Origin of the sequence: Nostocoides sp., from assembly GCF_037045025.1 — a bacterium.
Taxonomy (GTDB): Bacteria; Actinomycetota; Actinomycetes; order Actinomycetales; family Dermatophilaceae; genus Nostocoides_A.
Window position 1 is genome coordinate 1 of sequence record NZ_JBAOHM010000019.1, and the last position, 115,343, is coordinate 115,343.

At 69.5% G+C, this 115,343-nt stretch carries 85 protein-coding genes and 1 pseudogene (1 of these 86 running past the window's edge); 42 read left to right on the forward strand and 44 right to left on the reverse strand.

What is annotated here, in order from left to right:
- From V9G19_RS27165 to V9G19_RS27180, 4 genes are all read left to right on the forward strand, one after another.
- Positions 1–545 (forward strand): Mu transposase C-terminal domain-containing protein (locus V9G19_RS27165; protein WP_462288503.1); only part of this gene is annotated, 545 nt, incomplete at its 5' end.
- Positions 542–1,357, forward strand: a complete 816-nt coding sequence (locus V9G19_RS27170) for an ExeA family protein (protein WP_462283669.1) — start codon at positions 542–544, stop codon at positions 1,355–1,357. The genes V9G19_RS27165 and V9G19_RS27170, both read left to right, overlap by 4 nt.
- Before the next feature lie 161 nt (positions 1,358–1,518).
- Complete coding sequence (locus V9G19_RS27175) at positions 1,519–1,782, forward strand: hypothetical protein (RefSeq protein ID WP_462288504.1); 264 nt, start codon at positions 1,519–1,521, stop codon at positions 1,780–1,782.
- Entirely contained in the window at positions 1,727–2,539 is an 813-nt protein-coding gene (locus V9G19_RS27180; RefSeq protein ID WP_462288505.1) for a transposase, read from the forward strand. Before V9G19_RS27175 ends, V9G19_RS27180 begins: the two co-directional genes overlap by 56 nt.
- Positions 2,540–2,724: 185 nt before the next feature.
- On the opposite strand, the gene V9G19_RS27185 is transcribed toward V9G19_RS27180, so the two are convergent.
- Entirely contained in the window at positions 2,725–3,165 is a 441-nt protein-coding gene (locus V9G19_RS27185; RefSeq protein WP_462288506.1) for a hypothetical protein, read from the reverse strand.
- Positions 3,166–3,356: 191 nt separating this feature from the next.
- Between V9G19_RS27185 and V9G19_RS27190 the strand changes: the two genes are divergently transcribed.
- The gene (locus V9G19_RS27190; RefSeq protein ID WP_462288507.1) at positions 3,357–5,336 is read left to right on the forward strand and encodes an HNH endonuclease; all 1,980 of its coding nucleotides are present in this window, start codon (positions 3,357–3,359) and stop codon (positions 5,334–5,336) included.
- Positions 5,337–5,485: 149 nt separating this feature from the next.
- On the opposite strand, the gene V9G19_RS27195 is transcribed toward V9G19_RS27190, so the two are convergent.
- The 6 genes from V9G19_RS27195 to V9G19_RS27220 form a co-directional block, all read right to left on the reverse strand.
- On the reverse strand, positions 5,486–6,298 hold the full coding sequence (locus tag V9G19_RS27195; protein ID WP_462288508.1) for a transposase: 813 nt from the start codon (positions 6,296–6,298) through the stop codon (positions 5,486–5,488).
- Positions 6,243–7,001 (reverse strand): transposase, encoded by a 759-nt coding sequence (locus V9G19_RS27200; RefSeq protein ID WP_462288509.1) that lies wholly within the window; start codon positions 6,999–7,001, stop codon positions 6,243–6,245. The genes V9G19_RS27195 and V9G19_RS27200 overlap by 56 nt, the downstream gene beginning before the upstream one ends.
- A 670-nt stretch (positions 7,002–7,671) precedes the next feature.
- Positions 7,672–8,778 carry an IS110 family RNA-guided transposase gene (locus V9G19_RS27205; RefSeq protein ID WP_462284535.1) on the reverse strand — a complete coding sequence of 369 codons (1,107 nt, stop codon included), beginning with the start codon at positions 8,776–8,778 and terminating at the stop codon, positions 7,672–7,674.
- A 456-nt stretch (positions 8,779–9,234) separates the two neighbouring features.
- Positions 9,235–10,398 carry an IS701 family transposase gene (locus tag V9G19_RS27210; RefSeq protein WP_462283989.1) on the reverse strand — a complete coding sequence of 388 codons (1,164 nt, stop codon included), beginning with the start codon at positions 10,396–10,398 and terminating at the stop codon, positions 9,235–9,237.
- A 176-nt stretch (positions 10,399–10,574) separates the two neighbouring features.
- Positions 10,575–12,368 (reverse strand): IS1634 family transposase, encoded by a 1,794-nt coding sequence (locus V9G19_RS27215; protein ID WP_462284342.1) that lies wholly within the window; start codon positions 12,366–12,368, stop codon positions 10,575–10,577.
- A 288-nt stretch (positions 12,369–12,656) separates the two neighbouring features.
- Complete coding sequence (locus V9G19_RS27220) at positions 12,657–12,821, reverse strand: hypothetical protein (RefSeq protein ID WP_462288510.1); 165 nt, start codon at positions 12,819–12,821, stop codon at positions 12,657–12,659.
- 51 nt (positions 12,822–12,872) lie between these two features.
- Between V9G19_RS27220 and V9G19_RS27225 the strand changes: the two genes are divergently transcribed.
- The 4 genes from V9G19_RS27225 (at position 12,873) to V9G19_RS27240 (ending at position 16,946) form a co-directional block, all read left to right on the forward strand.
- Positions 12,873–14,174 (forward strand): hypothetical protein, encoded by a 1,302-nt coding sequence (locus tag V9G19_RS27225; RefSeq protein WP_462288511.1) that lies wholly within the window; start codon positions 12,873–12,875, stop codon positions 14,172–14,174.
- Positions 14,175–14,335: 161 nt separating this feature from the next.
- Positions 14,336–15,760: a type I glutamate--ammonia ligase gene (gene glnA, locus V9G19_RS27230; protein ID WP_462288512.1), complete on the forward strand. Its 1,425-nt coding sequence runs from the start codon at positions 14,336–14,338 to the stop codon at positions 15,758–15,760.
- 59 nt (positions 15,761–15,819) lie between these two features.
- Positions 15,820–16,446, forward strand: coding sequence for a class II aldolase/adducin family protein (locus V9G19_RS27235; RefSeq protein WP_462288513.1), 627 nt, complete (start codon positions 15,820–15,822; stop codon positions 16,444–16,446).
- A 2-nt stretch (positions 16,447–16,448) separates the two neighbouring features.
- Positions 16,449–16,946, forward strand: a complete 498-nt coding sequence (locus V9G19_RS27240) for a DUF309 domain-containing protein (RefSeq protein ID WP_462288514.1) — start codon at positions 16,449–16,451, stop codon at positions 16,944–16,946.
- Here the strand turns inward: V9G19_RS27240 and V9G19_RS27245 are convergent.
- The 4 genes from V9G19_RS27245 to rfbA are packed head-to-tail and all read right to left on the reverse strand — an operon-like array spanning position 16,930 to position 20,237.
- Positions 16,930–17,727 (reverse strand): TIGR02569 family protein, encoded by a 798-nt coding sequence (locus V9G19_RS27245; RefSeq protein ID WP_462288515.1) that lies wholly within the window; start codon positions 17,725–17,727, stop codon positions 16,930–16,932. The genes V9G19_RS27240 and V9G19_RS27245 overlap by 17 nt on opposite strands.
- Before the next feature lies 1 nt (position 17,728).
- Positions 17,729–18,754: an S-methyl-5-thioribose-1-phosphate isomerase gene (mtnA, locus tag V9G19_RS27250; protein ID WP_462288516.1), complete on the reverse strand. Its 1,026-nt coding sequence runs from the start codon at positions 18,752–18,754 to the stop codon at positions 17,729–17,731.
- On the reverse strand, positions 18,754–19,359 hold the full coding sequence (locus V9G19_RS27255; protein WP_462288517.1) for a dTDP-4-dehydrorhamnose 3,5-epimerase family protein: 606 nt from the start codon (positions 19,357–19,359) through the stop codon (positions 18,754–18,756). The genes mtnA and V9G19_RS27255 overlap by 1 nt, the downstream gene beginning before the upstream one ends.
- Entirely contained in the window at positions 19,356–20,237 is an 882-nt protein-coding gene (gene rfbA / locus V9G19_RS27260) for a glucose-1-phosphate thymidylyltransferase RfbA (protein ID WP_462288518.1), read from the reverse strand. The genes V9G19_RS27255 and rfbA overlap by 4 nt, the downstream gene beginning before the upstream one ends.
- A 33-nt stretch (positions 20,238–20,270) precedes the next feature.
- Between rfbA and rfbB the strand changes: the two genes are divergently transcribed.
- The 11 genes and pseudogenes from rfbB to V9G19_RS27315 all read left to right on the forward strand — a co-directional run bounded on the left by rfbB (position 20,271) and on the right by V9G19_RS27315 (position 31,584).
- Entirely contained in the window at positions 20,271–21,266 is a 996-nt protein-coding gene (gene rfbB / locus V9G19_RS27265) for a dTDP-glucose 4,6-dehydratase (RefSeq protein ID WP_462288716.1), read from the forward strand.
- Positions 21,266–22,135, forward strand: coding sequence for a dTDP-4-dehydrorhamnose reductase (gene rfbD / locus V9G19_RS27270; RefSeq protein WP_462288519.1), 870 nt, complete (start codon positions 21,266–21,268; stop codon positions 22,133–22,135). The genes rfbB and rfbD overlap by 1 nt, the downstream gene beginning before the upstream one ends.
- Before the next feature lie 522 nt (positions 22,136–22,657).
- Positions 22,658–23,839: pseudogene (locus V9G19_RS27275) on the forward strand (glycosyltransferase); the annotation flags it as partial.
- 328 nt (positions 23,840–24,167) lie between these two features.
- A complete protein-coding gene (locus V9G19_RS27280) occupies positions 24,168–25,493 on the forward strand; it encodes an O-antigen ligase family protein (protein WP_462288520.1) in 1,326 nt (441 codons plus the stop codon).
- Entirely contained in the window at positions 25,490–26,506 is a 1,017-nt protein-coding gene (locus tag V9G19_RS27285; protein WP_462288521.1) for a glycosyltransferase family 4 protein, read from the forward strand. Before V9G19_RS27280 ends, V9G19_RS27285 begins: the two co-directional genes overlap by 4 nt.
- Positions 26,503–27,633 carry a glycosyltransferase gene (locus tag V9G19_RS27290; RefSeq protein ID WP_462288522.1) on the forward strand — a complete coding sequence of 377 codons (1,131 nt, stop codon included), beginning with the start codon at positions 26,503–26,505 and terminating at the stop codon, positions 27,631–27,633. Before V9G19_RS27285 ends, V9G19_RS27290 begins: the two co-directional genes overlap by 4 nt.
- Positions 27,634–27,815: 182 nt before the next feature.
- On the forward strand, positions 27,816–28,739 hold the full coding sequence (locus V9G19_RS27295) for a nucleotidyltransferase family protein (protein WP_462288523.1): 924 nt from the start codon (positions 27,816–27,818) through the stop codon (positions 28,737–28,739).
- Entirely contained in the window at positions 28,736–29,038 is a 303-nt protein-coding gene (locus V9G19_RS27300) for a PqqD family protein (RefSeq protein ID WP_462288524.1), read from the forward strand. Before V9G19_RS27295 ends, V9G19_RS27300 begins: the two co-directional genes overlap by 4 nt.
- The gene (locus V9G19_RS27305; RefSeq protein WP_462288525.1) at positions 29,035–29,793 is read left to right on the forward strand and encodes an FkbM family methyltransferase; all 759 of its coding nucleotides are present in this window, start codon (positions 29,035–29,037) and stop codon (positions 29,791–29,793) included. The genes V9G19_RS27300 and V9G19_RS27305 overlap by 4 nt, the downstream gene beginning before the upstream one ends.
- On the forward strand, positions 29,790–30,656 hold the full coding sequence (locus V9G19_RS27310) for an alpha-1,2-fucosyltransferase (RefSeq protein ID WP_462288526.1): 867 nt from the start codon (positions 29,790–29,792) through the stop codon (positions 30,654–30,656). The genes V9G19_RS27305 and V9G19_RS27310 overlap by 4 nt, the downstream gene beginning before the upstream one ends.
- Positions 30,657–30,660: 4 nt before the next feature.
- Positions 30,661–31,584: a glycosyltransferase family 2 protein gene (locus V9G19_RS27315; RefSeq protein ID WP_462288527.1), complete on the forward strand. Its 924-nt coding sequence runs from the start codon at positions 30,661–30,663 to the stop codon at positions 31,582–31,584.
- A gap of 12 nt (positions 31,585–31,596) precedes the next feature.
- On the opposite strand, the gene V9G19_RS27320 is transcribed toward V9G19_RS27315, so the two are convergent.
- From V9G19_RS27320 to V9G19_RS27330, 3 genes are all read right to left on the reverse strand, one after another.
- Positions 31,597–33,423: an ABC transporter ATP-binding protein gene (locus V9G19_RS27320; protein ID WP_462288528.1), complete on the reverse strand. Its 1,827-nt coding sequence runs from the start codon at positions 33,421–33,423 to the stop codon at positions 31,597–31,599.
- Positions 33,420–34,394: a UDP-glucuronic acid decarboxylase family protein gene (locus V9G19_RS27325; protein ID WP_462288529.1), complete on the reverse strand. Its 975-nt coding sequence runs from the start codon at positions 34,392–34,394 to the stop codon at positions 33,420–33,422. Before V9G19_RS27325 ends, V9G19_RS27320 begins: the two co-directional genes overlap by 4 nt.
- 78 nt (positions 34,395–34,472) lie before the next feature.
- Positions 34,473–35,534, reverse strand: a complete 1,062-nt coding sequence (locus tag V9G19_RS27330) for a glycosyltransferase family 4 protein (RefSeq protein ID WP_462288530.1) — start codon at positions 35,532–35,534, stop codon at positions 34,473–34,475.
- Positions 35,535–35,601: 67 nt separating this feature from the next.
- Here V9G19_RS27330 and V9G19_RS27335 point away from each other — a divergent pair, with 67 nt between their 5' ends.
- The 3 genes from V9G19_RS27335 to V9G19_RS27345 are packed head-to-tail and all read left to right on the forward strand — an operon-like array spanning position 35,602 to position 38,384.
- On the forward strand, positions 35,602–36,696 hold the full coding sequence (locus V9G19_RS27335; RefSeq protein WP_462288531.1) for a glycosyltransferase family 4 protein: 1,095 nt from the start codon (positions 35,602–35,604) through the stop codon (positions 36,694–36,696).
- A 27-nt stretch (positions 36,697–36,723) separates the two neighbouring features.
- Positions 36,724–37,497 (forward strand): class I SAM-dependent methyltransferase, encoded by a 774-nt coding sequence (locus V9G19_RS27340; protein ID WP_462288532.1) that lies wholly within the window; start codon positions 36,724–36,726, stop codon positions 37,495–37,497.
- Entirely contained in the window at positions 37,494–38,384 is an 891-nt protein-coding gene (locus tag V9G19_RS27345) for a glycosyltransferase family 2 protein (RefSeq protein WP_462288533.1), read from the forward strand. The genes V9G19_RS27340 and V9G19_RS27345 overlap by 4 nt, the downstream gene beginning before the upstream one ends.
- 145 nt (positions 38,385–38,529) lie before the next feature.
- Here the strand turns inward: V9G19_RS27345 and V9G19_RS27350 are convergent, their stop codons facing one another.
- The 3 genes from V9G19_RS27350 to V9G19_RS27360 are packed head-to-tail and all read right to left on the reverse strand — an operon-like array spanning position 38,530 to position 42,185.
- A complete protein-coding gene (locus V9G19_RS27350) occupies positions 38,530–39,459 on the reverse strand; it encodes a glycosyltransferase family 2 protein (protein ID WP_462288534.1) in 930 nt (309 codons plus the stop codon).
- Positions 39,456–40,598, reverse strand: coding sequence for a glycosyltransferase family 4 protein (locus V9G19_RS27355; RefSeq protein ID WP_462288535.1), 1,143 nt, complete (start codon positions 40,596–40,598; stop codon positions 39,456–39,458). Before V9G19_RS27355 ends, V9G19_RS27350 begins: the two co-directional genes overlap by 4 nt.
- 27 nt (positions 40,599–40,625) lie before the next feature.
- A complete protein-coding gene (locus V9G19_RS27360) occupies positions 40,626–42,185 on the reverse strand; it encodes a tyrosine-protein kinase domain-containing protein (RefSeq protein ID WP_462288536.1) in 1,560 nt (519 codons plus the stop codon).
- A 170-nt stretch (positions 42,186–42,355) separates the two neighbouring features.
- Here V9G19_RS27360 and V9G19_RS27365 point away from each other — a divergent pair, with 170 nt between their 5' ends.
- The 6 genes from V9G19_RS27365 to V9G19_RS27390 all read left to right on the forward strand — a co-directional run bounded on the left by V9G19_RS27365 (position 42,356) and on the right by V9G19_RS27390 (position 62,175).
- A complete protein-coding gene (locus V9G19_RS27365; protein ID WP_462288537.1) occupies positions 42,356–43,333 on the forward strand; it encodes a polysaccharide deacetylase family protein in 978 nt (325 codons plus the stop codon).
- A gap of 236 nt (positions 43,334–43,569) precedes the next feature.
- On the forward strand, positions 43,570–44,349 hold the full coding sequence (locus tag V9G19_RS27370; protein WP_462288538.1) for an electron transfer flavoprotein subunit beta/FixA family protein: 780 nt from the start codon (positions 43,570–43,572) through the stop codon (positions 44,347–44,349).
- Between the two features lie 41 nt (positions 44,350–44,390).
- On the forward strand, positions 44,391–45,353 hold the full coding sequence (locus V9G19_RS27375) for an electron transfer flavoprotein subunit alpha/FixB family protein (RefSeq protein WP_462288539.1): 963 nt from the start codon (positions 44,391–44,393) through the stop codon (positions 45,351–45,353).
- Positions 45,354–45,390: 37 nt separating this feature from the next.
- A complete protein-coding gene (locus V9G19_RS27380; RefSeq protein ID WP_462288540.1) occupies positions 45,391–47,094 on the forward strand; it encodes an acyl-CoA dehydrogenase family protein in 1,704 nt (567 codons plus the stop codon).
- 43 nt (positions 47,095–47,137) lie between these two features.
- On the forward strand, positions 47,138–56,755 hold the full coding sequence (locus tag V9G19_RS27385; RefSeq protein ID WP_462288541.1) for an SDR family NAD(P)-dependent oxidoreductase: 9,618 nt from the start codon (positions 47,138–47,140) through the stop codon (positions 56,753–56,755).
- A 50-nt stretch (positions 56,756–56,805) separates the two neighbouring features.
- Positions 56,806–62,175, forward strand: coding sequence for a carboxyl transferase domain-containing protein (locus V9G19_RS27390; protein ID WP_462288542.1), 5,370 nt, complete (start codon positions 56,806–56,808; stop codon positions 62,173–62,175).
- Positions 62,176–62,288: 113 nt separating this feature from the next.
- On the opposite strand, the gene V9G19_RS27395 is transcribed toward V9G19_RS27390, so the two are convergent.
- A complete protein-coding gene (locus V9G19_RS27395) occupies positions 62,289–63,062 on the reverse strand; it encodes a 4'-phosphopantetheinyl transferase family protein (protein ID WP_462288543.1) in 774 nt (257 codons plus the stop codon).
- A 73-nt stretch (positions 63,063–63,135) separates the two neighbouring features.
- Between V9G19_RS27395 and V9G19_RS27400 the strand changes: the two genes are divergently transcribed.
- Both V9G19_RS27400 and V9G19_RS27405 read left to right on the forward strand, forming a co-directional pair.
- Positions 63,136–63,777, forward strand: a complete 642-nt coding sequence (locus V9G19_RS27400; protein ID WP_462288544.1) for an alcohol dehydrogenase catalytic domain-containing protein — start codon at positions 63,136–63,138, stop codon at positions 63,775–63,777.
- Entirely contained in the window at positions 63,749–64,225 is a 477-nt protein-coding gene (locus V9G19_RS27405) for a zinc-binding dehydrogenase (protein WP_462288545.1), read from the forward strand. Before V9G19_RS27400 ends, V9G19_RS27405 begins: the two co-directional genes overlap by 29 nt.
- 113 nt (positions 64,226–64,338) lie before the next feature.
- Here V9G19_RS27405 and V9G19_RS27410 read toward each other — a convergent pair whose 3' ends face one another.
- The 3 genes from V9G19_RS27410 to V9G19_RS27420 all read right to left on the reverse strand — a co-directional run bounded on the left by V9G19_RS27410 (position 64,339) and on the right by V9G19_RS27420 (position 68,285).
- Positions 64,339–66,057 (reverse strand): bifunctional metallophosphatase/5'-nucleotidase, encoded by a 1,719-nt coding sequence (locus V9G19_RS27410; protein WP_462288546.1) that lies wholly within the window; start codon positions 66,055–66,057, stop codon positions 64,339–64,341.
- A 99-nt stretch (positions 66,058–66,156) separates the two neighbouring features.
- Positions 66,157–66,927: a prolyl oligopeptidase family serine peptidase gene (locus V9G19_RS27415; RefSeq protein WP_462288547.1), complete on the reverse strand. Its 771-nt coding sequence runs from the start codon at positions 66,925–66,927 to the stop codon at positions 66,157–66,159.
- Complete coding sequence (locus tag V9G19_RS27420; RefSeq protein WP_462288548.1) at positions 66,876–68,285, reverse strand: S9 family peptidase; 1,410 nt, start codon at positions 68,283–68,285, stop codon at positions 66,876–66,878. The genes V9G19_RS27415 and V9G19_RS27420 overlap by 52 nt, the downstream gene beginning before the upstream one ends.
- Positions 68,286–68,354: 69 nt before the next feature.
- Here V9G19_RS27420 and V9G19_RS27425 point away from each other — a divergent pair, with 69 nt between their 5' ends.
- Positions 68,355–68,720 (forward strand): universal stress protein, encoded by a 366-nt coding sequence (locus V9G19_RS27425; protein ID WP_462288549.1) that lies wholly within the window; start codon positions 68,355–68,357, stop codon positions 68,718–68,720.
- Here the strand turns inward: V9G19_RS27425 and V9G19_RS27430 are convergent.
- Together V9G19_RS27430 and dnaE are read right to left on the reverse strand one after the other, a co-directional pair.
- Positions 68,707–68,892, reverse strand: coding sequence for a hypothetical protein (locus V9G19_RS27430; protein ID WP_462288550.1), 186 nt, complete (start codon positions 68,890–68,892; stop codon positions 68,707–68,709). The two genes, V9G19_RS27425 and V9G19_RS27430, sit on opposite strands and share 14 nt — an antisense overlap.
- A gap of 5 nt (positions 68,893–68,897) precedes the next feature.
- Positions 68,898–73,835, reverse strand: coding sequence for a DNA polymerase III subunit alpha (gene dnaE / locus V9G19_RS27435; protein ID WP_462288551.1), 4,938 nt, complete (start codon positions 73,833–73,835; stop codon positions 68,898–68,900).
- Between the two features lie 163 nt (positions 73,836–73,998).
- Here dnaE and V9G19_RS27440 point away from each other — a divergent pair, with 163 nt between their 5' ends.
- The 6 genes from V9G19_RS27440 to V9G19_RS27465 all read left to right on the forward strand — a co-directional run bounded on the left by V9G19_RS27440 (position 73,999) and on the right by V9G19_RS27465 (position 89,009).
- Positions 73,999–82,470, forward strand: a complete 8,472-nt coding sequence (locus V9G19_RS27440; protein WP_462288552.1) for a GH36-type glycosyl hydrolase domain-containing protein — start codon at positions 73,999–74,001, stop codon at positions 82,468–82,470.
- 172 nt (positions 82,471–82,642) lie between these two features.
- Positions 82,643–84,085, forward strand: a complete 1,443-nt coding sequence (locus V9G19_RS27445) for an O-antigen ligase family protein (protein WP_462288553.1) — start codon at positions 82,643–82,645, stop codon at positions 84,083–84,085.
- Positions 84,082–85,284 (forward strand): glycosyltransferase, encoded by a 1,203-nt coding sequence (locus V9G19_RS27450; RefSeq protein WP_462288554.1) that lies wholly within the window; start codon positions 84,082–84,084, stop codon positions 85,282–85,284. The genes V9G19_RS27445 and V9G19_RS27450 overlap by 4 nt, the downstream gene beginning before the upstream one ends.
- 92 nt (positions 85,285–85,376) lie before the next feature.
- Entirely contained in the window at positions 85,377–86,939 is a 1,563-nt protein-coding gene (locus tag V9G19_RS27455) for a P-loop NTPase family protein (protein ID WP_462288555.1), read from the forward strand.
- Positions 86,936–88,069, forward strand: a complete 1,134-nt coding sequence (locus V9G19_RS27460) for a glycosyltransferase (protein WP_462288556.1) — start codon at positions 86,936–86,938, stop codon at positions 88,067–88,069. Before V9G19_RS27455 ends, V9G19_RS27460 begins: the two co-directional genes overlap by 4 nt.
- Positions 88,038–89,009, forward strand: coding sequence for a phosphotransferase (locus V9G19_RS27465; RefSeq protein ID WP_462288557.1), 972 nt, complete (start codon positions 88,038–88,040; stop codon positions 89,007–89,009). Before V9G19_RS27460 ends, V9G19_RS27465 begins: the two co-directional genes overlap by 32 nt.
- Positions 89,010–89,022: 13 nt before the next feature.
- On the opposite strand, the gene V9G19_RS27470 is transcribed toward V9G19_RS27465, so the two are convergent.
- Positions 89,023–89,955 (reverse strand): sulfotransferase family protein, encoded by a 933-nt coding sequence (locus tag V9G19_RS27470; protein ID WP_462288558.1) that lies wholly within the window; start codon positions 89,953–89,955, stop codon positions 89,023–89,025.
- A 5-nt stretch (positions 89,956–89,960) separates the two neighbouring features.
- A complete protein-coding gene (locus V9G19_RS27475) occupies positions 89,961–90,890 on the reverse strand; it encodes a sulfotransferase family protein (RefSeq protein WP_462288559.1) in 930 nt (309 codons plus the stop codon).
- Between the two features lie 275 nt (positions 90,891–91,165).
- Between V9G19_RS27475 and V9G19_RS27480 the strand changes: the two genes are divergently transcribed.
- Positions 91,166–92,563 (forward strand): glycoside hydrolase 5 family protein, encoded by a 1,398-nt coding sequence (locus V9G19_RS27480; RefSeq protein ID WP_462288560.1) that lies wholly within the window; start codon positions 91,166–91,168, stop codon positions 92,561–92,563.
- Here the strand turns inward: V9G19_RS27480 and V9G19_RS27485 are convergent, their stop codons facing one another.
- Complete coding sequence (locus V9G19_RS27485) at positions 92,564–94,138, reverse strand: hypothetical protein (RefSeq protein WP_462288561.1); 1,575 nt, start codon at positions 94,136–94,138, stop codon at positions 92,564–92,566. It abuts the gene before it with no gap.
- 264 nt (positions 94,139–94,402) lie between these two features.
- On the opposite strand from V9G19_RS27485, the gene V9G19_RS27490 reads away from it, so the two are divergent.
- Together V9G19_RS27490 and V9G19_RS27495 are read left to right on the forward strand one after the other, a co-directional pair.
- Complete coding sequence (locus tag V9G19_RS27490) at positions 94,403–95,827, forward strand: lipopolysaccharide biosynthesis protein (protein ID WP_462288562.1); 1,425 nt, start codon at positions 94,403–94,405, stop codon at positions 95,825–95,827.
- Between the two features lie 15 nt (positions 95,828–95,842).
- Positions 95,843–96,796, forward strand: a complete 954-nt coding sequence (locus tag V9G19_RS27495) for a sulfotransferase family protein (RefSeq protein ID WP_462288563.1) — start codon at positions 95,843–95,845, stop codon at positions 96,794–96,796.
- A gap of 18 nt (positions 96,797–96,814) precedes the next feature.
- Here the strand turns inward: V9G19_RS27495 and V9G19_RS27500 are convergent, their stop codons facing one another.
- Positions 96,815–97,552, reverse strand: coding sequence for a hypothetical protein (locus tag V9G19_RS27500; RefSeq protein ID WP_462288564.1), 738 nt, complete (start codon positions 97,550–97,552; stop codon positions 96,815–96,817).
- A gap of 105 nt (positions 97,553–97,657) precedes the next feature.
- Here V9G19_RS27500 and V9G19_RS27505 point away from each other — a divergent pair, with 105 nt between their 5' ends.
- Positions 97,658–98,632, forward strand: a complete 975-nt coding sequence (locus V9G19_RS27505) for a sulfotransferase domain-containing protein (RefSeq protein ID WP_462288565.1) — start codon at positions 97,658–97,660, stop codon at positions 98,630–98,632.
- Positions 98,633–98,683: 51 nt separating this feature from the next.
- On the opposite strand, the gene V9G19_RS27510 is transcribed toward V9G19_RS27505, so the two are convergent.
- From V9G19_RS27510 to V9G19_RS27590, 17 genes are all read right to left on the reverse strand, one after another.
- Entirely contained in the window at positions 98,684–99,610 is a 927-nt protein-coding gene (locus V9G19_RS27510) for an RluA family pseudouridine synthase (RefSeq protein ID WP_462288717.1), read from the reverse strand.
- Positions 99,610–100,173, reverse strand: coding sequence for a signal peptidase II (lspA, locus tag V9G19_RS27515; protein ID WP_462288566.1), 564 nt, complete (start codon positions 100,171–100,173; stop codon positions 99,610–99,612). The genes V9G19_RS27510 and lspA overlap by 1 nt, the downstream gene beginning before the upstream one ends.
- A complete protein-coding gene (locus V9G19_RS27520; protein ID WP_462288567.1) occupies positions 100,137–100,673 on the reverse strand; it encodes a TraR/DksA family transcriptional regulator in 537 nt (178 codons plus the stop codon). The genes lspA and V9G19_RS27520 overlap by 37 nt, the downstream gene beginning before the upstream one ends.
- 87 nt (positions 100,674–100,760) lie before the next feature.
- Positions 100,761–101,747, reverse strand: a complete 987-nt coding sequence (locus V9G19_RS27525; protein ID WP_462288568.1) for a DivIVA domain-containing protein — start codon at positions 101,745–101,747, stop codon at positions 100,761–100,763.
- 45 nt (positions 101,748–101,792) lie between these two features.
- The gene (locus tag V9G19_RS27530) at positions 101,793–102,068 is read right to left on the reverse strand and encodes a YggT family protein (RefSeq protein ID WP_462288569.1); all 276 of its coding nucleotides are present in this window, start codon (positions 102,066–102,068) and stop codon (positions 101,793–101,795) included.
- Between the two features lie 81 nt (positions 102,069–102,149).
- A complete protein-coding gene (locus V9G19_RS27535) occupies positions 102,150–102,641 on the reverse strand; it encodes a cell division protein SepF (RefSeq protein ID WP_462288570.1) in 492 nt (163 codons plus the stop codon).
- A gap of 85 nt (positions 102,642–102,726) precedes the next feature.
- Positions 102,727–103,443, reverse strand: a complete 717-nt coding sequence (locus tag V9G19_RS27540; RefSeq protein ID WP_462288571.1) for a YggS family pyridoxal phosphate-dependent enzyme — start codon at positions 103,441–103,443, stop codon at positions 102,727–102,729.
- Complete coding sequence (gene pgeF, locus V9G19_RS27545) at positions 103,440–104,183, reverse strand: peptidoglycan editing factor PgeF (protein WP_462288572.1); 744 nt, start codon at positions 104,181–104,183, stop codon at positions 103,440–103,442. Before pgeF ends, V9G19_RS27540 begins: the two co-directional genes overlap by 4 nt.
- Positions 104,184–105,434, reverse strand: a complete 1,251-nt coding sequence (ftsZ, locus tag V9G19_RS27550) for a cell division protein FtsZ (RefSeq protein WP_462288573.1) — start codon at positions 105,432–105,434, stop codon at positions 104,184–104,186.
- Between the two features lie 183 nt (positions 105,435–105,617).
- Positions 105,618–106,241 carry a cell division protein FtsQ/DivIB gene (locus V9G19_RS27555; RefSeq protein ID WP_462288574.1) on the reverse strand — a complete coding sequence of 208 codons (624 nt, stop codon included), beginning with the start codon at positions 106,239–106,241 and terminating at the stop codon, positions 105,618–105,620.
- A 59-nt stretch (positions 106,242–106,300) separates the two neighbouring features.
- Positions 106,301–107,740, reverse strand: coding sequence for a UDP-N-acetylmuramate--L-alanine ligase (gene murC, locus V9G19_RS27560; RefSeq protein WP_462288575.1), 1,440 nt, complete (start codon positions 107,738–107,740; stop codon positions 106,301–106,303).
- Positions 107,733–108,842 carry a UDP-N-acetylglucosamine--N-acetylmuramyl-(pentapeptide) pyrophosphoryl-undecaprenol N-acetylglucosamine transferase gene (locus V9G19_RS27565; RefSeq protein WP_462288576.1) on the reverse strand — a complete coding sequence of 370 codons (1,110 nt, stop codon included), beginning with the start codon at positions 108,840–108,842 and terminating at the stop codon, positions 107,733–107,735. Before V9G19_RS27565 ends, murC begins: the two co-directional genes overlap by 8 nt.
- A complete protein-coding gene (gene ftsW, locus V9G19_RS27570) occupies positions 108,835–110,112 on the reverse strand; it encodes a putative lipid II flippase FtsW (RefSeq protein ID WP_462288577.1) in 1,278 nt (425 codons plus the stop codon). The genes V9G19_RS27565 and ftsW overlap by 8 nt, the downstream gene beginning before the upstream one ends.
- Before the next feature lie 4 nt (positions 110,113–110,116).
- On the reverse strand, positions 110,117–111,598 hold the full coding sequence (gene murD, locus V9G19_RS27575) for a UDP-N-acetylmuramoyl-L-alanine--D-glutamate ligase (RefSeq protein WP_462288578.1): 1,482 nt from the start codon (positions 111,596–111,598) through the stop codon (positions 110,117–110,119).
- Positions 111,595–112,677, reverse strand: coding sequence for a phospho-N-acetylmuramoyl-pentapeptide-transferase (mraY, locus tag V9G19_RS27580; RefSeq protein ID WP_462288579.1), 1,083 nt, complete (start codon positions 112,675–112,677; stop codon positions 111,595–111,597). Before mraY ends, murD begins: the two co-directional genes overlap by 4 nt.
- Entirely contained in the window at positions 112,674–114,080 is a 1,407-nt protein-coding gene (locus V9G19_RS27585) for a UDP-N-acetylmuramoyl-tripeptide--D-alanyl-D-alanine ligase (RefSeq protein ID WP_462288580.1), read from the reverse strand. Before V9G19_RS27585 ends, mraY begins: the two co-directional genes overlap by 4 nt.
- A 64-nt stretch (positions 114,081–114,144) precedes the next feature.
- Positions 114,145–115,343, reverse strand: the 3' portion of a protein-coding gene (locus V9G19_RS27590; protein ID WP_462288581.1) for a UDP-N-acetylmuramoyl-L-alanyl-D-glutamate--2,6-diaminopimelate ligase. The gene runs 307 nt beyond the window's last position; 1,199 of the gene's 1,506 nt are visible here — the last part of the coding sequence; the start codon falls outside the window, past its right edge; its stop codon occupies positions 114,145–114,147.

A 115,343-nucleotide genomic window follows, 5' to 3' on the forward strand; every position in this document is an offset into this window, starting at 1 on the left:
ATCACCACCAGGTGCACTCCGAAACCGGTCAGAGCCCACTGACCCGCTGGAACGACGGCTGGCAGGCCGCCGGGCACGGCCCGACCATGCCAGCCGCGGACGCGTTGACCGAGGCGTTCTTATGGTCCCAGCTGCGCACCGTCACCAAGACCGCCACCATCAGCCTGCACGGCAACACCTACCAGGTCGAACCCGCCCTGGTCGGACGCAAGGTCGAACTCGTCTTCTCCCCGTTCAACCTCGAACAGATCGAGGTCCGCCACAGCGGACGCTCCTACGGCCAAGCCGTCCCACACGTGATCACCCGACACACCCACCCCAAGGCCCGACCCGAGACCCCCGAACCAGCCCCCGCCACGACCGGGATCAACTACCTGAACCTGCTCACCGACACCCACCACACCCACGTCGCCGACGACGAACGGATCGGCTTCCACGCCCTCTACGCCAACAGCCCCGAAGCCACCACCGAGCAGATCCCCGGGCAACTGTCCCTCGATGAAATGCTCACCGACACCACCTCGCGGCAGGACGCGGCCCGGTGAGTATCCAACGCCTGCAATCCTACTGGGGATTCACGGCCATGCCGTTCGGCCGGTCCCTGGCCCCCTCGATGCTGCACCGCCACGCCGGGCACGCCGAGGCCATGGCCCGCATCGACTGGTGCATCAGCCAACACGCCCTCGGGGTGATCACCGGCGAGGTCGGCGCCGGCAAGACCGTCGCCATCCGCGCCGCCACCGCCGCCCTGGACACCTCCCGACACGTGGTCATCTACCTGCCCAACCCCTCCGTCGGCGTCCGCGGCATGCTGCACCACATCACCTCCGCCCTCGGGCAAACCCCCACCTTCTACACCGCCACCCTGGTCCCCCAAGCCGCCGAGGCCCTCGCCGCCGAACACGCCGAACGCGGCCGCACCCCCGTCCTGGTCTTCGACGAAGCACACCTGCTCGACAACCCCCAACTCGAAGCCGTCCGCATGATGACCAACCACGGCATGGACTCCGGCGCCCCGTTCGCCGCGCTGCTAGTCGGACAACCCACCCTGCGCCAACGACTCCGCCTCGGCGTGCTCGCCGCCCTCGACCAACGCATCGCCGTCCGATACACCCTCACCGGGATGACCCCCGACGAAACCAGCGACTACATCACCCACCACGTCAAGATCGCCGGACGCACCGACACCCTCTTCAGCAACGACGCGATCACCCTGATCCACAACGCCTCCCGAGGATACCCACGCGCCATCAACAACCTCGCCGTCAACGCCCTGATGGCCGCATTCGCCAAAGACACCAACATCGTCGACGAGAAAGCCGCCCGCATCGCGATCTCCGAAACCGGCGCGGACTAACCAACCCCCGTCACCACGCCGAGCACCCCGTCACCACGCCGACCACGGCCCCGCCCGCCAACCGCGGACGGGGCCGTTCCACACCCAGACCATCGGCAAACCCGATGACGCCGCCATCCGCAGAATGAGCGACGGTCAACAACGGGTCGAAGAAGCAGGGCGTGGCCTATAGCTACGCCGGTCAGCGGGCGGGCCGTCCGCATCTGGGGACCTGGGCCGAGGCCGGGTTGACCCTGGCCGCGGAGTTGTTGGCCGGGAATGAGGATGTGAGGCCCCGGGCCGCTGGCCTGTTGCGCCGGGTCCTGGCCGGGATCCCCGAGTACATCCGGGCCCAGGCGGCGGCGCGGGATCGGTTGCGGGTGCGCGCGGATGCTGGCTACTTCACCGCCGACCTGGGGGACCGCGGCGGTGACGGCGGGGTGTGACTTCGCGATCGCCGCGAAACGGAACACCGCGATGTGGCGCGCCTACGCCGCCATCCCCGAGGACGCCTGGGGTGCGGCGAGCGGGATGCCCGGTGCGCAGGTCGCCGCGGTCGATTACGCCCCGCAGGGGTGGCCACCGCACACGTACACCATCGTGCGCCGGGTCCGCGTCGCGGCCGAGGACATCTCGGCCGACCCGCGCTCACGGCGTCGGCGCACCATCGACAAGCACCAGCTCACCCTGGCGTTGGAGGGCGCGGCCAGTCACGCCCACGCCGTCTCCTTCATCGTCACCAATATCCCCGCCAACGACCACCCGGGCGACCCCGCCGAGCCGGCCAACCCCACCGAGCCGGCCGAGCCGGCCGAGCCGGCCGAGCTAGGCGAGGCAGCCGCACCGGTTGCCTCGATCACGCAGGTCGAGTCCTGGTTCCGCCGCCGCACCGACATCGAGGACCGGATCCGGGAAGCCAAACTCGGGGCCGCGCTGCGGCACCTACCCTCGGGCAATCACGCCATCAACACCGTGTGGATGTGGGCTGCCCTGCTCGCCGGGAACATCTCCGTTCTGCTGCAAGCTCTGACCGGGATCGACCAGCGTCACCGCGCCCACGGCGCCCGGCTGCGCCACGAACTGCTCTGCGTCCCAGCCCGTCTGGTCCGCCACGGCCGCCAGCAGACGCTGCGGTTGCCGCCCGGGAAGCAACTCCTGCCCACCGTCTTGGCCCGGATCCGGGCCTTGCCCACCGCGGCCTAGCCTAGCCCGCGCGCCCCTGCCCCGACAACCCACGGACCCCGAAGACCCGCCTACCCGAGCGCCACCGGGCGATCCACCCTGCCACAGCATCGAAATACCAACTGCCACAACACAAAATCTAGCGTCCGCTCAGCGACCGCCCGCCTACTCGCAACCTACTCGCGGATCCGGGGTCAGAGCGTAAATTAATAAAACTGTACTTGTGTCCTGGCCGGCAATGAAGTATTATTACTGTTATGACCTTCAGCCTCCGCGATCCGCGCCAGCCGGGCTACTGCCGGCTGGCCGAGGAGGAGGCGTTGCATCTGGGGCTGATCACCCTCGATGACCTCATCCCCGCCCACATGCGCGAACGCGAGCACGCCGAGGACGAGGCCTTCCTCGCCGAGCGCGCCCGCGGATGGCGACCCATCGACGAGCGCTTCGCGCAGTACGCCGATGACGATGGCTTTGTCTCCTCTTTCGTCATCGAGCAGATCGAGCGCGAAGAACGCCGCGCCTGCCGCCAACGCGCCGCCCAGCAGCGCGCCGCCCAGCAACGCGCCGAACGCAAGCACCGCGCCAAGGCCCGCCGCGCCGCTCACCGCCGGGCGAAATCCCGACGGCTCGATGCCCGGCAGGTTCAACGCACTGACCCTGCTGTCGACACTCTGGCAGCCGGACCGACAACGACCCGGCAGCGGCAACGCTCCCGCTCCCGCGGCCGGATCAGGTCGAGCCGGTGGCACCTGGTGAGCCCGGAGCACCCGCATCACCGGGTTCAGCGGGTTCAGCGGGTTCAGCGGGTGGCGCGGATCAGGTGGCCTGTCTGCGGGCAATGATCGAGCTGCTCGCCGACGTCGACGGCCGCGACGGCGGCTGCACCGCCGCGACCCGGATCGACCTGATCGCCGTGTGTGAACAACTCAAAGGGTCCCTGAGCGCGGCCCAGGCGCGGGTCAGCGTGGCGTTCGCCGACGCTCAGGCTGACGCGGCCGAGGCCGCGGGGGAGTCGGTGCGGGCCGCGCAACGCGGGATCGCGCCGCAGCTCGCGTTCGCGCGGCAGTGCAGCCCGGCCACCGCCGACCAGCACTTGAGCCAGGCGCAAGCGTTGACCAGCGTGCTGCCGCATACCTTGCAGGCGCTGACTCGCGGGGCAATCACCCCGGCCCAAGCCAGCGCGGTCCACGCGGCAACCACCGGTTTGAGCCCCGAGCAGATCGAGGCGCTCGATGAGCGGCTCGCCGACCGGTTGCCGGTGCTGAGCTACCACCAGCTCAAAGCGGCCGCCGCGCAGATCGCGGCCGAGATCAACCCCGCCGCCGTCGTTGAGCGCCACTCCCGCGCGGTCCGCGAGCGTGGCGCGTGGACTCGGCCCGCCCCGGACGGGATGGCCTATCTGACCATCCTCGGGAAGCTGTCCGAGATCGTGGGCGCGTTCGCCGCGCTCAAGCAGCACGCCACCGCCGTGGTCGCTGGACACGTCCCGAACGACCCGCTCAACGACCGCAGCTACAGCGCGGTCCTGGCCGACACCGCCCTGGCCCGGATCAGCGGCCTGGCGCCCGGCGAGGCTCACCCGGTCGCGGTCACCTTGGTGATGACCCCGGAAAACCTCTTCGGCAAAACCGCCAACGACGTCACCACTCTCTTCACGCCTACCCCACCCGCGGCGCCCGAGACCGGCAAGCCAGCCACCGCCGAGCCCGAACCGTGCAAGCCCGAGGCAGACACCACACCCGAGTCAAACACCACGGCCGAGGCAGACACCACGTCCGCGACCGCGGCTGAGCCCACGCCCGCCGGCAGCGCCCCCGAAGAGGCCGCCACCAGGCGGCCCCGCGCGACGCCGGCGCACCGGCAAGAGGCCCCGCCCGCCGACCAGCCCGTGGCCGCCGAAGAGGCCACGCCGAAGGAGTCCCCCGACCCCGCCGCCGCCAGTCCCGTGAAGGAGGCCACAGCCCAGGATTGCCACATTGAGGGCGCCGCGACCCACGCAGAATCCACCCGCGTCGACCCCACCGCAACCGAGGACGGCATCGCAACCGAGGACAGCGTCGAAAGCCAGCCAACTGCTCCCGAACCCGGCCCCGGCTGGCATCGTCCCGGAGAGGGCACCCGCTGTCGCGGAGCAAACACTCCGGTGCGAGTCCTCGGCCACGGCACCATCCCCGCCGCCATCGTCCGCGACTGGCTGCTGGCCGGCTGCGACAACCCCGACTTCGACCCCGGCAACCGCGCCCACCCCGACCACGGTGACCACCCCGACCACCCCGACCCCGCCGGCCGACCGACAGAGCACGCGGGGCCCCACCCCGCGGCGGTCACCCTGCAACGGGCGTTCACCAGCCCCGACGGCCGCGACCTGATCGCCCTCGAATCACTGGCCCGGCTCTTCCCCCCACCGCTTCGTTCGCTGCTCATCCTGCGGGATGACCGCTGCCGGATGCCGTTCTGCGAGGCCGACATCCGCCACGCCGACCATATTCGGCCCGCCACCGAAGGCGGCCCCACCAGCTACGGCAACGGCCAGGGCCTATCTGCGCGCTGCAACTACACCAAAGACCTGCCCGGGTTCACCACCCGGGTGCTGACGCCCGCCGAGATCGCGGCATACGCCGCCGGCCCCGAGACCGACCGCAACACTCACATCGCCCGCGAGGCCGGCCCCGACACCCACGTCACCGCCGTCACCACCCCCACCGGCCACACCTATCTGTCCGCGGCTCCGCCCGCCCTCGGCTGGGGCCAGCGTCGCGGCCGACGCGACCCGACTGCCCGATGGGCGAGGTCAGATCAGACCCGGATCCGCGAGTAGGTTGCGGTTAGGTGGGCTGTTGCTCAGCTTCAGCTGGATTTTTGTTGTGGCAGTGGCTATTTGGGTGTTGGGGCAGGGTGGATCGCCCGGTGGCGCTCGGGTAGGCGGGTCTTCGGGGTCCGTGGGTTGTCGGGGCAGGGGCGCGCGGGCTAGGCCGCGGTGGGCAAGGCCCGGATCCGGGCCAAGACGGTGGGCAGGAGTTGCTTCCCGGGCGGCAACCGCAGCGTCTGCTGGCGGCCGTGGCGGACCAGACGGGCTGGGACGCAGAGCAGTTCGTGGCGCAGCCGGGCGCCGTGGGCGCGGTGACGCTGGTCGATCCCGGTCAGAGCTTGCAGCAGAACGGAGATGTTCCCGGCGAGCAGGGCAGCCCACATCCACACGGTGTTGATGGCGTGATTGCCCGAGGGTAGGTGCCGCAGCGCGGCCCCGAGTTTGGCTTCCCGGATCCGGTCCTCGATGTCGGTGCGGCGGCGGAACCAGGACTCGACCTGCGTGATCGAGGCAACCGGTGCGGCTGCCTCGCCTAGCTCGGCCGGCTCGGCCGGCTCGGCCGGCTCGGTGGGGTTGGCCGGCTCGGCGGGGTCGCCCGGGTGGTCGTTGGCGGGGATATTGGTGACGATGAAGGAGACGGCGTGGGCGTGACTGGCCGCGCCCTCCAACGCCAGGGTGAGCTGGTGCTTGTCGATGGTGCGCCGACGCCGTGAGCGCGGGTCGGCCGAGATGTCCTCGGCCGCGACGCGGACCCGGCGCACGATGGTGTACGTGTGCGGTGGCCACCCCTGCGGGGCGTAATCGACCGCGGCGACCTGCGCGCCGGGCATCCCGCTCGCCGGCGCCCACGCGTCCTCGGCGATCGCGGCGTAGGCGCGCCACATCGCGGTGTTCCGTTTCGCGGCGATCGCGAAGTCACACCCCGCCGTCACCGCCGCGGTCCCCCAGGTCGGCGGTGAAGTAGCCAGCATCCGCGCGCACCCGCAACCGATCCCGCGCCGCCGCCTGGGCCCGGATGTACTCGGGGATCCCGGCCAGGACCCGGCGCAACAGGCCAGCGGCCCGGGGTCGGACGTCCTCATTCCCGGCCAACAACTCCGCGGCCAGGGTCAACCCGGCCTCGGCCCAGGTCCCCAGATGCGGGCGGCCCGCCCGCTGACCGGCGTAGCTATAGGCCACGCCCTGCTTCTTCGACCCGTACACCTCCACATCGGTGGAATCCAAGTCCACCGTCACCGCCGCCGCCAACACCGCCTGGCGGGACGCCGGCAACAACCCGACCGCGGCACCGGTCAGGTCCGCGACCGCACCCTCCAGGCCGGCCAGCTGCGCCGGCCCGAACCGGCGGGCCAACCCCGCCGCCGTGCTCGAGGCCAACACCGGCACCGCCGACAACACGCCCGCGGCCACATCCTGGCGCTGCCGGTCCAACGCGGCCAGCGCGTCCCCGCCGAGCAGCTGGCACTGCGCCAGAGCGACCAGCACCTGCCCGGCCGTCGCGCCCCGCTCCCGCGTCTTGATCGGCCCAATCTCGCGGTCCAAGCGCCCGACCACATCCAGCTTCTCCACGAACTCACCGATGGCCGCCACCCCCGAGACCGCGGTCAGCGACGCATCCGGCGCGCCGATCCGCACCCGCTTCCGCACCCGGCCCCGACGACGTACTCTGTTCACCGACAAGGTGCTTCTCCCCACTGGTAGATCGATGGCTTCGTAACCCCGATTCTCCCAGCAGGACAAGCACCTTCGTCACATCACACGCCGCACACCCCGACCACTACCCGCGGATCCGGGTTCAGAACGCCATCCTCGACGGGGCCGCACCTACCGACCCGATCGACATGTCCCGCGTCCTCGATCGGACTATCGACCACGAACACGTCTATTGGACAAACCTCGCGACGCACCGAGGTCTGGACCGGGGGGTCGATGCCGTAGCAGACAGCGAATTGGTGCAAGTCGTGGCTGTTACCAACTTATTGGGCGCGGAGACTCAGCCCGCGTGGCAAGCTGCGGGCGCTCGTGTGAGCCCCCGGCTGATATGTAGGGCCCGTTTGTCAAGTGGCAGGGTGAAGCGGGGTCCTCTCTGGCCGGAGGGGACCCCGCTTCGTCGTTCATCGGAAAGTGGTGGCCGGGAGACAGCGTGTCAATCGACGCGCGGTCAGTCTGATATACGCGGGTTGGTTACCGCAGGGCCCTGGTTTCGGCTGGAGAGTCTCGGCTGGTCTAGGGTCGAGCGTCGCCCCGGCAAGGCTCGGGGTTACTCATAGCAGGTTCGCTGGTTCTCTCCTCGCGCTGCTGCCCGGACACCAGGGGTGTTCCGTGAACGAGGCGTGGTGTGCGGTTAGGTGTCCATGGTGGCCAAAGACCAGCACCAGCCGGCCAGTTCGCGGGCGATGGCGGTGTTGGCGACGGTGTGCCGTTTCTTGTGTGCGGTCATCCGCTGCCAGGACCGGTGCAGCCGCCGGTTGCCGGCGTCACCGCGTTCAGCGGCCACGGCCGGTGCCAGCGCCCACCGTTGCTGCATGGTTTTCCCGGGGGTGTAGGCCTTCTTGTGGTGCCAGGCGGCCTCGATCAGCAGCCGCCGGGCGTGGCTGTTGCCGGTCTTGGTGATCCCTCCTTGGACCCGGCTGGCGCCGGAGGACGACTCGGACGGCACCAGCCCGAGGTAGGAGCCGATCGAGGACCCGGTCAACCGGTGCCAGTCCCCGATCTCCACCGCTAACGCGAACCCCGTCAGTGTCGAGATCCCCCGCAGGCACCCCAACCGTCGGGTGATCGCGGTGTACTCGCTGTCCGCGGCCAACGCCAGGATCTGCTCATCGAGCCGGTCGCGGCGGGCCAGGAGCTGGGTGACCGCGGTGTAGCCATCATCGAACGCGGCCCGTGTCCCCACGCCGTCAGCCCCCAGCTCGTGCGTGCCGATCCGGCGCAGCCACCGGTCATGGCCACCGGTCCAGGCCTTGCCCTGCAGGTAGACATAGCCGTGCCGCAGCAACAACTTCGACAGCTGGTGGCGGGCGCTCATCAACGCCGCCCGGACATCCTCGCGGGCCCGGACCAGATCCCGGGCCGATTCCTGCGCCGGCGTCGGGATGGTCACCGCGACGATGTCGTCATTGCGGGCCAACCGCGCCAACAACATCGCATCCCGCCGGTCGGTCTTAACCCGCTCCCCGCTCGGACGCAACAACTTCGACGGAGCCGCCACCTGCGTGCGGTGACCAGCGGCTAGCAACCCCCGCGCCAGGCCATACCCGGTCGGGCCCGCCTCATAGGTCACCAGCACCGGACCATGCTGCCGCGTCAGATCCGTGACGAACCCGACCACATCCACGGTCCGCGGCCAGACCACCCGCTCGATCACCTCACCGGTCCTCGTGTCGATCGCGGCCGCCCGCACCGACCGGGCGTGGACATCCAACCCAAGACTTGTACGCTCGGTAAACACCGGAGCCTCCTATCCATCGGCCACCAGCCAGCCCTTCTGGCCAGGTGATCCCCGAGTTGTGGCATACGCGAGGCTCCGGGCACAACCCCCACAAGATCATCCACTCACCGGACCCGGGCCAAACCTGCCAACGCGCCAGAGGAGTCAACGTGGAACACGCGCAGCGCAGCGAGCATGAACGACGTTGACACCGACAAGCGATGGCAGACAATCACCCGCGCCGGCGAATGGAACCTTGCCGAGACCGAACACCCGGAACACTCGCCAACCCCCATAGGGTCTAGTACTACAGCCGCATTTATGGGAATGCGCCACGGCTGGCGTAATGACATCGGCGGGCTCGGGCTTGGTGCCGGCGACGCCAGGATGACCAGTGAAGAACTTCGGCCGGGTCTGGGTTGTGTTTCCAGATCAGTTGCGCCAGAAGGTGTTTGACCTCGGGGACGGTGAGCGGGATCAGGTCCGTGGGGTTGGCTCGATGGCCCCCTTTTTGGGGGTTGCCGTGGCCGCGGTGGTGATGGTCAGGAAGGCGTGGGCGAGCATGGCCAGGGTGATGTGCCGGTACCAGGATTCGTATCGGCGGACCTGGTACTGGTCCAGGCCGACCTGTCCCTTGGCGCTCTGGAAGGTCTCCTCGATGGCCCAGCGGGCCCCGGCGACACGGACAAGCTCGCGCAGCGGCGTGTCCTCGGGCCCGCAGCACAGGTAGTAAGCCAGGTCGGTGGGGTCGCTGATCGAACGGCGCACCAGCAGCCAGTAGCCATCGGCAGATTCCAGCGGACGGATCTGGGCGCGGGCCCAGTGATAGAGCCGGGGACCCTTGGCGCCGTTGCCTGCGGAGATTTTCTTGAACGCCTGCGCTGGAAGCGATCTCGCGAGTTCGTCCGCACGCAGCTTGGCGACCCGGTCGCCGGTGTCCGTCTCGACACGGGCGATGACGCGCTGGTTGACCGGCACCGCGAGCACGTACGGCATGCCACGACTCTCCAAGGTGGCGCGCAGCCCGCCGTGCTGGCCGTATACCTCGTCGCCGGTGACCCATCCGGCCGGCACCCCCGCATCCAATGCCCGACCGATCATCGCGATCGCTAGCTCCGGTTTGGTCGCGAAGGCCACCTCGTCGCCGATCCCGGCCTCTCGGCAGCGGTCCCGGTCCTCGGTCCACGCCTTTGGCAGATACAGCTCCCGGTCCAGGAACGTGCGGGCGACGGGCGTCGCGTATGCCAGGAACACCCCGATCTGACTGTTCTCGATCCGCCCCGCGGTGCCGGAGTACTGCCGGGCCACCCCGGCCGACTTCGTGCCCTTCTTGAGGAACCCCGTCTCGTCCACGACCAGCACCCCGGCCGGGTCGCCCAAGTGCTCGACCACGTACCCACGCACGTCGTCACGAACCAGGTCCACGTCCCAATCCGCCGCCGCGAGAAGGCGTTGCATCCCATCCGGGTTCGCCGCTCCGGCCCGCTCCGACAGCGTCCACCCGTTCTTGCGCTCCACCGGCGAGAGCAACCCGCGCACGTACTCCAGCGCCCGCTCCCGCGGCTCAGACCGCGCGAACCGCGACGCGATCCGGGCATGCACGGCCGCCAGCCCCTCCGCCCACAACTCCACTTCCGCCACACAAACCTCACTGATCACATAAGCACCATGGCCCCAGTCATCAGTCTGACATCCACGACACGCCGGTCAACCACAAATAAATGCGGCTGTAGTACTAGGCCGAAGTTACGGCTGGTTGACGTGGCGAACCCCCTGCTGGGCAGGGGGTTCGCTGGTTTGGGTGTTGGTGGTTCTGTCTACTTGCCGTTGATGGTTAGGGGGATGGGGGCGTTTAGGAGGGCGAAGGTGTGGCGTTGGGTGGGGGTGGGTTCGGCCAGGGTGGGCACGAGGGGTGTGGTGTGGTCGGTGCCGTAGCGCAGGTCGTTGCGGGTCAGGGTGGCGAGGTGTTTGAGCAGGGCCGGAAAGGACCGCACGGGCTGGTCGTGGTCGTCGGTGTGTCGGGAGGCTTTGCGGTCCGCGGCTGGGGAGCGGTGGGCGGGGGCGACCGGGTCGGCGGGTGTTGGCGGGTGTTCGTCGGTGTAGGTCAGGGGGGCTAGGGTGGCGCGTAGGTGCCAGGTCAGGTAGGCGGCGAGCATCACAATCAGGACGTGGGCGCGGACGCGGTCTTCGAGGCGGTGGTAGATCGGGCGCAGGTCGAGGTCGGTGGCTTTGATGCTGCGGAAGTCGCGTTCGACGTGGGCGAGGTTTTTGTAGGCCTGGACGATGCTGGCGGGGGTGAGGGTCTCGGCGGGCGTTGGGGTGCGTAGCACGTAGATGCCGTCGAGGGCGGCTTCGGCGGCGATCTGGCTGGTTTTGCGGGTGATCACCACGGTGGTGTCGGTGATGGTCAGGTCGAAGTGTTTGGCCATCCGGTATTTGTTGAGGAGTTTGCCGACCCGCAGGCCGATCGTGTCGGCGCCGGCTAGCCGGCCCTCGGCCACTGCTCGCTGGGTGGGGGCCAGGGCGGTTTCGGTGGCGGTGAGCAGGTCCTCGCGTTTGCGGGCGCGTTCGGTGGCCAGGAACGGGTTGCGGCAGGCGATCAGCCGTTCCCCGGGGTAGTCGGGGTGGCTGATTTCGGCCAGGTTGTGTTCATCGAACAGGGTTGGTTGAAGCGGGCCGCCCTCGGCGGCAAGGGTTTTGATCGCGGGGGCGCGGAGCGCGGTGATCCAGCCGAGGTCGGCTCGGGTGGCCGGGTCGGTGTTGGTGTGGCGGATCGCGGTGATCCGGGCGGTGGTGATCATGCCGCGGTCGCCGACCATGACCATCTCGGTGAGTTTGAAGGTGTCCCGCACCAGGGTGACGGCCTCGATGAACGCGGTGGGGTCGGCGGTGTTGCCGGGGAAGACCCGGATCGCGACCGGGCGACCGGCCGGGTCGGTCAGCAGCCCGTACTCGATCTGGGTGCGGTTCTTCTTCCCGTCGCGGGAGTAGCCGCGCCGGGCCAGTGGGCAGTGGCTGCCTTCCATCCACGAGGACGATAGGTCGAACAGCGCCATCCGGGCGGGGTTGGCGTCGGCGGCCAGGTGGCGCCGGGCCAGCTGCTTCTCGATCGCGTCCTGGCGCCCGAGTAGCCAGTCCATCGCCGCGTAGACCTCGTCGGTGGAGGCACCGGCCAGGTCGAGGTCGACGCCCAGGGTGGTGTCGGCCCACCAGGAGATGGTCGCCAGCTTCGAGCCGGGTGCCAGCACTCGGGCGATGATCAGCCCCATCGCCAGGTCCCGGGCCCGCCCGGGCGGCCCGAGTAGCCCGGGTAGGCCCAGGGCCCGGGCTTGGGCCCACACCGCGGCCACATGCCCGTGCGGCAGGGAGCGGGTGATGGTGGCGGCCTGGTCGGCCGGGATGAACGCCTGCCCGGCCAGGCAGGCCCGGATCACCTCGATCAGCTCGGCCGGCAGGTGGGAGAGGTTCGCGACCGTCTCGTTGCGCACCTTGCCGTTCTCCCGCCAGGAACGCCGCAACAGGTGGGTCTCGTAGTCCCGGGCCACCCCGTCCTTACCAACATAGTGACGACGGTGCGTGGTCACATGAACCGCTCCACCACGTTTCGCCATACCGCCAAAATATCACACCGTGCCGGATCGATCGATCCACTTTAGTGACGACACACCGAGGGGTTAGAAGCCGCATCACTGCAGGTCAAAACGGGGATCAGCCCTCAAACCACTCGCAACTTCGGTCTAGGGGAGCATGCTGGCCTGGTGACCTGGGCACGTCAGCTTTACCCCGGCGAGCCAGCAGCAATAGGCAGGCTGCAACCCGATCGCCTTGCCGAGCATCTCATCGTTCGAGAACTGACTCGTGACGCGTCTCTGACCAACTCCGCGTCGGCAAACCTCACATCACCACAAGTTCTCACGGCACTCGCCGTCCTGGGCCGCGCCGCCAAGGACCGCCCCGAAGTCGTGGACCATCTGCAGTCCGTGTTCAGCCAGGTAGGGTCCGAAATCGCCCTGCTCCCAGACGAGATCGGCCTCCTGGAGTCCCTTCTCTACGCCATCCCTCACCCGTCCACCTCCTTAGCGGGCCTGAGGCTGACGTTGGTCAAACGCCTACTGATGCAGCGGACGAAAGCATCAGAAGCGCAGGTCGCAACGTGGTTAGACGTTGCGGGCACGGCCTATTCCGAGGTCGGGCAGCCCGCGCAGGCGCTGCTCGCGACGCAGGAAGCCGTCACCCTCTACCGGGAGCTGGCCGAGCGCTACCCCGACCGGTACACCCCCGACCTCGCGGCATCGCTCCGGGTCCTAACGGGACTGCTCGAGGCCGACGACGCCTGGCCGCGTTGGCAAGTGGCGATTGAGGAACTCCGGTCATCGATGGCGCGGGCACACTTCGGCGCCGAACTGGCCAAGGCAAGCCACCAGGCGGTCCCGGACCGCGCAGCCGCGGCGCTGTCGACTGCCGCTGACCAGGCGACGATGCCTGACGACGCGGGGCCGCGAGACTTCACCGTTCGCACCCGACTACTCGTCCGCGAGGTCGCTGCTGCGTTTCCAGCCGCCGGCTTGCCCCCCTGGGTCACCGACCCGCTCCCCGACAAACACCTGAACGCGATCGGCGTCCTGGAGCAGGGTCTCATCGACCCAGCGCGGCTCGCCGACGCCCTGGTCGAGCACGCCGACGTCGTGGGCGAGGCGGGTCTGCTGCATACGATCGAGCTGGCCGAGACCGTCTTCGCCACCGACCTCGGAAGCGTTCGAGGCCTGGTCGAGGATGCCCAGGCCCGCGGTCTCGAGGTTGCCGCCGCCGAACTGCGCGACCTCGCCTCCCTACAAGACGTCGTCCGGGCGTGGATCGGGACGCCGACGTGGACTGAGTCGGTTGACTACTTGCGCGAGCACCCGCAGCTGAGAGACGACGCCGTGGGCAGCATGCTGGCGTCCGCTCCCGGCCCCGTGGCCCAACAGCACACGGCCATCCTCCACCTGGCGAACGGAATGGACCTCACCGATTCCGATACGGCAGCGTCTCTCGTCGAGTTCCTGGCCAATCCCGAGGTCGCCGCCGACGGGGCCATCGAGCGCCTCGAGGCCGGCGAGATCGACGCGATGACAACAACCGTGCTCGCCAACCCGCAGACCCTGGACACCCCTCGCGGACCGTTGCTGCTCGCCGTCTTGTTGGCCGCCCGAGGTGAGCCGGGAAATGCGCGGGAGGTGATCGCGGCATTCGGCCCAACCCTGAACCCGACTCAGCGGCGGGCCCGCGTCCTCAGCCTGCGCAAGCTGCTGGCCAGCAACCCCCCTTCCGAGGTGGCCACAGCGCTGCCCGACCTGATCGCCCTCCTCGACAACCCCTCGCCGAACCAGCCGGCCGGCGCCAGTGAGCCAGGTCCCGAGCCCGACCAGGCAGGCTGAGGCCGCGCCTGAGGCGGCCGAGCGGCATACGAGATGAGCGGGGTGCGTAACACCGGCGAAACAACCGGGTGAAATCCCAGTAATCCGCGCCGCCTATCGTGCGGTGCGACGCACGGGCCGGCGTGATGCGCCCATACACCCCTCAGTAGGAGGTTTTCCGCTTGTTCAGCACCGCTGACGACGTCCTGGCTTTCATCGACGCCAACGACGTCAAGTTCGTCGACATCCGCTTCTGCGACCTGCCCGGGGTCATGCAGCACTTCAACGTGCCCGCGGCCAGCGTCGACGCCGACTTCTTCACCGACGGCCAGATGTTCGACGGCTCCTCGATCCGCGGCTTCCAGGCGATCCACGAGTCCGACATGAAGCTCATCCCGGACCCGTCCACCGCCTTCCTCGACCCCTTCCGGGCCGAGAAGACCCTGGTCATGAACTTCTCGATCGTCGACCCGTTCACCGGCGAGCCCTATAGCCGCGACCCGCGCAATATCGCCGCCAAGGCCGAGGCCTACCTGAAGTCCACCGGCATCGCCGACACGGCGTTCTTCGGCGCGGAGGCGGAGTTCTACATCTTCGACGACGTCCGGTTCGAGACCAAGGCCAACGCCGGCTACTACTTCATCGAGTCGATCGAAGCCGCGTGGAACTCCGGGCGGATCGAGGAGGGCGGCAACCGCGGCTACAAGACCCGCTACAAGGGCGGCTACTTCCCGGTCCCGCCGGTCGACCACTTCGCCGACACCCGCGACAAGATCTGCTTAAACCTCGCCGACGCCGGGCTGACCGTCGAGCGCAGCCACCACGAGGTCGGCACCGCCGGCCAGCAGGAGATCAACTACAAGTTCAACACCCTGCTTCAGTCGGGCGATGACATGATGAAGTTCAAGTACGTCGTCAAGAACACCGTCTGGGAGCTCGGCAAGACCGTCACGTTCATGCCGAAGCCGATCTTCGGCGACAACGGCTCGGGCATGCACACCCACCAGTCGCTGTGGAAGGACGGCGAGCCGCTGTTCTACGACGAGCGCGGCTACGGCGGCCTGTCCGACCTGGCCCGCTGGTATATCGGCGGCCTGCTCAAGCACGCCCCGGCGCTGCTCGCCTTCACCAACCCGACCGTCAACTCCTACCACCGGCTCGTCCCGGGGTATGAGGCTCCGGTCAACCTCGTCTATTCCGCCCGGAACCGCTCGGCGTGCGTGCGGATCCCGATCACCGGGACCTCGCCCAAGGCCAAGCGGATCGAGTTCCGCGTGCCCGACCCGTCGTCCAACCCCTACCTGTGCTTTGCCGCGCAGCTGATGGCCGGCCTGGACGGCATCAAGAACCGGATCGAGCCGCCGGAGCCGGTGGACAAGGACCTGTATGAGCTGCCGCCGGAGGAGCACGACGCGATCGCTCAGGTCCCCGGCTCGCTGACCGCGGTCCTGGAGGCCCTGGAGGCCGACCACGAGTTCCTGCTTGAAGGCGATGTCTTCACCCAGGACCTGATCGACACCTGGGTCGACTGGAAGCGCAAGAACGAGGTCGACCCGATCCGCTTCCGCCCGCACCCGCACGAGTTCGAGATGTACTTCGACATCTAAGCGCGCAACTGGCCGCCGACCCGGCCGGGGAGCGACGCGGCATACGGCAGCATCGGGGCATGAGCACGCAGACCCGGCTGATCCGCGAACTCATCGAGGCCGGTGAGCGGGTGGTCCGCGCCGGACTAGTCCAGGCCTCCGGCGGGAACCTGTCTGCGCGCCTCCCGGGCACCGACCGCTTCGTCGTCACCAAACGCGGGACCTGGCTCGATGCGCTGGCCGAGGCCGACTTCGTCGCCGGGTCGGTCGCGGAGGGCATGGGCGCCGACGAGCGGCAGGCCTCGATCGAGTGGAAACTGCATCAAGCCACGTATGCCGCTCGCCCCGACATCGGCGCGATCGTCCACCTCCACCCGCAGCACGTCCTGCTCGTCACCGCCCTGGAGGAGCCGGTCCGCTTCGTGACCCTCGACCACCAGTTCTATGTCGGGCGAGCGGCACGGGTCCCGTTCTATCCCGCGGGCTCGACGCAACTGGCTCGTGCCGCCGCCGAGGCGGCGCGCGGGTGCGATGCGGTCATCCTCGACCACCACGGCTGCTCCACGCTCGGGGACACGGTCGCGATGGCGTTGCGCCGCGCGCTCAATCTCGAGGAGGCTGCCCAGATGAGCTATCGCCTGCTGTTGGCCGGCAACCGCGACGCCGGCTTCCCGGCGCAGTGGCGCGACCGGATCATCGAGTCCTGAGCATGGCGCCGGACCACGCCGACGGGCCGGGAGCCGGCCGGGACCGGGACGCCGGCGGCCGGCCCCGCCAGGCCCGGCCACGGGATGCTCTCGGCCGGCCGCTCCCGTATGGTGCCGCGGGGGTCGAGCCGGTCCCCGAGATCCCGCTGCCCCCACGGGACGCTCTCGCCGCTGCCGCCGGCCTCCTCGATGACGGCCGCCCGTTCGCCGCCCACGAAGTCCTCGAAGCCCGGTGGAAGGCCGCGCCGGCGACCGAGCGCGACCTGTGGCAAGGGCTCGCCCAGATCTGCGTCGCGCTGACCCATGCCGCCCGCGGCAACGCCACCGGCGCGCAGCGCCTCGTCGAGCGCGCGGCCGCCCGGCTGGAAGCGCACTCCGCCGGGGGCGGAGCGGCATACGGACTGGACCTGGGCGCGGTGGTGAGCTGCGCCCGCGCGGGAATCGCCGGCGAGCAGGCCCAGCGCGCGTGCCTCACGGCGCTGCTCAGGCCACCGACGTGATGGCCGCGAGCGCTCCGCAGTAGCGCTCCAGGTCGGCGGGCAAGAATCGTCCAGCGCTGCCCAGGTCATGCGTTACCAACCGGAAGACTAACGCCCGCAACAGATTCGGCTCGCCGATCTCGGGATGTGCGGTGACCAGCTCGGGGCCGGCGCCCTCCCAGGTCAGCGCGTCGACGACCACCACCGCCTCGGCGAACCGGCACGGCCGCCAATACGGCGACAGATCGATCACCAGCGGCGGCAGGTCGTCGTCGACCAGCACATTCGCGGTCAGGTCGCCGTGCACGAGTTGACTCGGCTCGCAGGCCGCTGTCAGCCGGGGCAGGATCTGGTCCAGCAGCGGCACGCCGGCAAAACCCGCCGGGTCAAGCTCGCCGAAGGCCACCCGGTCCCCCGTCGACCACCAGTCGACGCGCCGGTCCAGGAACTGCGGGCGCGGCACGTCGGCGACGGCGCGATGGAATCGCCGGCCCGCCTCGATCACCCGGCTCCATTCTCGAACCGGCCGCCGGCCCGGTTCGAAGCGCCACGCGATCCAGCCGCCGTCGGTCAACTGCCCCTCCTCGGTGCGCAGGAGCGGCGCCACCCGGAAGTCGCTGCGCCCGTCCAGACGCTCCAGCAGGGCGGCGTGCCAGTCCAGCGACTCGAGGGGCAGGTCCAGGGGCTTGAGGCCAACGTCCCCGCAGCGCCAGGCCCGGCCGTGGAAGCCGCCGGCTAACCGGACGAGCTCGCCGCGCGCCCCGAACGCCGCGATCACCTCCGGCGGCGGCTGCCCATCCATCTCAGGCGTGCGCCGACGGCGAATCGCCGGCGGCCGGTTCGAGCACACCCCGCTCGGTCGCGATCGCGCTGACCCACCGAGCCGGAGTGACGTCGAAGGCCGGATTGTGCCCGGGGGTCCCGTCCGGCACCACCGCCACCGCCCCGTATGCCGTCACTTCCGCCCCGTCGCGCTCCTCGATCGCGATCTGCTCACCCGAGGCGGTGGCCAGGTCGACCGTCGACCACGGCGCCGCGACGAGGAACGGGATGCCGGCGGCGTGGCAGGCCAGGGCCACCCCGAGCGTCCCGATCTTGTTGGCGACATCGCCGTTGGCCGCGATCCGGTCGGCGCCGACGACCGCGGCGTCCACCCGGCCGCCGAGGATCGTCGCCGCGGCCGCGCCGTCGACCTGCACCGCGTGCGGAATGCCTTCTCCCGCAAGCTCGTATGCCGTCAGCCGCGCCCCCTGCAGCAGCGGCCGGGTCTCGTCGGCATAGACGAACTCCACCCGCCCGCGCTGGTGCAGTTCGCGGATCACCCCCAGCGCTGTGCCCCACGCCGAGGTCGCCAGCGCACCGGCGTTGCAGTGGGTCAGCAGCCGCAGCCGCGGGCGATCGATCCGGTCGAGCAGCCAGTCGGCACCCAGCCGGGACAACTCCCGGTTCGCGGCCTCGTCCGCAGCCGCAAGCCGCAGCGCGGCCGCCAGCACGGCGTCCCGCCCCTGCGCGCGCAGGGACAGCACGTGATCCACACCCCACGCCAGGTTGACCGCGGTCGGCCGAGCGGTTCGCACCCGCGTGATCGCCGCGTCCAACCGCGCCGGATCCCAGCCCTCCCGCGCGGCCTCGTCGAGGGCCAGCACGACACCGAGCGCCCCGGCCACCCCGAGCGCGGGCGCGCCCCGCACGGCCAGCCGGGCGATCGCGTCGACCAATTCCGACGTCGACCGCACGAGCACGACCTCGGACCGCCCCGGCAACAGGGTCTGATCGAGCAGCGCGATGCCGCCGCCCGCCTCGTCCCACACGATCGTCGGGGTGAGCATCAGCGCTCCCGCAGCCCCCGCGAATACTCCTCGCAGGCGGCATACGTGGGAAGGGAACCGGCCGCGAGCGCCTCGGCCAACGACGGCGCCGCCTGGTCCTTGGCCGACAGCAGCGGCTCCCCCACCTCGGCCGGCAGGCGCAACCCCACCTGCGGGTCGAGCGGGTGGATGCCGTGTTCACGCCGCGGGTTGTATGCAGCGGTCACCAGGTACATCGCGGTCGTCGCCTCTGCCAGCGCGACGAACGCGTGCCCGGCCCCCTCGGGCAGATAGACCGCCCGCCGCGTCTCGGTGTCCAACTGCACCGAGTCCCACATTCCGAAGGTCGGCGACCCGACCCGCAGGTCGATGACATAGTCGAGCAGCGCCCCGGTCACCGCAGTCACGTATTTCGCTTGCGAGGGAGGCACATCCGCGTAGTGGATGCCGCGCATTACTCCGCGTGCCGACACCGAGATGTTGGTCTGCACGATGTCCGGCCGGTGCCCGACATGCTCCGCCAACAGGTCGGCGCGGAACTCCTCGTAGAACAACCCGCGCCCGTCCGGGATCACCTTCGGCGTGATCTCGAAGGCACCCTCGACGGCCAAGGCCCGGATGATCATCGGGGCCCGCTCCCCTTGTCCGACAACAACCCTCGCAGGTAGGCGCCGTACCCGCTCTTGTCCAGGTCCGCGGCCAGACCGGCCAACTCGGCGTCGCTGATCCACCCGTTGCGCCAGGCGATCTCCTCCACGCAGCCGACCTTCAGCCCTTGCCGGGCCTCGACGACGTGGACGAACTGGGCCGACTCCATCAACCCCTCCACCGTGCCCGTATCCAGCCAGGCGGTGCCCCGCGGCAGCACGCTGACCCGCAGCCGGCCCTGGCGCAGATAGGCCTCGTTGACCGCGGTGATCTCCAGCTCGCCGCGGGCGCTCGGCCGCAGCGACCGGGCGATCTCGACGACGTCGCGGTCGTAGAAGTAGAGGCCGGGAACGGCATACGAGGACCTCGGTGTGGTCGGCTTCTCCTCGATGGACAAGACCGTCCCGTCGGGCGCGAACTCGACCACCCCATAGGCCGACGGATCGGCCACGTGATAGGCGAAAATGTGCCCGCCGTCGAGATCGGCGTTGCCGCGCAACGCGGTTCCCAGGCCGGTGCCATAAAACAGGTTGTCCCCGAGGATCAACGCGACGCTCGAGTCGCCGATGTGCTCGGCGCCGATGGTGAACGCCTGGGCCAGCCCCTCGGGGCGGGGCTGGACGGCATACGTCAACGCGATCCCCCAGCGGGAACCGTCGCCGAGCAGGCGCTCGAACTGCGGCCGGTCCTGCGGCGTGGTGATAACCAGGATCTCCCGGATCCCGGCCATGAGCAGCGTCGACAGCGGGTAGTAGATCATCGGCTTGTCGCAGACCGGCATCAACTGCTTGCTGATCGCCAGGGTAATGGGGTGCAGGCGGCTGCCGGTGCCACCGGCGAGGATGATCCCTTTCACGCGCGGAAGTGTATGCGGGTAGTTTTGCCCCTTGTGCGAGTGCTGGTCACCGGAGGCGCCGGTTTCATCGGGTCCAACTTCGTTCTGCGCGTCCGGGCCAACCGCCCCGACTGGCGCCTGACTGTCCTCGACGCGATGACGTATGCCGCCAACCCCGCCTCCCTCGACCCGGTCGCCGGCGAGGTCGACATCATCAAGGGTTCGGTCACCGACCCGGGACTCGTTGACGAGCTGGTCGCCGCCCACGACCTCGTCGTCCACTTCGCCGCCGACTCCCACAACGACAACTCGCTGCAAGACCCCTGGCCGTTCCTGGACACCAATGTGATCGGCACCTATCAGCTGATCCAGGCCGTGCGCCGGCACGACAAGCGGCTGCACCACATCTCGACCGACGAGGTCTACGGCGATCTCGAATTGGACGACCCGGCCCGGTTCACCGAGACCACGCCGATGAACCCGTCCAGCCCCTATTCGGCGACCAAGGCCAGCGCCGACCTGCTCGTCAAGGCCTGGACCCGCTCCTTCGGGCTGCGCGCCACACTGTCCAACTGCTCCAACAACTATGGCCCGCGCCAGCATCCCGAGAAGTTCATCCCGCGCCAGATCACCGGCATCCTCGACGGGGTGCGGCCCAAGCTCTATGGCGAGGGCCGCAATGTCCGGGACTGGATCCACGTCGATGACCACAACGACGCCGTGGTCGCGATCATCGAGCAGGGGCGCATCGGCGAGACCTATTTGATCGGCGCCGACGGCGAGCACAACAACCGGGACCTGCTCGCGCTGATCCTGGAGCTGATGGGCAAGACCGCCGACTGGTTCGACTTCGTCCCCGACCGGCCCGGGCACGACCTGCGCTATGCGATCGATGCGAGCAAGCTGCGCGCCGAGACCGACTGGCGACCCCGGCACGCCGACATCCGCGACGGCCTGGCCCAGACCATCGCCTGGTATGCCGCCAACGAGGGCTGGTGGCGCACCGCCAAGGCCGTCGCCGAGTCGCGCTACGCCCAGGTCGGCCGCTGATGACCCGCTGGCTGGTCACCGGTGCCGGTGGCATGCTCGCCCACGACCTGCTGCTCCAGCTCGCGGGCGCGGACGTCACCGCCTTGACCCGGGCCGAGCTCGACGTCACCGATCCGGAGGCGACCCGCGCCGCCGTCGCCGGCCACGACGTCATCGTCAACTGCGCCGCCTACGCCCAGGTCGACGCCGCCGAGAGCAACGAAGGTGCGGCATTCGCCGTCAACGCCGTCGGCGCGGCCAACCTCGCCCGGGCCGCCGCCGCGGCCGGCGCCAGGCTGGTCCATGTCTCGACCGACTATGTCTTCTCCGGCGAGGTCTTCTCCGGCGAGGCGAGCAGGCCGTATGCCGAGGACGCCCCGCTCGCGCCGCGCACGGCATACGGACGGAGCAAGGCCGCCGGGGAGTGGGCCGCGCTCGCGAGCTGCCCCCGCACGTGGGTCGTGCGCACGGCCTGGCTGTTCGGCGCCGGCGGCCCCAATTTCGTCACGACCATGGCGCGGTTGGCGCAGGAGCGCGACGAGCTGACCGTGGTCGCCGACCAGTTCGGCCAGCCGACCTGGACGCGCGACGTCGCGGCGGCGATCGTGCGGCTGGTCGCGCGGGACGCGGCATACGGCATCTGGCATGCGACCAGTCAGGGGCAGGCGAGCTGGCACGACTTCGCCCAGGAGATCTTCCGCCTGCGGGGCTTGGACCCGGAGCGGGTCCGGCCGATCGCGAGCGTCGACTATCCCCGCCCGGCGCCCCGCCCCGCCTGGTCGGTGCTCGGCCATGAACGCTGGCGCGCCGCCGGTATGCCGCTGCTCCCGCCCTGGCGCGAGAACCTTGCGCGGGCCTTGCCGCTGGTGGTTCCGACCACACCTCGATAGCTATCGAGCCCGGTAACCCCGCGGTTCAAGCGGCGCAGGTACCCTCGCCACGTGCGTGTCCTTCGCGTCTCCCATAGCGCCGTCGTCGACGCCTGGCGCGACCGGGAGCGGGAGCTGGAGAAGCTCGGGGTCGAGGTGACGTTGGTCTCCTCCCGCCGCTGGAATGAGGGCGGCTTTCCGGTGACGCTGGTCCCGCGCGAAGGCGAAAAGGTCCACCCGGTCGCCACGATCGGCTCACACCCGGCGGTCTTCCTCTATGACCCGCGCCAGCTGTGGCGGCTGCTGGCGCAGCCCTGGGATGTCATCGACATCCACGAGGAGCCGTTCTCCCTGGCCATCGCCGAAGTGCTGCTCCTTAAGCTGCTGCGGCGCCAGCCGGCCCCCTATGTCTTCTACTCGGCGCAGAACATCTTCAAGCGCTTCCCGATCCCCTTTCGCTGGATCGAGCTCTGGTCGGTGCGACACGCGGCGGGCGCCTATCCGTGCAGCAATGCGATCGCCCGCATCCTGCGGGTCAAGGGCATGCGCGGTCCGATCCGGGTCATCCCCCTCGGCCTCGACCCCGAACTGTTCCGACCCGACAAGGGCGATCTCGCCGAGCCCGACAACGAGGTCGTCGACGTCGGCTATGTCGGGCGGCTGGAGCGCCACAAGGGGTTGGACGTGCTCTTCGAGGCGATCGAACGGGATCCGGCGCTGCACCTGCGGCTGGCCGGCGCCGGCTCCCGCGAGCCGCGCCTGCAGCGGTGGAGCCGCAATCCCTTCCTCGCCGGCCGAGTGCAGTTCCTCGGTCCGCTGCACCAGCAGGAGCTTCCCGCGTTCTATCGATCGGTCGACGTCATCGCGATCCCGTCGTTGACGACCCGGTCCTGGAAGGAGCAGTTCGGGCGGGTCGCCGCCGAGGCGATCGCCTGCGGCACACCGGTCGTCTCCTCCGACAGCGGTGCGTTGCCGGAGCTGGTCGCGGGCGCGGGCACCGTTGTCCCGGAGCGCAACCCCGCTCGCCTCGCCGCCGCGCTGGCCGGCTATCGCGGGCGGCGCCACCACGCGGGCCATCGGGCCGTCGACGTCTCCCATCTCGCCTGGCGCTCGGTCGCCCGCGCGCAGCTGCGGCTGTATGAGGAGGCGCGCGCACACCTGCGCACCGGGCGCCCCGCCCGCATCGACCTACCCGACACCCGGGCAGCAGCCCCACCACTGGAGGTGGTCGTCGTCGCCTATGGGCGGGCGGACCTCCTGTCCGGGGCGCTGGAACCGCTGCAGGGCGTGCACGTGATCGTGGTCGACAACTCCTCATCGGCCCAGGTGCGGGAGGTCGCCGAGGCCGCCGGGGCCGACTACGTCGACCCGGGCCGCAACCTCGGATTCGCGGCCGGCGTCAACGAGGCGCTGCGCCACCGCCGCCATGTCGACTCCGATGTGCTCCTACTGAACCCGGACGCGCGGATCGCGATGGCCGACATCGTGGCCCTGCAGGACCGCTTAGCGGCCGACCCGACCTTGGCGAGCGTGGCGCCGAGCCAGCACGACGCGGCCGGCGCCCCGGCGCGAGTGACCTGGCCGCTTCCGCGCCCCGCGTGGTCGTGGCTGTGGAGCGTCGGCCTGGCTCGGTTGGCGGGCGGCCCGACCTATGTCGTCGGCTCGATCCTGCTCATCCGGGGAGCGGCCTTGGCCGATGTCGGCGGCTTCGACGAGCGGCTCTTCCTGTATGCCGAGGAGACCGACTGGGCCAAGCGTGCGGTCGATCGTGGTTGGCGTCATCAAGAGGTCACCGGGATCGACGCCCTGCACCTGGGCGGCGCGACGAGCACCGACCCGGTCCGCCGGGAGCAGCTCTTCCACGCCTCCCAGGAGCGTTTCATGCGCAAGCACTTCCGCTCCCCCTCGGCTGGAACTCTGTCCGCGCGGCGGTCGTGTTGGGTACACTCGCCCGGATGCCATTCGAGCCGCGCGATGAGGAGTTGCGCCGCCGGCTACGGCTCTACGTGGACGGCCCGGTTCGCACCGAGGCCCGCCGGCGGGCGAGCGGCTGATGCTGCGGGTGGTGCGGTATGCGGTGGCCGTGGCCACCGCCGTTGTGGTCGCGGCCGGCTTGGGCTATGCGATTCCCGGCCACCCCTTCTATGCGATGCTCGCTGCGGTTGCTGTTCTTGCCTTGGGTCTGTCGCTCAGCGAGCCGGCGCTGATCCCGCTGCTCGCCTTGCCCGTCCTCCCCTCCCCGGCGCGAGTGAGCGTCCTGGGCGTCGGATTGACGGTCTCCGACGTCGCGCTCGCCATCGCCTCGTTGTCCGCCTTCGTCGCCGCCTATCGCGGCGTCGATCCGCCGACCCGCCGAATCCTTTGGCTGATCGCGCTCTATCAGTTCGTCACGGTCTTTGCGCTGCTCAACAACGTCTACCGCGCCAATATCGTCGAGTGGGTGCACGCGGGGGTGCTCACCGCGGGTGGGCTACTCGTCGGGTGGACCGTCGGCGTGCGCGGGTTCGCCCGGCACGGTGTCCGGCTGCTCGTTGGCATGTCGGCCTTCTTGGCGCTCGGCGCGTTGGTCTTGGCGGCGCGCAGCTACGCCGGGGGGGATTTCGGGCCGATCTACCCGTTGTGGCCCTACTTCATGCACAAGAATCTCGCGGGCACGGTCTTCGCGCTGGGCGCTATCACGTGTTATGTCCGCCCGCCGTGGGCCGGCTTGACCCGCTGGCAGGCGGCGATCGCCTTCTATGTCCTGGCCGGCGCACTTCTGGCGACGCAGTCCCGCCAGGCGATGATCGGGCTCGCGCTCGCCATCGGGATTGTCGCAATCGGCCGCCACCCCGAGGCGCGCCGCTCCCGGATCGCCCTAATCATCGCGGCCGTGCTCCTCGTCGTTGCCTGGGTGATGGTGCGCGACCAGCTCCGGTCCGGGGACCGGTTCAACTCGATCAACACGCGCACCGACTTCTACACCGAGGCCCTGGCCGTGTGGCGCGATCACCCGTGGATCGGCGCCGGTCTGCGCTGGTGGTACACCGATAGGTATCCCGTGTCCTTCCAACCGCCCAACGCCGAGTTGGAGGTGCTCACGACCGTGGGGGTGGTCGGGCTGATCGCCTTCCTGATCCACATCATCGGCACCTGGCTCGTGCTGCGCCGGCTCGAGGCCACCTACGCCCTCTTGGCGTTGATGGTCTTGCTGGTTCGGCTGACGCAGAGCCAATTCGACATCTATTGGGTGAGCGTCCAGGCATCCTTGCCCTTTGTCCTCATCGGCCTCAGTCTCGGCGCCCGCGCCCACGATCAGAATGAGGTTCCCTGGCTGCGCGATATCCACCACGGTTCGCGCTCGGCCCGCCCCCGCAGGCCCGCCGAGGTGAGCGGATGAGGATCGTCCACCTCGTGGTGACCGACGCCTTCGCCGGCGTGGAGCGGCATGTCACGACGCTGGCGGCGCACCAGTTCGACCACGGGCACCGGGTGACGGTGCTCGGCTGCGACGCCGAGCAGTTCCGGGCTGCCGTGGCCGGGCGGCCGGTTGCCCACCATGGCGCGGCGAGTCTGGCGGCCGCAGCGCGAGCGTTGACGGGCACCGAGCGCCCCGATGTCCTGCACGTCCATATGACCGCCGCCGAGATCGTCGCGGCCTTAAGCCCCCGCCACGTGGGCGTGCCGCTGGTGGCTACCCGCCACTTCGCCCAGCACCGCGGATCCTCGCGCCCGGCCAAGCTCATCGGTGGCCTGGCCGCTCGCCGGATAGCGGCGCAGATCGCCGTCAGCCGGCATGTCGCCGAACACATCGAGGGCGCGAGCGTCGTCGTGCCCGCAGGTGTTGCGCCGCAACCGCTGCCCGATCCCGCCAGCCGCGACCGGATCGTCCTCGTCGCCCAGCGGTTGGAGGCCGAGAAGGCCACCGACGTCGCCCTCCATGCGTTTGCCCGTTCCGGGCTTCGAGGGGACGGCTGGCGCCTGGCCGTCGCGGGAGCCGGCGCCCTGGAGGGGCCGCTGCGCGCCCTCGCCGCCGATCTTGGGATTGGCGAGGCCACCGACTTCCTCGGTCACCGCCACGATGTGGACGCGCTCATGCGCGACAGCGGTCTACTGCTCGCTCCCTGCCCCGCGGAGGGTTTGGGGATCACCGTGCTCGAGGCGATGTCGCACGGGCTGCCGGTAGTGGCGGCTGCCGCGGGTGGGCACCTGGAGACGGCCGGCCGAGCGCCCGCAGCCGCGCTCTTCCCTGTGGGTGACGCCGCCGCAGCCGCTCGTCAACTCGGCCGGTTGGCAGCCGACCCGCGCGCTCGGGCGGCATACGGAGAACAGCTGTGGCGGGTGCAGCGGGAGGGGTTCACCCCCCAGAGCCAGGCCGCTGCCGTCGAACGGGTCTATCGGAGCATCCTGTGACCGACATCGTGCTGGTGTCGCTGGAGGCATGGGACGCGGTGTGGCGGCGCAACCAACACCTGACCCACCAGCTGCTGCGGCTCGACCCGAGCCTGCGAGTGCTCTTCGTCGAGCCGGCCGCCGACCCGGTGCACCAGCTGCGCCTAAGCCGCACCCCGGTAGCGACGCGAGGCGCGGGGTTGCGTCCCGGTCCGGAGGCGCCCGGGCGATTGTGGCTCTTCCAGGGCACCAAGTGGCTCCCTCGACGTCTGGATGCCCGGGCCGACGACCGGATCGCGGCCGCGATCATTCGCAGCGCCCACAGGCTTGGGATGACCGATCCGCTGTTGTGGGTCAACGATCCCGACGGGGTTGCGGTGGCGCGCCGGACCCGGTGGCGTTGCCTCTATGACATCACCGACGACTGGACGCTCGCCGAACGCCCCGAGCGCGAGCGGGCGCGCATCCGCGAGCATGACGCCGCGCTGTTGAGCCTGGCCGACGAGGTGATCGTGTGTTCGCCGGCCCTGGTGACGAGCAAATCGACCACCCGGCCGGTCACCCTCGTGCCCAACGCCGTGGACCTCGCCGCCTTCGCCGTCGATCATGCCCGGCCGGCCGATCTGCCGACCGGGCCGGTTGCGCTCTATCTCGGCACCGTGCATCCCGACCGGATGGACCTGGAGTTGACGGCCCGGACCTCGCGCGAACTCGCCGCGGCGGACGGCCGGCTCGTGCTCGTCGGGCCGGCACCACTAGCGGCATCCGGCCGCCACCGCCTGGTCGATGCGGGGGTGGTGTTGCTCGGCCCGCGCCCTGCTCCGTCGGTGCCGGCCTACCTGCTGCACGCAGACGTGCTGGTCGTCCCGCACGTGCGCACACCCTTCACCGAAAGCCTCGACCCGATCAAGCGCTATGAGTACCTGGCCGCGCGACGACCGGTCGTCAGCACCCCGGTGGCGGGCTTTCGCGAACTGGCCGGTCCGGGCGTGACGATTTGTGATCCCGCGGACTTCCCGAGCACCGTGCGGGCCGCGCTCTTCGACGCAGAGCGTCGGGCGCCGGCCGTGCCCATCCCGGACTGGGGGCTGCGCGCCCGGGAAGTGCACGAGCGCATCGGCGTTGTGACAGCAACGACCGATCGCTAGGGGCAATATCGACCGTCCGTAACAGCTATTATTTGATCGTGCGCACCTAATAGGTGCGCCAGCATGGACGCTGTGCGCGTCGAGAATCACATTACCACGCGCCGCGCGGCATTGCCGCGCGGACAAGGAGGGCATTCGCGCGTGACCGTCCCCACTCACCTCGGCGTGGGCCCAGGATGACGATGACCATGCCCCTGGCCGCCGACCTCGCCCACCGGGCGGCTATCGATTCCCCCGGAGCGTGGGTGCCGGACATGGTTCGAGCCGCCTTCGGCCACGTGGCCCTCCAAGAGGTCGCCGAGACGGCCGGAGTCGACCTGTTGCATGTCAAGGGCCCGGCGCTCGACTCGGCACTGTCCTGGGCTGGCCGGACCAGTTCGGATGCCGACGTGCTCGTCCGGCCCCGGCACCTGGTCCGGCTTCTCACCGCTGTCAGCGGTGTTGGCTGGCGGCAATATGACACCTTCGCCGCCAGCTCCGCCTTCTCCCATGCGATCACCTTTCACCACGACTGGTGGGGGTATGCCGACATCCACCGGCTGGTGCCCGGCTTCCGGGTCGCGCCCGAGGAGGCCTTCGACTACCTCTGGCACCGGCGCGAAACCACGCACATCGCCGGCCGGCCCTGCCCGGTCCCCGATCGCGCCGCCCAGGCCCTCGTCCTCCTCCTCCATGCCGCACGTTCGCGCAATCCGTCAAAGGGCGAGCAGGACCTCGATCAGGCGTGGTTCGCCCAGCGCCCGGACTTTCGCGACGAGGTTCGGCGAACCGCGGCCATTCTCGATGCCCAGATGCCGCTGGCGGTGGCGCTCGACGACGATGTCGACGCCTACTGGGACGATCCCGATCTGGACCTGTGGATGGTCCTGTCCAGCGGCGGGTCGCGCCTACGCGAATGGAAGGCCAGGATCAAGGGCTCCCACGGGATGCGCGGCAAAGCGGCCACCGTTGCCAAGTCGGTCGTGGTCAACACCGACCACTTGGCGATCATGCTGGGGCGCACCCCCACCGCCCAGGATGTGGCCAAGGAGGTCGTCGCGCGGGTCGCTCGCGGCGTCGCCGAGGAGTATCGTGCCGGCACCTGGCGCCCACGGTGGCCCCGGTGAGCCGCCATCTGCGCCTGGCCGACGACGCCGGCATCATCGAGCAGGCTGACGAGTTCCAGCTCAGTCCGGTCACCTATCTCGCCAAGCTCCCCCAAGGGCCGATCCTCTCCCTGGCCGGAAGCGCCCAGGTCATCTGGGTGGAGGCCGTCGCTGGACCCCTGGACGATCTGGCCGAGCGGGTCGCCGCGCGATTCGGAATGCCCACGGCCGAGATCGTGGCCGATGTGCAGGGCTTCGTCGCGGAATTGGTGCGTGCCCAGGTTGTCACCATCATCGGGGACGACGGCTCCGCCGCATGAGCACCGGCGCCGTCGACCAGCGCCGTCGCCTCAGTGCGGCCTTCCGCCCGCGCAACTACGTCGCGCTGGCGCGGATGCTGCGCACCTTCGCCGACCCGGCCGACGCCCTGCGTCGCTATGTCACCAGCCGCGGGGAGTTCCCCTGGACGGCCCGGCTGCGCACGCCCCTCGGGCCAATTGCGCTGACGATTCCGCACCCGCATGATGTGCGGACTCTGAATGAAGTCTTTTGTCGCCAGGACTACGGCAGCGAGCGACCCCGGGTGGTGGTCGATATCGGGGGCAACATCGGGTTGACCGCGGTGTACTTCCTGACGCGGCGCCCGGACAGCCGCGTTTACGTCTTCGAGCCGGTTCCGAACAATCTGAACACATTGCGCGCCAATGTGTCCGCGTTCGCTGACCGGTGCGTGGTGTCCGAGCAGGCGGTCGGCGTGACCGGCGGCGTCGCCGAGTTCCTCGTCGAGCCGGTCGGGCGCTACGGCGGCCTGCGCGAGTACACCCGGGGCGACTACGACTTCACGGTGATATCGGTTCCGTGTCTCACGATCGCCGACGCGCTGCGGCAGGTCCTGCACACGGAAGGGTCGATCGACCTGGTCAAGATCGACACCGAAGGAAGCGAGGAGGCCCTGGTCGCGGCCATCCCCGACGATGTGTGGCCCCGCATCGGCGAGGTCGCCTACGAGCGCGCTGGTGGCGTCGTGCAGCTGGCGTCCCCGCTGCGGTCGGAGGGCGGAGGCCGGGGAGGGTGACCGCTGCTCGCGCTACGCGGCGGGGCGCCCTACGCGCCACCGTGGCCGGGCTGATCCGGCGCGGGAACCGGACGGTGATGCTGACGCCCTCGCCGGGGCCCCGGTTCGGCAACTATCTCTATTACTGGTTGCACGCCCACATCCGACAAGAGTGCGGTGACGACCTGCGCGTGCAGGCCCAGAATGTCGTCGCGCCGTGGTTGGCGCAGCTGCCCGCTCTGGCCGGGCTCAGCGTGCCGACCGGCGGCGTCCGCCCCTGGGACCGGCGGGTGTGGCCGGCCACCAACCACCACCAGGCCTTCGGCAGCGACTTCTCTGCCACCCAGCTGGACCGGTTCATCCGGCACCGCCTGCTCGATTCGCCGCTCCTCGCGCGGGCTGACCAGCCGTCCGCGGGGACCGTCGTCGTGAACGTGCGGCGTGGCGACTATTACAGCGTTCCAAAGTTTGCCCAGCTGTTCGCCTTCGACATCGCCGCTTATCTCGCGATCGCCGTCGAGCGCGTCCGCGCGCGCGGCCCGATCGAACGAATCCACGTCGTCTCGGACGATCCGCGGTGGTGTCGCGAGGCCCTCGATACCCAGCTGCGGGCCGTGGCGGCGCACGTCGACTACAGGGGTTGCCAGTCCCCGGAGGAAGACTTCGCGACGATCGCGGGCGCTACCCGGCTGATCGGCACGAACTCGACGTTTTCCTATTGGGGGGGCTACACCGCCACCGCCCGCTTCCCGCAGGCGCACATCGTCATGCCACGATTCCACGCTCGCTCGGTTCCTGACGGCCGCGCCTACCAACTCGACCCGTCCTGGGATGTCGTCGAGGAGTTGCCCGGCGGCTGGGGTATGCCGCCCGGGATAGGGTGACGGGGTGGACTCCCCTCCACTCATCGACGTCGTCGTGGCCACCAACAGATGCTCGCCATTTCTTGCCGAAACGCTCGACTCCGTTCTCGCCCAGACGTGGACGCACTGGCGGTTGACGCTCGTCGATGACGGCTCGCCCGATCCCGAGGCGAACGCCGCTGCCCTGTCCGCCGTTTCGCGAGCACGCATCGTGCGCCAACGGCCCGCGGGGTTGGCCGCAGCCCGCAACACCGGAATAGCGGCCACGACCGGGGAGTTCCTCGTCTTCCTCGATGACGACGACACCTGGGAGCCTGAGCGTCTCGAGCGCCAGGCCGTGGCCCTGCAGGCCAGCCCGGACGCGGTTGCAGCCTGCTCGGGCGGCAGCTACATCGCCGCCGATGGCACCCCCTTCGGCGAGGGCTGGCACGCCCGTCCGGCGGCCACTTCGACGTTCCTACGCGGGCTGGCCGAGCTGCCCCGCATCACCACCTTGATGGTGCGCCGGTCGGCGATCGTTGCCGTGGGCGGCTTCGACCCGCGCTATTCCAGCGCCGAGGACATCGATCTCGCCCTGAAGCTGGTCCGGCTCGGGCAGGTGATCCCGATCGACGAACCGCTGGTGCGCTATCGCCGACACAGCGACAACATGACCGTGACGATGCCGTCTCTGGTCATGCAGCGCAACTTCGAGACGGTCCTGCTGACCCAGGCCGCCGCCGTGCGAGGTGCCGGGGATACCCAGGCCGCCGACCACCTGAGCGAGTTCCTGACCCGCGTGCGCCGTCAGCATGCCGCCGAACTACATCGGCGAATCGCCATCCACGCCCGGGAGCATCGGCTCGCGCCGATCGCGCGCGACCTGGTCTGGACCGTGCCCCGGGCACCGCTGGCGGCCCTCTCCGGCGCGGGGCGAGCCATCCTGCGCTGGGTGCGCCGCCGTCGTTGACGCTTGCGGGTCCTAGGCGTCCTGCTGCTCGCCTGCCGGCGAGAGCTGCGAGAGCTCGACGTGACGGGCGAAGTCCGCGTTCGCGGCATACACCTGCTCAAAAGTGCCCACCGACGCCACCGCGCCGCCGTCGAGGAAGACGACCTGGTCGGCGTCCTTGATCGTCGACAACCGATGGGCGATCACCACCAACGTGATGTCCTTCTTGAGTTCGGCCAGGGCGCGGGCCACCAGGTGTTCGGTCTGCGCGTCCAACGCCGAGGTGGCCTCGTCGAGCACCAGCAGCTGGGGCCGGCGATAGAGTGCGCGCGCGATCCCGACGCGTTGACGTTGCCCGCCGGACAGGCGCGAACCGCGATCCCCCAGCTCGGTGTCCAGGCCCTCGGGGAGGTCATGGACGACATCTTGGAGTTGGGCTTGTGCGACCGCGCGCCGGGCGCGGTCGCGATCGACCTGGTCGGCGGCCACGTCGAAGGCGATGTTCTCGGCGAGCGTGGCATCGAGGATGAACACGTCCTGCGGGACGTAGCCGATCGAGGCCCGCCAGGTCGAGCCGGCCGCCGCCAGATCGACCCCGTCTGCCACAATTCGGCCCGCGGTGGGAGCGTGCAGCCCGAGGATCAGGTCGGCCAGGGTGGTCTTGCCTGCCCCACTCGAGCCGACGAATGCGGTTATCCCCCCCGCGGGAATGGTCAGGCTGACCCCGGACAGGGTGTCGGCGGCGGCGTCCGGATAGCGGAAGCTGACGTTGTCGAGAGTGATCCCGGTGTGCAGCGCCACCGGCCGCGCCACCTCGAGGCCACCGCGTGCGGCGGCCGCGGGGGGTGTGGCAGCGTTGTCGAACTCCGCCAGGACGAGGCCCAGGGCGGGAACTCCGACGCGAATGCTGGACAGGCTCCCCAGCAGGCTGGTCACCGAGGGCAGCACTCGGAAACCGGCCGCGACAAACATCGCGAGCACCGAGACGGCCCCCTCGGAGCCCCCGGCTGCGCGGGCAGTCACCAAGACCACCCCGACACCGAGGATGAAGAGGATCTCGAATACGTACTTCGGAAGGGCGGCAAGGAAGCTGGCCATCCGGCCGGCATACGCCCCGGTCAGGGCGGCGCTGCGGAAGCGCTGCACGAAGTGATCCTGGCTGCCGCGCAGGATGATCTCCTTCATCCCACCCAAGGCCGCCAGGCCGGCACGATAGCCGGCCATCGAGGCGCTGGTGAGCTCCTCACCGGATTGCCGCGCCCGCGGACGCACGAGCGTCGTGAACGCCACCGAGGCCAGCCCGAAATACCCCAGCACGACGGCCGTGGCGAGCGGTGCGACGACGAACAGCCCGCCGAGGATGGTCACGATGGCGATCGTCGTCGTGGCGGCGTTCATCAGGCCGTTGACGGTGTAGTTGAATACCTGCATCACCGCCGTGTCGGTGGTGCGCAGGAGTTCGGCCGTGCTGCGCCGGGAGACCTCGGTCCAGCGCGCGGTCAGCAGTTGCTGCAGCATTCGGGCCGAAACGACCACCCGCTCGGCGAAGACGAAGCCGACGAACCACCAGGTGAAGGCCATCTGGCCGAGGTCCTTGACGACGAACAAGGCAATGACGGCGGCCGTCAGGATCGTCAACGCCGTGCCGGGATCCGTCGTCCCGAGGACATCGAGAGCCAGCCGCGTCACCGGCGACGGCGTGTCGGCGCCCGTGGCGAGATCAAAGACCGGCAACACCAGTGCGACCGCCACCATGTCGAGCAACGAGAACACAGCCGAGCCGGCCAGGGCGAGGATCAGCTTGGCCTTGGTGCGGCGGTCGAACAGCCGGGCCAGATCGCGCAGCAGGCCTGCGATCACCCCGGCCGCTCCGGGTCGAAGGGCGCCGACGCTGCCGCGAGATCGCGGAAGTAGTCGATCGTCTCGCGCAGCCCCTCGCGCAGTTCGGTCGTCGGCCGCCACCCGAGGGCGGCCTCGGCGAGGGAGATGTCCGGACGACGGCGCACGGGGTCGTCCTGCGGCAGGTCACGATGCTCCAGTGGCGCCGAACTCCCGGTCAGCTCCAGGACCAGATTGGCCAGCTCGAGGATGGTGAACTCTGCCGGGTTGCCGAGGTTCACCGGGCCGCTGAAGTCGGCTGGCATGGCCATCAGCCGGACAAGCGCGTCCACCAGGTCATCGACATAGCAGAACGAGCGGGTCTGCTCCCCGGCCCCATAGATGGTGATCGGTTCGTCGCGCAGTGCCTGGACGATGAAGTTGGACACGACCCGGCCGTCGTCGGGCCGCATCGTGGGGCCATAGGTGTTGAAGATCCGGGCCACCTTGATGTCAAGACCGTGTTGCCGGCGGTAGTCGAAGAACAGCGTCTCCGCGCAACGCTTGCCCTCGTCGTAACACGAACGGATCCCGATCGGGTTGACATTGCCCCAGTACTCCTCGCGCTGCGGGTGGACCGTTGGATCGCCATACACCTCCGAGGTCGAGGCCAGCAGGATGCGGGCGTGGGTGCGCTTGGCCAGCCCGAGCGCGTTGATCGAGCCGTGCACGCTGGTCTTGGTTGTCTGCACCGGGTCGCGCTGGTAATAGATCGGGCTTGCCGGGCACGCCAGGTGATAGATCTCGTCGATTTCGACGTAGAGCGGGAAGGTCACATCGTGGCGGATCAGCTCGAAGCGCGGGTGCGACAGCAGGTCGCGCACATTGGCCCGGACGCCGGAATAGAAGTTGTCGACGACCAGGACCTCGTGGCCGAGCTCGAGCAGCCGCCGCGCCAGGTGTGAGCCGATGAACCCGGCTCCTCCCGTGATCATGGTCCGAGTTGCAGGCATGGTAGTTCGTTGTCCTCGATTCGCTGACAGTGCAGATTCTGTGAGTTCTCCTCCCGGATGGGGGTCCGGGCCAATGGGTCAAACTTCGTTCAGCACCTCTCGCCACACCCGGGCATGGGCGGCGGCCGATCGCTCCCAGGTGAACTCGGCGGCTCGCTGCCGTCCGGCGAGCACCTTGGCGCGGATGTCCGGCCCTCCGGCAAGAGCGTGCCCGATGCCGCTCGCCAACCCGTCGGCATCGGGAGTGACCAGCTGGCCCCCGTCGCCGACCACTTCGGGTAGGGAACTTGTGGCGGCGGCAACCAGCGGCACCCCGGCGGCCATCGCCTCCAAGGCCGGCAGGCCAAAACCCTCGTATCGGGATGGCACGACCACACAGGCAGCGGACGCCACCAGTCCCGGCATGAGGGCCTCCGGCACCCGCCCGGTCAAGACGGTCCGGGGAAGGCCGGCAAGGAACTGGCTGCGGCGGGCATCCGAAGGACCGGCCAGGACGAGCGTCACCTCGGAAACCTCCGCCGCCAAGCTCGCCCAGCCCGCCGCGAGGGCAGCCAGGTTCTTACGCTCGGTCGCCCCGCCCGCGCACAAGACATAGGGCGCACGCACGCCGAGGCCGGCGAGTTGCTTCCCCGAGAGTAGTGCGGCTTCGAAGTAGGCCGCGTCGACCCCGTTGGGTATGACGGTGGGCCGGGGAACCCCCAACACATCAACGATCTCGTCCGCCGAGAACTCGGACACGGTGATCACCGCCCGGGCACGGCGCAGTTCCGCGGCGGCCGCCGGGATGGCCGCGACTTCGTCATCGAAGCGCCAGGCGACCATGTCATGGACCGTGATCACATCGCGGCCCGGCGACGGGGGCAGATCGAGCCCGAGGCGATGACACAGGGTGTGCCGCGGATAGGCGACCCGGCCCACGAGCGCTCGTGCCCGGGCGCTTTGCCTCGCCAGCCGTCCCACGGGCAGCCGGCGGGTGCCGCGCTGGCGGGAGCGCAGCGGGCTGACCACGCACTCGCGCACCTGACAGCGTGAGGACCCATCGGCCAGCGCCGCCGAGGCGCGAGCGATGATCTCCCGCTCGTAGCGCTGGGCGCCCATTGGGGCCGCGCTCGCCGTGCGGGCGAGAACGAGGACGGGCACCGGCAAAGTCTAGCTCGCGGCCCGGGCCGGCCCGGTCGCAGCGATCGTCGTGGTGTTGAGTTGCGCTATGCAGATCTGGCTGGCCCCGAGCGCCTACTTCCCCGCCCGCGGCGGCGTCGAGGAACTGACCGCCCAGCTTGCCCGGCAGTATGCCGGGCTAGGGCACGAGGTAACCGTCGTCGTGCATCGCCACCCGGCGTCCTTGCCGGCCCGCGAGGAATGGGACGGGATCCATGTCGCGCGCCTGGAGATGAACCTGCCCGGACGTTCGGCGCGGCAGCTCGCGCGTTACCCACTGGCGCTGGGCACCCAGGTGCGCGCCCTGGACCGATTGCCCCGCCCCGATGTCGTGCACGTGCAGTGCGCCGCCAACCAGCTGCCGGCGCTGGCGGCCTTCACCCGGCTCAAATCGGTGCCATTGGTTGTGACCACGCAGGGCGAGGTCACGATGGATGCCGATCAGATCTATCAGCGCAGCGTACAGATGCGAGCAGCGCTGCGGCTGGGCGCCCGCCGGGCCGCGGCCGTGACGGCCTGCTCGCGACGGGCGGGGGATGACGCCGCCCGCGTGGCCAGCCGGTTCGCCGGGTGCCCCGTCATCCCCAACGGGATCGATCCGCAGCAGTGGTCGGTCACTCCGTTGCCCGGCGCCCCGGTTTATGCCGTTTGGTGTCGGCACGTGCCGCAAAAGGGCATCGACCTGCTCCTCGACGCATTCGCCACCGTCCGTGAGCGCCTTCCGGAGGCCGAACTGCTTGTTGGCGGCGAGGGCAGCGAGACCCCGAGGCTGCGCGCCCGCAGCGGCGCCGGAGTGCATTTCCTCGGCCCGCTCGATCGCGCCGGCGTTTCCGCCCTGCTCGAACGCTCCCGAGTGGTGGTGGTTCCCAGTCGGCTGGAACCGTTCGGCATCGTCGCGGTTGAGGCAATGGCCTGCGGCCGGGGGGTGGTGTGGAGCACCAACGGCGGGCTGGCCGACGCCACCGGCGGGCTGGGATGGGGGGTCAACCCGAACGACCGTGGCGCCCTGGCCGGGGCGATGCTCGCCGCCCACGCCGATCCGCTGGATCCACACCGGGCCCGCGCCCAGGCCGAGACGCTTGCCTGGAGCCAGATCGCCGACCGCTACGAACGCATTTATGACCGGGTCCGCCGGTCCGGATAACGCTCTCGCACATGGAAGGATGCGGGAGTGGATTCCGCCCTGGCCAAGCAACGGGCCAAGCAACTGCTGCGCCGCACAGTCGGCGAGCCCTATGTCGGCAAACGTCTCAAACAGCGCGCCATCGGCCGAGAGCTGTCCCGATTGCGGCTCGATCCCGAAGTGGTCGTGGACGCCGGCTGTGAGGATGCCACCTTCGTCTACTGGCTCGCCGACCGCTTCCCGCGGGCGCGAGTCGTCGCGGTGGACATCGATGCCGGTGCGGTGGCCCGATGCGCGGCCGCCCGCCCGAGCGGCTACGCCCGGCAGGTAGATTTCCGCGTGGCAAGCTTCGCCGAGCTGGCCTCGAATTCGGCCGATGTGATCGCCGCCCTGGACGTCCTCGAGCACATCGACGACGACGTGGCGGCCCTAGCAGACCTGTTCCGGGCATTGCGACCCGGCGGGCACCTGCTCATCCATGTGCCCCGCAACCCGTGGACGCACGCCGACGGACGCGTCGAGTTCGTCCCGGACGAGGACGCGTGGCGGATCAATCCGGGACATGTCCGCCACGGCTATGACCCGCTCCGGCTGACCTCTCTTGTGGCCAATGCCGGCTTCGAGGTCATCGACCGGCAGCTGTGGTTGCGACGCCGCTCGGTGCAGGCGTTCAACTTCTATCAGCGGGTGGAGCATCCTGCTCCCCTGCGCCTGCTCGCCGTGCCGGTCACCGATGTTCTCGGCCTGCTCGACCGTCGCCGCCCGGAGGCCGAGGGCAATGCGATCTGGGTGGTGGCGCGCAAACCAGTCCCCTCGCCATGACCTCACGTGCGGCATCGCCGAGGGTGAGCGTGGTCATCCCCGCATACGACCCCGGCGTCGAGCTCGAGCGGGCGATCACCAGCGTGCTGACGCAGACCATGCCCGATGTGGAAGTCGTCGTGCTCGATGACGGCTCCACCGAGGACTTGTCCTGGGTCGGGCGGCACGCCGATCCACGCGTGCGCTTCGAGCGGCAGCCCAACCGGGGCGTTTCCGTGGCGCGAAACGTGGCGGTCGGCCTCGCCCGGGCGCCGTGGATCGCCTTCCTCGACCAGGACGACGTGTGGCACCCCGCCAAACTGGAGAAGCAGTTGGCCGCCGTCGAGGCAGGTGAGGTCAGCTTCTGCTGCACCGGCTTCCACTGGATGCTCCCCGGCCGGCCGCCGCAGCCGGCCCATGGCGAGGTGAGCTACCTCGGTATGCTGCGCGACCAGCACGTCTGCCTCAGCTCGGTGTTGCTCTCCCGAGACCGCTACCTTGCCGTGGGAGGTCACGACCCGCTGCTGCGGATCATGCAGGACTACGACCTTTTCCTGCGGCTCCTGCGCGACGGACCCGACGCGATCGTGGTGCCCGAGGTGCTCGTCGACTATCACGTGCACGCGGCCAACGCCTCGCGGGACTATCACTCGGCGCTCGTCGAGCGGCGTTCGATCTTGCGTCGCCACGCCTGGGATGCCCGCCGGCGCGGACGCACAGATGCCGAGCGGGCCGTCGCCGCGGGCCTGGCCCGCACGAACCAACTGTTCGCGTCCCAGGCACTCGAGCAGGCCCGGCAGGCGCGCCACGCCGGTCGCCTGAGCGACGCCCTCCTCCACGGCTGGCGCTCGGCCCGCTGGGATCCCAAGGCACTTGGCCGCGCACTCGCCGCGCATGCGCGGGGGTGAGCCGTATGGATGAGCCGCCGTGTGGCACGCTTCGAGCGAGCCTTCGCATCGGGTAGGTCTTCGGTCGTCAGGTGACCAGAGACCTACACGATCCCGTCCGACCCGCGGCCTCGCGAAGCCCCGCGCCGCCCGGGCCGGGCTCGAGCTAGGCCAGCCGCGACCAGCGGGTGGCCAGCCGATGGATCGGGGCCGGGGCCGGGCCGAACCGGTGGCCGGCGGCCGCGAGCACTCCGGCGCCGGCCATGACCGCGCGACGCGCACCGGCGCGACGGCCGGGACCGGCCATACCTTCCCGCACTCCCGGGAGCACGTGGCGACGCAGGAACCGGCCCACGAGCCTCCCGCCCCCGCCAGCTGAGCGAATGAACAGGATGCCGTTGCGGACGTAGTAGAACAGCCCGAGGTAGGACATCTCGCCGCCGAAGGAGGCGGAGACCTGGTGGTGGATCGTCGTTCGGGTGTCGACCCGCAACGAGACACCGCTCGCCACGGCCCGGCGGCTCCAGTCGGAGTCCTCGAAGAGGAGGTAGTAGCGCTCGTCGAGGAGGCCGACCCGCCGCCAGGTCGCGGCCGTAGCGGTGACGCAGGCGCCGGCCAGGATGTCCGTTTCGCGTAACCCATCGGCGTCGGTCGGGCGCAGCCGGACCGACGGCCCGTGGTGAGGCAAGCCGCTCGCCGCCTCGATCTCGCCGCCAGCGAACCAGATCCGCTCGGGATCTTGGGTATAGGCAACGACCGGGCTGACCGCTACGCCGCCCCGGGCGACCGCGGCCAGCCGGGCCATCGCCCCGGGCGGCACGATCGTGTCGTTGTTGAGGATCGTCACGGCCTCGGCGCCCGCCGCGAGCGCCCACCGCAGCCCCGCGTTCATGCCGCCGGTGAACCCCGTGTTCGCGCCGGTCTGCAGCGTGTGCACGCCCAGGAAGCGCCGCTCGACCTCCTCCAGGGCTCCGTCGAACGACCCATTGTCGACGACCAGCACCTCGGCCTGCGGTGAGCCGCTGCGCAACGAATCCACGCAGGCCACCGAGTCGCGGCGTCCGAACCAGTTCAGGACGACGACGACATGGGTCATGACTTCAACGCGGCCCGGTAGGTAGCGCCCAGGAGCGGCGCGACGACCGCAGCGGCATACCGCTGCTCGACGCGTGCGCGCCCGACACGAGCGAGGTGGCGGGCCCGGTCGGGGTCGGTGAGCAGCCCGGCGATCGCTGCAGTGAGCCCGTTGACGTCATAGTCGTCGACCAGCACCGCGGCATCGCCGACGACGTCGGGGATCGATCCGGTGCGGGTGGTCACGATGGGGCGCCCGCAGGCCATCGCCTCCGCCAGCACGAAGCCGAACTGCTCTTGCCAATAGGGCGTCGACAGGCTGGGGACAGCGACGACGTCGGCGCCGCGGAAGATGCGGGGGATATCGGCATACGACTGACCGGCCAGGACGTGCACCCGGCCTCGAATGCCCAGCGCCGTCGCAGCTGTGGCCAGCCGTGGGCCCTCCGGGCCGCGCCCGATGACGACCAGATGGGCGTCGGCGCACGAGTTCGGCAGCGCGGCGAACGCGCGAATCAGCTCGGTGATTCCCTTTTCGCGGATGAGGCGACCGACATAGAGGACGATCCTCGCTTCGGCCGGCACATTGACCAGGCCCCGCAGGAACCCCGGCTCGTCGGCGGCCGAGAAGCGCTCCAGATCGAGCGCGCCGGGGATCACGTCGATCCTGGCCGGATCGACGCCTTCGGTGACGAGGCCCTGCCGCGCCAGCGGGGTCACCGCGACGAAGCGCGTCGCCTGCTCCCGCACCCGGGCCTTTCGCGCCGCTGTCGGCGGGTCATCGTCATACAGAAAGGGAATGTTCTCCCAGCAGGTCACGACGAGGGGTATGCCGCGGCGCCGGGCCACCGCAGCGGCCTGCTCGCTGACCGGAATGAAGGTCTCGGCGGCATGCACCAGGTCGCAGTCCGCGAGCGCCCCATCAAGCCCGCGCAACCAGCCGGCCGGGCCAAGGACGCGGTCTGGAGAGACACCGAGTCGCCGGACCAGCCGGGCAGCGCGGCTATCCGCCGGCGCAGGGAGCAAGGTCGCCGGGACCGGGATGAGACCGATCTCGTATCCGGGCGAACGCCGGCCGATTGCGCGGACCTGGAATCCGGGCAGGTGCCGGTAGACCTGCATCTCGTAGGGATTGAGGGCATCCCCGCGCACGACGGACACCCGCGGCCGATCTTCCCGGACCACGCCTTAGGACTCGCGCTCGGAGGTGCCGATCGAGGCGGCCTGGACGTCGCGGGGATCGGCGACCGAGTCGGCGGCGCGCAGCGGCGGGGCCGCTTCCAGCGCGATCGGCGTCAGCTCGGGCTGAGCCCGCTCGGTCGAAGACCGCCGCCCCGGCAGGAGCGAGCGGCGCTTGCCGTGCCGCGACTTCGATTGGCGCTGCCCATAGCCGTAGTAGCGGTAACGGTAGCGGCTCTCCGAGGGCGTGCCGGACATATTGACGGCGAACCCGGCCGCGTGTGCACCGACGGTCTCCAAGGAGGTGATCGCCGACTCCAGGTCGCGGCGCCGAGTGTGGTCGACGGCCACCACCATGATCAGGCCGCGGGTCAGGCGCTGCAGCAGCACCGCGTCGATCACCGGCACCAACGGCGGGGCGTCGACGAGGATGAAGTCGTAGCGACCGGCCAGGTCACCGAACAGGGAAGACATCGCCTCCGACCCGAGCAGCTCGCTCGGGTTTGGCGGCACGTCACCCGCGGCAAGCACCGACAGCGAGGAGTCAGGGCTGTCGTGGATGACGTCCTCGGGGGTGGCGGCACCGACAAGGATCGAGGTCAGGCCGGCCTTGCCCTCAATGCCCAGGTGCTTGTGAATCGTGGGCTTGCGCAGGTCGGCGTCGATGAGCAGCACCCGAATCCCGGATTGGGCCATGGCCCGGGCGAGGTTGACCACCGTCGTCGTCTTGCCCTCGCGAGGCACCGGCGAGGTGAGGACGAAGGCGTGTCCTCGGGTGGTCACATCGACATAGCGGACGTTGGTGCGCAGACGGCGCATGGCCTCGGCATACGGTCCCAGCGGGTCGTTGTCGACGTTGAGTTCGGCGGGCGTGCCTGAGCGCACCAGCGGGAGGTGACCGAGGATCGGCCGATCGGAGATGGCGGTGATGTGCTCGTCGTCGCGGATCTTGGTGTCGGCGGCATGGCGCAGCAGCGCCAACCCCACACCGAGTGCCACCCCGGTGAAGGCGCCCAACAACAAATTCCGCATCCAGTTGGGTGAGACCGGGCCGCCGGGCACACCGGCGGGGCTGACGACAACCGCGGTGATCGTGGCGCCGGGGTTGCTGAGCAAGGGCGCGAACTTCTTGCCCGCCTCGGCCAGCGCCGGACCCGCCTCGTTGGCGATTGTGGCCGCCTGCTCGGCGCTCGCCGCGCGGACGTCGAAGGTCATGACATTGGACGTCTCGCCCACGGTCGCGTTGACGTCGATCCCCGATCCCGGGGGCAGGCCGACGCGCGAGCGCAGTTCGTCCAGGATCGCCGGCGAGTGCAGGATTTCGGTATAGGTGACGAGATCCTGATTGGTCAGTGCGGTCGATTGGGTGGCGGTCGTTGGCTTCTTGTCGGGATCGGTCGCTGGAACCACAACCTGCTGCGCCGCCGAGAAGTACACGCGCGCGCTCGAGGCATAAGACGGGACGATCCGGCTGGTGACATAGACCGCGACACCGAGGACGAGCACAAAGGTCGCCAGGACGATCAGCCACCGGCGGGCAAGGATCCCAAGGAACTCCCTGACCGTCATCCGAGCGCAACCCTTCCTTTCCCGTAGCCAGCGCACATCATCGCACACCGAAGCCGCGCAACACGGCGTTGCGTTCTGCGACTACGCCCGGCGCGACGGCGAGCGTTGGGGGCCAACCACAGTGACAGGTGGTGCGTCTGGGAGACGTGGCTGTTACCGTCGAAGCTGTGATGTCTCGACTTCGTTCCCGTCCGGCACTGACCGCAATCGGATTGCTCGCGCTCGCCGGCGTGAGCGTCCCGGCACCGGCGGGTGCGACGACGCTAACGTGCAGCTCGTCGACCCCGGTGTCGCAGCGTCCGGTGATCCATGCCGGCGATGGCGGGACGTGCGTCGCGTTGGCCGAGCGGCTGCTCAAGCAGGCCTTCTTCTATGACGGTCCGACCACCGGCTACTGGAATGGCGACGCCGTTGACGGGATGAGCCGGTTCCAGCAGTCCTACCGGCTCTTGCGCCGGGACGGCTCGGTCCCGACCGCGTCCTGGCAGGTCCTCGAGAAGGTCAACGCCCCGTTCGATCAGTTCAAGTGCGGGAACGCCTCGAGCAACAAGGTGCTGCTCGTCTTCGACGACACGCCCACAAGCACGACGTCCTACCGCGCGCTCATCGACGCCGCGCGCGACGGCGGATATGGGATCGGTGTGGCCCCGAACGGCTCGGTCGTGCGCGCAGGCCTGGCCGATGTGGCTGCCGCGCGGGCGCGCGGTCTGCTGGTCGTCGACCACGCCTACGACCACTACGACCTGACGACGCTCAGTTCGGACAAGATCCGCTGGGAGATCACCCAACCCGATATCGGCAGCAACTACCTGCGCCCGCCCTACGGCTCGACCAATTCCACGGTCTTGTCGATCATGGCGCAGCAAGGGAAACGAAATTGCCTGTGGGATATCGATCCTCGCGACTGGGCGCGCAGCTCGCTGCCCCTGGAGGTCCCCGACTTCCGGATCTCGCCCCGGGAGGCGGCCGACTACATCATCCGCAACGCCCGTGGCGGCAGCTCCGTCGTGGTCCACATGCAGCACATGGGCACCAACGCCTCGCTCTTGCGTTATATCGACCTCGGGCTGCGCGACCGAGGCCTGAGCCTGTGCAAGAAGTGGGGCCGGGCCACCAACGCCAATATGCCCAACGCCTACTGCATTTGACAGGCGTGGTACCAGATCCCGGGGCCGTCTCGCCATTCGTACCGAAATCCCGGGTGTCCCGGCGTGTCCGCGCAGCGAGGTGTCCACATTGTGACCGGGGAGAGGCGCGAAACGTCCTTCAGGCGGTCTGATTGGGCAGGGTGTTTGCCGAGGCGTAGCTTCAAGGGCACCCGCCAAGACAACGGAGCGGCGATGGTGCCGCTCGACCTCGACCTACGCGAAAGCAGGCGCCGTCGATGAAAATCGTCGTTCTCGTCAAGTACGTCCCGAAGCCCACGGCCGTGTGGAAGTTCAGCCCCGACCTGACCATCGACCGCGGCGCCATCGACGGGCGGCTCTCAGAGCTCGACGAGTATGCCGTCGAACAGGCGGTGCGGCTGACCGAGGGCGGCCTGGACGCCGAAATCACGTACCTGACGGTGGGCCCGGCCGCCGCCAAGGACGGCCTGCTCAAGGCGCTGGCCATCGGCGGCACCAAAGCCGTCCATATCAGCGACGAGGCGATGCACGGCAGCGACGCGTTGGCGACCTCGCTGGTCATCGCCAAGGCCCTGGAGAAGATCGGCTACGACCTGGTTCTCACCGGGATGGCGAGCACCGACGGCGAGATGTCGGTCATGCCGTCCATGGTCGCCGACCGCCTCGGCGCCGCCCAGGCCACCTTTGCCAACTCCCTGTCCGTGGACGGTGACACGGTCACGATCACCCGCGACGGCGACGCCGCGAGCCTGGATGTGTCGGCGAGCCTGCCCGCGGTCGTCTCGGTCACCGACCGCACGGGTGAAGCCCGCTACCCGGCCTTCCGGCAGATCATGATGGCCAAAAAGAAGCCGATCGAGGTTCTCACCCTGGCCGACCTCGGCGTCGACGCCGGCAGCGTTGGCTCCGGCGCGGCCGCGGTCAAGGTGCGCAGTATCGACGCCGCCCCCGAGCGGCAGGCCGGCACCTTCGTCACCGATGACGGCACCGGCGCTGGCCAGTTGGCCGACTTCCTCGCCGCCCGCGGCCTCCTCTGACCCCGCCCCCCGGCATACCGACTCCCAGCGAAGGAATCACGTTGTCCACCGTTCTCGTCCTCGCCGAACTCACGCCGTCCGGGGTCCGCCCCGCCACCTTCGAGCTGCTCACCGCTGCCCGCGCCCTCGGCGATCCCGCTGCGGTCGTCGTCGGCGAGGCCGGCGATGATGTCGTCGCCCAGCTCGGCAACTATGGCGCCACGACGGTCTATGCCGTCGGCGGTGCCGCCGCCGAGGACTACCTCTCGGTGCCCAAGGCCGAGGCGCTCGTCCAGGTCGCCCAACAGGCCAACCCCTCCGCCATCTTGATCACCTCCGGTTCCGAAGGAAAGGACATCGCCGCCCGGGTAGCCGTGCGGCTCGACAGCGGCATCGTCACCGACGCCGTCTCCGTCGCCGACGAGGGCGGGACGATCGTCGCCGCCCAAGCGATCGTCGCCGGCACCTACCACGCAACGAGCGAGGTCACCCGCGGGCCGGCCGTCATCACCATGCGACCCAATGCGACCAACGCCGAGCAGGCCGCGGCGACCCCGAGCGTCGAGAACGTCGACGTGGCGATTAGCGACGCCGCCAAGGGGGCGAGCATCACCGCGCGCAACCCCAAGGTCTCCACCGGCCGGCCGGAGTTGACCGATGCCGCCGTCGTCGTCGCCGGTGGCCGAGGCGTCGGTTCCCCCGAGGGCATGGGCGTCATCGAACAACTCGCTGACACCCTCGGCGGCGCGGTGGGTGCCACCCGCGCTGTCACCGACCTCGGCTGGGCCGCCCACGACATCCAGGTCGGTCAAACCGGCAAGACCGTGGCCCCGAGTCTTTATGTCGCCGCCGGCGTCTCCGGCGCGATCCAACACCGCGCCGGCATGCAGTCGAGCAAGACGATCGTGGCCGTCAACAAGGACGCCAACGCGCCGATCTTCGCGATCTCCGACTTCGGGGTCGTCGGCGATCTGCATCAGGTGCTGCCCGCGCTTGTCGACGCCATCGCCGCCAAGCGCGGCTGACCCCGCCGTCCCTCCGAACCAGAGAGATCACACCGAGATGACTGACACCACGATGGGCCACGTCGGCGGCGCCGGGCTCGATCTGCCGACGCTGAAGATGATGATCGAGGCCCTCGGCGACTTCGTCGATGAGAACCTCCCTCCGGAAAAGATCCTCGACCTCGACCACGAGGACCGATGCCCCGAGGACGTCGTCCGGCTGATGTCCGATCCGGACACGCTCGGCGTCCAGCTCGTCTTCATCCCCGAGGCCTACGGCGGCATGGACGGCGGCGCCATGGACGCCTACCGCGTGTGCGAGGCGATGGCCCGCAAGGACCTCGGTGTCGCGACCGCGGTGTTTGCCACCTTCCTCGGCTCCGACCCGATCGTGGTCGGCGCCACCGAGGAGCAGAAGCAGGAGTGGCTGGGCGCCATCGGCGAGCGCGGTGTGATCTTTGCGTATGGCGCCACCGAGCCGGAGGCCGGTTCGGACCTGGGCGCGATGACAACCACCGCCGAACCGATCCGCGGCGACGACGGCGAGATCACCCACTACAAGATCAACGGCAAGAAGCAGTGGATTTCCAACGGTTCCATCGCCGACTACAGCACGATCCTCGCTGTCACCCCCGAGGGGCCGACGTGGTTCGTGGTCACCAAGGACACCGAGGGCTTCAGCGCCGCTCCCCCAGAGGACAAGCACGGCCTGCGGTTGTCCAACACCGCCGCACTCTTCCTCGACGATGTCACGGTGCCGGTGAGCGCCCTCGTTGGGACGGCCCCGGGCAAGGGTCTGGTCCAGGCCCAGCAAGTCTTCGGCTACACCCGACTGATGGTCGCCGCCTTCGGCCTGGGCACCGGCTGGGAATGCACCGACCGGGCGATCGCCTATTCCGTGGACCGGATCCAAGGCGGCGGACCGCTGAGCGAGAAGCAGGGCTTCACGCACAAGCTGATCGTCCCCCACGTCGTGCGGCTCGAGGCCGCGCGCGCCTTTATGGAGGACACCGCCGACAAGATCGACCGTGGCCTTGGCGAAGACGGCGCGATGAACACCGAGGGCGCCATCGCGAAGTATCTCGCGACGGAGGCAGGCAACGCCGCCGCCGACGCGGCCATCCAGGCCCACGGCGGCTACGGCTACACCCGGCCCTACATGGTCGAGAAGATGCGCCGTGACGTCCGCATCACCACCATCTACGAGGGCACCTCGGAGATCATGGAGATGACGATTGCGCGGGACCGGTGGCAGTTGCACCTGAAGTCCGCTGGCCGGCGCTATCTCGACCTCGCCACCGAGATGGAGTCGTTGCACGCGGCCAAGCCGCAGATCGGCGCCGGCACGGCGGCCCTGGCGGCCCGCGCGATGGCCGCGGTCCTGCAGGCCTGCCAGGTTGGCCGCCTCACTCGTAGCCAGCACATCCTCTTCCGCCTGGGCGAGCTGATCGCCTTCGCCGAGGGTGCAGCCGTCTTCGCCAAGGCGGCTGCGGCGCAGTTGGACGGCACCCGCCACGAGAAAAACCCCGGCCGCTTCGACGGTGCCGCCATGAGCGCGATGTCGCGGGTGTATGCCCGCGAGGTCGCGCAGCGGATCGCCAGCGACGGGGCTCGGTGGGTTGCCGGCGCGGCGGATCCTGGTTCCCCCGCCATCGGGACGCTCTCCGGCATCCCCTCGGCGGCGATCCTGACGGCGCAGGCTGGCATGCTCACCGACATGAACTACATCGCCGACGTGCTCTACGGGCGTCTCGGCAACTGATCACCTGTACATCGCGGGATCCTTCAAGGAGTAGTGGACGAGGATGACCACCAACACGGCCAGACCGGTCGCGATCGTCGGCGTCGCGGCGATCATGCCGCAGGCACCGAATGCAGACACGTTCTGGAACAACATCAAGTCCGGGCGGTACAGCATCACCGAGGTGCCTCCGGAGCGCTGGGATCCCGCGCTGTACTACGACCCGGACCATTCCGCCCGGGACAAGTGCTACTCCAAGATCGGCGGGTGGGTCCGGGAGTTCGACTGGGATCCGATCAAGTGGCGGCTTCCGGTCCCGCCGACGGTCGCCATGCAGATGGACGAGGGACAGCGGTGGGCGGTCAGCGCCGCCCGCGCGGCCCTGATGGATGCCGGCTGGCCGAACTGGTCGGTCGAGTCCGACAATGTTGCCGTCATTCTCGGCAATGCCATCGGCGGGGAGAAGCACTACCTCTCCTCGATGCGGGTGCGCCTGCCCGAGGTGCTCAAGCGGTTGCAATCCTCACCCACCCTGCAGGGACTCCCGGCGGACGTGCAGAAGCAGATCGTCGAGGAGACCAGGGCTCTTTATCTCGACAACACGTTTGAGATCACCGAGGACACGATGCCCGGTGAACTCGCCAACGTTATCGCTGGGCGGGTGTGCAATCTGCTCAACCTGCGCGGACCCAACTTCACCACCGACGCTGCCTGCGCGTCCGGTCTGGCCGCGCTCAGCTCGGCGATCGACGGCTTGGTCGATCACCAATACGACGCCGTCGTCACCGGTGGTGTCGACCGCAACATGGGGATCGACGCGTTCGTGAAGTTCTGCAAGATCGGCGCCCTCTCGGCCACCGGGACGCGCCCATTCGACGCGGGCGCCGACGGCTTTGTCATGGGCGAGGGCGCAGCCCTGTTCGTCCTCAAACGGCTCGAAGATGCCGAACGTGATGGCGACAGAATCTATGCCACCATCCTCGGCGTTGGCGGCTCGTCCGACGGCAAGGGCAAGGGGATCACCGCCCCCAACCCGGTCGGGCAACAGCTGGCCGTCCGGCGCGCGTGGAAGCGGGCCGGGCTTGAGCCGGCAGCGGCGAGTGCGGTGGAGGCACACGGAACCTCGACGCGAGTCGGAGACGCGGCCGAACTCACCTCGCTCACAACGGTTTTCGGCGAGTCAACCTCGGTCGTCGGGTCGATCGCCCTCGGCTCGGTCAAGTCGAATATTGGTCACCTCAAGGCAGCGGCGGGCACCGCTGGCCTGTTCAAGATGACGATGTCCCTGCACGAGAAGGTGATCGCGCCGAGCCTCAACTTCGTCAACCCCAACGACAACGTCGACTGGGGCGCCGTCCCGTTCGCGGTCAACACCAGCCTGCGGGCCTGGCCGGAGAGCCCGCACGGCGCCCGTGTCGGCGCGGTCAGCGCCTTCGGTTTCGGCGGCACCAACTTCCACGTCGTGGTCGAGGAACACGTCCCCGGCCGGCACAAGGCTCCCGCCCGCGTGTTCGCGTCCGCGGAGGTCCCGCAGGCCGCGGCCACCGCGCCGGTCGCCGCTTCACCCGTGGGCGCCGGGGCCCCCGTCGCCTCCGGAGTTCCCGCTGCGACCGCGGCGGCGGGGCCGGCCAAGGCGCCATTGCGCGGTGCCTTGGTCATCGGCGGACGGGACGACGCCGATGTCGCCGCGCAGGTCCGCACGGCCCTGGCCGCGGCCCAGGCCGGCACCGCTCCGGCGCCCGCGGCACCCGACCCGGCGCTCGGCTCGGCCGCCGTCCGGGTGGCCGTTGACTACGGCGATGCCGCCGAACTCGCCGGCAAGCTGACCAAACTGGTCAAGGCCTTCGACTCGGGCAATCAGGCGGCCTTTAGGCTGCTGCGCCAACAGGGCGTGTTTGTCGGGCGCGGTCCGGCTCCGAAGGTCGCCTTCCTCTATACCGGTCAGGGCTCCCAGTACGTCAACATGCTCAAGGGGCTGGTGGCCAAGGAGTCGACGGTCGCCAATACCTTCGCCGAAGCCGACCGGGTCATGACCCCGTTGCTCGGCGGGCGCACCCTGTCGTCCTACATCTTCATCGACGGCGACGACCCCGAGGCGGTCGAGACCCTCAACAAGCAGCTGATGCAGACCGAGATCACCCAGCCCGCCGTGCTGGCGACCGATCTGTCGCTCACCCGGCTGCTGGCCGCCTACAACGTCGTTCCCGACATGGTGATGGGGCACAGCCTCGGCGAGTATGGCGCCCTCGTCGCCGCCGGAGCCCTCACTCTGGAGAGCGCGCTCGAAGCCGTCAGTGCCCGTGGCAACGAGATGAAGAAGGTCTCGGTCGCCGACAACGGCGCGATGGCCGCGGTCTTCGGACCGCTCGACCAGATCGAAGCGCTGGTCAAGCAGGCCGATGGGTATGCCGTCGTCGCGAACATCAACAGCTACACCCAGGCTGTCGTCGGCGGAGCGACCGCTCCCGTCGAGGGTCTTGTCGAGAAGGCCAAGGCGGCCGGTATGAACGCCGTCCGCATCCCGGTCAGCCACGCCTTCCACACCGCGATCGTCGCGCCGGCCTCGGAGCCGCTGAAGGTGGCCCTGCGCCGGCTCAACGTCGTCGGCCCCAAGGTTCCCACGATCGCCAACGTGACCGGTGAGTTCTACCCGAGCGGCGCCGACACCGAGGTGATGCTCGACTACCTCGGCAAGCAGGTCGCCTCGCCCGTGCAGTTCGTCAAGGGCCTGGAGACTCTCTATGCGTCGGGGGCCCGGGTCTTCGTCGAGGTGGGGCCGAAGAAGGCGTTGCAGGGCTTCGTCGAGGACGTCCTCGGCAAGAAGCACGACGACGTGCTCGCCCTGTTCACCAATCACCCCAAGGTCGCCGACGAGGTTGCCCTCAACCAGGCCCTGTGTGGGCTGTATGCCGCCGGGCTCGGTTTTGCACCGGCGCCGGCGCCCGCGCCCGCGGCCGCTTCCGCGCCCGCGGCCGCTTCCGCAGTGGCGCCGGCCGCGGCCTCCGCGCCAGCCGCACCCGTGGCCTCCACTGCAGTGGCCCCCATCCTCAACCGCTCTGTCTCAGAAGGAAATGCGGTGTCCGATCAGACTCTGTTGGAACTCGGCAAGCTGTTTGCGGCGGTCCTCGATCAAGGACTGAAGCTGTATGCCGACGACCTCGGCTTCACCGCCGGCGCGGCCGCATTGGCGGGTCTGCCGGCCCGCAGTACCTCCGGTGGCGTGTCGATGGACATGGAGCCCGTGGTGGTCAGCGGCGCCTCTCTCGGCCTGCCGGGCACGCCGAAGATGTTCGACGATGCCAACATTGCGCGGATCCTCGCCGGTGACAACTTCATCAGCGCGGTCCCGATGGCCGTGCGCGAGTTGATGGCCGACCTGCGCATCACCCGGATCGTCAAGGACGCCTCGACCGGTGGCGGGAGCTTCCAGACGATCACCGACCCGGCCGATGTGATCAAGCTCGCCGGCATCCACGCGCCGGTGGACATCGTCGGTGAGTTCGGGATCGACAAGGCTCGTGACGAGGCGCTCGACGAGACCAGCCGGATGGCGATTGCGGCCGGCTTCGAGGCCCTGCGCGATGCGGGCATCCCCCTGGTCATGCAATACAAGACGACGACTCTCGGCACGCAATTGCCTGAGCGTTGGGCGTTGCCGCAGGCACTGCGAGACGACACCGGTGTCATCTTCGCCTCGGCCTACCCCGGCTACGGGAGCATGGTCAAGGAGGTCTCGAACTATTACCGCAACCGCGCCCGGCGCGAGCACCTGCTTGCCCTTGAAGGCGTCCGCGCGCTGATGAAGGCCGACGACCCGGCGATGGCCGAGGTCGAGCGCCTCATCGGCGGGCTGCGTGACGCCCTCAAGCGGGAGCCCTATGCCTTCGACCGGCGCTTCCTCTTCCGCACCCTGCCGATGGGGCACTCGCAGTTCGCCGAGATCATCGGCGCCCGCGGCCCGAACACGCACATCAACTCCGCCTGCGCATCCACCACCCAGGCGGTCGCGATCGCCGAGGACTGGATCCGCTCCGGACGCTGCCGCCGGGTGATCGTCGTCGGCTCCGACACCGCTACCGGTGAGGATCTGCTGCCGTGGATCACCTCCGGCTTCCTCGCCTCGGGGGCGGCGGCAACCGATGAGCGGGTCGAAGACGCCGCCACGCCGTTCGACCGGCGCCGCCATGGCATGATCGTCGGCGGTGGGGCCGCCGGTCTCGTCGTCGAGTCTGCGGCCGCGGCGCGCGAACGCGGGATTGCCCCGATCGCCGAAGTTCTCGCCGTGGTCACCTCCAACAGCGCCTTCCACGGCAGCCGGCTTGACATCGATCACATCGGCGGTGTCATGGAGTCGGTGATCGCCGAGGCGGAGGCCCGTGGCATCGACCGCCACCAGATCGCTCCCGACACGATGTTCGTCTCGCACGAGACCTACACTCCCGCCCGTGGCGGCAGCGCCTCGGCGGAAGTCTTCGCCTTGCGCCGCGTTTTCGGCGCCGCCGCGGACAAGATCGTGATCACCAACACCAAGGGCTTCACCGGTCACGCGCTGGGCGCCGGCATCGAGGACGTCGTCGCGATCAAGGCGCTCGAAACGGGCATCGTCCCGCCCGTGCCGAACTACAAGGAGCCCGACCCCGATCTGGGCGCGCTCAACCTCTCCCGCGGGGGCCCGAATCCGGTCAATTACGCCCTGCATCTGGGGGCCGGCTTCGGATCGCAGATCTCGATCAGCCTGATTCGCTGGGTGCCAACCCGTGATGGCCGCCGCCGCGCTCCGAGCGAACTCGGCTATGCCTATCGCATCGTCGATCAAGGCACGTGGCAGGCCTGGCTCGATTCGCTGTCGGGCCATGCCAACAGCACTCTCGAGGTCGACCACCGCAGGCTGCGGATCGTCGATATCGGTGCACCGGCCAAGCCCGCCAACCTCACGACCAATGTGCCGGTTCCGTATGCCGCTCAGCTGGCCGCCGCTCCGGCGTCCACCGCTCCGGCTCCGGTGGCCCCGGCACCGGTCGCCCCGGCACCGATGGCCCCGCCACCGATCGCCCCGGCTCCGGTCGCGCCGGCACCGATGGCGCCCGCGCCCGCGGCACCTGTGGCCGAGAGCGCCCCGCCGGCTGCGGCGCTCGATGAGATCCTCGCCAAGATCACCGCGATGGTCTCGGAGATGACCGGCTATCCCTCGGATCTGCTCGATCCCGACCTCGACCTCGAGGCCGACCTCGGCGTCGACACGGTCAAGCAGGCGGAGGTCTTCGCCGCCGTCCGCGAGAACTGGAATCTCGAGCGCGACGACAACCTCAAGCTGCGCGAGTTCCCCACCCTGCGCCACGTCGCCGGCTGGGTCCGCGGCAAGCTCGGCCTGCCCGAGCCGTCCGCCGGCGCGCCGAGCACGCTCTCGACCGGCGGCACGGTTGCCGCTCCGGCCGCGGCTGCTGCGATGGTCTCGACCGGTGGCGTCGTCGGCACGCCGGCTGCCGCGGCCGATGAGATCCTCGACAAGATCACGGCGATGGTCGCCGAGATGACCGGCTACCCGGCCGATCTGCTCGACCCCGACCTCGACCTCGAGGCCGACCTCGGCGTCGACACCGTCAAGCAGGCCGAGGTCTTCGCCGCCGTCCGCGAGAACTGGAATCTCGAGCGCGACGACAACCTCAAGCTGCGCGAGTTCCCCACCCTGCGCCACGTCGCCGGCTGGGTCCGCGGCAAACTCGGCCTGCCCGAGCCGTCCGCAGCAGCTCCTGCCGCGGCGCCCGCCCCAGCAGCGGCTCCAACAGCGCCCGCCGCGCCCGCCGCTCAAGCCAGCGACGAGATCATCGACAAGATCACGGCGATGGTCGCGGAGATGACCGGCTATCCGGCCGATCTGCTCGAGCCCGACCTCGACCTCGAGGCCGACCTGGGCGTCGACACGGTCAAGCAGGCCGAGGTCTTCGCCGCCGTCCGCGAGAACTGGAATCTCGAGCGCGACGACAACCTCAAGCTGCGCGAGTTCCCCACCCTGCGCCACGTCGCCGGCTGGGTCCGCGGCAAGCTCGGCCTGCCCGAGCCGTCCGCAGCAGCTCCTGCCGCTGCCGCTCCGGCCGCCGCAGCTCCGGCAGCCGCTCCGGCGGCCGCACCTGCGCCGGCAGCCGCCCCCGCGGCTGACGAGATCGTCGCCAAGGTGACCGAGATCGTCGCCGAGATGACCGGCTATCCGGCCGATCTGCTCGACCCCGACCTCGACCTCGAGGCCGACCTCGGCGTCGACACGGTCAAGCAGGCCGAGGTCTTCGCCGCCGTCCGGGCCAACTGGGACCTCGAGCGCGACGACAACCTCAAGCTGCGCGACTTCCCGACGATGAACCACGTCGCCGGCTGGGTCCGCGGCAAGCTCGGCCTGCCCGCGCCCACGGCAGCTGCGGCCGCCCCGCCAGCCGCCGCTGCACCGGCAGCGGAAGCCGTGCCGGCCGGCGCCCATGGCGCTCCGGCGGCCGACGAGATCGTCGCCAAGGTGACCGAGATCGTCGCCGAGATGACCGGCTATCCGGCCGATCTGCTCGACCCCGACCTCGACCTCGAGGCCGACCTCGGCGTCGACACAGTCAAGCAGGCCGAGGTCTTCGCCGCCGTCCGGGCCAACTGGGACCTCGAGCGCGACGACAACCTCAAGCTGCGCGACTTCCCGACGATGAACCACGTCGCCGGCTGGGTCCGCGGCAAGCTCGGCCTGCCCGCGCCCTCGGCAGCTGCCGCCGCCCCCGCAGCCGCCGCTGCACCGGCACCGGCCGCACCGGCAGCTGCCGCTGCACCGGCTCCGGCTGCTCCTGCGGCGGGCGCCGACCCGGTGTTGGGCAAGGTCACCCAGATCGTCGCGGACATGACCGGCTACCCGGCCGATCTGCTCGAGCCCGACCTCGACCTCGAGGCCGACCTCGGCGTCGACACGGTCAAGCAGGCCGAGGTCTTCGCCGCCGTCCGCGAGAACTGGCAGCTCGAGCGCGACGACAACCTCAAGCTGCGCGACTTCCCCACTCTGCGCCATGTCGCCGGCTGGGTGCACGACCGGCTCGGCACCTCTGCGGAGGGCTCTGCCGCGTCTGCCGGCGCACCGACGGCGGCGGCCGCCGCACCGGCTCCACCGGCCCATGCTCACGGCACCACGATCGTCGGCAACCTCAACGCCATCGACGCACTCCCCCGCCGCATTCCGGTCCCCTCGCTGCGTCCGTCCCTCGAGCGCTGCGTCGAGACCGGCGTGCAACTCAGCGGCGCCCGGATCGTGGTCCGCGGCGAGGGCGGCGGCGTCGCGGACGCCCTCGTCAAGCGGCTGGAGAAGGCCGGCGCCACCGTCCTGTTCGGTTCTGCCGAGACCAGCGACGACGACTTCGCCGGCCGCCTGGCCGAGTGGATGGCCGACGGCCCGATCGCCGGCGTCTACTGGCTGCCGGCGCTCGACGACGAGGGCGACGTCACGGCATACGAGCTGCACGAATGGCAAGGCGCCCTCCAGCGCCGGGTCAAGGGGCTCTATGCCACGATGCGGGCCCTGTGGGAGATGAGCCCGTTCCTCGTCGTCGCGACGCGCCTCGGCGGCTATCACGGCTACGACGCCGGCGGCGCCACCAGCGTGCTCGGCGGCTCGGTGACCGGCTTCGCGAAGTCCTACCAGAAGGAACGCGTGGGCACGCTGGTCAAGGCGGTCGACCTGCCGGCCAGCCGCAAGACCGCGGCGATCGCCGACTTGCTGATCGAGGAGACGCTGCGCGACCCCGGATGCATCGAGATAGGTCGGCCGGGTGACGGCCTGCGCTATGGCGTGGGGTTCGTCGTCGAGCCGTTCACGCCGCTCTCGGCCGACGGGTCCCCGCTGGGCGATGGCGGTATGGAGCTCGGCAAGGACAGCGTGTTCGTCATCACCGGAGCGGCCGGCAGCATCGTCGCGGCCATCACGGCCGACCTGGCCAAGGCCTCGGGTGGGACCTTCCACCTGCTCGACCTGACCTCGACGCCCGACCCGGACGATCCCGACCTGGCCGCTTTCCGGGCCGACAAGTCGGCGTTGAAGGGCCGGATCGCGGCTCGCCTCAAGGACGAGGGCAAGAAGCCCACCCCTGTCCTGATCGACCGCGAGATCGCTCGCCTGGAGCGTCTCGAATCAGCCCTGACGGCTATCGAGGCGGTCACCGACGCGGGCGGAACGGCCTACTACTACAGCGTCGACCTGACCGACGCCGGTGGCGTCGCCGAGGCGATGGACAAGGTGCGCGAGCGCAGCGGCAAGATCGATGTGCTCCTGCACGCGGCCGGGCTGGAAATCAGCCGCAACCTGCCCGAGAAGGAACCGCGCGAGTTCAATCTGGTCTTCGACGTCAAGACCACCGGGTGGTTCAACATGTGGCACTCGGCAAAGGACATGGAGGTCGGGGCGGTCGTCGTCTTCTCCTCCGTGGCCGGACGGTTCGGCAACAACGGGCAGACCGACTATGCCGCCGCCAACGACCTGCTCTGCAAGGTGGTCTCGAACCTGCGCCGGACCCGCCCGCAGACTCGGGGCATCGCCACCGACTGGACGGCCTGGGGCGGTATCGGCATGGCGACCCGCGGCTCCATCCCCAAGATCATGGAGATGGCCGGGGTGCAGATGCTGCCACCGGATGCCGGTGTCGCCTGGGTCCGCCGCGAGCTGCAGTCCTCGGCATACTCGGGCGAAATCGTCGTCGCCGGCGTCCTCGGGATGATGGCCGCCGAGTACCACGAAAGCGGTGGCCTCGACCCGGCTCAGGTCGGCGTCTCCGGGCCCATGTTGGGCACGATCCGGGCCAGCGTCCACACCGGCGCGACGTCGCAGACCACGCTCGACCCGAAGGAGCAGGCCTTCCTCTATGACCACCGGATCGACGGCACCCCCGTCCTTCCCGGGGTCATGGGAATGGAGTCCTTCGCCGAGGTGGCGTCGGTGCTCGCGCCGGCAGGCTACCGCGTGGGTGCCGTCGAGGACGTCGCGTTCTCGTCACCGGTGAAGTTCTACCGCGACGAGCCCCGGGAGCTGACGATCAGCGCGGTCGTCTCCCCCGACCCGGACGGTAGTGATCTGATCGCTCGGTGCACCCTGACCGCCAGCCGCCAGCTGCCCGGTCAGAGCGCCCCGGTGACCACGACCCACTTCACCGGCAAGGTCCGCCTCACCCAGACCCCGCCGGACGAGGCCACCGCGACCGTGGCGACCGACCCGGGCGAGAGCCCGCTGGAGCACGACACCATCTACACGTTCTACTTCCACGGCCCGGCCTACCAGGTCATGGAGGAGGCGTGGCGATCCGGTGACGGCTCGACGTCACGGATGCCGGTCGATTTGCCCGACAACCACACTCCGGGAGATCTGCCGGTGCTGATCGCGCCACGGCTGGTCGAGTTGTGCTTCCAGACCTCCGGGCTCTATGAAGCCGCAACCCAGGGCCGGCTCTCGTTGCCGATGCGCGTGGGACGCACCAGCGTCCACCGCGACCCGGCAAGCGTGGCCGGGCCCCTGTATGCGACGGCCGGCGCGGGTGATGGCGAGAACATGTTCGACGTCGTCGTCACCGACGCCAGCGGCTCGGTCGTGGTCACGCTGAGCAACTACGCGACCGTGCCCATGCCCGGCAATCTCGCCGAAGATGTCGCCGAGGCCTTCCGCCGGTCGTTCGGCTGATCCACCCCATCCCCGACGAGCGCACAACGAAACACGAAGGGCACCTGACCGTGGCATCGACAACCCGGCTGGCCATCCTCGACCACGGCGACCCCGTGGTTCGGATCCTGGCGGCCATCGGCAACCTCAACCGTGACCCGGAGGGACACATCACCACCGTGGTGGTCAGCCCCGGCGGGCCCGCACCGTGGTATGCCAGGGAGGCCGACGAGGTCCTCACCGTCGATCCACAGCTGGGGGCTGCCGGTTTGGCCACCGCGTTGCAGGAGGCGGGCATCGGCGCGCTCTGGCCGGCCGACGTCACTCGCTATGGAGCGCGCGTCGACGTGGTGCGTGCCGCCGAGGAGGCCGGGCTGACCGTGGTCGGTCCGGATGCGGCGACGATCGAGCGGCTCGGGGATCCGCAGGCGCTGCGTGATCTCGGCAGCGAACTCGGCGTCACGGTTGATCCCGATGCGCCGGCGGATCGGCTCATCGAGGTCGACACGCTGACCGACTCCGCCGGCACGACGTGGGCGATGCCACCACGTGAGGTCACGATCGCGCGCGACGGCCAGTTGCTCATCGCCGAATCGCCGGTCAGCGCGGTCGCGCCCGAGGTAGTGGACGCCATCACGACCGCTGCCCGCACGCTCGTCGGTTCCTGTGCGGCGGCGTGCCGGGCGACCGGGGCAGCGATCGTGACCGTCGCCCTCGCGGCCGACGGCACGACCTTCGCGGTGCGCTCGGTCACCCCGGGCGGACGCGCCGAGCATGCCGCGGTCGAGGAGACCACGGGCGCCAGCTTCGTCGGCCTGCAGTGGCGGATCGAGCAGGGCGAGACCCTGGAGCCGCAACCGCCGGCCGGCGACGGCGTGACGGTCGAGGCTCGGGTTCTTGCTCTGGATCCGAGCACGTCGGCCCCCACCGGCGGCGAGGTCGAGTTGATCTCGTTGCCGATGGGCACCGGCGTGCGCGTCGACGCCAGCCTGCGCGAAGGCGATGTCGTGGACGCAGCCGAAGAACCTGTCGTTGCCACGGTGACGGCGTGGGGACGCGAGCGCGGTCATGCCCTGGCCCGGCTGCGTGCCGCCCTGGAGCGGACGTCGATCGCGATGGCCGACGGGCTGACCAACCGCTCGCTGCTGCTCTCGGTCCTCACCCATCCCGACGTCGTGGCCGGGCCGGTGAGCAGCGGCTGGCTGGCCGAGCGCCTGGCCGCCGGTGATCTCACCCCCGGCCCGGACCCGATGGCCCTCGTCGCCGCCGCCGTCGAGTTCTACGAGGCCGACCTCGCGCTGGTGCTGGGCAGCTTCCGCGCGAGCGCGGCACGTGGCCGGCCCGAGCACCCCGAGCAGGTCGGCGCCCAGCTGAAGCTGTCCTATCAGGGCCGCCCGCACCGCTATCGCGTCGACAAGATCGCCGCCGATCGCTACCGCATCCGTGACGGCGCAGCACTCGATGTCACCGTGGACCGGCTTTCCGAACACGAGCGGCGCCTGGTTGCCGGCGGGCGGAAGGTGCGCGTCGTCGTGCTGCCCCAGGACGAGGTCATCCACCTGGAGATCGACGGCGCCACCCATCGGGTCCAGCGCGATGACGGTGTCGTCGTGCGCACGGGTTGGCCGGCCCTGGTCGGTTCCATCCTCGTCGGCGTCGGCGAGGCGGTCAGTGCCGGTCAGCCGATCGCCGTGCTGGAGTCGATGAAGATGGTCACCACGGTGAACGCGCCTATGGCCGGCGTCGTCACCTCGATCGCGGTGCTCCCCAACGCCCAGATCGAGAAGGGCGATCCGCTCTTGCGCATCCGTTCCCCGCGTGCAGCGGAGGACCCCCCGCGCCCCTCGGCCGGGGAGGCTGTCGGCCTCGCCGGGCTGGTAGAGGGCGCCAGCGCGATGGTGGCCGCCCAGGACGAGACCGCTCGAGTTTTCGCGGGCCTGACCAACTACCTGCTCGGCTACGACCTGGACCCCTCGGCAGTGAAGGTGCTGATCGCGGCATACGGGAAGCTCGCGACGGGCGCCGCTGCCGACGACGTCCGCCTGCGCGAGCGCGAGGACGCCTTTCTCGACCTGTTCGCCGAGGTCGGCTCGCTCTATCGCCCCCGGGTCGAGGCCGACTCTGGCGCCGACCCCGACATGGAGAACCCCGACAACACTCAGGAGTTCTTCATCGCCTTCTTGCAGTGGCTCGACCCCGACCGCGCCGGTCTCCCGCCGACCTATCGCACGCGGTTGTCCCGGGCGCTGGCGCGCTACGGCGTCGGCTCGCTCCATGACCGCGAGGGCCTAGAGAGCGCCACCTTGTGGATGTTCCGCAGCTTCAGCCGGGTGCCGGAGATGGCGCCGGTGGTCGTCTCCATTCTCGAGCGCCGGCTGCACGCCGCCGACGCCGCCGACCTGACCGGCCCGTGGCGCGAGCGCCTGGAGCGGCTCGTCTCGGCTACCGAGGGCCGCCATTCGACGGTCACCGATCTGGCCCGCGATGTGCACTTCCAGATGTTCGAAGAGCCGGCCATCGAGAAGGTGGTCGAGGAGAACACGGCCGAGATGGCGGGTCATCTGACCGCCCTCGCCGCCGACCCGGGCACCCCCGATCGGGCCGACCGGATCAACCGGTTGGTGTGGTCGCCACAGCCGATGCGCTCGCTGCTGCTCGACAGCTGGCGAGGCAGCCTCGCCGCCGACGGAGACTCCGAGAAGGGACGCGCCGTCCGGAGCGCCATTTTGGAGGTCTATCTGCGGCGGTTCTACCGCATCCGCGACCTGCGCGGGTTCGACGTTGCGACCGTCGACGGTTTCGAGTTCGCGTTCGCCCGCTATGTCCACAATGACACCCAATTCCACGTGGTAGTCGGCTACTTCCCGATGGCGGATCTCCCGCGGGCGTCACGCGCGATCGCTACCCACCTGGGCACCGCCGCCTTCCAGTCCGAGGCGATCGTCGACTTGGTCCTTTGGCGCGACGGCGAGTGGGCCGAGATCGACGAGATGGCCCAGAGCGTCGAAGGGGTTCTCGGCGAGTGCGAGTTCGGTCGGGTGCTGCACCGCCTCGACCTGACGATCACCACGGTGGCGGCCGCACGTGCCGACCGCAGCCGCACCCAACACCTGACCTATCGCCCCGGCGAGGGCGGCGGCTTCGTCGAGGAGGAGCTCTACCGCAACCTGCACCCGATGCTGGGCAAGCGGCTTGACCTGTGGCGGTTGTCGAACTTCACCCTGCGGCGTCTGCCCTCCCCCGAAGACATCTACCTCTTCGACGGGGTCGCCAAGGCCAACCCGAAGGATCACCGTCTCTTCGCCCTGGCGGAGGTCCGTGACCTGACCCCTGTTCGCAATGAGACCACTGGCGAAATCACCTATCCGCTGCTCGGGCGAATGGGACTGTCGGCGCTGGCGGCGATGCGGTCGGCGCTGGCGACCTATCCGGTCCGCGAACGGCCGGTCGCCAACCGGCTGGTGCTGTCGATCCGCCCGATGTGGACGGTCCCGGCCACCGAGTGGAACGGCATGGCCCGCGCCTACGAGGGTCTGGCCCGCGGCGCCGGACTGGAGAAGATCGTCCTGCACGTCACCGTCAACGAGGAGGACTCGGTCGGCAAGCGGATGCCTCGCGAACGCATCCTCCTCCTGGACGGCCTGGGCGCTGGCGGGTTGTCGATCCGGCTGGACGCGCCCGGCCCCAACCCGGTCCGGCCGTTGACCAAGTACGCCCAGAAGGTCCTCACCGCCGCCCGCTTCAAGAGCCCGTATCCCTATGAGATCGCGCGGATGATGACCCCCAACCCGGGGGACGCCTCACCGTTCCCGCCGGGAACCTTCGTCGAACTCGACCTGGACAAGGACGACAACCTCGTCGAGGTCGACCGGGAGCCGGGCAACAACAGCGCGCACATCGTCGTCGGGCTGATGACCAACTACACGCCGGTCCATCCCCAAGGCATGACCCGGATCGCGATGCTGTCCGACCCCACCCAGGGCTTGGGCAACCTCGCCGAGCCGGAGTGCCGACGGATCAACGCGGTGCTGGCCTATGCGTTGGAGCACAAGATCCCGGTCGAGTGGTATGCCGTCTCCTCCGGCGCGCTGATCGCCATGGACTCGGGCACCGAGAACATGGACTGGATCGCCCTGACCCTGCGTCGGCTGATCGAGTACACCCAGGCCGGTGGCGAGGTGAACATCATCGTCACCGGGATCAACGTGGGCGGCCAGCCGTATTGGAACGGCGAAGCCACGATGCTCATGCACACCAAGGGCATCTTGATCATGACCCCGGCCAGCGCGATGGTGCTGACCGGCAAGCAGGCGCTCGACTTCTCCGGCGCGGTCTCGGCCGACGACAACGCCGGCATCGGCGGCTTCGACCGGATCATGGGGTTGAACGGGCAGGGGCAGTACTGGGCACCCAGCTTCCCCGAGGCCTGTCAGCTGCTGCTGCAGCACTACGACTACACCTATGTCGTCCCGGGGGAGCGCTTCCCCCGGCGCCGACCCACCACCGACCCGGCCGACCGGGATGTCCGCACGTCGCCGCACGCACGGGTTCCCGGGACGACGTTCACGAGCGTCGGCGACATCTTCAGCTCCGAGACCAATCCGGAGCGCAAGCAGCCGTTCGACATGCGTTCGGTCATGCGCGCCGTCAGCGACGCCGACTGCGCGCCGCTGGAGCGATGGAAGGCCTGGCAGGACGCCGACACCTCGATCGTGTGGGACACCTCCGTCGGCGGCATACCGGTCTGCATGATCGGCCTGGAATCGCGCAGCGTGCCGCGCCGCGGGTTTGTCCCGTCCTACGGCCCGCCCGCCTGGACCTCGGGGACGCTCTTCCCGCAGTCCTCGCGCAAGACCGCCCGCGCCGTCAACGCGACCAGCGGCAACCGGCCGCTGGTGGTGCTGGCCAATCTCTCCGGATTCGACGGATCGCCGGAGTCGATGCGCAACTGGCAGCTCGAGTATGGCGCCGAGATCGGCCGAGCGATCACCAACTTCGACGGCCCGATCGTCTTCGTCGTCGTATCCCGCTATCACGGTGGCGCCTTCGTCGTCTTTAGCAAGGCGCTGACCGAGACGATGGAGATCGCCGCCGTGGAGGGCTCGTTCGCCTCCGTCATCGGCGGGGCGCCGGCGGCGGCGACGGTCTTTGCCCGCGACGTCAAGGTGCGCACCGAGGCCGACGAACGCGTCAAGTCGGCCCGCGCGGCGGCCGCCGGTGCTCGCGGCACCGAGGCCTCCGCCGCCCGGGCTGCCGTGGCCCGGATCAGCGCCGAGGTTCGCTCCGAGAAGTTGCGCGAAGTCGCCGACGAGTTCGACGGGATCCACACGATCGAGCGGGCCCAGCGGGTCGGCTCGGTCGACCGGATCATCAAGGCGGAGACGCTGCGGCCCTATGTCATCGACGCGCTCGAGCGAGGGATGAGTGCGTTTGGTTCCTGAACGCTGCTGAGCCCACGTCGGGTGCGGACCCTCGCCGGCCGGGCTGGGTGGGGCATCGCGCGCCCGGATCGCGCACGCTGACTTAGGTGCACGGAGTGCCGGTCACCGACCGCTCAATGGTGGAGCGGGTTGGCCAACCAGGAATGGACCGGCACGGCGCCGGCGAGGTCGGCGCTGCCGGGCAGCAGGCCCGGCGGGTCGACGGGCAATCGGGTGGCCATCGTGAGCAGGAAGGCACCGTCGCGGCGCCACCAGCCGGGGAAGGTGGCGCCGCCGGCGGCGGCGATGGCCAGCCGGCCCCAGCCATCCTCGCGGTCGACCGGGTGCACGCTGACCACGACGCTGCGGGTGTCGGCGCGCAGCCCGACGCGCAACACCTTCAACGCCGCCTCCTTGGCCGACCAGATCAGGTTGGCCGCGGCGTCCCACCCGTCGACCCCGGCGCGCTCGCGTTCGGCATAGACCCACTGCTGCTCGGGCGGGGTGAGGAAGTCGGCGACGAACCCGGCGCTGCGCGTCTCGACGATCTCCAGATCGATGCCGAGGCTGCCGGACGGCATCGATCCCGGCTCCCCGAGGAGCGCAACCGCCTGGCCGGCTCGGTCGGTCAAGGAGACGTCGAAGCCGGCGGGAGCCCCGTCCACCTCGGCGTAGGGCGCTCCCCCAGGCGCATTGAGCATGGCGATCCGCCCGAGCGTCGCCGCCTCGGGCGCTAGGTCGAGCGCGGCGGCTATCGCCCGCTTCCCCGCGCATCGACGCAGGAGGTATTCGCTGCGCCGCTTGGTGAACCGCATCCGCGCGAGCCGCTCCCGTTCGCGCGCCACTAGCCACGCCTCCCCCGGGGGAACGGCGTCCTCCCCGCACGAGAACCAGCGCATCTGGGACATGGCAGCTCCTCTTGCTTGGGTCTGTCATCCGGTCGTCTCATCCAGGGTAGGCCGCTCCCCCACGTGGTGCGGGATGGACAATGCTGAGCCGGAGCCGATCAGTTGGAGGTATGCCGTGTCGATGATGCGCGCCATCGTGTACGACCGTCCGTTCGAGTTCGCGGTCAAGCAGCAGCCGCTGCCCCAGCCGACACCGGGCGAGATCCGGGTCAAGGTGACCCAGGCGGGGGTATGCGGGACCGACCTGCATCTGCACGAGGGGGGCTTCATCACCAGCTACCCGCTGACACCGGGCCACGAGACCGTCGGCGTCGTGGACGCGCTCGGCGACGGCGTGGACGGCTTCCACCCCGGCGAGCAGGTGGTGATCAACCCGAACATGACCTGTGGCCGCTGCCGTGATTGCCTCTCGGGCCGCCCGCTGCACTGCCCCCGGTTCGGGGGCTTCGGCACCCTCAAACCCGGCGGTTTCGCCGAGTATCTCGTCGTCCCGGCGGCGCAGGCCTTCTCGGCCGAGGGGTTGGATCCCGATGCGGCGGTGCTCGCCGAGCCCGGCCGCGTGCGCGGTCCACGGGATCGAGGTTCTCGGCCCCCGGCCGGGGACCAGCGCGATCGTCCTCGGCAGCGGCCCCACCGGCCTGCTGCTGGCGCAGTTGCTTGCGCATTCCGGCCCCGCCAGCGTCACCGTGGCCTCGATCGCGCCCCGGCAACTTGACCGCGCCGTCGAGCTCGGGATCGACGCGACCTATCGGATGGAGCGTGGCCGGCTGCGCGAGGACATTGCCGCCCTGATGGACCGCACCGGCGGGATCGGCTACGACTACGTCGTCGACGCCACCGGGGTCGCCACCGTCCAGGAGGCCGCGATGGACCTGGCCCGTTCCGGCGCGAGCATCCTGTGGTATGGCGTGGCCCATGAGGACGCCCGCGTCGCCGTCTCCCCTTACGACGTCTTCCGCCGCGAGCTGACGATTCGCGGGTCGTTCGCCGAGATCGACACCGTCCCGGCCGCCGTGGCCGCCCTGCGAGGTGGCCGCATCCGAACCGATGGATTGATCACCCACCGCTTCCCCTTGGAGGAGTATGGCGCCGCGCTGGATGCGCTGCGGACCGGTGACCCCGATGTGCACAAGATCGTCATGGTGCCGGCGTTGGCCGGCTGACCTGCCCTGGGCTGCGGCGCACGGGGGGCGAGAATGCGCGAGGGGCTCCCGCCTGGCGGGAGCCCCTCGTCGTCCGTGGGGAACTGGTCAGCGACCGGCCACACGGCGATCGGTCAGAGACCGCCCACCCGGTCCGGGGGCGGGGTCAGCCCCGGGTGCGTGCCGAGGTAGTCGACCAGGTTGGCGAGGTCTTCCTTGCCGCCGAGCAGGTTGGTGCCGTTCTTGAACTCGGTGAACAGGTCACCGCCATTGGCGAGGAAGTTCAGCGTGCCGATCCGGTACTTCGTGCCCATGTCGATCGGGGTCCCGTTGAGCTTCATCGAGCCGGGGACGACGCGCGAACCCTGCGGCTGGCTGGCATCCCAGGTGTAGGTGAAGCCGTCGGAGACACCCAGCGCGAGCATCGGGCGCGAGCCCCGGTCCGGAACCGGCTGATACTGCTGCTCCAGGACGGTCTTGATCTGCGCGCCGGTCAGGTCGAGGGTGACGAGCAGGTTGCCGAATGGGCTGGTGTTGTAGGCCTCGGTGTAGGTGATCTCCCCGGGCTGCTCGCCATTGCTGATCTGGTTGACGAGGAAGGATGCCCGCACGCCACCGACGTTCATGAAGGCGATCTGGCTGCCGCCGCTTTGGGTGCCCCACTTGATGACGTCGGCCATCAGGTCGGCCATCGGCGTCTCGATCCCGCGGTTACCGCTGGAGTCGCCGGTCACGTCCTGCGCGACGGTGCCAACGACCCGCCCGGCCAGCGGGCCGGCGAGCGCGCGCCACTTGTCGAGGACCTGGGTCTCGGCTGGGTCGGCCGTGGTGCGGTCGACGAGGACATTCTGGCTGGTGAACGACGAGCGGATGACGTCCTTGGTGGTGCTGCTCACCGAGAAGTACGTCTCGGTCACCAGCTGACCGTAGGACGCCGCCGACGTGAGCAACCGCGGGCGGCCCAGCGGGTCGGTGATCGTGCACACATACGGCTGGTGGGTGTGGCCGGACACGACGGCGTCGATCGCCGGGTTGACCCGCGAGGCGATGTCCAGGATCGGTCCGGAGGCGTCGGTGCAGCTGGTGTAGTCGCCGGTCTGGTAGCCACCTTCGTGGATGAGCAGGACGACGGCCTTGACGCCGGCGCGCGCCAGCTTGATCGCGGCGTTGTTGGCCGCCCAGACCTCGTCCTTGAAGTTGACCGACTTCACGCCCGCCGGGTCCACGAGCGTCGGCGTGGCCCGCAGAGTGATCCCGATGAAGCCGATCTTGACCCCGCCCACCGTCCGGACGGTCGTCGCCGGCAGGAACGGTTTGCTGTCGACCTTCCGGAGCACATTCGCGGCCAGGTACTGGTAGTCCGCGCCGGCATACGGCTGGCTGGGGAAGTAGCACCCGTCGACCGGGTGGCAGCCGCCGTATTGCATGCGCCGCAACTCCCGGGTGCCCTCGTCGAACTCGTGGTTGCCGACGCTGGAGACATCCAGCCCGAGCGTGTTGAGCGATTCGACGCTCGGCTCGTCGTGGAACATCCCGGACAGGAAGGTCGAACCGCCGATCAGGTCACCGGCGGCGACCGTGACGCTATTGCTCGCCGGCACCTTGGTGCGGAGCTGGTTCAGTTTGGCCGAGAGATACTCGACCCCGCCGACCGGCGTATGGGCCGGATCGCTGGCCAGCGGCGGGTCGGTGGCCTCCATGTGCCCGTGGTAGTCGTTGAACGACAACATCTGCACCCGGATGGGCCGGTCGGTCTCCCCAGACTCGGCCGTCGCGGCCGGTGTGGTGCTCAGCGCCGCGGTGAGCGCCGCGACGGCGCCCACGCCGGCGGCGGCGGTGTATTTCCTTCTCACTGTTTACTTCCTCCCATGTGGGGCCGGCGAAACCCATCGCCTGCCGCGTGGGACGCTACCTCGTGAACGGGCCGGAAACCAGGATTGGCGGGGCTTTCATCAATGAACGGCAGATGTCGAGCCGACACCCAACTGGTCGAGGAGGACCGCCCAGTCCCACGCGATCTCGCGCCACGCGTCGTAGCGGCCGCTGCGCCCGCCGTGACCGGCGGCCATCTCGGTGCGCAACAGGATCGGCCGGGTCACCGGGTCGTTGGTCGCCAGGGTTCGCAGCTTCGCAACCCATTTCGCCGGCTCGGTGACCAGCACCCGGGTGTCGTTCAAGGAGGTCGTCGCCACGATCGCCGGATACTCCTGCGCGGTCACATTCTCGTAGGGGGAATAGGCCGCCATCGTCTGGTATGCCGCAGCGTCGGCCAGCGGATTGCCCCACTCCTCCCACTCCCCCGCCGTCAGCGGCAGCTCGGGGTCGAGCATCGAGGTGAGCGCGTCGACGAAAGGCACCTTGGCGTGGGCCACCAAGAACCGGTCCGGAGCCAGATTGACCGCGGCACCGATGAGCAGGCCCCCGGCCGACCCGCCCTCGCAGGCCAGCCGCAGCGGATCAGCCCAGCGGCCGCGGACGGCATCGGCGACCGCGACGAAGTCGGTGAACGTGTTCGCCTTGCGGTCGAGCTTGCCCTGCTCATACCACCCGCGTCCCATCTCCCCGCCACCGCGGACGTGGGCGACGACATAGACCACGCCACGGTCAAGCAGGCTGAGCCGGGCCACGGAGAAATAGGGGTCGCTGGCGATCTCGTAGGCGCCATAGCCGGTCAGCAGCGCCGGGGCGCTGCCGTCGGGCGCGATATCCGCACGGCGGACCACCGAGACCGGGATCTGCGACCCGTCGGCCGCGGCGACCCACTCCCGGGATTCGGCATACGCGTCCTGGTCATATCCGCCGAGGACGGGCTGACGCTTGAGCAGGACCCGCTCGCCGGTGAGCGGGTCGACGTCAGAAGGTCGAGCGCGGGGTCAGATAGCTCTCCTCCACCACGGTCAGCGTCGTGGCCGCGCGTCTCCGGGTTGTCGGCCAGCATCGCGACGGTCAGTTCCCCGGTCACGGGCCAGTCGAGCGGCTCCGCGAAGCCGCCGCCGGCCCCGGCCGCTGGGTCACGCGGCAGCACCCGTAGGGCAGGGAGCCCGCCGGATCGCATCGCCAGGACGGCAAAGGCATCGAAGGCCTCGACGTCGAGGAAGCGCTCCCCGGGCGCGGAGCGCATCACCGGCCGCCAGTCCGCCGCCGAGGTCGACTCCAGCGGCGCCCAGGCCAGGTCGGCCTCGGGATTGTCGCCGTTATGCACGATGAGCAGCCGGTCGCCGTCGACCTCCACGTCGTACTCCACGCCCTCGACGCGCGGGGCGACACACCGCCAGTCGCCGGCCGGGTCGTCGCTGGGCAACAGCCAAGTCTCGCTGGTCGTCTTGGAGCCGACCCCGATCATCAGGAAGCGGTCATCGCGGGAGGCGCCAAGCCCCATCCAGAAGCGTTCGTCGTCCTCTTGATAGACCAAGACGTCGCGCTCGCGGAGTGTGCCGACCTCGTGCCGCCACACCTGGTGCGGACGCCAGGCGTCATCGACCTGGACATAGAAGAGGTGGCGCCCGCTCGCGTCGAACTCGACGCCGTAGCCGACGCCGGTCACGGCGTTGTCGAGCACGTCCCCGGTCACGATGTCCGTGACCGTCAGGTCGAAGCGTTCGTCGCCGGTGACATCGAGGCCGGCGGCGAGCAGCCGGTGATCCGCGCTGACGGTCAAGGCCCCGATGCTGAAATACTCGTGCCCGGCGGCCGCGGCATTGCCGTCGAGGAGCACCTGCTCGCCGGGAACGGGCAGGCCGGCCTCGATGTCCGGCCGGGAGCTACCCGGCGCGCGTGGGCAGCGGGCGTGCACGGCATACTGCTGGCCCTCGATCGTGCGCGAGTAATACCACCACGGGCCGTCGCCGACCGGGACGGACAGGTCGGACTCCTGGGTGCGCGTCTTGATTTCGGTGAAGATGCTCTCCCGCAGCGGCTCCAGATGCGCGGTGCGCTCGTCGGCGTACGCGTTCTCGGCCTCGAGATAGGCGATCAGCTCCGGGTCCTCGCGGTCCTTCATCCAGGCAAAGGGATCATTGACGCTGCTGCCATGGTGGGCGCGCACGGACTCGCGCCGGGGCGCTTCGGGTATGCCGGTCACCGGCTCACCCTATGCGAGCCAGATAGACTACCCCGGAGGCGATTGCCTCCAGAGAGGATCCCACCCCCCATGAGCGTGCTCATCGCCTATGCCAACACCGCGGCGGGTGCCGCCGCGTTGCGTCACGGCCGGCGGCTGGCGGCGGACGACGGCGAGCCGGCCGTGGTCTTCGACCTCGAGGCCGTCGCTGATTCCGCCGATCGGGTCATCGCGCCGACGATCGCCGCCGAGGAGGGCGAGCGCTGGTTCGGCCGGATCAACGACGATCCCAGCCCGGCCGACGATCTGCTCGAGGTCGCCGCTCAGCTCGAGGTCGACCTGATCGTCCTCGGCGTCCGCGCACCCTCGCCCTCGGGCAAACTCGTCCTCGGCGCCAATGTGCAGCGGATCATCCTCGACGCCCGCGTGCCCGTGCTCTCCGTCAAACCCGACTAGGAACGCCGCTCAGCGCAATTCCCAGGTCGCGGGCGTATGCCGCGGCCAGAGCCTGCGCAGCCGGGTGCAGTTGCGGCCGAAATGGCCGGCTCCCTTCGATCACGTTCTCGGCGGCCGCCCGCAACCGCGGGTTGTCCGGCACGCCAGCGAGCGCAATCTCTGAGTCCGGCACGGGAATCAGCTGACCGCGCGGGCGCCGAGCAGCACCTTCAGGTCACCGATCAGCGATTCGGTGGCATCGACCCGGAACTGGTCGTCCAGGCGCAGCAGCACCGAGCGGCCGGGCTGGACCAGCTTGAGGTGCACCTCGGTCGCCCCGGGATACGACGTCAACACCGTCTTCAGCTCCTCGATGCGCGGGGTCGTCGCGCGGGTGACCTCCATCGAGATCACCACGGGTCCGCGCGGTCCTTCGGTCAGCTCGGGCAAGGTCAGCTCCGTCGCCGAGAGTTGCACGCCGTCGTCGCGCCGGCGCACCCGCGCCTTGACCGAGCAGACGGCGTCCATGGCCAACAGTTGGGCGGCGGCAAGATAGGTCTTGGTGAAGAACATGATCTCGACCGCACCACCTAAGTCCTCCACGGTCACCGTCGCATAGGGCTCGCCGCGCTTGTTGCGTTTGACCGCCATTGAGGTGATCAATCCCGCGACGGTCACCACGGCACCGTCCTCATGAGGCGAGTCGTCCTCGATCAACGCCGCGATCGCGGTATCGCTGTTGCGGCTGAGCACATGCTCGATCCCGAGCAGCGGATGGTCGCTGACATAGAGGCCGAGCATGTCCCGCTCGTGCGCGAGCTTGGTGCGCTTGTCCCACTCGTGGGCGGTGATCGGCGGCAACCCGCTGACTCCGGACAGCGCCTCGTCGTCGTCAGCATCGCCGAAGGATCCGAACAGCGAATCCTGGCCCATCGCCTCCTGCCGCTTGGCATCGACATAGGCCTCGACATAGTGCTCGTGCTCGCGCAGCAGGCCGGCCCGGGCATAGCCGAGGTCGTCGAAGGCGCCGCCGCGGATGAGGGACTCGATGGTCCGCTTGTTGCACACCGAGACCGGCACCTTGGTCAAGAAGTCGTCGAAGGAGGTGAACTTGCCCTTCTCCTCCCGGGCAGAGACGATAGCGTCGACGACATTGCGCCCGACATTGCGGATCGCCTCCAGGCCGAAGCGGATGTCCGTGCCGACCGCCGTGAACGGCGCCTTGGATTCGTTGACGCTCGGCGGCAGCACGGTGATCCCCATGCGCCGCGACTCGTTGAGATAGAGCGCCGACTTGTCCTTGTCGTCCCGCACCGACGTCAGCAGGGCCGCCATGTACTCGGCCGGATAGTTCGCCTTGAGATAGCCAGTCCAATACGAGACCAATCCGTATGCCGCGGTGTGCGCCTTGTTGAACGCATAGTCCGAGAAGGGGACCAGCACCTCCCACAGCGCCTGGACCGACCCGAGCGAGAAGCCGTTGGCCTGCATCCCGGCGGAGAAGGTGTCGAACTCGGCGGCGATGACCTCCTTCTTCTTCTTGCCCATCGCCCGGCGCAACAAATCGGCGGTGCCGAGGGTATAGCCGGCAAGCTTCTGCGCCAGCTCCATCACCTGTTCCTGGTACACGCAATTCGAGAGCACCAGTCCGGAGGAGATGAAGTTATGGACATCCTCGACGGTGATGTCGAAGACGGGCTCCGCCGCGCCTCGAGTGACGTCGGCCACGACCGTCCAGTCGAAGGAGGCGTAGAAGTGGTCTTCGGTCGTGCCCATCGCCGCCAGATAACCGCGAGCGGTCTCGTTCAGTGGATACCGTCCGGAACCGTCGTCCTTGACGAACGTGGTTGCCGGGGCCGGGACCGGCCCTCGGCGATACAGGTGTCGATGCAGCCCGGCCACGCTCGCCGGGCCGGAGCCCATGCTGTTGCGCATCCGGGTCGCCAGCCCCGGGTCACGGCGGAGCACGTCGCCGGCGTGTTCGAGCATCCGTGCGCGGTTCAGCCCCCGGCTGTGCGACGAGAGGACAATGGTCGCGCGAGCCGTGACCTTGCCGCGGTGAACCATCAGGGGCGCGATGGTCTCCCAGAACCGGTCGTCGTAGACGTGGACCGTCCACGCGTTCTGCGGGCCGAAGCGAGCCGATTCATATGCCGAGTCCCAGCGCACCGTGGCCGGAACTCCGAGGCTGGAGAGGACCTCAGCGATGTCCAAAGCCAGGGTGTGACTGATCGTTTTGTAGAAGGCGAGCTTTGGACCAACATAGCCATCGCCGTCCCAGAGGGCGGCAATCAAGCGCCGCCGGGCAGCGATGTCCGCTCGCTTGATCGCCTCGGGGATGAGCTTGTGTCCCCTGGTGGCCTTGCCAGAGAAGCCGAGGTCGCGCAGCCACCGGTTGATTCCTATCATCGAGTAGACGCCGCGTCGGGGGTTACCTCCCTTGCCACAACCTGACGGGGCCGCCGCGAAGCGGACCCGTGGAGCCCTCCGGTCAAGGCAGTCCTCGACCGGATAGGTGTCGTCGAACAGGGCGAGTGCGAGCCTCGAAACCTCCGCGCGCAACGTCGGCTGCGAACTGATGAACGTGTTCTCGTAACAAGTGATGTAGCCGTCAGACAACAGGTAGCCCAGCAGGGCAGCCTCGTCCCCGGACACGCCGGACGGTCGAATGAACGCCTGCGCCGTCCTGGGGCGCGCGATGCGATCGACACCGGGAACCAAGTCCCCCGCTGGCACCCAGCCACGCGGCGTCAAGACCTTGTGGTCGGCCGAGAGGCGCAACGTGTTGCCGGCTGCGGTGCTCACCGTGAGGATCGGCTTGTCGGGCATCTGCCACCAGTACGAGACCCGGCGGCGGACGACCTGGCCCGACTCGTCGGCCCCGAAGGTGTGGAACCCGCGGCGAACGCGGTCCTCCAATTCGTCGACGCGCACACGCTCGCCGGTGTCCGCGTCGACGATCGGGGTATCCCCGGCAACGCACAGTCCGTAGGTCGTACCAAGAATAGGTTCGAGCGCGGCGATCATGGCCGCCTCCAATTGGCCGTCCAGCTTCGGGTCGAGCGGGACCTCCTTCTGGCGGCCGTTCTTGCGCAACGCGAAATTGGTGTGGGCGTCCACGCCCATCGGACCCGGACGGTAGAGCGCGAGCGCCGCGGAGATGTCCTCGAAGTTGTCCGGCTGCATCAGCTTCAGCAGGGTGCGCATGCCGCCGCCGTCGAGCTGGAAGACCCCGAGGGTGTCGCCGCGGGCGAGCAGCTGATAGGTCGCCGGATCGTCGAGGGTCTCGGACAGGGCGTCGAGGTCGATCTCCTCGCCGCGGTTGTCGCGGATGTTCTCGATCGCGTCATCGAGGATGGTCAGATTGCGCAGGCCGAGGAAGTCCATCTTGACCAGCCCGAGCCGCTCACAGCTCGGGTAGTCGAACTGGGTGATGATCTGCCCGTCCTGCTCCCGCTTCATGATCGGGATCAGGTCGGTCAGCGGTTCGCTCGACATGATGACGCCGGCCGCGTGGACCCCGGCCTGCCGCTTCAGCCCCTCCAACCCGATGGCGGTCGCGACGATCTCCTGGACCACCGGGTCCTCGTCGTGCAGGGCCCGGAAGTCGGCCCCATCGGCATACCGGGGGTGCTCCTTGTCGAAGATCCCCTTCAGCGGCACGCCCTTGCCCATCACGTCGGCCGGCATCGCCTTGGTCAGCCGGTCCCCCATCGAGAACGGGTGCCCGAGAACCCGGGCGGCATCCTTGACCGCCTGCTTGGCCTTGATCGTGCCGTAGGTGACGATCTGGGCGACGCGGTCATCGCCGTATTTGTCCGTCACATAGCGGATCACCTCGCCGCGGCGGCGCTCGTCGAAGTCGACGTCGAAGTCGGGCATCGAGGGCCGCTCGGGATTGAGGAAGCGCTCGAAGATCAGGCCGTGCTTGAGCGGGTCCAGGTCGGTGATCCGCATCGCATAGGCGCACATCGACCCGGCGCCCGAGCCACGGCCGGGACCGACCCGGATGCCATGGTCCTTGGCCCAGTTGATGAAGTCGGCGACGACGAGGAAATAGCCGGGATAGCCCTTGCCGACGATGACGTCGATCTCGTAGGCCGCCTGCTTGCGCGAGGCCTCCGGCACCCCATCCGGATAACGCGCCTGCAGTCCCTTTTCGACCTCCTTGACGAACCAGGACGTCTCGTCCTCCCCCGGCGGGCAGGGGAAGCGCGGCATGTACTGGCCTTCCTTCTCGACGAAGGAGACCTCGCATTGCTCGGCGACAGCGAGGGTGTTGTCGCACGCCTCCGGAAGCTCCCGGAACAGCTGGCGCATCTCGGCGGGGGTGCGCAGATAGAAGTTCTCCGCGTCGAATTTGAACCGGCCCGGGTCCATCAGGGTCGAGGCCGACTGCACGCACAACAAGGCCGCGTGACCGCGGGCGTCGTCGGGTTTGGTGTAGTGCAGGTCGTTGGTCGCCAGCAGCGGCAGTCCGAGGTCCTTGGCCAGACGCAGCAGCTCGGCCTTGGTCTGCCGCTCGATCGGTATGCCGTGATCCATCACCTCGGCATAGAAGTGCTCCCGGCCGAAGATGTCGCGCAGGTCCGAGGCGGCCTGGCGAGCCTGGTCGTAGTGACCGAAGCGCAGCCGGGTCTGGATCTCGCCGCCGACGCAGCCGGTGGTCCCGATCAGCCCCTCGGCATACCGGGACAACAACTCCCGGTCCATCCGCGGCTTGTAATAGTGCCCCTCGAGCGAGGCCAGCGAGCTCATCCGGAACAGGTTGTGCATCCCGGTGTTGTTGCGGGACAACAAGGTCATGTGGGTGTAGGCGCCATTGCCGCCGACATCGTCGCGGCCCCCGTCGCCGAACTTCACCCGCGTCTTGTCGCCGCGCGCCGTGCCCGGGGTGATGTAGGCCTCGACCCCGATGATCGGCTTGATGTCGTATTTGCGGGCCTTGGCCCAGAACTCGTAGGCGCCGTAGATATAGCCGTGGTCGGTGGTGGCGATCGCCGGCATCCCCTGGGCGGCCGCGGACGCGAATAGCTCATCGATGCGAGCTGCACCGTCGAGCATGGAGTACTCGGTGTGCACGTGCAGATGCACGAAGGACTCTCCGCGAGCGGAGCCGGCGGCGAGCGAAGGCACAGGGTCTGGCATGACTTGGCGAGTCTAAGACGCGCCAACGACAGCGGGCCGGTCCACTCGATCGTGTCGCGCCGATCGATCACCCTTCAGTGAGCTGACTCCTGCCGGGGCGGGCTAGAGTCACTGGTGGGAAGCCTGCGACGACGAGGACGGTGAGGCCGAGGTGACACGCGTCGGCCCGACCAGCGCCTTTCGTCGCCGCTCCGAACCCTGGGCGGACACCGAGCCGATCCGGGCGGAGATCTTCTCGGCGGAGCGGTTCGAGGAACACGCCCGCTCGCTCGCCGACAGCCACATGGTCCTCGGCAGCACGACCCGGGTCGTGCCGCTGCTCACCCGGCTCAAGCAGGACGCTGCGGCGCTCGGTCGGGCATACGAGGCGATCAGCGAGGATGTCCGGGACGAGCGGGAGATCACGCCCGCCGCCGAGTGGCTGCTGGACAACTTCCACACCGTCGAGGAGAACATCCGCCAGATCCGCCGCGACCTGCCGCCCGACTATTTCCGCCAGCTGCCCAAGCTCGGCCCCGGATTCCTGCAGGGCCACCCCCGGATGTTCGCGATCATGTGGGGCTACGTCGCCCACACCGACAGCCTCCTGGATGCCGAGCTGCTCTCGCGCTATATCCGCGCCTACGAGACCCGCAAGGCGCTCACCCTCGGTGAGCTGTGGGCGGTGGCCATCACCTTGCGGCTGTTGCTCGTCGAGAACCTGCGCCGGGTCGCTGACCGCGTGGTCGGCGCCGGCAAAGACCGTCGGGCCGCCGACCGCGTGGCGGACGGCCTGCTCGGGATCGGTGGCCAACCGGTGGCGCTCACCCAGCTGATCCCCGACCGGGCGTTTGTGCCCAGCCGGGCGTTCGCCGCCCGGCTGCTGCGCCGCCTGAGCGGCCAGCAGCACCCCGAGGCGATCACCTGGCTGCAAAGCCGCTTGGGCGTCGATTCGCTCGAACCGCTCGCCCTGGCCGAGGCCCGGGCGCAGTCGGCGGCGACGGTGACCGTGCGCAACATCTTCACCAGCTTGACGTTGCTGGCGGACATGAACTGGGAGGACTGGCTGGAGTCGGTCAGCCTGATTGAGGAGGAGTTGCGCACCGACGAGGGCTACCAAGGACTCGACTTCCCCACCCGCAACCTCAATCGGTCGGCGATCGAGGACTTGGCCCGCGGATCGGGGCAGGCCGAGATCGACGTCACCCGGGCCGCGCTGCAGTGGGCTCGGCACGGGGTGGACGAACCGGGCCGGGACATCGGATATTGGCTGCTCGATTCCGGCCGCCGCGCGTTTGCCCGCTCGATCGGCTACCACGAGAGTGCCCGCTCGCGCGGGGAGCGATGGCTGCGCCAAGCAGGGCTGCCTGGGTATCTTCTCGCCCTCACCGTGGCCATGGCGACCGTCCTCGGTATGACCTGGTGGTTGGTGACCCGGGTCGCGCCATCTCCCGGGCCGCTGGCCCTGACGCTGCTCGGCGCGCTGAGCGCGGTGGCGTTCAGTGATTGGGCGGTGTCGACGGTCAACTACTGGGCCGCGCGGATCGTCTCGGCTCGGCCGCTGCCGGGGTTGGCCCTGCGCGACGGCGTGCCGCACGACCTGCGCACGCTGGTGGTCATCCCGACGCTGCTGACCTCCATCGATGACATCGATCAGCTCGTCGACCAGTTGCAGGTCCACTATCTCGCCAACCCCGACGGGGAGCTCTACTACGGCTTGGCCACCGACTGGCCGGACGCGCCCGAGAAGGACGCGCCGGGCGACCACGAGTCCTTGGCTCGGGCGCGGGCCGGCATCGCCGCACTGAACACCCGGCACGGCGAGCGTTTCCTGCTCTTCCACCGCGACCGGCGCTTCAACCCCGCCGAAGGCGTGTGGATGGGCTGGGAACGCAAGCGCGGCAAACTCGACGAGCTCAACAAGCTGCTGCGCAGCCAGGACAGCCTGATGTATGTCGCCGAGGGACGCCTGCCCGGCCCGTTCCGCTATGTCATCACCCTCGACAGCGACACCCGCCTGCCGCGGGAGGCAGCACGCCGTCTCGTCGGCAAGATGGCCCACCCGCTCAACCGCGCCCGCCTCGACCACACCGGGCGCAAGGTGGCGCGAGGTTACGGGATCATGCAGCCGCGGGTGACCCCGTCGTTGCCGATGGCCGAGGACAGCTCGCTGCTGCAACGGACCTATTCGACCCAACGCGGCGCCGACCGCTATGCGTTCGCCGTGTCGGATGCCTATCAAGACCTCTTTGAGCAGGGCTCGTTCACCGGTAAGGGCATCTACGACATCGACATCGTCGACCGGACCGTTTCCTCGCGGATCCCCGAGAACCGGGTCCTCAGCCACGACCTGCTCGAGGGCAACTACGCCCGGTCCGGCCTGGTCACCGACGTCGAGGTCGTCGAGGAACATCCGACCTCGTATGCCGTGACCGCCTCCCGCGCCCACCGCTGGGCCCGCGGCGACTGGCAGTTGCTGCCGTGGCTGGTGCGTCCTCGCTCGGGAATCAGCGCCCTCGGACTGTGGAAGATGGCCGACAATGTCCGGCGCAGCCTGGCCAAACCGGCGCAAGTCGCGGCGCTGATCGCCGCCTTGGCGCTGTTGCCGGTCCGGGGGGTCGCCGTCTGGCTCGGGGTTGTTCTGCTCACCTATTTTGCCCCGCACATCCTGCCGGTCCTGCCCCGATTCCTGTTGAACCGCAAGGGGATCACTCGACGCAGTCAGCTGACCGGCGCGCTCAGCGAACTGCGCGACGGACTCCTGGTCGCCGCATTCGATCTCACCTTCCTCGCCCATCAGGCCTGGCTGATGCTCGATGCCGTCGTGCGCACCCTCATCCGCCTGCTTTTCACTCGCCGCCACCTGCTGGAGTGGACGACGGCGGCGGCCGCCGGCAAGGGCGGCAAACGAACCCTCCCCGACTACATCCGCTTGATGGCCGGCGGCACGCTCCTGGCGATCGCAGTCCTCGCCGTCGGCGCCTGGCGAGGCCCCGGCCACCTGGCCCTCGCGATCGTGCCCGGCCTGCTCTGGCTGCTCGCGCCGGCCGTGGCGTGGGCGTCGAGCTGGCCCTCACAGGAGGTCGAGGCGGAGAGCACTCCCCAGGAGCGGGCCGCCTTGCGCTTGGTCGCCCGGCGGACCTGGGCGTTCTTCACCAGCTTCGTCACCGCGGACGACAACCACCTGCCGCCGGACAACTTCCAGGAGGAGCCGCGTCCCACGATCGCCCATCGCACCTCGCCGACCAATGTCGGGCTCTACCTGCTCACCGTGGTCAGCGCCCGGGAGTTCGGGTGGATCGGCCTGGCCGAGGCCGCCGACCGGTGCGAACGAACGCTCGCCACGCTCGCCCGGATGCAACGCTACCGCGGCCACTTCTTCAACTGGATCGACACCCGCAGCCTGGCTCCGCTCGAGCCGCGCTATGTCTCCACGGTCGACAGCGGCAACCTCGCCGGACATCTGCTCACTCTCGCGTGCGCCGTTCGCGGCTGGGCGCAGGCGATCGACGCGGCGCCGGCGTCCCTTTCGCGTGACGGCGTCGCCGATGCGCTGGCGGTCCTCGACTCGGACGCGGAGACGGCCCCCGAGCTGCCGGCGTCGCTGCGGGAGGCCGCCGACGCCGTGGCTGCAACGCTGCACGCGTCCACCGCTGCCGAGGATCCGCTGCAGTCCTGGGTGGCCGTGGAGGAAGCGGCCGCCAACCTCGCCGCCGCGGCGGGTCTCTCCCGCGCCGCCGACGACGGCCCCGAGGTGCGGCCGACGGGCGCGCTTGCCGTCGCCGCTGGGGCCGTCGAGGCCACGGTCACCAGCCTCGGTCGTGATCTGCGACTCGACGACGAAGCACGCACCCGGCTGGCCGGCCGGCTGCGCGCCATCGCCGACCGGGCCGACGACCTGTTCCAACACATGGACTTCACCTTTCTGCGTGACCCGCACCGCAATTTGCTCTCGGTCGGCTATCACGTCCCCACCGGCCGCCTCGACGAGGCGTGCTACGACCTGCTCGCCTCCGAGGCTCGCCTGACCAGCTACGTGGCGGTCATCAAGCGGCATGTGCGGACCCGGCACTGGTTCCTTCTCGGGCGACCGGTCACCGCGGTCCAGGGTGGGGCCGCGCTGCAATCGTGGTCGGGCTCGATGTTCGAGTACCTCATGCCGCCGCTCGTTATGCGGTCCCCGCATCAGAGCCTGCTCGCGCACTCCGACCAGATGGCCGTGCGCCGCCAGATGGACTATGCCCAGCGGCTCGGTATCCCGTGGGGTATCTCCGAGGCGGCCTACAACGCCCGGGATGTTCACTACACCTATCAGTACTCACCGTTCGGGGTCCCCGGGCTCGGCATCGTGCGCGGCCTGGCCGACAACCTCGTGGTCGCGCCCTATGCGACCGGATTGGCCGCGATGGTCTTCCCGAAGGCCGCCGTCGAGAACTATCGCCGGCTGGCCGATCTCGGTGCCCTCGGCCGGTTCGGCTACTACGAATCGGTGGACTTCACCCCCGCGCGAGTCCCCCAAGGCAGCGAGCACGCGGTCGTGCGCTGCTATATGGCCCACCACCAGGGCATGACGATCGTCGCGATCCACAATGCCGTATGTGGCGGGGCCATGCGCGCCCACTTCCACGCCGACCCGCTGGTCCGCTCGGGCGACCTGCTCCTCCAAGAGCGCGCCCAGACCGATGTCCCGGTCAGCCACCCCCGCGGCGAGGAGGGCCGCGCCCAGGTCGTGCGTGACCACGCCGCACCCGAGGAGCGCGTGTTCAGCGGGGCCGCGGCATACGCTCCCGCGGTCCAGCACCTGTCCAACGGACGGTTGAGCCTGACCCTGACTCCCTCCGGCGGTGGTCAGCTGCGCTGGCAGGGCTTGGCCATCACCCGGTGGCATCCCGACCCGAGCACGGAGGAGGCGGGGGACCACATCTTCTTGCGGGATTTCGCCACCGGCGAGTCCTGGTCGGCGACCCCGCTCCCCCTGGTCGGCTCCCCGTCCAGCTGCGAGACCCGGATGGCCGACGACACGGTGTCGTATGTCCGCCAGCACAACCGGTTCGCCACCCACCTCGACTACCACATCTCACCCGAAGCCGATGCGATGGTGCGCCGGCTGACGATCCGCAACCGGCAGCGCAAGGAACGCCGGCTAACCGTGCTCAGCTATGCGGAGCTGGCGCTGGCGCCGATCCTGGATGACGACGCCCATCCGGTGTTCTCGCGGATGTTCGTCACCACCGAGTTCCTGCCCGACCGATCGGCGATCATCGCCCACCGTCGGCGTCGCTCACCGCACGATCAGCAGGTCTGGGCCGCCCACGTGCTCCAGGTCGAAGACGGTGCCGGGCTGGGCCGGCCCACGGCCGAGACCGACCGAGCCGCCTTCCTCGGCCGTGGCAACACCATCCGCGAGGCCGCCCAAGTTCACGGCCAGGGGCCGCTGCGCGCGACGACCGGCCACGTCCTCGACGCGATCTTCTCGCTGCGCCAACGGGTGCGGGTGCCCGGTGACGGGGAGACCCGCGTGCTGTTCTGGACCTTCGTCGCCGAGAGCCGCGAGCGGCTGCTCGCGCTCATCGATGCCCACCAGGGTGCCCAGGCTCATCAGCGGCTGGCGATGCTCGCCTGGACCCAGAGCCAGGTCGAGCTGCGCGACCTCGGCATCACCCCCCGCGAGGCGATGAGCTTCCAAACGCTTGCCGGCCACATCACCTATCCGACCGGGGCGCTGCGGCCGCCCGCGGCGAGCCTGCAAGAGGACACTGCCAGCCAAAGCGGGTTGTGGCCGTTAGGGGTCTCCGGGGACCTGCCGATCGCCCTGGTGCGCATCGACCGCATCGAGGACCTGCCGGTGATCCAGCAGCTGATCCGCGCCTTCGAATACTGGCGGATCCGGCGCTTTGCCGTCGACCTCGTCCTGCTCAACCGCGAACCGACGTCCTATCGCGACGAGCTGCATCACGCCCTGGAACGGTTGGCCGGCTCGATCCGCGCCCGCACGGGTGCCCGGGATTCCACGGGACGGATCTATGTGCTGCGCGTCGACCAGACCGAGGCGCGCACTCTGCGCGGGCTGGCCGCGGCCGCGGCGGTTGTCCTGGACGCCTCCGCCGGTGACCTCGGTGCCCAGCTGCGCGCCGTCGCCGCCCCGGTGATCACACCGCAGCGACCCGCTTCCCCGGCACCGGCCCCGCTGGACGCCACCGAGCGTCCGGGCCTGGAATACGACAACGGGCACGGCGGCTTCGCCTCCGGCGGCCGCGAGTACTGCACGGTGATCGAGGAGGGCCGGCCCACCCCGGCGCCGTGGAGCAATATCGTCGCCAACGAGAATTTCGGCTTCGTCGCGACCGCCGAGGGCGCCGGCTCGACGTGGTGGCGCAACAGCCGCGACAACCAGTTGACCTCGTGGCGCAACGACCCGGTCAGCGCCCTCCCGTCCGAGGTCGTCTACGTCAAGGACGAGATCTCCGGCCGGATCGCGACCCCAACCGCAGCGCCGATCGACACCGGCCGCCACCTGTGTTGGCACGGGTTCGGCTACACCGCTTACATCCATCAGAACGACGATGTCCGCCTCGACCTGCTCCAGTTCGTCGCCGGCGATGACCCGGTCAAGGTCTCCCGGCTGCGCGTGACCAATGTCACCGACCGCACCCGGACCTACATCGTCACGACCTATCACGAGAGCGTGCTCGGCCTTAACCGGCAGCAGACCTGGCGCCGCCAGATCACCTCGGTCGACCCGCAGACCGGCGCCCTGATCGTGCGCAACCCGTGGAGCCTGCAGTATGCCGATCAGGTCGCCTTCGTCGATTTGTGCGGCGCCCAGGAGTCGCTGACCGGCGATCGCCGCGAGTTCCTCGGCGTTCAGGGCTCGCTGCGGGAGCCGGCGGCGGTGCGCTCCGATGCCCCCCTGTCCGGGCGCGTCGGCGCGGGACTGGACCCGTGCGCCGCCCTGAGGACCCGGCTGACGTTGGACCCGGGCGCGAGCGCGGACGTGCGGATCCTGCTGGGAGCGGCATACGACATCGAGCAGGCGCGCGAGCTGATCCGCCGCCACCGCGACGCCCCGCCGATCGCGGCCCTCGATGCGGTCAAGTCGGCGTGGGCTGACACGCTCGACCGCGTCGTCGTCCGGGTGCCGGACCGGGCCTTCGAGCTGATGATGGGGGGCTGGCTGCTCTACCAGACGCTGGCCAGCCGGATGCTTGCCCGCACCGGCTACTACCAGGCCAGCGGCGCCTACGGCTTCCGCGACCAGCTGCAGGACGGCATGGCGGTCGTCCTCGTCGACCCCGCGATGGCCCGTAGTCACCTGATTCGCGCGGCCGGCCGCCAGTTCCCCGAGGGCGACGTGCAGCACTGGTGGCTGCCCGCCGACGGCTCCGGCATCCGCACCCGCATGAGTGATGACGTCGTCTGGCTCGCCCACGCGGTCGCCCGCTATGTGACCGTGACCGCGGACGTGGGGGTGCTCGATGTCGAGATCCCGTGGCTGGAGGGTCGGGCCCTCGAACCCCACGAGGGCGAAGCCTTCTTCACCCCGGGAACCAGCGAGCACACCGCCACGCTCTACGACCACTGCACCCGTGGCCTGGAGCGGGCCTTCACGATGGGCAGCCACGGGCTGCCGCTGATGGGCACCGGCGACTGGAACGACGGGATGAACCGGGTCGGTGCAGACGGCCGGGGCGAGAGCGTGTGGCTCGGCTGGTTCCTCCTGCAGACCCTCTCGGTCTTCTTGCCGATCGCCGAAGGCCGGCGCGATCACGCCTTCGTGGCCCGCAGCCGGATGGCGGCCGAGGAGTTGCGCCAGGCGCTGGAACGCGAGGCGTGGGACGGTGCCTGGTATCGGCGCGGCTACTTCGACGACGGCACCCCGCTCGGCTCCAGGACCCGCCCGGAGTGCCAAATCGACTCGATCGCCCAGAGCTGGGCGGTGTTGTCCGGTCAGGCCCAACCCGACCGGGAAACCCGGGCGCTCCGCTCGGTGGAGGAGCGGCTGATCGTCCGGGACCCGGGCATCGCCCGGCTGTTCACGCCCCCCTTCGATACCTCCGAGCCCGACCCCGGATACCTGCGCTCCTACCCACCGGGAATCCGCGAGAACGGCGGCCAGTACACCCACGGAGCGACGTGGCTGATCTTCGCCTACGCCCGGCTGGGCGAGCAGGAGCGCGCCGGCGATCTGTTCGCCCTGATCAACCCGGTCAACCACGCGCGCACTCTCGAGGAGGCGGCCACCTACCGGGTCGAGCCGTATGTCGTGGCGGCCGACGTCTATTCCGTCGAGCCGCACGTCGGACGTGGCGGCTGGACCTGGTATACCGGGTCCAGCGGGTGGCTCTACCGCGCCGGGTTGGAGGCCATCCTCGGGCTGCAGCGCCGGGGCGACACCCTCGATATCCATCCGTGCGTTCCACCGCAGTGGCCCTGGGCGCGCGTGGAGTACCGCCACGGCGGAACGACCTACACCATCCACTACGACATGGAGCCGCGCGAGGCCGTGCCCGGCTCGACCCGCCGCCTGACCGCGACCTGGGTCGACGGCGTCCGACTGCCCGATCCCCACCATCTGGCGCTCGATGACGACGGTGGCGCGCACGAGGTCCGCCTGACCCTCAAGGTCGTCGATCCCGCCGGGTGACGGCCGATCGCGGGGGGCCCGCCACGGGGGTCCGGCATCGAGGGGTATGATGGGCGGCCGGGTCCGGCGGTCAGTACGTTCCGGACCTCACCGGGGGGGTGAGAGCCAGGTGCCCGGTCCCACGGGGCACCGGGTGAACTTAACCGTGACGAGTGCACCTAAGGAGGCGCAGGTGAGCGCAGCGCTTGATGCTGGGCTCGCGGCAGCCGGCGCGCGCCCGGTTGCCCGGGGCCGCCGAGCGTTGGACACCGGCGGCCTAGGCGCCGCGCTCGGGCTTTGTTGGGTGGTCGCTGCCTGCGTGGCAACGCTGGGCGGTGCCGCTCGACTCATGCTGGTCGGCTTTCCCCTCGGAGCGGCCCTCATCGCGCTGGGTCTGCTCGCCTTGCGCCGGTGGAATGCCTATCTCGCCTTTGCGATCGTGATGTGGCTGACGACCAACGAGGTGCGCCGGTTCGTCGACTGGAAGAGCGTTTATCACGAGCAGAACCCCATCTTGTTGACGGCCACCGTGGTCAGCATCCTGTCGTTGCCCTGGGGACTGCTGTATCGTCGGCGAGTTCGCAAGGAGATCTACAACCTGGTCTCGGTCGTCATGGCGGTCGGCGCCTACGGCTTGCTGGTCGGGATCGTCCGCAACGGCTTCCTGCCGGCCATCGCCGACTCCCTGTATCTGCTCGGGCCGCTCAGCCTCGGCCTATTCGTCCTGAAGGTGATGACCGACGACGAGGCGCTGCGCCGTGTGCTGCGCGGCACGGCGGTGTGGGGGTGTCTCGGGCTGGGCGCCTATGGGCTGATCCAGTTCCTCGTCCTGCCACCGTGGGACCTCGCGTGGATGCTCGGCTCCGAGATCAGCAGCATCGGCGCACCCCGCCCGGGCGAGTTCCGGACCTTCAGCACCCTGACCACCACCGGGCCGCTCGGCCAGGTGCTCGCGGCCCTGCTCCTCATCCTTGTCTCCGAGCGCCGCGTTCCGCGCCAGTTCATTGCCGCGGCCGTCGGGATGGTCTGCCTCGGCACCACCTTGGTGCGCGCCGGCTGGATCGGCCTCGCGCTCGGCATGGTGTTGCTCTTCGTTCTCGGCCGGACCAAGATTCTGCGGATGGGCGCCGTCTTGGCGGCCCTGCTCGCCGGGCTGATCGTGCTCGGCGGTCCGATCATCGGGCGGATGGCGGAGCGCGCCAACAACACGACCAGCCAAACTACCGAGGACATCAGCCTGCAGAAGCGGATCGAGTTCCAGACCCGCATCGCGCCTACCGTCCTTAGCGATCCGATCGGGTTGGGCTTCGGCGCCACCGGCCGAGTGAGCAACCTGAACGCCTCTGACTTCACCGATCCGCACTTCCGCAACTTCGATTCCGGCATCTTCGAGACACTGGCGCGCTTTGGCGTCATTGCCGGACTGCTCTACCTCGGCGCCATCATCACGGCCACCGCCAAGGCGGTGCGTCGCGCTCGTCGAACCGAGCTGACCGACACCTGCCTAGCCGCCGCGGCCCTGGCGCTGACCTTCGGAATCATCTTCACCGACACCAGCCAGGCCATCTATGGCATGGTGTTGTGGCTGTGTCTGGCCACCCTGGGCCGGGTGCCGCAGTCCGGCGGCCGCGCGTGAGTTCATCCCGACCCCGGGTCGCCTTCGTCGACCACGTCGCTCAGATCTCCGGCGGGGAGATCGCCTTGCTCCGCCTGATCGAGGCCCTCGGTGCGCGAGCCGAAGTCCACGTGATCCTCGGCGAGGACGGTCCGCTCGCCCCGGAACTGGAGCGGCACGGTGCCACCGTCCACCTGCTCCCGATGAATCCCTCGCTGCGCGACACCCGCAAGGAGACCATGCGGCCCGGGGCCTTCCGGCTAGCCGGGCTGAGCGAGGCCGCGGCATACGTGCGCCGGCTGCGCCGCCTGCTCGTCGACATCGGCCCCGACGTGGTGCACACCAACTCGCTGAAGTCCGCGCTCGTCGGCGGCGTCGCCGCCAAGAGCGTCCGGCTGCCGGTGCTCTGGCACGTCCGCGACCGGATCAGCCCCGACTATCTGCCCACGCCGGCGGTCTGGATGGTGCGGGCCCTCTCTCGGGTCGTCCCCGACCAGATCCTGGTCAACTCCCGCGCCACCGCAGCCACGGTCCCCGCCGCGAGCACCGTGGTCTATGACGCCGTGCCCGCCGCCCCCCCACACCACCACCGCACCGAGGAGGGGCCGGTGATCTTGGGCATGGTGGGACGGCTGGCGCCGTGGAAGGGGCAAGACGTCTTCGTGCGAGCGCTGGCACTAGCTCGCCGCGATCACGACCTGCGGGCCCGGCTGATCGGGTCGGCGATGTTCGGCGAGGACGCCTACGAGGCGTCCCTGCACGACCTGTGCGCCGAACTCGGCATCGCCGACATCGTCGACTTCCGCGGCTTTTGCAGCGACATCTGGGCCGAGTTGGCCGAGATCGACGTCCTTGTGCACGCGTCGGTGACACCCGAACCATTCGGTCAGGTAGTGATCGAAGGTATGGCGGCGGGCGTCGCGGTCATCGCGGCGGACGCCGGCGGGCCCGCCGAGGTAGTGACGCCAGGACACGACGGGCTGCTCGTCGCCCCGGGCGACGTGGCCGGTCTTGCCGCGGCCATCGGCAAACTCGCCGGCGACCCGGGTTTGCGTGCGCAGCTTGCCGCCGAGGGCCGGCGAACCAGTGCCGAATACGACCCGCAGACCGTCGCCACCGCGGTCCTTGCGGCATACGAGAAACTGCGTGGCCGCCCCGGTCTGGCGGCACGCCTAAAGCAACGCTCGCGTCAAGCCATAGATTCGAAGGCGGTACCCTAATGCGTCGGGATTCAGCCGATGTTCTTGCAAACGATCAGCGCCATGGGGTGACAGTGGAAGAACCAGGGGTCGTTCTCGACCACCGACGTCAATTGAACTTGCTGCGTCGCAACCTGTGGTTGATCGCATTGCTCGCCCTGCTCGGGGCGCTTTATCCGGCGATCAAGGCCGTGCAGAACGGTGTTCCGCAGGTCGCGACCACGCAAATCCTCGTGGGCGAGCCGGTGACCCTGCCCTATGCCACCACCGGCTTGGCCCCGGCTACGCAGCGCGACACCAGCCGCATCGTCGACGCCGAGCAGCGCCGGATGGAAAGCGACAATGTCGCCAAGGCGGTGGAGGCCACGCTGCCGGCCGGGCACGCCAGCTACGACACCCGATTCAGCTCAAGCGTCGCGACGACCAACATCGTCAGCGTGAGCGTCACCTCCAGCGACGCGGATGTCGCCAGGAAGGTCGCCGACGGCATTGGCAAGGAATACATCGCCTCGCTCTCGAGGTACAACACCGACGTCCTCGATGCGGCCGAGAAGAAGCTCTCCGACGACATCGAAGGCTACGGAGAACAGCTGGACACGTTGCAGAAGGCGCTGTCCTCGGCGGACGCCGATTCGCTTCCCCAAGTCCAGGCGGTCGTCGCACCCCAGCGTCAGACCCTCCTCAATGAGCGCGAGGCCGCCCAGGAGCGGCTCAACAGCGTCGGCCTGGTCAAGTCCGTGGGGACGCTCGGTGGAGCGCAGGTGATCCAGGAGGCCGACGTCGCGCCGTCGCTGATGGCAGTGGCAACGCCGATCCTGACGGGTTTGTTGCTTGGCGCCTTCCTCGGCCTGATCCTGGTGTGGATCCGCGAGGGCCTCGCGGGCCGGATCGTCGACGCCACCGACCTGGACTCCGCCGGTGTCCAGCCCAGCGCGGTGTGGCCGGCCGGCCTCGACCTGCCGGGCCCCAAGACCGCCTTCCTGCCCGAGGTGCCGCGCACGGACGTGCCCGAGGTGCGGGCCCTCGCCGCGGCGATGTGGCCGACGCTGCTGCGCAAGGGAGAGGAGCACAATGTCACGTTAATCGCGCCGCTGACCGGACAATCGGTGGCGCCGTTGACTCTGGCTGTCTGGCTGGCCCGCGAACTCGACGGGATGGGCCACCGTGTCGCCGTCGTCAACGCCGACTCGGCCGCCCAGTCCGCCCGCTCGGCGCTGACCAATCTGACCGTGCAGGCCGGCTCAAGCGTCGGCGGGGTCGGCATCTCCACCGGCCAGTTCGGTGAGGTCCTCGTCGTCGACGCCGGCGCCTCCGAGGCCGTCGTCGGGGCACCGGCGTTCAGCACCGTCCTGGAACAGGTTGGCCGCGAGCGGGAGATCGTCATCGTCGTCGGTCCCGCTCTCGCCTCCCAGGCCGGCAGCATCCAGGTTGCCCCCTTCGTCGACCGGACGATCTTGCTGATCAAGTCCGGTTCCACGCGGCGCGCCTATGCCAAGAAGGTCATGGACGAGTTGCGCGGCTACGCCTCGACGCTGCCCGTGCTGGCGCATCCCGACGTGCTGATCTATCGCGTCAAGAGCGTCCGGCCGCGCACCCCGGTTCCCGAGCCGACGCCAGCGAGCGCGAGCGCTCCGGCCGCCACGGAGAACACGGTCACGACGCCCGCGCTGCAGTGAGCATCGGGCCTGGCGACAAGCGCGACCCGGTCGTGCTGATCGCGCACGATTACGTGACCCAACGCGGAGGCGCCGAGCGGGTTGTCCTGTCCCTGCTCGACGCCTTCCCCGGCTCGGAGCTGGTGACCAGCGTCTATGCGCCCGAAGCGACCTTTCCGGAGTTCGCCAACTACCGCATCCACCGGCTGTGGCCGGGCCGGCTCGGGGTCTTCCGCAAGGACCCGCGCCGGGCCATGCCGGCGCTCGCGTCCGCCTTCGGTTTTGCCAGGCCACCGCGGGCCGATGTCGTCATCTGCTCCTCCTCCGGGTGGGCGCACGGACTCAACACCGACGCCCCCAAGATCATCTATTGCCACACGCCGGCGCGCTGGCTCTACCAGCTTGAGGATTACCTTCCCGAGATCCCCAAGCCGGCGCGGCTGCCGGTGCGGGCGTTGCTGCCCTTCCTGCGACGCTGGGACCGCAAGGCGGCCAAGGAGGCGGCGGTCTACATCGCCAACTCCTCGATCGTGCGAGATCGCATCCGCCGCTCCTACGGACGGGACGCCGAGGTGATCAACCCGCCCGTCGTCATCGATGTCGACGGCGAGCAGGAGCCGATCCCTGGGGTTGAGCCCGGCTACCTGTTGTGCGTCAGCCGTGCCCGCGGCTACAAGAATGTCACCGCGATCTGCCAGGCCGTTGCCGACTCCCCCGGGGAACGGCTCGTCGTCGTGGGACCGCTGCCCCCGGACGCAGTCACCGACGCGGAGGCGGCACAGCGGGTCACCGCCGTTTCCCGGCTGAGCGATGCCCAGATGCGCTGGGTCTATTCCAATGCTGCGGCCTTGATCGCCGTCAGCCGGGAGGACTTCGGCCTGACGCCCATCGAGGCCTATGCCTTCGGCACGCCCGCCATCCTGCTCGGGGCCTACGGCTATCTCGACTCGAGCATCGACGGCACCACGTGTGTTTTTGTTCCCTCCGGTGACACGGCGGCGATCAAGGATGGCATCACGCGCTTTCGCGCGACGCATTTCGACCCCGAGGTCCTTAAGGCGCACGCCGAGACCTTCTCCGAGGCGCACTTCCACGAGAAGCTGCGCCGCATCGTCGATGATGTCCTCACGGCTGGCTCGACGTCCCGTTAGCCCGTCCACGCCCGAGCGTGCGGCGCACGCCGCGGCCGCGGCTTTGGGTGTCGACCCCAGCACCTTGGCCCGACAGGCGCAGGGATCGACCAGCGCTGTCTTTGCCGGCGCGCAGGTGGTGCTCATCGTGGCGCCCGCGTATGCCGATCTGGCCGCGGTGAGCGCCAAGGTCGCCCTGGCCGCGGCGCTCGCTGAGCGGTGCGCGTTCGTCCGCCCGCTGTGGTCGGGGCCGCAGCGGTTTGCCGGGGCCCTGGTCAGCGCCTGGGAGCGCATCCCGGTGGTGGAGCCGGTCGATTGGGAAGCCGCAGGCGCCGCCGTCCGATCGCTGCACGCGGTTGCCGTGGACGATCTCGAGCAGAGCGTGCCGATCCGCTTGCCTACGGTCGTGGACTGCGCCGATATCGTGACGGGCATCGAGCGCCTCACGGCGACCGGCCGGGTGCGCCCGCGAATGGCCGCAACGCTGGCCGCCGTGGCGCGCCGCCTGGATGGCGAGCTCGGCGACACCGATCCGCGGCGCGGTGTCGTGCACGGCGATCTCCACCGCCCCAACCTGCTGACCGGCCCGGCTCGGGTGGTCCTGTGCGACACCGACGAGATCGCCGTCGGCTCGCCCGCCTACGACCTCGGCTTCCTTACCGACCCGGCGCGGCCGTCACTGCCGGAGGCCGGCAGACGCGCCTTCGAGTCGGGATACCGTGGTCCGCTGCCCAGCACAGGGCACGCTCGCAGCCTCGCCCGGGCAGCCCACTTGCGCCGGACGGTGGCAGTGCTGGAGCGCCCGGCCGGCCCGCGGGAGCGCTACTTCAACGCCGCCCGCCTCGGCGCGTGGAGCGCCATGCTCGCCGACTGGGACCTCGACCTCGTCCCGGTCGTGGTCCAGCCGCGCGCTCGACAGGCGGCCCTGGCCGCCCGTGGATTCACCGGGCTCGGGCGCTGAGGCCGGCACCCGGTTATCGGCGCACGCGCCCTCGCCCACCCCACCCGCGAAGATCGCGACCGAGCAGCTCGCCCAGCTGGGCGATGTCGTCACCGAAGCGCTGATCGAGGATCTTGCGGTCCTCCTCGTTCAGGTCGCGACGCTTGAGATTCCACGACGCCACGCGCTGGGCGATCGCCGTTCCGGCTTCATACGGGATGACCCGCTTGAGCGCGTTCTTGACCGGATTGCGTTGCGTCAGCAGATGGTTGAGCGCGCGGAAGCGGGGATTCCCCGACGGGTTCATGACCCGCTCGCTCGCGATATCGACGTTGCGCACCCCGAGGAAGGAAAAGATCCCGGCCAGCGTCTCGTCGGTGCGCTCCACCAGATCCTCATAAAGGACGATATGCAGTTGCCCGCGGGGCACCACCTCGAGGGCGGCGCCAACCTGCTTGCCATAGAGCGACATCGACTCATAGAAGAAGCCCGGCGACCAATGCGCCGCGACCCTCTCCGACTCCAGCTCAAAGGCGGTCAAGAAGTTCTCGACCGGCTCACGTCCGTCGCGCATCATATGTGACCACGCCGAAAAGCTGCGCTCGGCGGGATCGCGCAGCACGGCGATGAACTTCATCTGCCCATCGAAATCGAGCGCATTGCGCAATGCCTTGGGGTCGCTCAAATAGTAGACCGACGCCTCGCCACGCATCGCCGCGCTCGCTCCAGCGGAGAAGCACGCGAGATAGCGCTCCCGGTCACTGATGATCAGCGGCACAAACTCCTCCTGATCGCGCGGGCCGCGATAATCCGGGGCGCCATCGGGGAAGAGGAAGTAGTGGCTCTCCTTCTCGCGGGCAAAAAAGATGTCCGGGTGTTGGCGCAGGTAGTAGCTCAGTGACGTCGTGCCGGACTTGGCGGCGCCGACGACCAGGAAGTTCGGGCCGTGAGGTTCTGGTGTGTTCATCGTGCTCACTCCTCGAAGAGTGCCTTGGGCGCCACCGCGGGACGCAGCCACGACGAAAGGTCTCGGTCGATGAGGGATTGCAACAGTTCGATGTCTTCGCGATAGACACCGATCAGATCGGCGCGCACACTCGCGGAGACGGTTTCACGTTTCAAACCGCTCGCCAGCAGCGAATCGACGCCCCGCTGCAGTCGCTCCGGAACAATCGGCTTTGCCCACGGACGCGAGACCCGTCTCAGCTTGTAGGCCAGGGCAACGGCGGCATTTCGAGGGCGCCCGGACACGTTGAGTTGGCTCATCAGTTCGGCGGCGTCGGGCAGCGGGTCGACGCCGAGGAAGTGACACACCTCGTCGAGCTTTTCGCCGGCGCCGACCCGCAAGTCCTCGTTGAGGATCACCTTGACCTGGTCCTTGCCGAAGGTCTCGAAATACGGCTTGAGTTGACGGCCGTAAAAGCCGGTCATGACGTATTGCGACCCCGGCTCGACCCCGGGCGCGCGCTTGATTGCCTCGGCGAAGGTGGCCCGCTCCAGGCTGTCGCGCACGAAGGCTTGGTAGTCGGAGAATGCCCGCTCGATGGGGTTGCGCAAGATGGCAAGCAGCTTGGCGTTCGGCAACTCGGCCGCGATGCGGCCGCTTGCATACGGCGAACGCATGTATTCGGGCGAGCACTCGCCGATCACCGCGCCGGGGGGCGCCTCCTCGAAGAGCGATTCATACTGCGCCCGCGTGCGGGTGCGGTGGCGCTTGTAGACCGAGGTGCGGTCGACTTCGGGCCGCGCCGAGCCACCCTCGTCGGCGTGCTCGTAGGCGAAAAAGTTCGGCTCCTGCAGCCAGGGCATGAAGATCTGTGGATGGGCGCCGAGGAACTGAGCCAGCGACGTCGTCCCCGACTTGAAGGCCCCAATGACGAGGAAGTCAGGCAGTCGGCCCAATCTGGCTCTCCTGTTCGTGAGATGTCTGCGGCTCACCCAATCACGCCCCCGGCGTCCCTCGGCGCGCAGGTCGGCCTGGGGGACGAAGTTGACACATTAACGGAACCATGGTCATGCTAACCGTCACCACCACAGTACGTTACGGCCGGGCCCTTCCAGAAACCGTCGCTGACCGCGGTCAGCCGGGGCCCGCGACCGAGGGCGGCGCCCGGCCGCTAACGACGAGGTTGGGCATTCCCGAGCCCGGCCGCGATATGGAAGGTAACCTCCCCACCATGGCAGTTTCGCGCGCACTCATTCCAGCTGCCCGCCAGCACCCGAACGGCACCGAGTCGCCCGCGGGCGACGTGCCGGGAGGCCTTTCGCGACGCACCACTCTAACGGGTCTGGCCGGCCTGACCGCCGCCGCGTCGGCGGCGGCGAGCCCGGCGTTGGCCGCGCCGTTCGCCGCCGACGACGCCGGTGCGATTCGCTATGGCGAGCAGTACAAGTCCACGGGCCGACCCCTCGACTCCTTGACCCGGATGCTCGGCGTCTGCTGTGTGACCTCGTCCACGGACGGCGTGTGGGGGCAGCACGACCGCATCAAGTCGGCGCTAAAGACGGTCGGCGCAACCTGGATCCGTTCCGGGATCTTCACCGGCAACAAGAAGCAGGTCGAGTGGCTGCGACAGCTGAACCAGGCAGGCATCAAGCTCAACGCCATCATGGGCGATCCCGAGCAGAAGGCGGGAAACCCCGAGCAACTCGTCGCCCTGATCGCCTCGTCGCTGCGGGGTGGCGTCCAGAGCATGGAGGGCGCCAACGAGTGGAACCTGCGCGGCGGCTCCAACTGGGTTTCCGAGCTTCGCACCCACCAGACCCGGCTGTATCGCGCGGCGAAGTCGACCGCGGCCACTCGCGGCATCCCGGTGGTCATGCCGGCGCTCGGCATGCGCCAGGGGTTCGAGGAGTTCGGCAACCAGTCCAAGATCATGGACTGGGGTAATATCCACCTCTACACCGGTGGTTTCGCACCGGGCTACCGCACCGACGAGATGATCCGCCTGGTCAAGAAGGTGTCCGGCGGCGACCCGCTCATCATTACCGAGACCGGCTGGCACAACGCCAGGCATTCGACAGCGACGCACAACTACACGCCTGAGGCCGTCGCCGGGACTTATGCTCCTCGCCTGCTCCTGGAGTACTTCATCCGGAATGTCAACAAGTTGTCGATCTACGAACTTTTCGATGACCGCAAGGACCCCGGGGAGAAGAACCACGAGGCCCACTTCGGCCTGCTGCGCAACAACGGCACCCCCAAGCCGGCGTTCGAGTCGCTCGCGAACATGAACAAGATCATGAAGCGCCAATACCGGACCGAAGGGGCCGCCGGGGCGGCACTCGACCTGAGGTTCGACAGCGGGCCCCCCGACCTGCGCTCGGCCCTGGTCTCCCGCAAGGACGGTCGGTTCCTGCTGTTCCTGTGGCGCACGGCGGCGATCTATGACCCCAATACCCGCAAGCTCCTCAACCCGAGCAATGCGACGGTCACGGTGGACTGGTCCAGCCCCAAGAATGTCCGGCGCTATGCCCCGGCCGCCTCGGCCAACGCGCTGAGCAGCGAGCGCACCACGCGCTCGGTCCTCAGCCTCAAGGGCGAGCTGCAGATCCTCGAGGTCTCCCCCGGCTGATCACGGCCTGGAGTCCGAGCCCGGCGGCGGCGCGACCGGCACCTGCGGGTCGCGTTGCCGCCGACGAGCAACGAGCACGCCGGCCCCACCGAGGACCAGGACGGTCAAGCCACCGACGAGCGCCCACAGCATCGGCGAGGAGGAATCGGCCGACTGGCTCGCGGGACTCTCGGCGGCTTTCGGCGACGGACCGGTTGACGGCGACGGACCGGCCGATGGTGACGGACCGGCCGATGGTGACGGACCGGCCGATGGTGACGCCGGTGACGCCGGCGCGAAGGTCGGCGCGGAGCCCCCCACTTGAATGATCTTGACCTTGTCCAACCCGGTGACGGTCGTGGTCGCGGTGGCACCGAGGTCCTGCACGTCGCGTCCGTCGACGAGATAGACCGGCTTGTCGCCGCTGCCCAGGCGGACCTCGGCCGACGCCTGTGCCGCCGCTGGGTCGGGCAGCGTCCCGGTCGTCCACAGCGCGACATAGGCCGTGCCGTCGGATTTGCGGAAGGCCAGGTGCTCGACCGTCGGTCCGCCGCGCCCGGTCACCGTGACATCGACCGGGCTGGTGTCCACCCGTCCCTGGGCGCCGTCGTCGGCGAGCATCGTCAACAGCGACTGCAGCGCCTGATAGGCGGGCGTTTCGCTCAAGTCGGTGCGAATGAGCCCGAAGAAGGCCTCCTGGTCGGTCATCGACGGGTCGGGCCGCTCGTTGGCGAGCTGATAGACGTAGGTGCGCATCACGCCGGCCCGGAAATTCTCCAGGAGGGTGCGCAGCAGGTATTGCGCCTTGACGTCTTCGGCGACCGGCTGCTGGTTTTGGGTGCGATTCATCGCCGAGTGATACCCGGTCTCCGAGACGATGATCGGTTTGCCCGGCGCCGTGGCCCGGGACTCGTCGAGCATGTGCAGGTATTCCTCGGGCGGACCGCCATTCGCGTAGTTGTGCAGGTTGACGTAGTCGACACAGTCGCCCATGTCGGTCAGCATCGAGACCCGGTTCTTGCGCGCAACCGACGGGCCGATCACCGGCACATCGGTCCAGGCAGGCGAGGAGTGGACGGCGTCAAAGAGCTTGCACTGGTAGCTGCGCAGGTCCTCCAGCCAGCCCGGCCCGCCCTTGGTGTCCCATTCGTTGGCGGTTTCGATCGACTCGACGATCGGGCGCAGGCCGTTTTGCTCGGCCGAGGCGAGCAGCGGTGCGGGGTCGGGCAGCGAACCGGTCTTGTTGCCCGCCGATCCCACGACCAAGTTGAGCTTGATGCCGTGCTCGGGGAGTTTGTGGAAGGCCGCGACGACTTCGGGGTCGGGGTTTGCCGACCACCCGTCGCGGACATGCCGGATACCCAAACCATCCAGCTTCGCCAGCAACTCATCGACGTGTCCGTAGGTCGTGTTGGCATACCGGAAATGGGTCACGACCCCGATGCTGTCGACGAACGCGGCGGCCGACACCGGCGTCGCTGGGTCCGGCTCGGCCCGGACCGGCCCGGCCTGGGCGGCGAGCATCGGCCCGACGGACAGGCCAAGCCCACACAGTGCCGCCGCGGCGCGGCGGGCTCGGCGCGGAGTGGTCAGCACGGCATACCCCCAGGATGTGTGTGTGGTCGACGCTCGACCGGCGGTCTGATCGCACCCGTTCCTGACGGACGATCGGGGCCCAACACTACTTGAGCTGCTTGGACCCACCTGGACGGAACCTGGGTAACTGCTGGGAAGCATGGATAACTGCTGTGCATCCTGGGTGGGTCGATTCCCGGGGCGCGGACGCGGCGAGGTATATTTGACGGCCGGTCGCCGAACCGTTCCCGGGGCCGCATAATTCTCAGCGCCCGGAGTTGATTGGTGAAGGCCCAGCCTGGTCCAGCGGGCCGGCGCCCGCTCGCCCGGACCGCGTTGTTCACGGCGATGTCCAATCTCGCCATGCCGGTCACTTCCTTGATGTCCGGTCCCATCCTGGCGCACACCCTGGGTCCCGAATTGCGCGGGCAGATGGCCGCCGCGGTCGTTCCGGCGTTCGTGCTCATGTTCGTCGCCAATATCGGCCTGCCCGAGGCGACAACCTATGCCGTTGCCAAGCTGCGCCAGGACCCGCGCGTGGTTTTCTTGCGGGCGGCCATGATCTCGGTGCCGATCGGGATCTGCGCGGCGATCGGCTTTTGGTTTGCCGCTCCGCATATCTTCAGCGCCGAGATGCAGGTCGCCGTGCCACTGGCGCGGACGCTCATCTGGTTGCTGCCGCTGCTGATGATGGTGATCATCCTGCGGTTCGCGGTCAACGGCATGCGGCGCTATCGCGCGGTCAACACCGAGCGAGTGCTGACCCCGACGCTGCGTCTGCTCGCATTCGCGGTGCTCGCGCTCATCGGCAGCTTGACCGTCAAGAGTGCGGCGCTGTCGCAGCTGATCGCAACGGTCGTCGGCGGCTGCTTCCTGTTCTATACGCTCTCGCGTTATCGCCCGAAACCCGAGACGCTGGCACCCACCGAGAAACACCTGACCCGCACGATCTTCGGCTATGGGCTGCGCGGGTGGGGCGGGGTGTTCGGTAACCTGATCAACTGGCGGCTCGACCAACTTGTGCTGGTCACGCTGGTCTCGCCCCTGCAGATGGGCTATTACGTCGTCGCCGTGCATTTCTCCGAGATCCCGTCGACGGCGATCAACGCGGTGCGCAATGTCCTGTTCGCCGAGACTGCGGCCCGCAACACCCCGGAGCTGGTGGCCCGGGCCGCGCGGGTCGTCCTGCTCCTCGTCACGGCCGGGGGCCTGGCGGCGGGACTCGTCGCGCCGTTGGTCATTCGGTGGCTTTTCGGTGCCAGCTTCCTGCCGGCGCTCCCGATGGCCCTGGTGCTGCTCGTCGCGGCCATCCCGTTCTGCCTCGAACAAATCGTCGCTGCCGGATTGCTGGCCCAAAGGCTGCCGGGATTGCGCTCGATCTCCCAGTTGACCGCGGCCGTGATCACGGTCATCGGCCTGGTTGTGTTGTGCCCGATCCTCGGGGCGATGGGGGCGGCCTTGACCAGCCTGATCGCCTACACCGTTAATGCATCGATGGCGGTGTATCAGCTGCGCCGGGCAACCGGGACGCGGGCGCGCGATATCGTCATCCCGCGGCCCGCGGATGCCCGGTGGATTGTCGGGCGGGTGCGCGGCCTGATCGCCGGCCGGCGCGCCAAGGCGGCCCCGGCGCCGGAGCTGGACCAGGGTGACGACCCGACCAATCCGTTGATGCATCCGGCGATGATGCCCGAGGAATACGAGTTCTAGAGCCCGAGGAGCACCGTGAGCGAACACCACACCAGCACCCCGTCGGCCGGCGCCGAGGTCGCCGGTGGCCGGCTACCCAATCTGGTCATCGCCGGGGTGACCAAGGCGGGCACCACGTCACTGTTCCGTTATCTGGCTCAGCACCCCGACATTCAACCGGCCGACGAGAAGGAGGTGCGGCATTTCCTGCCGTTGCGCTATGACGAGCCGATCGGCACGCTGGCGGAGTATGCCGCGCACTTCGCCGGCTGGTCGGGTCAGCAGTACTCGATGGAGGCCTCGCCGGGCTACTTCTATGGGGGCACGCGGATTGCGGCGCCAATGGCCCGAGACCTGCCCGGGGTGAAGGTTGTCCTCCTGCTTCGTGAGCCCGCCGGCCGGGCATTCTCGTTCTTCAACTTCATGCGCAGCCGGGCCACCTTGCCCCAGGACGCCGAATTCGGGCCCTGGCTGGACAAGGCGATGGCGCTGGTCGCTGCGGGCGAGGATCAAGACCGCAGCAATCACCCGTGGTCCGGGGTGGGCACCGGGATGTATGACCGCTGGCTCGCGGACTGGGTCGAGACCTTCGGCGACAATGTGCTCATCCTCTTTTTCGATGATCTTGCCGCGACGCCCAAGCAGACCGTGGCCCGGGTCTGCGAGTGGCTGGGCATCGACCCGGCACCGGCTGCCGACTTCGACTACGGGATCGAAAACCAGACCCGGCAGTTCCGCTTCGCCAAGCTGCAACGCCGGGCCTTGCGGATCAACCGAGCCAATGTCTTGTTCCTGGAGCGCCACCCGCGGATCAAGCGCGTGATTCGCAACACCTACTACGCGATCAACAAGGGCCGCGCTGGCGCCGCGATGTCGCGCGCGGACCGGGAGCGGTTGGAGGACTTCTATCGCCCGACGCGCCGCGCGGTGCTCGAGGCGCTGCGGCCGGCCGAGCGGGACCGGGCGCCGCAGTGGTTGACCCAGCCGTAGCCGCTCTCGCCGCGTGAGTCAGCCGCGGGAGTTCGCTTTCTGGCGCGCCTTCAGCTCGGCGATGCGCGCCCAGTGGTTGCTGCACTGGGTCACGAACGTGCGGGCCTGACCGTATTGCTTGTCAGCGCTCGCCGGCACGTCCGTCAAGGTTTCCTTGGCGCTGGACAGCGACCCCTTGGCGCCGGTGGTCTGGGCAGCCATGGCCGAGATCGCGGTCGCGGCGGACTCCATCCGTTGGGCCGGCACCTGCCCGGGCGAGAGCTTGTCGGCGGCGGCTTTGACTTTGTCGTAGGCTGTCGTCAGGTCGTCGTACTTGCCGGTGAACGCCGACAGGGCGCTGGTCAGCTTGTCGGCGGCGGCGTCGACGTCCGCGAGGTTGCCGCTGATCTGTTCGCGGACCTGCCAGGCGGCGGCGCGCTTGGCGTCGAGGGCACTGCAGTCCCACCGGTTGAGCTTGCGTTGGGCCTGAGCGGCGTCGATGGCGTCACGCAGCGCGCTCAGGGACTTGGACAGGTCGGAGCGCGCCGAGGACAGGGCGGTTCCGGCCTTGCCCAGGGACTCGTCCGCGCTCAGCGCGGCAACGGCCTTTTCCAGCTCGTCGAGGCCGGGGATCTCGGCGACGGCCGCGGTGGTTGTGCTGGACGAGCCTCGAGGGCTCGTGGGTTGTTGCGGCTTGCCGCCGCCGCCGCACGCGCTGAGCACGCCGATGGTCAACGCTGCGGCGAGCGCGGCCGCGGGTTGATACCTGACGGGCATGATTGGCTCCACTTGCCGTGTGTCGGTCCCGGCGCTCCCCCGCGCGGGCCTGGGCGCTTGCTGGCCCGGAGCACCCAGCCTAGCACGCGTGGGATCATAGGCCCCATGCTCACGACCCTCGGTGGACCGCTGCCTCAGCGCGCCCGCTACCCCAAGGCCAAGACCGTCCACAAGGCCCGGAAGCATCCCGCCGTGGAGGCAGCCATGTCAGCGGGGCGGGTGGTGACCCGGGCAGCGGGCATCGTGAGCGCTTCGTTGCGGCCGGCGCCGGACTTCCTGCTCGTGGGGGCCAAACGCGGGGGGACGACGTCCACCTACTTCCACATCCTCTCCCATCCGGATGTGCTGGCGCTCTTCCCGTCGGCGAAGCTGCTGCCCAAGGGGCGCGACACCAAGGGGACGAGCTTCTTCACCTACAACTTCCACAAGGGCTCGATCTGGTATCTCTCGCATTTCCCGAGCCGCACCCAGCGCCTGGTCCACCAGCGGCGAACCGGTCACGCGGGGGTCGCCGGTGAAGCCTCGCCCTACTACCTTTTCCATCCCCTCGCCGCCCAACGAGCGCACGACCTTGTCCCGGACGCCAAGATCCTGATCGCCTTGCGGGACCCGGTTGATCGCACCCACTCGGCGTGGCGGGAGCAAACCCGCAATGGGGTCGAGACGCTGTCGTTCGAGGACGCCCTCGATGCCGAGGAGACCCGCCTGGGCCGGGAGGCGGAGCGGCTGGTCGCCGAGCCTGCTTACATCAGCTTCGCTCACGAGTTCCAGAGCTACGCCACCCAGAGCCGGTATGCCGAATCGCTTGCCCGCTGGTTTGCGCTCTTCCCGCGCGAGCAGATCCACATCTGGGCGAGCGAGGATTACTACCAGGACGCCAATGCGACGGTTGCCGGCATCACCGCCTTCCTCGGGCTGGACCCGAAGCGGCTGCCGGCGAAAGAGCAGCGGCTCAACGCGGCCCCGAAGTCGGATATGGCGCCCGCCACTCGCGAGCGGCTGCGCAGGTATTTCGCCGAGGACGTGGCCGCGACCGAGCGGCTGGTCGGCCGCACCCTTCCCTGGCCCAATTTCGCCTGATCGGCCCCATTCCGGCGGGTGGGCAGCGGCGCTGCGCCGATCGCCGGGCCGTCACTGGGCCAGCCGCTCCAACGCGAGCTGGAGGTCGGCGGCATACGGGCTGGTGAAGGCGACCGGCTTGCCGGTGGCGGGGTGGGCAAACCCGAGCCCGACGGCGTGCAGCCATTGGCGGGTCAGCGACAGCCGCGCGGCCAAGGTGGGGTCGGCGCCATACGTCGGATCGCCGACGAGCGGGTGCCGGACAGCGGCGAAATGGACCCGGATCTGGTGGGTGCGCCCGGTTTCGAGACGAATACTCAGCAGGCTTGCCGACCGGAAGGCCTCCAGGAGTTCGTAATGCGTGACGCTGTGCCGGCCGGAGGCCAGGACGGCGAATTTGTAGTCGTGCCCGGGGTGGCGACCGATCGGGGCGTCGATCGTGCCTTCGACCGGGTCGGGTAGCCCCTGCACGACCGCGTGATAGGTCTTGTCAACCAGGCGGCTGCGAAAGGCGTGTTTGAGGGCGCTGTAGGCGCTCTCGCTCTTGGCCACGACCATCAGTCCGCTTGTCCCAACGTCAAGCCGCGAGACGATTCCTTGTCGCTCGGGTGCACCGGATGTCGCGATGCGGTGGTGGGCGGCCGCCAGGCCCGACAACACGTCCGGCCCATCCCAGCCGACGCTCGGGTGCGCGGCCACACCCGGCGGCTTGTCGACGACGATGATGTCGTTGTCCTCGTAGATCACGCTCAGGCCGGCGACTGGTTGCGGACGGATCGCCGCGGCCGGCGCGGGCTGATCCGGCAGGGTGACCTCGATGAGTTGGCCGGCAGCGACGCGGGTCGACTTCCCGACGGCTTGGCCGGCGATGGTGATCTCGCCGGCGGCGGCGAGGTCGGCGGCGCGGCTGCGGCTCAGGCCGAGCATGCGCGCGACCGCGGCTTCGAGGCGCTCGCCCGCCAAGCCGTCGGGAACGCTGACCAGCCGGGTCTGCCGCATCATGACTCCCCGGGGACCGGGTCTCGCGACCCGTCCAGGCGCCGTCCGGTCAGCACGAGGGCGGCGAAGGCGGCCGCGGCACCGACGATGAGGACGTCGGCGACATTGCCGACGAACATGCCGAAGTAGTCGATGAAATCGACGACATGCCCTCGGCCGACGCCGGGCTCGCGCAGGAAGCGGTCGATGAGATTGCCGACGGCTCCGCCGGCAATCAGTCCGAGGACCCCGGCGTAGGCCCGCGAGGCGAGGCGGGTATGCGCCAGCCACAGGATGCGCACGACGATCAGCACGGCGAGGGCGGTGACGGCATACGTCATGCCGTCGAGCATGGAGAAGGCCGCCCCCGGGTTGCGGATCAACCGCAAGCTGAGAAACTCCCCGATGAGCGGCTTGGCCACCCCGGGTTGGAGCGCGCGTAGCGCCCAGATCTTGCTTCCTTGGTCCAGGACCACGGAGCCCAGGAGCACTCCCCAAAGGAGCAGGGCCGCCGCGCCTGGTCCCGTGGCGCGCGGCGTCGGCAGGGTCAGCGGCGCTCTTCCTTGCTCTTGCATGGCAGGCATAGCGTCGCACGGGGAGCGGCTTCGAGGCGAAGCTTGCCGATCGGCCCGCCGCAGGCTTCGCAGGTGCCATAGCTGCCGTCGTCGAGGCGCTCGATGGCATGCCGGGTTTGGATGAGCAGCTCCCGGGCGTTGTTGGCCAAGCTTAGTTCCTGTTCTCGCTCGAGGGTTTTGCTGCCGGCGTCGGCCTGGTCATCTCCGGCGCCGTCGCCCGAATGCCGCATCAGGACGACGACCTCGTTCTCGGCAATCTCGATCTCCTGAAGCAGGTTCTCGATTTCGGCGGTCAGCGCTTGCCGGATCGCCGCCAGGTCGGCGGGCGTCCAGGGATCGTCCCCGGGTTTGACCGGCGGCAACTTCACCGCCGGCTCCGCGGGCGTCGAACGCTCACGCCGGCGTCCGGAGCCGGCACCGGCCGGCTTGGCCGCGCGCGATCGCGGGGAGGCTCCTCCGGCACCCTCACCGGCCTGGCCGGTGCTCGCGCGGCCTCTGGTCGGCGACATCGCTGTCCCCTTCGGTTGTCGGTTGCTACCCCGTGGTAGCTCGTGAGATGGAGGATAGGGCATCGACACCGGCGCGCCGGCAGGGGCTTAGGGTGCGCTCGCCTCGACCGCGTCCTCGTTCGTTGCCATGTCGGCCGCAGGTGGTTGCCAGCTCAACTGCTCCACGTGCCGCAGCTGCTCCTGGAAGTACTCCCGGATCCGCCCGCGATACTCCTGCTCATAGCCGCGCAGCGTCTCTAGAGTCTGCTCCAATCCGGTCCGCTGGCCCTCAAGGTCGCCGAGTACCTGCTCGCGCTGCTGGTTGGCGGCACCGAGGATCGCGGCAGCTTCGTCGCGGGCCGTGCCGACCATCCCCTCGCTTTGTTCGCTGGCCTCGGCAAGCAGAGCATCGTGCATCTCCTGCGCCCCGGAGATCAGCTCATCGTGGCGAGACTGCGCCTCGGTGATGAGCTGATCGCGGGTGCTTTCCCCCTGGGCGACGTATTCGTCGTGAACTCGCTGGGCCAAGGCGATCAGACCCGATGCATCCGCAGCGCTCGTCGTCATTGCTTCGCCCGAGGCCGCCAGCGGCTGTGGCGCCGTGTCCTGGACCCCCACGGGCGCGGCCGCAGCGTCGGCCTCCTCGATCCGGCGACGGGCTTCGGCCTCGGCTTCCTCGGCGCGAGCCTGGGCCGCGGCGATCCGCTCGCTGGCCTCCTGCTCGGCGTCGGCGATCCTGGCCTCGATCTCGACCAAGCGTTCCTCACCCGCGCTCGGCGCGGGGTGATCGGTGACGTCGGCTGCTCTCGCCTGGTCGGCGGCGCCGCCTTGCTCCTGGGCCTGCGCCAACGCGCGCTCGGCCTCCTTGCGCAAGGCGATCTCCCGCTGCAGTTTGGCGTGCAGGTCCCCGTCGGCGCCCACCCCGTCGCTGGGCCCGACGCCACCTGCGCGGCAGTTGTCCAGCTCTGCGGTCAACGAGCGCAACGAAGCGACGACCTCATCGAGAAAGTCGTCAACCTCGCGCTCGTCATAGCCACGTCGAAACTGCGTGGTGCCGAACGTCTTGTTGAGTACGTCCTCGGGGGTCAGGGGCATGGGGTCTCCTTGATCTGTCCGGCTCCGGCCGGGTCAGCGAGAACTCTAGAGGATGGACAAGAGCAGCGAGATCGCCAGCATCAACACCAGGAAGGACAGGTCGATCGCGACCGCCCCGACACGGACGGGGGGCAGGACCCGCCGCAACGCCGTGATGGGTGGATCGGTTGCGGTATAGACGCCCTCGGCCACGACCAGGACGGGGCCGCGCGGGCGCCATTCCCTGGCGAAGACTTGGATCCAGTCCAACACCAGGCGGGCGATGAGCAGGACGAAGTAGAGGAAGAGCGCGGTCTTGACGACCTCAAGGACAGCTGTCATGACGCAACAATCATCGCCTGCCTTGCTGTGAACGCCCAATCGAGGCGACGGCGCGCGTCGGGCCGCCCACGCGAAGGCGACCTAGCTCTGGTTGAACAGCTCGCGCGGCGCTTCGACCGGGGTCTCGTCGGTGGCCACCTCGACCGAGGAGGGGGAAAGCAGGAAGACCTTCGCCGTCACGCGCTCGATCGCCCCGTGCAGTCCGAAGACCAGCCCTGCGGCGAAGTCCACGAGGCGCTTGGCGTCGGCATCGCTCATGTCGGTGAGGTTCATGATCACCGGGATGCCGTCGCGGAAGTTCTCCCCGATGTTCTTGGCCTCGTTATAGGTGCGCGGATGGATCGTCGTGATCCGGCTGAGTGCGCCCATCGGTTCCTCCCGGACGAGTCGAGTGACATTGGCCCGGCGGGAGATCGGGGTGACCTCGGCCTCGTGCTCCGGCTGCGCCACCTCCGCCGTTGCCGCGGTGTCCGCGTAGGTCTCGGCGTCGGCGTCGTAATAGTCATAACGGTCGTCGCGGTCGTCCTCGGCGAAGCCGAGGTAGACCATCGTCTTCTTCAGCGCCCCAGCCATGAGCAAGTCCCTCCAGTCGGGCACCCGGGATCGGCCGGGCCGTTGGTGTGCGATGCCGACGCAAGCGCGGCCTTCGCCCTAGAAGCTATCCAAACGAGTTGCGAGAACCGAGGATTGCCGACCCGACACGCAGGTGTGTCGCGCCCGCGGCGACGGCTTGCTCGAGATCTGCGCTCATCCCGGCGGAGATCAGCCGGGCCGTCGGCGCCAGTTCGCGCACCCGCTCGGCCACCTCGGCCAGCTCGGCAAAGGCGGCGGCTGGATCGGCGTCGGGCGGCGGGACCGCCATCACGCCACCGAGGCGAAGCGGCGAGGCAAGCACCGTCTCGGCCAGCTCCGGCACGGCGGGCAGCGCCGCTCCGCCACGCGCCGGGTCGCCGTCGAGGCTGACCTGGATGAGGACGACGAGGTCGCGCCCGGCCTCGGCGGCACCGCGCGCGAGCGGGCGGATCAGCTTGACTCGATCGAGGGAGTGGATCATGACGGCATGCCGCGCCGCCTCGGCGGCCTTGTTGGTCTGCAGGCGGCCAATGACGTGCAGGCGCATCCCGGCATAGGCGCCCTCGGCGGCCTTGGCGCTCAGTTCCTGGACCCGGTTCTCCCCGACGTCGCTGACGCCGAGGTCGGCGAGCACACGAATGTCGCTGGACGGATGGGTCTTGGTGACAACGACGAGCGTGAGTTCGGCGCGCTCTCGCCCGCACGCCCGGCACGCCGCGGCGATCCGGGCCTCGGTGGCGGCCAGGCCCGCACTGACTTCGTCTCGACGTCGCTGCAGCGGCTCGGGAAGGTCGAGGCTCATCCGGCCCGCCGCACGATGACTCCGGCGCAGCGGCCGGTGCGCCGCTCACGCCGATACGAGAACAACGAGCCGGTCTCGGCGGTGCACTCGGCAACGGCGTCGGCGCGCACGTCGAGCGCGGCCAGTTGCGCGAGAGCTCCGGCCGCCAGGTCGAGGCCCGGCGTGCCCTGCCGCGTCGTGACGCGCGTGGCCGGCACGACGCGCGCGACATCGGCCTGCATCTGGGCGGGCACTTCGTAGCAGCGTCCGCACACGGATGGTCCCAGCAGCGCGTGGATCTCGCGCGCGCCGAGATCCCGCATGGCAGCGACCGTGGCGGGCAGCACACCGGCGCGCAGGCCAGGACGCCCGGCGTGCGCCGCGGCGATCACCCCCGTCGCGTCATCCCACAACAAGACCGGGATGCAGTCGGCCACCAGGACGACCAGCGCCACCTCGGGTGCGGCAGACACCAGGGCATCGGCGTGCGGAGCCGGGCCGTCTCGGTCGCTGGGGGTCGCCTGGTCGCTGGTGGTCACCTGGGCCACGGCAGTGCCGTGCAGTTGGTGCATGAACGACAGTGCGCTCACGTCCAGCCCCAACGCGGCCGCGAGCCGAGCGCGGTTGGTCGCCACGGCTGCCGGGTCGTCGCCCACATGGTCACCGAGATTGAGTTCGGCGAAGGGCGCGCTGCTCACACCCCCACGCCGGTCGGTGAAGGCACGCGTTAGCCCGGCGTCGGTGATCGTGTGGGCGAACACCTATTTCAGCCAGGCCGGGACATCCAGGTCATCGGGGTCTTCGAAGACAACCTGACGCGGGGGGCGTGGCGGTTGCTCGGCGGGCGTGGCTGGACGCGGCGTCACGGTGCCGGGTGCCGGGGTGGCGGGGGCGGCTGGTGCGGGAGCAGGCCGCGGCGCGGGAGCCGGGGGGGCTGCCGCCGGCGCGGCGGGAGCCGGCGCGGGCCGGGGCTGGGTGGCAGGGGCGGGAGCGGGAGCCGGTGATGCGCCCGCCGGCCGGGGCGTCGCGGCGACGGCCGGACGCTCGTCCGCGCGCCCCTTGGGGGTGCCGCCGTCGAAGCCGGCGGCGATGACCGTGACCCGCACCTCGTCTCCGAGGGCGTCGTCGATGACCGCGCCGAAGATGATGTTGGCATCGGGGTGGGCGGCCTCTTGGACCAAGCGCGCCGACTCGTTGATCTCGAACAAACCGAGATCGCTGCCGCCCTGGATGGACAGCAACACGCCGTGGGCGCCGTCAATGCTCGCTTCCAGAAGCGGCGAGGAGATCGCCGCCTCGGCGGCCTGAACCGCACGTTCCTCACCGCGCGCCGAGCCGATCCCCATCAGCGCCGAGCCCGCGCCCGACATCACCGATTTGACGTCGGCGAAGTCGAGGTTGATCAGTCCCGGCGTGGTGATCAGGTCGGTGATGCCCTGCACACCGGAGAGCAGCACCTGATCGGCGCTGCGGAAGGCGTCGAGCATGCTCACCGAGCGGTCGCTGATCGACAGGAGGCGATCGTTGGGGATGACGATCAGCGTGTCGACCTCTTCGCGCAGCGCCCCGATGCCGGTCTCGGCCTGGTTGGCCCGCCGGCGCCCCTCGAAGGTGAACGGGCGGGTGACGACGCCGATCGTCAACGCGCCGAGGCCCTTAGCGATCTTGGCGACGACCGGCGCGCCCCCGGTGCCGGTGCCGCCGCCCTCCCCCGCGGTGACGAACACCATGTCGGCGCCCTTGAGCACTTCTTCGATCTCTTCGGCATGGTCCTCGGCCGCGCGCCGCCCGACCTCGGGGTCGGCGCCCGCGCCCAGACCACGAGTCAGGTCGCGCCCGACGTCGAGCTTGACGTCGGCGTCGCTCATCAGCAGCGCCTGAGCGTCGGTGTTGATGGCGATGAACTCGACCCCCTTGAGGCCGACCTCGATCATCCGGTTGATCGCGTTCACGCCGCCGCCGCCGATTCCGACGACCTTGATGACGGCCAGGTAGTTCTGCGGTGCAGCCACGGGGATAGGGCCTAACTGTTGAGTTAACATTTAGAGAGTAGATGCTATTCGCTCGACTCAGAACGCTATGTCGCGACCCCGGCCGGATGCAATTCATCCACGGCGTGTCGCCTCATCATTCTGACCGCCCGCATGTCGTGCCGTCACCGCAGGCACAGCGGCACCACCAGTCCCACCCGTTGCTCAGGTGGTCACGGGCGTGTCGGGGGCGCTGACATCAATGGTCTTCGGCTTGTCCCGCAACAGGATCGACACGATGCGCGCCTTGACGTCAACCTGGGACGCGTCCCCCCACGAAATGCGAGTGTCGCCCACGGCGAAGGTCAGCGATTCGGCTGGGGTCACCGCGAGGTCGGTCATGCGCGAGCGGAGCGAGCCAGGCATGGCCGCCACGACATTGAGGGCGATGTGCAGTGCGGGATCGGAGACCGGCCCGGCCCCGGCTGACCGCACGACGGGCAACCCCTCGGGCGCACGCCCGACCGCCTCGAAACGCACGCCTTCAACATCCACAAGGTCAAGTTGACCGTTAGAGTTACCGGCGGCGAGGACGGCGACTCGGGGCACGACGCCCACGATGATCGTGTCCGGAAAGCGCCGGCTGACATGAGCATCGGCTACCCGGACGTCACGCTCCACCGCCGCCTCGACCGGAGCCAGCCGGGTGAGCAGCGCCGGTCGGCCGCGCACCGAATCAGCCGCAGCGCGGGCCGTGTCCTCGACCGGCCCGTTGACCCCGTCTATGCGGATGTGCCGAATCCGAGTCGCCGGCGCTGCCAGAGCGGCCCAGCTCAGCAGCGCCAGCACGGTGAGCGAAGCCACCAGGATCACCAGGCGTTTAGGCGTCAGACGTCGAGGCACGACAGTCACTGGTCACCCTCCTCCAAGGCGGCAAGCAGGTCACGGCCGAGACGGGTCACATCCCCGGCACCGACGGTGAGAATCAGGTCACCCTCGGCCGCCGCCGCGGCCAGCGCGGTCACCGCCTCGTCGGGCGTGTCCACGACGGTCACGGCGCACGGCCCGGCCGGCATCCGCTCGGCGATCAGGTGGGAGTCCACACCCGGGATGGGCGCCTCCCGAGCCCCGTAGACCGGCAGCAGCACGACCTGGTCGGCGCCGGTGAGGGCCTGCGCGAATGCCGCGGCGAAATCACGCGTGCGGCTGAACAGGTGCGGCTGGAAGACCAGGCGCACCCGACCCCGACCGGCCACCGCTCGGGCAGCCGCGACCACGGCGGCCACTTTGGCCGGGTTATGGGCGTAGTCGTCCACGACGGTCACGCCACGAGAGCGACCGGCGACCTGAAAGCGCCGCCGGGTGCCGGAGAAACCGGCCAGGCCGGCCGCTAGCTCGCCCGGATCGGCGTCCAGGCCGAGCCACCCGGCGGCGACGGCGGCCGCGGCATTGTGCACATTGTGGCGGCCGGGCACTCCCAGGCGCAGCTCGATCGTTTCTCCGAATCCACGCAGGACGGCTCGAGAAGCCAGGCCGTTCAGCTCCACCTGCTCGATCCGCAACCGCGCGCCCGGAGCCTCCCCGACGGTGGCCACTCGCCGGCCGGCAGCGGCGGCGTGCGCCGCCAGTCGGGCAGCTCCCGGGTCGTCCGCGGACGCGACGAGCAGGCCACCGGAGGGAATCGACTCGGCAAAGGCGGCATAGCCGGCCTCGACGTGAGCCACGTCGCCATAGAAGTCGAGGTGATCGGGCTGGACATTGGTGACCACGGCGATGTGCGGGCGGTAGCACAGGAACGAACCGTCCGATTCGTCCGCCTCGACGACGAAGGCCGATCCGCTGCCCACCCCCCAACCGGCGCCGGTGTCGAGCAGGACCGAGCCCACGGCATACGAGGGATCGAGGCCCGCGTGGCGCAACGCGCTGACGGTCATCGCCGTGGTCGTCGTCTTGCCGTTGGCGCCGGCGACCGCGACCCGGGTGTGCCCGCCCATCGCGATCGCCAAGGCTTGGGCACGATGCAGCACGCGCAGCCCGCCCGCGCGGGCGAGGTGAAGCTCCGGATTGCTTTCGGGGATCGCGGAGCTGACGACGAGCGTGTCGACGCCGTCCAGGTGGGCGACATCGTGACCGACGCGCACGGCGACCCCGGCGCGCGCCAGGGCGTCGAGGGTCTGCGAAGGCGCCTGGTCGCACCCGTCGACGGGGAGGCCGCTGGCGGCATACAGGTGGGCGATTCCCGACATGCCGGAGCCACCGATCGCGATGAAGTGCGTGTGCCCCAAGGTTTCGAGCCGCGGCAGGGGCGCGGCGAAGTCGAAGCGCGGGTTGCGGACGAGATCAGTCATGGCCCGGCCCACCACGGAAGGCCTCCTGCACCAGATCGGCGAGCAGATCGACCCCTGCACGCTCGCCGACTCCCTCGGCCGCGGTCGCCATGCGCGCCAACCGGGGACGGTCGAGGAGCAGCGGGACGACAACCTCGCGGATCACGTCCGCGGTCAGCTCGGCATTGTCGATGAGCAGCCCACCCTTGGCGGCGATGACATCGGCGGCATTCAACCGCTGCTCGCCGTTGCCGATCGGCAGCGGAACATAGATCGCCGGCAGACCGATCGCGGTGAGCTCGCAGACGGTGTTCGCGCCGGAACGCACGAGCGCGAGGTCGGCGACGGCATACGCCAGCTCCATCCGATCGGCATAGGGGACAACGACATAGCGCCCTCCCCCGCCACCTTGGGGCGCGGGGAATTCCTTGCCGGCCCCGGTGATATGCAGCGCCTGGATTCCGGCGGCGAGCACATCGCCGGCCGCGGCCTGCATGGTCTCGTTGAGTCGGGCCGCCCCCAGGGAGCCGCCGGTGACCAGGAGAGTGGGCCGCTGCGCGTCCAGGCCGTATGCCGCGAGGGCCTGCGCCCGCAGCGCGTCCCGGTCGAAGCCGCTGATCTCGGGGCGCAACGGCATGCCGACCACCCGGGCGTGTGCCAGGCGCGTGCTCGCGAAGGTGACGGCCACATAGGGGGTCAACCGGGCACCGAGGCGATTGGCCAGGCCGGGGCGGGCGTTTTGCTCGTGGATGACGATCGGGATGCGGCGCCGGCGGGCGGCGAGATAGGCGGGCGTGGACACATAACCGCCGAAGCCGACGACCACATCGGCGCCGGTGGCGTCCATGGCGGCGCCGGCCGCGGCCACCGCCGCCCTCAGGTTGCGCGGCAACCGGAGCAGGTCGAGGCTCGGCCGACGCGGCAGCGGCACCTTGGGGATCGTGTGCAGTGGATAGCCACGGGCGGGCACCAGGCGCGCCTCCAGCCCCACGCTCGTGCCGAGGGCGGCCACCGCCAGCTCACCGTCGCGGGCACGCAGCCGGTCGGCAAGGGCGAGCAACGGCGAGACGTGGCCGGCCGACCCCCCTCCGGCCAGGAGCACCGAGGACAGTGCCTTAGCCACGGCCGCGCCTGCGGCGCACGAGCGAGAGCACCGCCTGCGAGCCGCGCACCGAGGCGGGGTTGGCCGAGAGCTGCTCGGCACACCTCGGCTCGGCCCGGGCAAAGGCGAGCAGCAGGCCCGCCCCCACCATCGTGGTGACCAGCGAGGAACCGCCGGAAGAGACGAACGGAAGCGGCACACCGATGATCGGCAAGGTCCCGATCACCGCCCCGATGTTGATGATCGCTTGCACCACGATCCAGGTCATCACGCCGGCCGCTGCGACCCGGACGAAGAAGTCCTCGGAGCGGATGACCAGCCGGTAGGCGGCATAGGCGAAGACCGCGAAGAGAACCAGCACGACCAGGGTGCCGATCAGCCCGATCTCCTCGCCGATGATCGCGAAGATGAAGTCGTTGTGCGGCGCGGAGAGCCATTGCCACTTCTCCTTGCTCGCGCCGAGCCCGATGCCGGTCAGCCCGCCGTCCGCCAGCGCGTAGCGGGCGTGCAGCGGTTGGCGGCAAATGTCGTAGTAGAGCTCCTCGTTCTTGGGCACGCACAGCCCGGGGTGCAGCCAGATGTTGATCCGACCGAGCCGGTTGATGCTGGTCAACGTCGCTGCCGCGAGCAGCGCCAGCCCGCTCACGCCCGCGACAGCGAACCAGCGCAGCGGCATACCGGCGGCAAACAGCATCCCGGCGACGATTGCCGCCAGGACCATCGTGGTGCCGAGGTCGTGACCGAGCATGACGAGGAAGATCAACATCGCCGCCGCGGGGAAGACGAAGGGGACAACCGCCTCTTTGAAGCTGCCCATCAGATGACGCTTGTGCGCGAGGACCCGCGCGCCGAAGAGCACGACCGCGATTTTGCCCAGCTCGGACGGCTGGAGGCTGAAGACCTTGAAGTCGAGCCAGTTGCGGTTTCCGCCCGAGCCGGAGCCGAGCGCGGTGAACACGAGCGCCTGCAGCACGAGGGTGACTACCAGCGCCAGGCCGCCGAGTCGTTTCCAGCGAGCGAGCGGGATCCGCATGGCCGCGACCATGGCGATCGCGCCGAGAACCGCGAAGATCGCCTGGGTGATGAACACGGCATACGGGGAGCCGCCGCTCTCGCGGATGGAGACGATCATCGAGGCGGACAAGACCATCACCAGCCCGATCGCAACCAGGAGAGTGGTCACGCTGAGCAGGAGATAGTAGGTCGCCGTCGGGCTGTCCATCAGCTGCTGCAGGCGGGCACGCACTCCCTGGTCGGCGCCGGCACGCGGCGCCGTCGTGGTCCGGCTCACGGGGCTACTCCGCGCTGTCCCGCAGCGCATGCACCGCACGCGCGAAGGCATCGCCTCGGGCACCGTAGTTGGCGAACATGTCCATGGACGCGCCGGCGGGGGCCAGCAGCACGACGTCTCCGGGACGGGCCAGGCTGGCGGCGGCGCTGACGACTCGATCCATCGCACCAGTGTCGGTGTCGGACACCTCGACGACCGGGACCTCGGGCGCGTGTCGGGCCAGCGATTGCGCGATCAGCCGGCGATCGGCGCCGAGCAGCACCACGCCACGCAACCGGCCGCCGATGTCAGCGACGAGCGGATCGATGTCAGCTCCCTTGAGCAGGCCGCCCGCAATCCATACGACCGGGTCGAACGCCTGCAACGATGCCTGCGCCGCATGGGGATTGGTGGCCTTGGAGTCATCGACATAACGCACCTCACCGACCTCGGCGACCGCGGCCATCCGGTGCGGCTCGGGGACAAAGGCGCGCAGCCCGTCCCGGACGGCGACCGGGGGCACGCCGTAGGTGCGGGCCAGGGCGGCCGCCGCGAGCGCATTGGCAACCACGTGCGGCGCCGGCGGGAGTCCCCCGCGGGCCAGATCGGCGAGCGTCCCCAGCTCGGCCGCCATCGTCTGCCGCTCGGCGACGAACGCGCGATCGGCGAGGACGTCATCGACGACCCCGAGCATCGACACGCCCGGGACGCCGGTCGTGAACCCGATCGCGCGCGCCCCCTCAACGACCTCGGCCTGCTCGACCATGCGGCGGGTCTCGTCGTCGGCGACGTTGTAGACACACGCCCGCTGGGTGCGCTCGTATACCCGGGCCTTGGCCTGCCAGTAGGCCTCGGCGCTGCCGTGCCAATCGAGGTGGTCCGGGGCGATGTTGAGGCAGGCCGACGCGAGCGGTGAGATCGAGTGCGTCCAGTGCAACTGGAAGCTGGACAGCTCGACCGCGACCACGTCATACGGCTCGGGGTCGACGACGACGTCGAGGATCGGCGTGCCGACGTTGCCGGCGCTGGTTGCCCGCAGCCCCGCGGCGCGCAGGATCGAGGCGAGCATCTGCACCGTCGTCGTCTTGCCGTTGGTGCCGGTGATCGTCAGCCAGGGAGCGGCGCCCTCGGCCGGCCGCATCCGCCAGGCGAGCTCGACCTCCCCCCACACCGGTATGCCGTCGCGAGCCGCCGCGGCCAGCATCGGCTGATCGGGCCGCCAGCCGGGTGAGGTGACGACCAGGTCGAATTCGCGGCCGGCGGGGAGCGCCGCGGCGGCATCCGGGCCGGTGCGCACCTCCACATCGAGCAGGCTCAACAGCGTGGCGCGCTGCTCGGCGGCGCTGCCGGGCTGCAGCGTCTGCCCGTCAACCACCAGCAGGCGAGCCCCCCGGTCGGCGAGGGTGTCGGCGGCGGCGAAGCCGCTCACCCCGACGCCCGCCACGAGCACGCGCAACCCGGCCCAGTCCGCATCGCGGTGGGTCAGGTCGGCCAGGTTCCGCCTCATCCGGAGCCCACCACCCATTCGGCATAGAAGACGCCGAGCCCGAGCGCGGCGAACAGCCCGGCGATGATCCAAAAGCGAATGACGATCGTGACCTCCTGCCAGCCGAGCAGCTCGAAATGGTGCTGCAGCGGCGCCATCCGGAAGACCCGCTTGCCGGTCGATTTGAACGAGGCCACCTGGATGACGACCGACAAGGTGATCGTGACGAACAGCCCACCGAGGATCACCATGAGCAGCTCGGTCCGGGTCGTGATGGACAGGCCGGCGAGAGCGCCGCCGAGGGCCAGCGAGCCGGTGTCGCCCATGAAGATCTTGGCCGGCGCGGCATTCCACCACAAGAACCCGAAGCAGGCGCCCATGGCGCCGGCCGCGACGACGGCCAGATCGCGGGAATCGCGCACCTCATAGCATTTCGGTCCCGGGGTGATCTGGCAGTTCTGGTTGGTCTGCCAAATCCCGATCAGCACGTATGCCGCGAACACCATCGTCGAGACGCCGGTCGCCAAGCCATCCAGCCCGTCGGTGAGATTCACACCATTGGACCAGCTCGAGATCATCAGGTTGGCCCAGACGACGAATAGGGCCATCCCGAGGAGCGGACCGGCGAACGCCAGGTCGAGCGCGGTGTCCCGGACGAAGGAGATCGAGGTCGACGCGGGCGTGCGATGGCCGTCGCTGGGGAAGTTCAGCGCGAGGACGGCGAAGATGATCGCGACCAGCGCCTGGCCCGCCAGCTTCTGCTTCGAGCGCAGCCCGAGGCTGCGCTGACGGGAGATCTTGATGTAGTCGTCGAGGAAGCCGACCAGGCCGAGGCCGGCCATGAGGAAGAGCACCAGCAGGCCGCTGACCGTGGGAGTGGTGAGCGTCGCGAGGTGCGCGACGGCATACGCGGTCAAGGTGGCGGCGATGATCACCGTGCCACCCATCGTCGGGGTGCCGCGCTTGGTGTGGTGCGAGGTGGGGCCGTCGTCGCGGATGAACTGCCCGTAGCCGAGGCGCACGAGGTATTTGATGTAGGCGGGCGTGCCGAGGAGGCCGATGACCAACCCGACGACGGCCGCGATGAGGACCGACTTCATCCGCGCGCCCCTGGCTGCACCAGCCGGTCGCCGAGGAACCGCAGGCCGGCCCCGTTGCTGGATTTGATCAGCACGATGTCGCCCGGCCGCAGCTGTGCGCGCAGGCGGGCATCGGCCTCGTCAATGCTCTCGACCCGCTCGATCGCCAGTTCTCCCGGTCCGTATGCCGCTTGCGCTCCGTCGGCGATGCCCGCCGCCTCGTCGCCAACCACCATAAGATGCGCCACGCCGTGTCCGCGCACGGCCGCGCCGACGGCCCGGTGCGCGGCGGCGCTCTCGTCGCCGAGTTCGAACATGGGGCCGAGGACCGCCCAGGTCCGGCGTTGTCCGGCCATCGCCGCGAGCGCATCCAGGGCAGCGGCCATGGACTCGGGATTGGCGTTGTAGGCGTCGTTGACGATCGTCACCCCGTCCTCCCGGGTGGCGACCTCCATGCGATAGCGACTGACCGGGCCGGCGCTCGCGAGCGCTGCGGCGATCGACTCGGTCGGCACACCGAGTTCGTGGGCGGCCGCGATGACGGCGAGTGCATTGGCCACCTGGTGGCGTCCGGCGACGGCCAAGCCGATGGTGGCCTTGCCCGCCAGTCCGGTCAGGGTGAACAGGGCACGGCCGTGTGGATCGAGGCGGATTCCGGTGGCGCGCACATCCGAATCGGGGCTCTCCCCGGTCAACAGCACGCGCGCTGACGTCCGATCGGACATGGCGCGCACCAAGGCGTCGTCGGCGTTGAGGACGGCGACCCCGTCGGCCGGCAATGCCTCGACCAGCTCGGCCTTGGCGGCGGCAATCGTCTCGCGTGAGCCGAACTCGCCGACGTGGGCGGAGCCGATGTTCAACACCATGCCGATCGTCGGCGGCGCGATCGTCGTCAGATACCGGACGTGCCCCAAACCACGGGCACCCATCTCGACGACGAGGAAGCGGGTGGTCGGCGAGATCCGGGCGACGGTGAGCGGGACCCCGACCTCGGAATTGAGCGAGCCGACATTGGCGACAGTCTCTCCGGCGGGGGCGAGGACCTGGGCGAGCAAGTCCTTGGTGGAGGTCTTTCCGGAAGAGCCGGTGATGCCGATGACGTTCAGGCGAGGAACGCGCTCGATGAGCGCCCGCGCCAGCGCAGCGAAGGCCGCCTGCCCGTCGGGCACGACAATGCCCGGCAGCTCCGGGCACTCCCGGGTCGTCAGCGCTGCCACCGCTCCGCGATCGCGGGCGGAGGCAACGAAGTCATGTCCGTCCCGGGCCGCTCCGATGCGGGCGATGTAAAGACCGCCCGGTCCCGCTTCGCGTGAGTCGGTGACCACGGGTCCGTCGACGATGAGGCGAGCGGCGCCACCGGGGTCGATCCCGGCCAGGCGTCCGTTGGTGAGATCGGCGATCTCGCCGAGAGTGAGCGCAATCATGGCGGCAAGGTGATCTTGCCAGGGCCGCCGGGCCTGCCGCGGTCGCCAGCGTGACGGGCAGCGCTCATGTCAGGGCCGCTTCGAGCTCGTCCCGGTCATCGAAGGGGTGCACGACGCCGTCGACCTCTTGCCCACGCTCGTGGCCCTTGCCGACCACGGCAACGACGACGCCCGGGCCCCGGGCCCGCCCGGCCGCCACAGCGGCCCGGATCGCCTCGCGCCGGTCGGCGATCTCGACGATTTCGGCGTCGGTGCCTGCCGCCTCGGCGCCCTCGCGGACGGCCCGGCGAATCAGCTCGGGGTCCTCGGAGCGGGGGTTGTCGTCGGTGACGATGACAACGTCGGCACCCTCGGCCGCCGCCGACCCCATCGCCGCGCGCTTGCCCCGGTCGCGGTCACCGCCCGCGCCGAGGACGACGATCAAACCGGCCGGGGCGTGGGGACGGAGCGCAGCCAAAGCAGTCTGCACGGCGTCGGGAGTGTGGGCATAGTCGACGATGCCCAGCGGCGCATCCGGATCGCCCGCGCGGACGCGCTCCATCCGGCCCGGGACGTGCGGATCGGCGAGCACCGCGCGGGTGATCTGCTCCGCGTCGTAGCCCAGCTGGTGCAGCACGACCGCCGCCAGGGCGGTGTTGGCCTGGTTGAAGGCGCCTGGCAGCGCAGATGTCAAGGTAACGTTGAGGTTTAATCCACGGATCGTGACGCTGTCGTCGAGGTTGAATGTTAGCCGATAGTCGGCGTCGCCGTCCGTGGCGAGCGTGACGACGGGGATTGTGGCCTCCCGGGCCAGCCGCGCACCCCATGGATCGCCGATGTGGATTACACCGCGGCGGGCCCGTTCGGGCGTGAAGAGCGCGGCCTTGGCCGCGTAGTAGTCCGCCATGGTGCCGTGGAGGTCGAGGTGGTCCTGCGACAAATTGGTGAACGCGGCGACGTCGTAGCGCACCCCGTCGACTCGGTGCAGCGCCAGTGCGTGGCTGGAGACCTCCATCACACAGATGTCGACCCCGACTTCACGCATCGTCGCCAACAGCGCGTGCAGGTCGGGCGACTCCGGGGTCGTGCGCACGCTCGGCAGGCGCCGCTCGCCGACGCGGATCTCGACGGTGCCGATCAATCCGGCCGTTAGCCCCAGCGCGCGGGCGGCACTGTCGAGCAGATAGGCGGTCGTCGTCTTGCCATTGGTCCCGGTGATTCCGACCAGCGTCGGAACCGATCCGCTCGTGCCATAAACCTCGGCCGCGAGCGCCCCGAGAACGG

Excerpts from the sequence above, each read along its gene's own strand:
- V9G19_RS27180 (WP_462288505.1), top strand. The coding sequence starts at position 1,727 with ATGCTGGCTACTTCACCGCCGACCTGGGGGACCGCGGCGGTGACGGCG.
- V9G19_RS27190 (WP_462288507.1), top strand. The coding sequence starts at position 3,357 with ATGATCGAGCTGCTCGCCGACGTCGACGGCCGCGACGGCGGCTGCACC.
- V9G19_RS27195 (WP_462288508.1), bottom strand. The coding sequence starts at position 6,298 with ATGCTGGCTACTTCACCGCCGACCTGGGGGACCGCGGCGGTGACGGCG.
- V9G19_RS27215 (WP_462284342.1), bottom strand. The coding sequence starts at position 12,368 with ATGGCGAAACGTGGTGGAGCGGTTCATGTGACCACGCACCGTCGTCAC.
- V9G19_RS27225 (WP_462288511.1), top strand. The coding sequence starts at position 12,873 with ATGCAGCGGACGAAAGCATCAGAAGCGCAGGTCGCAACGTGGTTAGAC.
- V9G19_RS27235 (WP_462288513.1), top strand. The coding sequence starts at position 15,820 with ATGAGCACGCAGACCCGGCTGATCCGCGAACTCATCGAGGCCGGTGAG.
- V9G19_RS27240 (WP_462288514.1), top strand. The coding sequence starts at position 16,449 with ATGGCGCCGGACCACGCCGACGGGCCGGGAGCCGGCCGGGACCGGGAC.
- V9G19_RS27245 (WP_462288515.1), bottom strand. The coding sequence starts at position 17,727 with ATGGATGGGCAGCCGCCGCCGGAGGTGATCGCGGCGTTCGGGGCGCGC.
- mtnA (WP_462288516.1), bottom strand. The coding sequence starts at position 18,754 with ATGCTCACCCCGACGATCGTGTGGGACGAGGCGGGCGGCGGCATCGCG.
- V9G19_RS27255 (WP_462288517.1), bottom strand. The coding sequence starts at position 19,359 with ATGATCATCCGGGCCTTGGCCGTCGAGGGTGCCTTCGAGATCACGCCG.
- rfbD (WP_462288519.1), top strand. The coding sequence starts at position 21,266 with ATGACCCGCTGGCTGGTCACCGGTGCCGGTGGCATGCTCGCCCACGAC.
- V9G19_RS27280 (WP_462288520.1), top strand. The coding sequence starts at position 24,168 with ATGCTGCGGGTGGTGCGGTATGCGGTGGCCGTGGCCACCGCCGTTGTG.
- V9G19_RS27285 (WP_462288521.1), top strand. The coding sequence starts at position 25,490 with ATGAGGATCGTCCACCTCGTGGTGACCGACGCCTTCGCCGGCGTGGAG.
- V9G19_RS27295 (WP_462288523.1), top strand. The coding sequence starts at position 27,816 with ATGACCATGCCCCTGGCCGCCGACCTCGCCCACCGGGCGGCTATCGAT.
- V9G19_RS27305 (WP_462288525.1), top strand. The coding sequence starts at position 29,035 with ATGAGCACCGGCGCCGTCGACCAGCGCCGTCGCCTCAGTGCGGCCTTC.
- V9G19_RS27325 (WP_462288529.1), bottom strand. The coding sequence starts at position 34,394 with ATGCCTGCAACTCGGACCATGATCACGGGAGGAGCCGGGTTCATCGGC.
- V9G19_RS27335 (WP_462288531.1), top strand. The coding sequence starts at position 35,602 with ATGCAGATCTGGCTGGCCCCGAGCGCCTACTTCCCCGCCCGCGGCGGC.
- V9G19_RS27345 (WP_462288533.1), top strand. The coding sequence starts at position 37,494 with ATGACCTCACGTGCGGCATCGCCGAGGGTGAGCGTGGTCATCCCCGCA.
- V9G19_RS27350 (WP_462288534.1), bottom strand. The coding sequence starts at position 39,459 with ATGACCCATGTCGTCGTCGTCCTGAACTGGTTCGGACGCCGCGACTCG.
- V9G19_RS27360 (WP_462288536.1), bottom strand. The coding sequence starts at position 42,185 with ATGACGGTCAGGGAGTTCCTTGGGATCCTTGCCCGCCGGTGGCTGATC.
- V9G19_RS27365 (WP_462288537.1), top strand. The coding sequence starts at position 42,356 with ATGTCTCGACTTCGTTCCCGTCCGGCACTGACCGCAATCGGATTGCTC.
- V9G19_RS27370 (WP_462288538.1), top strand. The coding sequence starts at position 43,570 with ATGAAAATCGTCGTTCTCGTCAAGTACGTCCCGAAGCCCACGGCCGTG.
- V9G19_RS27380 (WP_462288540.1), top strand. The coding sequence starts at position 45,391 with ATGACTGACACCACGATGGGCCACGTCGGCGGCGCCGGGCTCGATCTG.
- V9G19_RS27385 (WP_462288541.1), top strand. The coding sequence starts at position 47,138 with ATGACCACCAACACGGCCAGACCGGTCGCGATCGTCGGCGTCGCGGCG.
- V9G19_RS27395 (WP_462288543.1), bottom strand. The coding sequence starts at position 63,062 with ATGTCCCAGATGCGCTGGTTCTCGTGCGGGGAGGACGCCGTTCCCCCG.
- V9G19_RS27400 (WP_462288544.1), top strand. The coding sequence starts at position 63,136 with ATGGACAATGCTGAGCCGGAGCCGATCAGTTGGAGGTATGCCGTGTCG.
- V9G19_RS27425 (WP_462288549.1), top strand. The coding sequence starts at position 68,355 with ATGAGCGTGCTCATCGCCTATGCCAACACCGCGGCGGGTGCCGCCGCG.
- V9G19_RS27465 (WP_462288557.1), top strand. The coding sequence starts at position 88,038 with ATGTCCTCACGGCTGGCTCGACGTCCCGTTAGCCCGTCCACGCCCGAG.
- V9G19_RS27470 (WP_462288558.1), bottom strand. The coding sequence starts at position 89,955 with ATGAACACACCAGAACCTCACGGCCCGAACTTCCTGGTCGTCGGCGCC.
- V9G19_RS27480 (WP_462288560.1), top strand. The coding sequence starts at position 91,166 with ATGGCAGTTTCGCGCGCACTCATTCCAGCTGCCCGCCAGCACCCGAAC.
- V9G19_RS27500 (WP_462288564.1), bottom strand. The coding sequence starts at position 97,552 with ATGCCCGTCAGGTATCAACCCGCGGCCGCGCTCGCCGCAGCGTTGACC.
- V9G19_RS27505 (WP_462288565.1), top strand. The coding sequence starts at position 97,658 with ATGCTCACGACCCTCGGTGGACCGCTGCCTCAGCGCGCCCGCTACCCC.
- V9G19_RS27510 (WP_462288717.1), bottom strand. The coding sequence starts at position 99,610 with ATGCGGCAGACCCGGCTGGTCAGCGTTCCCGACGGCTTGGCGGGCGAG.
- lspA (WP_462288566.1), bottom strand. The coding sequence starts at position 100,173 with ATGCCTGCCATGCAAGAGCAAGGAAGAGCGCCGCTGACCCTGCCGACG.
- V9G19_RS27520 (WP_462288567.1), bottom strand. The coding sequence starts at position 100,673 with ATGTCGCCGACCAGAGGCCGCGCGAGCACCGGCCAGGCCGGTGAGGGT.
- V9G19_RS27525 (WP_462288568.1), bottom strand. The coding sequence starts at position 101,747 with ATGCCCCTGACCCCCGAGGACGTACTCAACAAGACGTTCGGCACCACG.
- V9G19_RS27530 (WP_462288569.1), bottom strand. The coding sequence starts at position 102,068 with ATGACAGCTGTCCTTGAGGTCGTCAAGACCGCGCTCTTCCTCTACTTC.
- V9G19_RS27535 (WP_462288570.1), bottom strand. The coding sequence starts at position 102,641 with ATGGCTGGGGCGCTGAAGAAGACGATGGTCTACCTCGGCTTCGCCGAG.
- V9G19_RS27540 (WP_462288571.1), bottom strand. The coding sequence starts at position 103,443 with ATGAGCCTCGACCTTCCCGAGCCGCTGCAGCGACGTCGAGACGAAGTC.
- murC (WP_462288575.1), bottom strand. The coding sequence starts at position 107,740 with ATGACTGATCTCGTCCGCAACCCGCGCTTCGACTTCGCCGCGCCCCTG.
- murD (WP_462288578.1), bottom strand. The coding sequence starts at position 111,598 with ATGAGGCGGAACCTGGCCGACCTGACCCACCGCGATGCGGACTGGGCC.
- mraY (WP_462288579.1), bottom strand. The coding sequence starts at position 112,677 with ATGAAGTCGGTCCTCATCGCGGCCGTCGTCGGGTTGGTCATCGGCCTC.
- V9G19_RS27585 (WP_462288580.1), bottom strand. The coding sequence starts at position 114,080 with ATGATTGCGCTCACTCTCGGCGAGATCGCCGATCTCACCAACGGACGC.